This window comes from Acetobacterium sp. MES1 (assembly GCF_002237635.1).
GTDB lineage: Bacteria > Bacillota > Clostridia > Eubacteriales > Eubacteriaceae > Acetobacterium > Acetobacterium wieringae.
Genome location: NZ_MJUY01000047.1, coordinates 1 through 115,343, shown reverse-complemented (window position 1 = coordinate 115,343; position 115,343 = coordinate 1). Strand labels below are relative to the sequence as shown.

Genomic DNA, 115,343 nt, shown 5'->3' with positions numbered 1-115,343 from the left:
AAAGAAATCTCTGTGAGGAGAGATTATTTTAAGTTTTGGAAGGGCAAAATTCTAATGGTATGGTGATACGAGTGTTCAATTTCATCTTCCACCCGCAGGCATAAAAAAAGAGAACCATAAACGGCTCTCTTGTGCAATTCTTATTGGTGGAGATGAGGGGACTCGAACCCCTGGCCTTCTGACTGCCAGTCAGACGCGCTCCCAGCTGCGCCACACCCCCAAAACTTTATAACTTTTGGACACTTGTATAGTATACTGGAGTTGACACCGAAATGCAAGTGTTTTTTAAAAGAATATGATAAAATCTCACTTATATTTTATCTGTGGATAAAGTTGGTGGAAAAGTACTGGTTATAAGATGTTAGTCGAAGTAAAATTAAGTTTTTGATTACAACCGATAAAATTCGGAGTGGTTGAAATGGCTGGGGTCAAGAAAATATCTGGTTTACCTAAAACAACAATAAATAATAAAATACGAAGCAAGATAATGCTGATACAAAGCAAAATATTCTAAAATAGTAAAAAAAATGCCAAAAATTTCCTGTATGTGTTATAATATTACTCAGTGGAAATCGATGTAAAATGAAAATTATGGGATTATTGTCTAAAGGGGTTGTTTTATGAGAGTCTTACTTAAGATTACTGACATTATTGACGTAGAGGTGCTACAAAGAATTCAGGATTCTTTTTCAGATGCCACCGGACTCGCCGCTGTAACAGTTGATTACAAGGGTAATCCGATTACGGAATACAGTAATTTTTCAGAATACTGTACCTGTGTCAGAAAAGAAAGTAGTAACCGGGAGTGCTGTTTTCAGTCGGATGCCCATGGCGGTATTGAATCGGCACGATCGGGAAAACCATCGATTTACATTTGTCATGGTGGACTGGTAGATCTTGCCGTACCCATCATGGTAAAGGGAAATTATCTGGGTGCAATTATGGCCGGCCAGGTAAAAATTGATGAAGAAGAAATGAAGCGTCTGCCTTTTGGTACCAGCCATGAATTAACTGATTTTTCAAAAAACCCTGAAATTTTAGATTTGTATGACAAAACCTTAAAAACGACATTAACTCAGGTAAGAGCAGCGGCAGATCTGCTGTACACCATTGCCAATTATTTGGTTGAGAAACAGATGATTCACATTATCCAGGAGGAATTGCATAATAAAAACCTGGAATTAATGGAAGAGGTTAAATTACGCAGTGAGGTTGAAGCTTCCCTAAAAGAAGCCGATTTAAAAGCCTTACAGGCACAAATTAATCCGCATTTTCTGTTTAATGTTTTAAATACCATTGGTCGTCTGGCCCTGCTGGAAGGTGCAGATAAAACTCAGGAAATGATTTATGCGTTTTCCGATATGATGCGATACACTCTAAAAAAGGAAAAAAATAATGTCGTCACGCTTAAAGAAGAGATGGAGCATGTGCAAAACTATCTGTCAATTCAGAAAATGCGTCTGGGTAATCGTCTGAATTACTTAGTGAAAGTGGATGAAATGGCGGAAGATATCTTATGTCCGTTTATGACTGTTCAACCATTTGTAGAAAATGCCATTATTCATGCGATTGAACCCAATGCCAAGGGTGGCGAAGTTCGAATAACAGCGGATATCCTTAAAGAAATCGCCATTTTAAAGATTGTGGATGATGGTAAAGGGATTCCGGATGATCGCATCCATAAAATTTTGGACGGAACCTATGAAGCGGATGGACGGGAAAAGAACACCGGAATCGGGATTAATAATGCAAATAAACGGCTGATGTATTACTATGGCGTTGATTATGGGGTTGAAATAAAAAGTGAACTGGAAAAGGGCACTGAAATCACTATTAAGATACCTCGTAAATCTCTAACGGGGAGGGGATTATAATCATGTATAAACTGTTTATTGTTGAGGACGAGCATTTAGAAATTGAAGCGATTAAACTCATTCTTAGTCAACACGGCGAAAATATTGAAGTTATTGGCGAAGCATCTTCAGGATTGGTGGCAATTGAAGAAATCCGTCGTTTAAATCCGGATATTATCCTGTTGGATATTAACATTCCGGAAATTAATGGTATTGATGTATTAAAAACGATAAAAAAGGAAGACCATGAAAAGAAGGTCATTTTGATAACGGCATTTAATGAATTTGATTTTGCGCATCAGGCCATCAAGGCTCGGGTCGATGATTTTCTCTTAAAGCCGATCCGCCCCCAACAACTGATGGATTCCATTAATCAGAGCATTGCTTCATTAAAGAATAACGCTAAAGAACGCTTTGATGAAAAAATGAATGAAGTTATTTTTGCTATTATCCAGAAAAAATACAGTGATGCCAGAACAGCTCTGATCAGTTATCTGGATATGATTTATGATTACCATACCTATGATATTATGTCGGTACAGGCAGAAATCAAACATTTTATGGAGGAACTTAATATTGTGACCCAGGATATGTGCGGTTACGAGCTGAATAGTCCTCTTTGTTCAAGCAATAATATGCAATTTGTCAATGGGTATAAAAATCGTTATGATCTGAAAATCGAAATCATGAAAACTATTGACAAGGTTTTTGATCGGATGCTGGATAATAAAGAAACTCGTAAGAACAATATCGAAGATATTCTTAACTATATTGACCGGAACTGTTACAAGGATATTTCCCTTGATCAGGTTGGGGAGTATGCCAATATGAGTTCCTACTATTTAAGTAAGATCTTTAAAAAGGAAACTGGGGTTAATTTTGTAACCTATTTAACAGAACGTAAAATTGAAATCGCAAAGGATATGCTGGCAAATACCGATGTTCCAATTATCAATATTGCACTGGATCTTTCCTACCATGAACCGAATTATTTTAGCAAGGTATTTAAAAAGAGCACCGGGATGACTCCCACCGAGTATCGCAAAGAGCGACGTGGAACGGCGCTTGAGGAGGATGAACAGTTAGGGAATAACCATCCAAAAGATGAAAAATTCGCCGAAAAACATCGGGAAGTATCCTGATAAAAAAAGCGACAGAATAAGTAAAAAATATCGAACAGGAAAACCTGATGGTGAACCTGTTCTTTTTATGTCCAAAAAAAAGAAAGGATTACATTAAAGTGCAGGTGTTAGACAAAATATTCCACTGCATTTTTATGAACAGATACAAAAAACAGCGATAATAAAAGGTTCTCAAGACGCTTCACAGAAATCTAGAATATTTTTATAAGAACAGCGCAAGTAATTATCATCGACTTTGCATTAGAATATAGGTAGTTCAGTAACAAAATCTTGTAATTAAGGAGGATAGAGCTTATGACAAACGAAGCTTTAGGCATGATTGAAACCAAAGGTCTGGTGGCAGTAATTGAAGCTGCTGATGCAATGGTTAAATCAGCTAACGTATCATTAGTAGGCTACGAAAAAATCGGTTCTGGGTTAGTAACTGTTATGGTTCGTGGTGATGTTGGAGCTGTTAAAGCTGCAGTTGATGCAGGTGCTGCAGCAGCTGACAAAGTTGGACAAGTTGTTTCAGTACACGTAATCCCAAGACCACACGGTGATGTGGAGAAAATTTTACCAAGTCTATAATATTTTATAATTACGGAGGTGTAAATTAATGAAAGATGATTTAATGAACAAATTGATGGAAGAAGTTATGAAGAAAATGAGCGAAGTTGAAGAAACAGGCACAGTTGCCGCTGCAACTGGTGTTTGCGGATTAACTGAGTTTGTTGGTACTGCAGTAGGAAACACAATTGGTTTTGTTATTGCAAACGTGGACAGAACTTTACATGAAGCAATGAAAATTGATCCTAAATACAGATCAATTGGTATTCTTTCCGCCAGAACAGGTGCTGGCCCACAAGTTTTTGCTGCTGATGAAGCTGTAAAAGCGACTAATTGTGAAGTTGTTTCTTGTGAATTTGCAAGAGATACTGAAGGTGGCGCAGGTCATGGTTCTTTAATTATCTTTGGTGCTGAAGACGTATCTGATGCAAAACGTGCTGTTGAAGTTGCTCTTAACGACTTAAACAGAACCTTCGGAGATGTATATGCAAATGCTGCCGGACATCTGGAATTCCAGTATACAGCCCGCGCAAGCTTTGCTTGTAATATGGTATTAGGTGCTCCAATCGGAAAAGCTTTCGCAATTATTGTTGGTGCTCCAGCTGGTATCGGCGTATTAATGTCAGATGCTGCTTTAAAAGCTGCTAACGTAGAACTTTGTGGTTATGCTTCACCAGATAATGGTGGCACCAAATATTCGAATGAATCAATGATCTTCATTTCTGGAGACGCTGGTGCAGTTCGTCAAGCCGTATACGCTGCTAGAGAAGTTGGTAAACAAGCTTTAGAAGCTCTTGGCGGTCCTTGCCCACCTGTAACAACTCCTTATATTTAAGTAGCTGTTGTTAGTTTTCTAAGAAAGAAGGAGGAATAATGACTATGAAGTCAAAAAGATTTGAAGCTTTAGCAGCTCGTCCAGTCAAAAAGGATGGTTTCGTTAAAGAATGGCCAGAAGTCGGTCTAATTGCAATGAACAGCCCTCAAGATCCAACACCAAGTCTGGTTGTTGAAAATGGGGTAGTTGTTGAACTGGATGGAAAAAAACGAGCTGATTTTGATATGCTTGATACATTCATCGCTAACTATGCAATTCGTTTAGAAAAAGCCCAGGAATATATGGCAATGGATTCTTTAAAAATTGCCAATATGCTTGTTGATATTAATGTACCAAGAGACGTTGTTGTTGATATTACAACATCAATCACTCCTGCTAAAATAACAGAAGTACTTGGTCACATGACCGTATTAGAAATGATGATGGCTCAAAGTAAAATGCGAGCTCGTTTAATGCCTTCTAACCAATGTCATGTTACTAACGTAAAAGATAACATGGTTCAAATCGCTGCTGATGCTGCAGAAGCTGCTATCCGTGGATTTGATGAAATGGAAACAACAGTAGGTATCGCCCGTTACGCACCATTTAATGCTCTTGCCATCATGGTTGGTGCAAATGTTGGTCGTCCTGGTATCTTAACACAATGTGCCGTTGAAGAAGCTACCGAACTTGACCTTGGTATGAAAGGTTACACCGCTTACGCTGAAACTATTTCTGTATATGGTACAGAACCAGTTTTCATGGATGGTGATGATACTCCATACTCTAAAGCTTTCTTAGCATCAAGCTACGCTTCCCGTGGTTTAAAAATGCGTTTTACATCTGGTTCCGGATCAGAAGTACAAATGGGTTATGCAGAAGGCAAATCAATGCTTTATCTTGAAGCGCGATGCTTATACATCACTAAGGGTGCCGGCGTACAAGGAAGCCAGAATGGTTCAGTTTCTTGTATCGGTGTTCCAGCTGGTGTACCAGGCGGTATCCGAGAAGTATTGGCTGAAAACTTATTAGCAGCATGCCTTGACTTAGAGTGTGCTTCTTCTAATGACCAGACCTTTACTCACTCTGACTTACGACGAGTTGCTCGTTCATTAATGCAAATGGTGCCAGGAACTGATTACATCTGTTCTGGTTACTCTGCTACACCTAACTATGATAATATGTTTGCAGGCTCTAACTGGGATGCAGATGATTATGATGATTGGAATGTCATCCAACGTGACTTAAAAATCGATGCCGGTTTACAACCTGCTGATGAAGATACAGTTGTTGCTGCTCGTGCTAAAGGCGCTCGCGCAATGCAGATCCTATTCAGAGAATTAGGTTTGACAGAAATCACTGATGCTGAAGTTGAAGCTGCAACTTATGCTCGTGGATCTCAAGACATGCCGGACCGTGATGTTGTAGCTGACTTAAAAGCTGTTGAAGATTTAATGAATCGCGGTGCAACTGCGGTTGACTTCATTAAAGCTCTAGACCGAGGTGGCATGAGAGATGTCGCTGAATCGATCTTTAACATCCAGTTACAGAAATGTGCTGGTGACTACTTACACACTGCTTCTAAATTAAGCTCTACATGGGAATGTATTTCAGCAGTTAACTATCCAAATACCTATCATGGAGTAAAAACTGGTTATGTAATCAGTGATGAAAGATGGGCACAAATCCAAAATATTCCATGGGCTGTTGACCCAGCAAGCATATAGGAAGGGGTGTAAAAAAATGGCTATAAACGAACAAATGTTAAAAAGCATTATTGAAGATGTTTTAAAAGAAATGACTGGCGCTGCGCCAGCTTCTGCACCAGCTTCTGCACCAGCTGTTACTGCTGCCGGCGCTGTTAAACTTTCTCCAATCGGAGAAGCAAAACAAGGAATGGCAAGTGATGAAGTTCTGATCGGGTTAGCACCTGCTTTTGCAGAATCTCAAACAGTAACAATCACCGGTATCCCACACGATAAAGTTCTTAAAGAAATCATCGCTGGTATCGAAGAAGAAGGTTTAAAAGCCCGCGTTATTAAAGTTTACCGAAGCTCTGACGTTGCTGTGTGCGGTCATACTGCAGCTAAACTTTCTGGATCTGGAATCGGTATTGGCTTGCAGTCAAAAGGTACCTGCCTCATTCACCAAAAAGATTTACCACAGTTAAGTAACTTAGAATTATTCTCACAAGCTCCATTGATCGACTTAGATACTTTCAGAGCAATTGGGAAAAATGCTGCTAAATATGCCAAAGGCGAAAGCCCAGCACCCGTTCCAGTAAGAAACGACCAAATGGCTCGTCCAGCTTACCAGGCGAAAGCAGCCTTATTACATATTAAAGAAACAGAACATGTTGAAGCCGGTAAAAAAGCCGTCGAACAACAAGTTTCGTTTGTATAAGTGGAGGTGACCAGAATGACACAAGAACAAATGTTGGAACAGATCGTTAAACAAGTTATGAGTTCTATGAGTACCGCTGCAGCTCCAGCTCCAGCAGCTTGCGGAACCGTTTCGAAAGCTGATTATCCAATCGGAGATAAAAGACCAGAACTGATCTTCTCTGCTACCGGAAAAGCTTACAAAGAATTAACCTTAGATAAATTATTGGCTGGCCAATTAACAGCAGAAGATTTACGTATCAGACCAGAAACGCTTGAACTGCAAGCTCAAGTTGCTGAATCTGTAAACCGTGATGCATTTGCCAGAAACTTAAGAAGAGCTGCTGAACTGATCGCTGTTCCAGATGCCCGTTTATTAGAAATCTACAATGCCCTTCGTCCATATAAATCAACCAAAGACGAATTATTGGCGATTGCTTCTGAACTTAAAAACCAGTATAATGCTCCAATTTCTGCTTCTTTAGTAGCAGAAGCTGCTGAAGTATACTACAACCGAAAAAGATCAAAAGAATTCTTATAGAATTAGCAGAATAGGAAGTGTTGGGAGGACTAACATATGATTATTGCAGGAATAGATATTGGAAACGCCAGCACGGAAACCGCACTGGCCCGATATGTCGACGGAAAGCCTGAATTTCTTTGTAGCGGTATCGTCGATACCACCGGGATGAAGGGAACACGTCAAAATATTCATGGAGTTTTCGCCTCTCTCAAACAAGCCCTTGAAAAAGCTGGTTTAACCGTAGAAAATGTTGATTTAATCCGGATCAATGAAGCTGCTCCCGTTATTGGGGATGTAGCAATGGAAACAATTACGGAAACAATTATTACGGAATCAACCATGATCGGTCACAATCCCTCTACACCAGGGGGATTGGGGATCGGTGTGGGAGTGACCGTAGACATAAGAGAAGTTAGTAATTGTGATAAGGGCGAGTCAGTGATCGTTGTTATCCCAAGAGAAGTGGATTTTGAAGATTCCTCTCGGATTATTAACCATGCTGTTAATAACGGCATATTTATTAATGGTGCCATTGTCCAACGTGATGATGGCGTTTTAATTAATAACCGACTTGTCAAAAAAATTCCGATTGTTGATGAAGTTTCGCTGATTGATAAGGTGCCGAGAAACATGCGAGCTGCCATAGAGGTCGCCGCAGCAGGTTCGGTAGTCGAACAACTATCTAACCCATACGGAATTGCAACCGTATTTGATTTAACGTCCGATGAGACCAAGCAGGTTGTGCCTGTTTCACGTGCGCTTATCGGGAATCGTTCAGCTGTTGTTATCAAAACGCCGGCAGGGGATGTCAAAGAAAGAAAAATCCCGGCTGGTCAAATTATTATTCAGGGTACGAACAAAAAGGCCCAGGTTAATGTCGATGACGGCGCTGAAAAAATCATGGATGCAATACGTTCCGTAGCTCCTGTAGAAGATATTAGAGGGGAAGCTGGCACGAATGCTGGTGGAATGCTTGAAAAGGTCAGACAGGTCATGTCGCACCTGACAGATCAACTACCAAGTGCAATTAAGATTCAGGATTTATTAGCCGTTGATACATTTGTGCCGCAAACGGTCAAAGGCGGGGTGGCGGAAGAGTTTTCGATGGAAAATGCCGTCGGTATTGCCGCCATGGTTAAGGCAGATAAATTACAGATGAACATGATTGCCCATGAATTGGAAGCTGAACTGGGTGTAAAAGTTGAAGTGGGCGGAGTTGAAGCCGATATGGCCATCCGTGGTGCACTTACCACACCAGGTAGCAATAAACCTTTAGCAATTATCGATATGGGTGCTGGATCGACGGATGCAGCAATTATTAACAGGGCAGGTGAAATCAAATCCATTCATTTAGCAGGTGCCGGTAACATGGTCACGCTGCTAATCGCTTCGGAATTAGGATATGACAACATGGCGCTGGCAGAAGATATTAAAAAGTATCCCCTGGCTAAGGTTGAAAGTTTATTCCATATTCGTCATGAAGATGGAACTGTTCAATTTTTTGATAAGCCATTGGATCCCAGAACCTTTGCCCGGGTGGTTATTTTAACACCCAATGGAATGGTGCCAATGCCGGGGAATTACTCCTTGGAGCGAATCCGAGCTGTCCGACGCGAAGCAAAGACAAAAGTATTTGTTGTAAATGCCATTCGTTCATTAGAACGAGTGAGTCCGACTGGAAATGTTCGGGATATTGAATTTGTTACTCTGGTTGGTGGATCGGCTCTCGATTTTGAGATTCCCCAATTAGTAACAGATGCCTTATCCAAGTATAGTATTGTTTCCGGACGGGCGAATATCAGAGGGGTTGAGGGTCCGCGTAACGCAGTCGCCACCGGTTTGGTACTTGCTTACGAAGAAGGTGAATAAGATGCGGATGGATTTTGATGCTCCAAAACCAGAAATAAAAATAGTCCATGGGAAAAATATAATGTTTCAAAAAGTTGTTGACGAAGTATTGCACGGAATTGAAGAGGAAGGCGTGCCATTTTCCATCGAAGAATTGGAAGATGCCAATCCAGTTGAGCTTGCTTTTCGGGGTGCAGAACTTTCGCATCTTGGTGTAGGCATTGGAATTACTGAAAATGAAGTTGTTCTTCATTTTATCAAATTGAAAGAAGATCAGCCAATTTTCAGAATTCCAGCTTACAGTAACGAAGCAACATTACGGGCAATTGGAAGCAATGCTGCCCGACTGGTAAAAAAAATGCCTTTCAAAAATCTGGATAATACGGAACTGTCGTAAGGAGGGGTTGATTTGAATAGAGGAGAGGCCATTGGCCTAATAGAAGCTATTGGGTTGGCCACAGCGGTTGAAGCTGCCGATGCGGCAGTCAAGTCAGCAAATGTAAGACTGATTGGCTATGAAGCGTGTAAGGGTGACGGGATGTCAACCATTAAGGTGGCTGGTGATATTGGAGCTGTTAAGGCAGCAGTTGATGCGGCTACAGCGGCTTGTGCTAAAGGTCGTGGCGTTTGGGCAACCAAAGTGATTGCTAGACCCAGTGAAGGAATTGAAAAATTAATTTACAACAGTGAAACAGTGGGTTATGACCCACCGGTAGAACCAAAAGCTGAAGTTGTCACTATAGAAGAAAATGAAGAAACAGCAGAAATAAACTCAGAGGAATAATTGCTGAGTCGGCTGAAGGATTCAGACAGAAATGATCTTTTGAAGAAAAGGTGCTAGCATGAACGAAAATGAAAAACAAGTAATTGAGCAAATCGTAATTAACACAGTTAAAAAACTGATTGCTGAAAAAGATAGTCCGAATCGTGTAGTATTGGGAATCTCCAATAAACACATCCATCTTTCAAAAAAAGACATTGAAACACTTTTCGGAGAAGGTTATGAACTGACCAATATGAAAGACTTAAAGCAACCTGGACAATATGCAGCAAAAGAAACGGTTAAAGTGATTGGGCCAAAGGGTTGTTTTGACAAGGTTCGAATTTTAGGACCCGCCCGGCCGGAAAGTCAGATTGAAATTTCACTGACAGATGCCAGAACGCTGGGAATCAAAGCGCCGGTTTGCGAATCGGGACAGCTGGAAGGAACACCGGGGATTATCCTCGAGGGTCCATGCGGAACCGTTACCCTCACGCATGGTGTGATTGTTGCCCTACGGCATATTCATATGCCTCCAGATATTGCAGAGAAGTTAGGCATAAAAGATAAAGACTGGGTCAGTGTCGAAACATGTGGTGTTAGAAAAACAATTTTCTGCAATGTACTCGCGCGTGTATCCGATAAATTCGACTATGAAATGCATTTGGATACTGATGAAGCGAATGCGGCAGGACTTAACAACGATGATTATCTAAAAATAATCCCAAACAGGTGAAATAATGGATTGGAAATCTGGTAATGACGCAATATTGGAATTCGCAGAATTAATCCGGGAAAAAAAAGCCAATGCTTACACAGGTGAGCTAAAAGTTGGCGTCGATCTCGGGACTGCAAATATTGTCATCGCAGTGGTTGATGAAAATGATCGTCCCATTGCTGGAGCGACTCAAGGCGCGTCAGTTGTTCGCGACGGAATTGTCGTTGACTATCTCGGTGCGAGTCAAATTGTACGAAAACTTAAAGGTGAGGTTGAAGGTATCCTGGGTGTTGACTTGACATATGCCAAGGCCGCCACAGCCATTCCTCCTGGTATCCTGGCGGGGAATACAAAGATTATTTCCAATGTGGTTGACTCAGCCGACTTTGTGGTAACAAATGTGGTTGATGAACCGACTGCAGCTGCAACGGTGCTTGGCATCCAAAATGGTGCGGTCGTTGATGTTGGGGGTGGAACCACTGGAATTAGTATTCTCAAAGATGGTGAAGTTATTTTCACAGCCGATGAAGCGACCGGAGGGACACATATGAGTCTGGTACTGGCAGGTTTTCATCACATTAGCTTTGAAGAAGCAGAAGAACTTAAAAAGAACGAGTCACAGAAAAAAGTCTTCCCGATTATTAAGCCCGTGGTACAGAAGATGGCTTCCATCGTCAACCGCTTTGTGATCGGGTATGATGTTGACGTTATTTATGTGGTCGGTGGAGCGTGTGTCTTTAATGATTTTGAAAAGATTTTTGAAGATGAAACAGGCATCAAGACCATTAAACCGGTAGAACCATTATTGGTAACACCCTTAGGGATCGCCTTTAATTGTCAAAGGTAAGAAATGTGGTGATAGAATTTGGACATGGAGAAAATGCTCGAAAACGGATTATTGGATGTACTTATTCAAAAAATCGTTGACGAGGTTGTCAGGCGAATAAAAAATCAACCTAAAAAAGCAGTTGTTTTCTTTACGGGAGCGACGATTGGTTTTAAGGATTCGATGGATTCACTGTTGAAATTACAAAAAGATGGTTGGCAATTAAAAGTTGTTCTTTCTGATGATGGCATGAAGGTGTTAGATCCTGTTGCGATTCAAAAAGAATTAAATCTTGATGTAATTTACCACAGTGGCAACATAAAAAGCCAAAAAGAGCTATATGGATCGGCAGATATGTTTGTGATCGCTACCATGAGCGTGAATACGGCTGCTAAACTGGCGGTGGGAATAACTGATACAGTGCTGTTATCGCTCATTAATCATGGATTTATGGCTGGAACGCCAGTAGTTGCAGCAGTTAATGCCTGTAATCCGGATGATCCTCAAAGAGCATCACTGGGGATGGGCAAATCATCGCCTAAATATCGGGAAATGTTAAATAATAACATTGAAACACTGCGTGATTTTGGGATGAAGTTAGTATGTGGCAAAGACTTATATGCTACTTGTGTTGGTGGAACTCCCACAGAAACAAATGATTTAATCGTTACAAAGACAGCTGCCCCAGCTAAAAGCGAAGCGGTGGTAAATCAGGTCTCAGCTCATAATACTGGTGAGTGTCTGATTGATAAAAACGTTATCTCGCGGGTTGATATTTTAAAAGCCCGGGGATCAAATGTGATTAAGATACCTTCAGCATCAATTTTGACAGGGTATGCAGCGGAAGCCGCCAAGGAATTTGGGCTTCAGATTATCAGGGTTTAATAAGGGTGGTGAATATATGCAGTTAGCAAAAGTAGTTGGAAACGTCGTATCAACCCAGAAAGATCCGAATCTTGTGGGATGTAAATTATTAATCATTAAAAAAATTGATGAGTATGGTGAATTTGAAAAATATTCAAGTTCGTCGACAGCAATAGCCGTTGATTCAGTAGGTGCAGGTATCGGAGAAACGGTGATCGTAACGTCGGGGAGCAATGCCCGTTATGTTTACGGTGACAAAATGGCTCCGCTGGATATGACTATTGTTGGCATTGTTGACGAAATTCAGATTGTTTAGTGGGGTGATGTGATGCCAAATGTATATACCCGAGGAGGGGACAAAGGGGAAACGGGTCTTTTTGGATCCAGCCGTACCCCGAAGGATAATATCCGTGTCGATGCATATGGAACCATGGACGAAGCAAATTCGGCCATTGGTTTAGCATATTCACTTTGTGATGATCAGGAAATCAGAGAAATACTGCACTATTTACAGAAGCGCATTTTTGTTCTGGGAGCTGAACTTGCCAGCGATGAAAAAGGCAAGGAAATGCTTGCGGACAAGATTTCACAGGCAGATGTGGATTACATGGAATGCACGATGGAACAATATTTAGCAATTATTGGACCTCAAAAGGCGTTCATTATTCCCGGTGCCAGTCCAGCATCAGCAGCTTTGCATGTTGCCCGCACCGTTGTCAGACGCGGTGAGCGATTGATTGTAAAATATAATCGCGAAAATGAAGAAAGTCGTCCAGAATTGGTAAAATTCGTCAATCGACTCTCGGATACCCTTTTTGTGCTGGCGCGGACAGTTGAGTTTAATGGTGTTGTAAAACAAATAGTCGACCGGGTCAAAGAAAAATTGAATCGGTTAGAAACTGAGCAAGCAGAAAGTATCAATGAAGACACGTGTGATAAAGAATATAGTCTACTGACACTGGCCAAGAAAATGGCTGCTGCTGCCAGAGTAAAGGCTGAAGAAATCAATGTCCCCATTGTCTTTTCAGTGGTCGATTCCGGTGGAAATTTAGCCTACTTTGAACGGATGGAAGATGCTTTAATGGTCAGCATTGATATTTCAGTGAATAAGGCCTATACTGCCAATGCATTGAAAATGTCCACGGATAAAGTTGCCAGCGTCGTTAAAGAAGATGGCTCTCTCTATGGCCTCCAATGGACCAATAATGGTCGGATGGTCGTCTTTGGCGGGGGATATCCTTTAAAAGTCAATGGCGAAGTCATTGGCGGAATTGGCGTAAGTGGTGGAAGTGTCGATGAAGATATGATTATTGCAAAGAGTGCGTTAGCTGTGTTATAAAAATACTAATTAATCAGGAGGAAGAAAAATGACGACTACTGGAAAATTATTAGATATGGCAAAGAAAATGGCAGAAGCGGCGGCTGCAAAAGCAATCGAAATCGATGTACCAATGGTTATCGTAATTTGTGATGCCAGTGGTAACACCGTATTATTTAACCGGATGGAAGATTCTTTATTGGCCAGTATGGATATCGCAACCAATAAGGCTTATACTGCAGTTGCTCTTAAAATGGGCACCGATCAGGCAGCTGACCTTGCAAAAGAGTCAGGACAACTTTTTGGAATTGCGAGCTGCGATAAAGGAAGAATGGTTGTGTTTGGCGGTGGCTTCCCGATTTTTGAAGCGGGTAAAATCATCGGCGGTATCGGAGTAAGCGGCGGCAGTGTTGCAGAAGACATGACTGTTGCTCAAGCTGGACTAGACGCTATAAAATAAGACAAAAAATTAACACGATCCAGGAGGTACCTCGTATGAATATAGATACTACAGGTATAGAATATATTGTAAAAAAAGTAATGGCAGAAATCGATTGTGCAGTTGAAGGCGGAAAGCCACTTAAAGATGGTGAGCTTGGGATCTTTAATGATATGGAGAACGCCATTGATGCAGCTTATGAAGCGCAGAAAACCTTCATGAGACAGCCAATAGCCTTTCGAAGCAAATTGATAGCAGCGATGCGGGCAGAAATGCTCAAAAAAGAAAATATGGAAATGATTTGCCAGTTGGCAGTTGAAGAAACTGGCATGGGAAATTATGAACATAAACTTTTAAAACATGAATTGGCAACAGTAAAAACACCCGGTGTGGAAGATCTTGTTGCCGATGCCTTCACTGGTGATGACGGGTTAACCTTAATTGAACAGTCTCCATTTGGCGTGATTGGCTCAGTTTCACCTTCGACTAATCCCAGTGAAACAGTTATCTGTAATTCAATTGGCATGTTAGCGGCAGGAAATACAGTCGTATTTGCACCCCATCCCAGCGCAAAAAAAACCAGTGCTTTAACAGTTAAATTGTTAAACAAGGCGATTTTAGAGGTTGGTGGTCCGGAAAACCTGATTGTTACAACTGCAGAACCAACAATTGACAGTGCCAATACCATGTTTGCCAGCCCCAAAATCACCATGCTTTGTGCTACCGGTGGACCAGGTGTAGTCAAGACTGTATTACAGAGTGGCAAAAAAGCGATTGGAGCTGGTGCCGGAAATCCTCCAGCGTTGGTTGATGAAACCGCTGATATCGAAAAAGCCGGGAAAGATATTATTGATGGTTGTTGCTTTGATAATAATCTTCCCTGTATTGCGGAAAAAGAAGTTGTTGTCGTCGAACAAGTTGCCGACTACCTGATCTTTAACATGAAGAAAAATGGTGCTTATGAACTGAAAGACGCCAAGAAAATTGCCGAATTGGAAGAGCTGGTTATTCCCGGTGGTCGCCTGAGTCGTGACTATGTGGGACGAAGCGCCAAAGTAATTCTTAAAGGTATTGGAATTGACGTTGACGACTCCATCCGGGTAATCATTATGGAAACCAGTAAAGATCATATCTTCGCTGTTGAAGAATTAATGATGCCAATCCTTCCCATTGTTCGTGTAAAAGATATTAAAGAAGGAATTGATGTGGCTGTTGCGCTGGAACATGGTAATCGACATACTGCGATTATGCATTCAACAAATATCAATAACTTAACTGAAATGGCAAAAAGAGTGCAAACCACTATTTTTGTTAAAAATGGCCCTTCATATGCTGGTATCGGAGTTGGTGGGGAAGGCTATACAACCTTTACCATTGCTGGTCCGACCGGTGAAGGTCTAACATCTGCTAAGACATTTACTCGTAAACGAAGATGTGTATTAGTAGGAGGATTTACGATTAAATAATAGAGGTGTTGTTCATGAGCGCAAATTTAGTAGAATTGGTACAAAACGCCGGCATTGTAGGTGCAGGCGGGGCAGGGTTTCCAACCCAGGTCAAATTAAATTGCAAAGTTGATACCGTCGTTGTCAACGGAGCAGAATGCGAACCACTATTGCGCGTCGATCAACAACTGATGGCACTGGAGGCTGTTAAAATGTTAACGGCACTCCAGGCTGTTATGGATCACACACAAGCAAAGGAAGGCATTATTGGCCTCAAGAAGAAATATACACCTGCTATTGAAGCATTAAACAAAGAATTACCAGCATTTCCCAAGATTAGAATGCACTTGTTAAAGAATTTCTATCCAGCGGGAGATGAACAGGTCCTTGTTTATGAAACAACGGGACGGATTGTGCCTGAAGCCGGAATTCCGTTAAATGTTAATACATTAGTTATAAATGTGGAGACACTTTTGAACATTTATGATATAATGGTAGACAATAAACCGGTTACAGATACATATTTGACATTAACAGGTGAGGTTAAGAATAAGCTCACAACAAAGGTACCACTTGGTATTACTGTTCGCGAAGCTTTGGAATTAGCCGGCGGAACAACCATCACGGATTTTGTCGTGATCAACGGCGGACCGATGATGGGTAAAATCGTCGATTTAGAGTCAACGATTACAAAAACAACGAAAGGACTGATTGTTTTAGCAAAAGATCATCCATTGATAATTTCTAAGACAAAGTCCATCAAGGAAACCATGAAAATGGCAGGGATGGCTTGTATGCAATGTAACTATTGCACCGAGCTGTGTCCGCGATACGCTTTGGGCCATAACCTGGAACCCCATAAGTTAATGCGGATTGCTGCCTATGGTTCAACCTGCGATACGTCCACTCAAGCTACAAACGCTTTTCTATGCTGTGAATGTGGCTTATGTCAATATGCATGTGTAATGGACTTACAACCTTGGAAGTTCAATACCATGCTAAAGCGAGAACTGGGAAGTAAGGGGATCAAAAATCCTCACCACAATGCACCAACATCAGCTGTACCCTTCAGAGAAGGCAAACAGTTTAACGTTTACCGTTTGGTATCACGATTGGGACTGACGAAGTATGATCTTCCGGCTCCGATGGTTGAAACGGATAAGACGTTTACTAAAGTCAACCTATTATTGTCACAACATATAGGTGCTCCTGCAGTAGCAGTTGTAAACGTTGGGGATCATGTGGAACGAGGACAACTTATCGGGGATATTCCTGAAGGTAAACTGAGCTCAAAAGTTTTTGCTAGTATTAGCGGTAGGATTTCAGCCGCGGATAGTGAAAAAATCACTATCGAGTCCTAAATCATATTTTAAGGGGGATAATTATGGACTTTACAATGTTAATCGCCGCATTTGGCGGTGGCGTCTTAGCCACATTTATGGGCGGGATCACAGCCTTTGTTTTCACCGGTTTAACCGTTTTGGCGGCAATCATGGGTGGAGATTTTGGGGCACCTGCAATTGGTATTATTAGTTTTGGTTCTTGGTTTGGTCCACATGTTGCCTTCGCTGGTGCTGTAGCTGGTGCTGCGTTTGCAATGACAAGAAATCATATTGAAAATGGTCAAGACATCGTAACACCACTGGTAAAATTTGGTGATCCAATGGTATTGATCGTTGGTGGTATCTTCGGTATGGTTGGTTTCCTGATCCAATACATTGTTGGACCACTGGTTGGACCAATTCTCTTTAATGGTATTTTGGGAGAAGGCGCTGCCGGCTGGACCGACACTGTTGCTTTCACCGTAATGCTGTCTGGTATTATTGTACGTTTAGTATTTGGTAAAACTGGTATCACAGGAAAAACACCAGCTGGTGAAAAACGCGAATGGATTACTACTGGAAGCCGTTTAGGATTTGTTCTTACTTACGGCGCAGGTATTGGTATCTTAATTGGTGGCGTTGCTGCTACATTAGGTACATTAGGTTTAGTTGGCGGAAGTGAAGAAGCTGCATACTTATTCTCAATGACACCAGTAATTGGGTTCTCTGTTGCTGCTATCTCACTGATCCTGATTATGTGCGGACATTATTTTGAAGGATGGCATCATATTGTTTTACCTTCTGGTTCAACCGCAGTAATCGTATTCTCAGCTACACTTAATCCGTTTGCTGCCATTATTGGCGCAGCAATTACAGGTATGTTCACAGCATTTGTTGGTGAATGGGCTGCAAAAACTTTAAATAGCCATTGCGATACCCATATCGACCCTCCTGCTGTAACAATCTTTATTACACAGTTCATTAACTTTACAATTTTAGGCGGATTCATTTTCGTTTAAAACGCATTAACGCAATCTGGTAAAATAAAAACATTCACAGTATAGAAAGAAGTGGTATTTTGAAAAAAGCAGTTGGTTTTATGGAATTTAAGAGCATTCCAGTTGGTATAGAATCCACTGATGAAATGCTGAAATCCGCTAATGTTGAGCTGCTGATGGCATCACCCTTATGTCCTGGAAAATACGTCAGTATTATTGCTGGAGATGTCGGTGCTGTTGAGGCGTCAATAAAGAATGGGGCGCATGTGGGTGGTATCCATATGTTAGAATCTCACGTTATACCGAATATTCACCCTGATGTTCTGCCAGCAATGCTAGGCGCTGGGGAAATCGGTGATGTGAAATCGCTGGGTATTGTTGAAACGATTAATGCAATTTCTTCAATTTTAATCGGAGATATTTGTGCGAAAGCATCAAACGTAGAACTCCTGGAAATTCGAATTGCTAGAGGCTTGGGTGGTAAAGGCTTTGTATTAATCACTGGCGAAATTTCTTCTGTTAAAATGGCCATTCAAACGGCCCAGACGGAAATGGCAGAATCGAATCTCATTACGAGTTATTCGGTAATATCATCTCCACATAAGGATATTGCAAAAATTCTATTTTAACTGAAGATTAAAAATTAAAATGTATAAAAAACAAATGGCTTCGGTCATTTGTTTTTTATACATCAAAATTCTGTTTTTTATAAGTGCACCAAGGCCATTTATAAAAAATAGAAGGAAAATTACGTCATTAAAAAGGAGATCGTCATGGCTCGTAAAAGTAAACCTAAATCACAATTAACAAAGGACACAGCTATTCAAAGTGGTTCGGATCTATCGAATTCAAGTGAAGTGGGGAATGAAGAAGTGGGAAAATTGGACGATTTTATAAAAAAGGTTGGCAGAGTGATCACGGGCAAAGAGGATAATGCCGAGGATTCGAGTGATAGCAATCCCAAGAAATCGGAAGCATCAAAAACTGAGGTACAGGTAGAAGTCGAAAAAGAATTAAAGACAGAAGCCAAAGCAGAAGCAGAGGCAAAAGCCAAAGCAGAAGCAGAAGCAGCGGCGAAAGCCAAAGCAGAAGCAGCGGCAAAAGCCAAAGCAGAAGCAGAGGCAAAAGCCAAGGCAGAAGCAGAGGCAAAAGCCAAAGCAGAAGCAGAGGCAAAAGCCAAAGCAGAAGCAGAGGCAAAAGCCAAAGCAGAAGCAAAAGCCAAAGCAGAAGCAGAGGCAAAAGCCAAAGCAGAGGCAAAAGCCAAAGCAGAAGCAAAAGCCAAAGCAGAAGCAGAGGCAAAAGCCAAAGCAGAAGCAGCGGCGAAAGCCAAAGCAGAAGCAGAGGCAAAAGCCAAGGCAGAAGCAGCGGCGAAAGCCAAAGCAGAAGCAGAGGCAAAAGCCAAGGCAGAAGCAGAGGCAAAAGCCAAAGCAGAAGCCAAAGCAGAAGCAGAGGCAAAAGCCAAAGCAGAAGCAGAGGCAAAAGCCAAGGCAGAAGTAGAAGCGAAAGCCAAAGCAGAGGCGGAAGAACTTGCTCAAAAAGCAGCAGAAGCAAAAGCAGCTGCAGAGAAGAAAGCTAAGGCAGTGGCAGAAAAATCCAAGGCACTAATCGAAAAAGTGCATCATAAAGTTCAGGAAGAAGCAGCTGCAATTAAAAAAGCAGCGATTGAGAAACAAGCGTTGGAAGAAGCAAAAAAACAGGAACAAGCAAAAAAACAAGCAGAGCTTGAAGCCAAAAAAGAAACTGAAGCCAAGGCAGAATTAAAGGCCGAGCAAGAAGAAGCACAAAAAATCGAGCGGGCTCGTCAAAAAGAAGCCGAAGAAAAGGAAAAAAACAAAATCGAGCTGGAGGATCGGCTACGGAAAGAAATCAGGAATAAAGCAAAAGAACTGCAAGAATTGACGGCAAGTGCGATTGAACGTGCAATTGCAAAAGAAAAAAACGTTCGCGCAGAAATTGCCGAAAAAAGAAAAAAAGCTCAAGCTGAAAAAGAACAGGCAAAAAAAGCTAAAAAAGAAAAAGAACTGCCGTTTCATCTTCTATAAAAATTTAGGAAGTTCCTTTTGATATCTCAAAAGGAACTTCTTTTTTGATAAATGACTGTCATGGGGTATGCATGCATTTGACTATACAATTAATTACGATTGTAATATAATAAAGTAGAATAAAGTAAAATTAAGTACAGGAAAATGAGGGAACAATGTCATACTTAGCGCTCTATCGAAAATATCGGCCACAAACTTTCGATGAGGTTGTGGGACAGGATAGTATTACGAAAATACTAAGAAATCAGATTAAGTTTAACCGAGTTGGACACGCTTACCTTTTCTCCGGAATTAGAGGAACCGGAAAAACATCGTTGGCAAAGATATTTGCAAAAGCAATCAATTGTCCCAATGGAATTGATGGAAACCCATGCAATCGCTGTGATGTTTGTTTGAAAATCGATCGTCCGGGAGTAATGGATATCATCGAAATCGATGGTGCTTCCAATCGCGGCGTCGATGAAATTCGCGAAATTCGTGAGCGCATAAAATATCCGCCGACTGTTGGCAAGTACAAGGTATACATTATCGATGAAGTACACATGCTCACAAAAGAGGCTTTTAATGCGCTATTAAAAACGCTGGAAGAACCACCGGAACATGCCGTATTTATATTGGCGACAACAGAACCGAATAAATGTCCGGTGACAATTTTATCCCGTTGTCAACGCTATGAAATCCGTCCGATACCGAAAGCGTTAATCATCGAACAGATGAAAAAAATCTGTCAGGATATTCAGGTGACCATGTCCGATGAGAGTTTTGATTTTATTGCAAGCCGGGGGGAGAACTCAATGCGTGATTCTCTCAGCTTATTGGATCAGATTATTGATCTCAAGGATGAAGCTGGCCATGTCACGGTTGAAGACCTACTGGCGTTTACTGGTATGGCAGAAAAACAGGCTATTGGTGACCTGGTAAAACTGATTCTTGCTCATGACAGCGCTGGCGTCTTGAGTAACTTACGGAACCTGGTTGATAATGGTAAAGATTCAATACTGTTAATGGATCAGATCATCGAATTTCTACGGGGAGTGCTGATTACAAAAACAGCAAAAGACACGGCTAAAGAAATACTACTCTGTAGTCCTGATGACTTTATCATATACCAACAATTAGGAAAAGAATTAACGTTTGACCGACTATATCGAATGATCAGCCTTTTAATAGAAGAAAAAAATAAACTCAAATACAGTAATCTACAGGCAATTATCGTTGAAATGGCTTTGTTAAAGATATGCCTCGGTGATCAACAGACAGCTTTGATTCCGGCGGTCGAAACAGTTTTCCAAAACAACGAAAAAAAACCGCTGCTGCAAAGTAGACCTCACGATAGGCTGGAGAAAACATGCCGAAAGTCAGAAATTCAGGCAGAGTCACTAAAACGTCCAGCTGAATATGAAATAGTAAAAAGTGAAATAAGCAAGTCGGCGGCAGATGTTATTTCGGTGCCAGCAGAGAAATCTGAAACAACTAATAGCACAGACGAGGGGCCGGAAGGTGAATCGGACAAGGCTCCGGTTCATGCAAAATCGGATATTAAAATAAAAAGTGGAAGCAGCCGTCACGATGGGATGCTATTCTTTAAAATGCTTTGTGAAGAAATCGGAAAAACAAACTCAGGTCAGGCTATGTTTTTAAAGCGCGGTGAACCGACGTTGGAGGATGAGACACATCTTTTGATTGTTTATTCGCCTGAAAACAGAAACTTTTACCAGTTTGTCAATAAACCAGAGTTAATTAAAGGTTTTGAAATGGCTCTTTTGCAAAAGTTGGGCAAGGAAATTTCGATCACAATTAAACTGGAAGACGAGAATTTTAACGAACTTGACCTGGTCGAAAAAACCTTGAGAATCGTTAATGATCAGGCAGTAAAAATAATCAATGCCGATGACGAACTGTAAAATTAGGGTAAAAAGATAGTGATAATCATAGACCATTAGTGTTATAATAATGAAGTTATTAAGAATAGAAAATCACAGGAGGATAGAATGGCAAAAAGAAAATTGCCGGTCGGAATGGGCGGCGGAAACATGAATAACATGATGAAACAAGTGCAGAAAATGCAACAAGATATGGCGAAGTTACAAGCCGAACTGGAAGAACGTGAAGTAGAAGCTACTGCAGGCGGTGGTGCTGTTAAAGTGGTTGCAACAGGAAAAAAAACGATTCTGTCAATTAAGATCGATCCGGAAGTGATTGATGAAGATGATATTGAAATGCTGGAAGACCTGGTGGTTGCTGCGGTCAATGAGGCCATCGTCAAAGCAGAAGACATGGTTAATGCTGAAATGGGCAAAATTACCGGTGGAATGAATATTCCAGGTTTAATGTAGTGCTCGATGGGTTATTATCCAAAAACCCTTGAGCGGTTGGTTCTGGAGTTGGGTAAACTACCGGGGATCGGAGAAAAATCAGCACAACGATTAGCCTTTCATATTCTTAGCCTCTCGGATGAAGAGATTGCAAGCTTATCTGAGGCACTAACGTCTGCTAAAGCTAAAATTGGACTATGTCAGAAGTGTTATACCATCACGGATAAAGAAATCTGCGATATTTGTGAGAATCCGAAGCGGGATCAACAAACCATCTGCGTTGTACAAAACAGCCGGGATATTTTTGCAATTGAAAAAACCCGGGAGTATAATGGGCTGTACCATGTTCTGCATGGTGCCATCTCACCGCTGGACGGGATTGGACCGCAGGACATCAAAGCCAGAGAACTATTACTGCGTCTTGGAGAAAATGACATTAAAGAAGTTATCATGGCAACAAATGCTACCGTAGAAGGGGAGGCCACAGCCATGTATTTAGGGAATCTGATCAGTCCCCTTGGTGTAAAAGTCACCAGGTTGGCAAAGGGTATTCCCATCGGTGCGGATCTTGAATATACAGATGAAATCACATTAATTAAAGCCTTTGAAGGAAGAAGTGAGATATAAACCTCTAATAATTAAAGGAGAATTAAGATGTTTGTTAAAGAAGGAATCATTGCATCACCTGGTATTGTCATTGCGAAGGCACTTGTTTACGAAAAAGTCATAGTTGAAGTCAATAAAAATAAAGTAGAGAACCCAGACAAAGAAATCGAAAAGTTCCAGAATGCCATAAAGAAAAGTCATGAGCAGTTGGAAACAATCCGGATACAAGCAATTAGTGAGCTCGGTGAGGAAGAAGGTGCGATCTTTGAAGCCCATGCCATGGTTTTGGATGATCCGGAATTTGTTGAAGGGGTAGAAGCAGAAATTAATGATAGTCATCTCAGTGCCGACAATGCGGTTAAGATTGTAACCGATCGTTTTTATGAGATCTTTGATCAGATGGATGATCCCTATTTCAGCGCCCGGGCAGCCGACATAAAAGACGTCGGAACACGAGTGCTCCAGAATATTCTGGGAATTGTCCAGGCAGATTTATCCCAACTGGATGAAGATGTGATTATTATCGCCGATGATTTGACGCCATCGGATACGGCACAGATGGATAAAAAGCGGGTGAAGGGTTTTGCCACCAATATTGGCAGTCGAACATCGCATACCGCCATTATGGCCCGTAGTTTGGAAATTCCAGCTGTTCTCGGTTTGTGTGATATTACAGAGACTGTTAAAACCGGAGACTTAATGGTTGTTGATGGTTTGACTGGCAGGGTTTGCGTTAATCCCGGCAATGAAGAGTTGGAATTCTACGAAAAAGAAAAACAAAAATATCTGGATTATTTAAAAGAGTTGGAAGAATTAAAAGATTTGGATGCGATTACGCTGGATGGCAGAAAGGTCGAACTGGTTGGAAATATCGGTGAACCCAATGATGTGGCCGGTGTTCTGAAGAACGGTGGAGTCGGTATTGGGCTATACCGAACCGAATTTTTGTACATGAACAGCGATGTGATGCCCGGCGAAGAAAAACAGTTTGCGGCCTACCGGTCAGTATTAGAAGCGTTTCCCGACGGGCCGGTAATTATCCGAACCCTGGATATCGGTGGGGATAAAAAACTGCCCTATTTGCCGATGGATGACGAACTGAATCCATTTCTGGGTTTACGGGCGATTCGTTTGTGTTTTAAAGAGGTCGGCTTATTTAAAATCCAACTCAGGGCAATCCTGCGGGCCAGTGTGTATGGTCATGCACATATTATGTTTCCGATGATCTCCTCGATTACCGAGGTGAGACAAGCAAAAGCCATCCTGCAAGACTGCATGAACGAACTGGATGATGAGCAGATTGCTTATGACAAGGACGTAAAGGTGGGAGTTATGATTGAAATTCCGTCGGCAGCGATTGCCGCCGACATTATTTCAAAAGAGGTTGATTTCTTCAGTATTGGCACAAACGATCTCTGTCAATATACGCTGGCGGTAGACAGAATGAATCAGGAAGTCTCATACCTATATGACCCGTTTAACCCAGCTATATTGCGTCTGATTCAATTGGTAACGGCTACGTCGGACAAAAAAGATCAGTTCTTTACCGGGATGTGCGGTGAAATGGCTGGCGATCCTCTGGCGGCAATACTCCTATTGGGTCTGGGTCTTGATGAATTCAGTATGAGTGCGTTATCAATTCCTCAGATTAAGAAGATTATTCGCAGTGTTCGCTATGAAGATGCAAAGGCCATCGCTACGGCCGCTCTTAATATGGAGACGGGTGAGGAAATAATGGATTTTGTACAGGAATCAATGAAAAAATTAAATCTATATATTTAAAAACAATCATTAGGAGGATTACAATGATAAAAAAAGAAGTAACAGTTTTAAATGCAACAGGTTTGCATGCCCGCCCTGCGTCAATGTTTGTGCAAACAGCCGGAAAGTTCAAATCAAAAATATTTGTAATCAAAGAAGGAAATTCAATTAATGCCAAGAGCATTATGGGCATTATGGCTGGCGGGATTTCTCAGGGAACAACCATTGAGATTCAGGCCGAAGGCGATGACGAAACCGAAGCAGTGGATGCACTGGTGCAATTAATTAATGATAAGTTTGGCGAATAGTTTCTTTGAAATAAAAAAATTAAGAAATAACTGTTAATTGAGGAGATTATGAGGTAAAATGAGATAAATATCACAATGAATAATGGAGGAATTAAAATGAGCAGTAACAAATTATATTTTGTTGGCGGACTTTTTCTGGGAACCATCATCGGCGGGACATTGGGTGTGTTGCTGGCGCCATCGTCAGGCGATGAAACTCGAAAGAAATTGATTGAAGGCACTGAAGGCGCACTGGGTAATGCCTATGATCAAGCCGTGGAATATGGTGAAAATCTCAAAGAACAATTCCAGGATATGCAAGAACAATTTACTGAACGGGTAAATGAATATAAGAATCAGATTGAAAGCAAAATTCAGGAAATTCAAGACGAAGTTGAACAGGATATTGCTGATCTGAGTGAGGAATTGGAAGCCCTTGAAAAAGAAGAAGCGGAGTCAAGTGAAGAGGCTGAAGTTGCAGCTAAAGAAGAGTAGAGGTTGGAAGTCATAAATGATAACGCTAAATTTTAGCTTGTGGGAACTGGCTCTATTACTTGTGGGTGTTGCCTTCGTATTTGGAACCGTTTATTTAGTTAAGCTGTTTAAAAGTCTGGCAGCAACCTTCGACACAACCACAAAGCTTTTGGAAGAAAACCGTTTGGCTCTTCACAGCATTATGGAAAATACCGACGACATCACAAAATCGACAGCCCAGATTGTGGATAAGTCAAATCTGATGGTAGATGAGGTTGAATTGGCGTTTAATACCATTAAACAGGATGTGATTGACCCCGTGGTTAAGGCCGCATCGATTTTGAAGAGAGGCTTGGGAGTTTTTCAAACCAGAAATAGAAAAGATAAGGTATAGGCCGTGGATTACAGCCCTGGGCCCAATGACGGTGGTTACCTCATTGGGCCTTGTTTTGAATTTACAGATTAATTGTGAAATGGAGATTATATGAGCAGTAACAGCATAATTGAAATGGAAAAAACAAGTATGGTCAGTATTAAAGGCGAAATCGACATTTATTCTATTGAAAAATTCAGGGAAATAATTGAAGAAAAAATAAGAACACAGGCCCCGGAAATCATTTTAGACTGTTCTGAGTTATCTTATATGGATAGCACCGGCATGGGGGTTCTCATTGAATTGCGAAATAAAACAAAAGAAATGGGACAAAAAATTATTATGATAAATCCACGGCCCAACATCAAAAAATTGTTGTCACTCACAGGCGTTGATAAGATCATTGAAATCGTAGACAACCCTGTAAACTAAGCAAATTGAGAAGGGGAAGAAGAATGGATAGTATAAAACTGACATTACCGACCAAACCTGAGTATGTCAGCCTGGCACGGCTAACAATTGCGTCAGTGGCAAATAATATGGGATTTTCAATCGGCGACGTGGAAGATCTGAAAGTTGCCGTATCCGAGGCGTGTACAAATGCCTTAAACCATAGTAAGAATACCGATACAACCTACGATTTGACCTATGTTGTTGAGAACAATAAATTAGTTTTTACGGTAACCGACCGAGGTATTGGTTTTGAGCCAGAAACAGTGGCCAAGCCGGATCTTAATGGCCAACAATTAGGGGGGTTTGGTTTATTTATCATCAAATCACTAATGGATAGGGTGGAAATAGTTAGTGAGAGAGGATCTGGAACCTCAATTACCATGATCAAGAACCTATCGACGACCCATGAAATATGAAAGAAAAATCAGTAAGGAAGATGTCAAAAAGCTATTTGCCGAGTACGAAGAAACACGGGATCGGGAGCTAAGAGATCTGATTATCGAGAATTATCTTTATATTCCCAAGATTCTGTCCCGAAAATATGGGCATAAGAACGGCGATAATGAAGATATTTTTCAGGTCGCCTGTCTGGGTTTAATGTATGCGGTGGAACGCTTTGACGTCAGTCGCGGCTATGAGTTTGATACTTTTGCCACACCAACGATAATTGGCGAAATAAAGCGCTATTACCGGGATCGAGAATGGCTGATCCGGATACCTCGTAAGGTTCAGGATCTCAATCGGGAGATAAACCAAACCCGAACGACCCTGGAACATAAGCTGATGCGGTCGCCAACGATCTCTGAAATTGCCGTGTATCTGGAGATATCAGAAGAAAGTATCATAAAAGCGATGGAAAGTAGCAATGCTTACTATCCGAAATCGTTATCAATGGAATATGAAAGCAATCAGGATGGACAGGAAGTCAGCCTGATGGATTTATTGGGAAACCTGGATAACAACATGGAAAATGTCGAGAATATCGATCTTTTAAAGCAGAAAATTCAATCACTTAATCCGGTTGAACGGATTATTGTTGAACAGCGATTTTTTCGGGGAAAAACCCAAAAAGAAGTGGCCGAGTTTATTAACAAATCCCAGATGACGGTATCGCGAATTGAAAAAAAAGTTATGAAAAAAATAAAAGAAGATCTATAAATAAATCTTTTTGTGGATTATTTTTTAGAAATAATATAAAATAGCTTTATACCAAAAAAAACCAATTAAATCATTGGCAAAATAAGCGAGGGGGAAACAGCATGAAAACGTATCCAACAAAGAACATCCGTAACATTCTTATACTAGGTCACGGTGGGAGCGGAAAAACAACCTTGACTGAAGCATTGGCATTTAATGCAGGTGCCGTTGATCGTATGGGAAAAATTGACGAGGGAAATACCCTATCGGACTTTGATCCAGAAGAAAAAAGACGAAAGTTTTCAATTTCATCATCTATTATTCCTTTAGAATTTGGTGGACATAAGATCAATCTTATTGATGTGCCAGGTTATTTTGATTTTATTGGGGATGCCTATGCGGCACTTCGAGTGGCCGATGCGGTTGTTATCGTCGTTGATGCACTTTCGGGTGTTCAGGTCGGAACTGAAAAAGCTATCGAACTTTTGGAAAAAACAAATATTCCAGCATTTATTGTTGTTAATAAAATGGATCGTGAAAATGCCACCTTTGCCAAGGTGATGGACGAATTAAAAGAAACCTTTGGCAATAAGGTTGTGCCTTTTGAATTACCAATGGGTGAAGGAGAGGCGATGAATGGGGTTGTCAACATCGTTGATCTGACTGGTAGCCAGCGAAAAGACAATCGTTGTTTTGATGTGCCCATCACAGATGAAATGAAAGCAGAACTGGAACCCTATCGGGATATGATTATGGAGTCAGTAGCCCAAACCAGTGAAAGTCTGATGGAGAAATACTTTGAAGGTGAAGAACTGACCCGGAATGAAATCCATACCGGGATTCGTCAGGGGATCGATAATGGTGAAATAATTCCGGTATTGTGTACCTCTGCCGTTTTGAATATTGGGGTGGAAACCCTGGAAAACATGATTATAGAATACCTGCCATCGCCAGGCAAGGGGAAATTTGAAATTGGAAAAGATCCCCGGGACAAAAAAGAAATCGAGCGCAAATGTAGCAATAATGAACCATTTTCGGCATTGGTATTTAAAACGATTGCCGACCCCTATGTTGGCAAGTTATCAATTTTTAAAGTGATGTCAGGGGTTTTGGATCATTCAGTTGAAGTATATAATGCAACCCAGGAAGTTAAAGAAAAAGCCAATCATATTTACGTATTAAGAGGAAATAAACAGATCGAGGTCGAAAAGCTGGAAGCTGGGGATATCGGAGCGTTTTCCAAGTTAAATGATACGGTTACCGGGGATACCTTAACCAGCATCAAATCGCCCATCGTGTATGATAAAATAGAATTGCCCAAGCCAATTATATCGATGGCGATTGAACCCAAAACCAAAGCAGATATCGATAAATTGGCCACTGGCCTGCACCGTCTGGTGGAAGAAGATCCAACCATGACAGTGAGCCGAAATAAGGAAACCAAGCAAACATTGGTCTCCGGTTTGGGAGAGATGCATCTGGAAATTATTTCTCAAAAACTGAAACAAAAATTCGGTGTCGATGTCAATCTGGTTGATATGAAAGTGCCATATCGGGAAACCATTAAGAAAAAAGCAACGGCTGAAGGAAAACATAAAAAACAATCCGGTGGTAGCGGCCAGTTTGGTCATGTCTGGATTGATTTTGAGCCCGGCGATGATCCCAATGCACCATTTCAATTTGTTGATAAGGTTGTTGGTGGGGCGGTTCCGCGTAACTTCATCCCGGCCGTGGAAAAGGGTTTGGAAGCGTGTATGATTGAAGGTGTTCTGGCTGGTTATCCGGTTACTGGTGTCAAAGCAACGCTCTATGATGGATCCTATCATGCTGTGGACTCCGATGAAATGTCCTTTAAAATGGCGGCCACCTTGGCTTACCGCAAAGGCATGAAGGAAGCGGCACCAGTTCTTCTGGAACCAATTTATCACATTGATATTACCGTCCCGGAAGAGTATATGGGTGATATCATGGGTGATTTAAACAAAAAACGTGGGCGTATCATGGGAATGGAATCAGCAGCGGGGGGACGACAACGAATTTTAGCAGAAGCACCGCTGGCGGAAATGTTCAAGTATGCCACGGAGTTACGTTCGATGACCCAAGCGAGAGGTGAGTTTTCAATGGAATTCGTTCGTTATGAAGAAGCTCCAATGATTATTGCTGAAAAAGTTATCGCTGCGGCACAAAAAGAAAAAGAACAATAAAGCTGACTTTAACAGCCTGAGGCGGGAAGAGATTCCCGCCTTTCTTTCTGCAAAGAAACGGAGTGGAATCGTGGTTGTTCAAATCAACAAGAGTATGTTATAATAATTCGATTAGGTTACGAAGGAGCAGTCAATGGAATTATTAGAAGAAAAAATCAGACAAGAAGGCCTCGTCAAAGGCCAGGGAATCCTAAAAGTGGATTCTTTTTTAAATCATCAGTTGGATGTGAAATTATTTGAAGAAATGGGAAAGGTTTTTGCCAAACGCTTTGCCGGAGAGGGAGTCAATAAAATCCTGACAATTGAGACATCAGGAATTGCCATTGCAACCAGTACCTCCAGGTATTTTGACTATTGTCCGGTGGTTTTTGGAAAAAAATATGTATCGCTTAATTTAGACGAGGAAATTTATTCCAGTGATGTCTATTCTTATACCAAACAGCAGGCTTATAAAATTATGGTATCAAAGAAATATCTAAATCCAACCGATCGTATTTTAATTATCGATGATTTTCTGGCCAATGGCAAAGCGGTCGAAGCGTTAATCGATTTAATCAATCAGGCCGGGGCCACCCTGGTGGGCGTGGGAATCGCTATCGAGAAAGGTTTTCAGGATGGCGGGGCGTTAATCCGTGAGCAGGGTGTCGCCCTGGAATCTCTGGCGATCATCGATGACATGAGTAAGGAAAAAGGGATTATATTCCGTGATCAATCAGGAAAGAAGTGAAACGATGGACAACAATGGACCCATTGGCGTCATCGATTCGGGCATCGGTGGTTTTACCGTCCTGAAAGCACTTCAAGACCGGCTGCCCAATGAAAATTATCTCTACTTTGGCGATTCAATGCGAATGCCTTATGGTGAGCGGGAAAACGACGAACTGATCATGCTGGCAAATACCATAATCCGTGATCTCGAAAATAGAGGGGTAAAAGCTGTGGTATTAGCCTGCAACACCCTTTCTTCGCTGATTGTTGAGCTGAGCGCCCGGGTGCCGCTCTTTAGTGTCATTGAAGCCGGAGTTCAGGAAACGCTCAACTGGCGGGATCGCGGTCTGGTTGGACTGATTGCCACAACGGCCACCGTCAAAAATCGGGGCTACGAAAAGGAACTGGAGTTGTGGACCCGGGAGGTCGAGTATATCGCTCAGGGAACCCATACCCTGGCCAAGGTCATTAATGATGGTCAGGGTGATTTAAAAATCCTGAAAAATAATATCCGAGAAGCCGTTGAACCGATTTTACTAAAAGGCATCAAACAAGGCATTATTATCGAAGAACTGTTACTGGGGTGTACTCATTTTCCGATTGTGGCAGTCACCATCCGACAAATGTACCCGGAGCTTGAGCTGATCAACCCGGCCAATGGCCTGGTTCGGCAGTTAAACAAGCACCTGACCGAGTTTAACTATTTCAACACCCAGGAGGAAGTTGGCAGTACCCAAATTCTCACGACAGCCGATTATGATATTTTCGAGCGAATGATCAAAGAATTGGAACTTGATTGTGATTCGCTGGAACTGACAGAATTGGAATTACCATAAACCTGCTCAGTACAGAAATTTAAAGAGATCATGGCAGTTGGTCGAAAACCAAGAATGACCTGCCATTAAAATAAGGAGTAACTATGACAACAGAAGCACCAGTAAAAAAAATAGTATATAGCGGCATCCAACCATCGGGAACCTTTACCATTGGCAATTATTTTGGCGCCATGAAAAACTGGGTAAAGATGCAGGAGGACTATCGTAGCCTTTTTTGTGTGGTTGATCTGCATGCCATCACCATGCCCCAGAACCCGGCCGATTTACGCAGACGGACTTATGAATCGATTGCGCTGCTGTTAGCCCTGGGGATTGACCCGGAAAAATCGATCCTTTATGTGCAATCAATGGTACCGGAGCATTCAGAGCTGGCCTGGATTCTAAATTGTTCAACCTATATGGGCGAACTGAGCCGCATGACGCAATTTAAAGACAAATCCCAAAAGCAGGGGGAAAACATCCGGGTTGGCTTGTTTGACTATCCGGTGCTGATGGCCGCAGATATTTTACTTTATCAAACCGATCTGGTGCCGGTGGGCAACGACCAGCGTCAGCATGTGGAACTGGCCCGGGACATTGCCATTCGTTTCAATCAGAATTTTGGTAACGTCTTTAAGGTGCCGGAAGCGTATTTTGGCGAGTCGGGAGCTCGGATTATGAGTCTTCAGGAACCAAATCGAAAAATGTCCAAATCGGATGAAAATGCCAATGCCTTTATTTCGTTGTTGGATGACTCTAAAACGATTGTCAAGAAGTTTAAACGAGCCGTTACCGATTCGGATATGGCTGTCTATCATAATCGTGAAGAAAAACCTGGGGTTTCTAATTTAATGGAAATTTATTCCTGTGCCACCGGAAAAAGTCTGGAAGAAGTCACCCGGGAATTTGATGGCAAGGGCTATGGAGATTTCAAGCTGGCCGTCGGCGAAACGGTCGCCGATACCCTTTTGCCAGTTCAAAACGAGTATCACCGGTTACTCGGTGAAAAGGCTTATCTGGAACAGATTATGCATGTTCATGCCGAAAAGGCCTCCCAGATTGCCTGGCGAACCCTGTCAAAGGTGCGCAAAAAAGTAGGTTTTGTGACCGTATAATATTCAGGACAGTTTTGATCACCATCTTCCAAAAAGGGATGGTGATTTTTTAAAATAGCGGATAATTAAGAGGGAGAAATTCAGAAAGGAAAAACGGATGGGAATTACAATGATCGTCGGCCGGCAATCTCAGCGTTTGAGTGAGGAAGTCTATCGCCAGATTGGTGCAGCCCTGGATGCAGGTAAAGAAAAGCTATATTTAGTGGTACCGGAGCAGTTTACGCTGGGTGCCGAAGAAGCCCTGATCAAGGCCAATCGGTTGTCCGGGTTGCTTGATGTCGAAGTGCTGAGTCCCAAACGGCTGGAAAATCGGGTACTTCAGGAAACCGGTGGACTGACCAAGACCTATATGGACAGCCACGGTAAAAATATGCTGCTGCAAAAAACCCTGGGAGACATTCAGGAACAATTAACCATTTATCGATCGAGCGTGAAGAAACCCGGTTTTCTGCTAAACATAGCAGATCTGATTGGTGAGCTTAAGCAGAATGAGATCTCACCGGAAAATCTGGAAGAAACGAGAAAGCGCCTGAATCAGGGGATCATGCCTCAAAAATTGGGAGATGTGATTAAAATCTATCGCCATTTTCAGGAATTATTGGGAAATGATCGTAAAGACGAAGAAGACTTACGTAATTTTGTTTGTGGAAAAATACCAACGGCAGAATTTCTTAAAGATAGTGAAATCTGGATTGATGGTTTTCAGAATTTCTCAGCCCAGGATTACCGGATGATTGGAAATCTGCTGGAAACAGCCACAGAAATCCATATTGCCTTGCCCTGGGATCCCAATCCCGTTGCCAGGGATCTAGAAGTGTTTCACTTAACAGCCACTACCATGGACGCCATCAAAGCAATCGGGGCTCGGGCCCAGGTTTCATTTAAGGTGGAAAAGATTTCTAGTGTGCATCAAAAAAAACCGGAGCTTGCTCACCTCGAAGCCAATCTTTTTGCCTATCCCAAGCTGAAATACCTGGAAGCAGTCCATCAAATCAGCTTGATCCAATGCCAGAATACCTGGGAAGAGGTGGAAATGGGTGCCCACACGATTCTTGAGTTGATCCGGGAAGAGGGGCTGTCCTTTCGTGATATAGTGGTTCTGGCCGGTGATCTGGACGAATACGGCAGCATTATTAAGCGCATTTTTGCGCAATATCAGATTCCCTTTTTCATGGATGATCTCCGGGCCATTGGCGATAATCATCTGGTCGAAGCAGTGGTGACAGCGTTGGAGGCGATCCAGAGTAACTACCGGCTTGATGATGTTATTGGTTTTGTTAAAACCGGGTTTTCACCGATTTCCCTGTCTGAATGTGAAGATCTGGAAAACTATGCTTTGGAGTTTGGCATCCGGGGCAAACAATGGGAGCAGGAATTTTCCAAAATCAGCCAGAATTCGGCTCTGGAACTTGTAAGTCTGAATGCGTTGCGGGTTAAACTAATTACTCCCCTGGCTCAGCTCAAAGCAGCGCTCAAGGCTGGACAAACCTGCCAGGATTATACCCGAACCCTCTATGAATTTCTGGTCACAATCAAAACCCCGGAAAAAATTGAGGCCCTGGTGGAACAACTTTTACAGGAACAAAATTATGAAGCGATGGAGATTTATCACCAGATTTGGAATATTCTAATGGAAGTCTTTGATCAGATTGTCGAAACCATGGGAAGTGATGAAGTGACTGGTGAAGAATATTTGCGGATCTTAAAAAGCGGATTTCAGGGCTATCAGTTGGGGATTATTCCACCCTATCGGGACTATGTCAGCATCACTGATCTACGCCGGAGTCGTAGCTCGGCTTTTGAGGTTCTGATTGTTTTTGGTCTGAACGAAGGTAAAATTCCCGGCGCTGGGAGCGAGCCCAATCTTTTTTCAGATCTGGAACGGCAGATTCTTGGGGCGAACCAGATCTGGCTGCAAAACAATCGCAGTTTTCAGATGGATCAGGAACGGTTTCTGGTTTATGATCTGTTGACAAAACCACAGTCCCGGTTGGTCCTCCATTGGGCTTTAGCCGATCTGGAAGGCAACAGTCAGCAGCCCAGTATTCTGGTCAGCCAGATTCTGGGAATCTTTCCGACAATTGAGATCATCTCAACCCTTACTGATGGGGTAGCAGCGTTCTGGAACAGCCTCAGTACTCCCGATGCGACCCTGTGGCACCTGGTCAATTACCTCCGTAAAAGCCAGACCGAGTCTAGTGCGACCCAGCAGGAAAGGGTACTGTGGGCAGAAGTACTAGACTGGTATCAAAACAATCCGGCCTACCGAAAAAACATTGACAATCTGATGCAGGCCCTGAACTATGCCGGAGTTTCTCAGGCCATGACCGGAACAGAGGCTGCTGCGCTTTACGGTAAAAATCTTCGAACCAGTATTACCCGACTGGAAACCCACCGTCAATGCCCCTTTTCCCATTATGTCCGATATGGTTTAAAACCGGAGGGGCGGCCTATTTATACGATTGCAGCGCCAGAAATTGGTACCCTGCTTCATGAACTGATTGACGGTTTTTTTAGGGCTGTACGGGAGCAGCAACTTGATCTGCGTACCCTGCCAAAAATCAAACGGGATACCCTGCTGGAAGAGGTGCTGGAAAGCTGCCTGCCGCAGATCAAAACCAATGTTTTTAACAGCACTGGCCAAAACCAGTATTTAGGCAAAAAACTGGAACGGGTGGGTAAAAAGTCGATTGACATTCTGGTGCAACAACTGTGTGCCGGGGATTTTGAACCCCAGGCTACTGAGTTCTGCTTTGAACAGGAGTTAAGCCTACCGGATGCCAAACTGGGTGAGGTCAAAATTTACGGCAAAATTGACCGGTTGGACCTCTATCAAAAAGACGGCCACACCTGGGTCAAGGTGATTGATTATAAAACTGGCAGTAAGAAACTGGGTTACGATGACATTTATTATGGTCTTTCGCTCCAACTGCTGGTCTATCTCGACGGGGCGATGACCGTTATCCCGGCTGAGGAGATCCTGCCTGGTGGAACCTTCTACTTTTATGTGGATGATCCGATGCCTCGGCTGGATTTTGGCGAGAATGTTCAGGCAGCCATTAACAAGTCCTTTAAGCTTAATGGGCTGCTGTTGGATGATGATCTGGTCATTGCCGCCATGGATCATGATGCTGATGCTAAAACATCGGACATTTTGCCAGTATACCGGTCGGAATTCAAACTTAAACAGGACGAATTTACGGACATTATCGACTACGTCCGAAAAACCGTAATCCGTCAAATTAAAAATATTTATCAGGGTGATATAAAGATCCGGCCCTATAAAAAAGGTGCAGACTATGCCTGTCAGTATTGCGATTACAAAGGCATCTGCCAGTTTGACGAGGCGATCAGCCAGGGCGGGTATGAGGTGCTGAAATCAGCGATGAAAAAAGAACAGTTCTTTACACTAATCCGGGAAGGAGAAGGCAATGAAGTGGACCAGTGATCAGTTAGAAGCAATCGAAAACCGGGAAAGCAACATGTTGGTTTCTGCTGCCGCCGGATCAGGTAAAACAGCACTGCTGATCCAGCGGATTATACGCATTATTCTGGAAGAAAAGGTTGGTGTTGATGAGCTGCTCATTCTGACCTTTACCCGGGGGGCTGCTGGCGAAATGAAAAATCGTCTGAGTCAGGCTTTGGCCCGGGAATTGGAAAACCCCCAAAATGACCGCAGCTTTTTAATGAAGCAAATAAATAGTTTAGGGGGGGCTTCCATTTCCACCCTGCATTCTTTTTGTCTTAGCGTTTTACGCCAGTATTTTCATAAGGGTGACATTGACCCGGGTTTTGCCATTGGCAATGATACGGAAATGGCATTGATGCAAAAAGAGGCTCTGGAAGAGGTCTTTGAAGAAGAATACCAGCAAGCCATCGCCCGGAGAGATTCAGAAGCGTCCGAGCAGAGCCTGGAAATAAATCAGAAACAAAATGATCGGGATATTGATTTTCTGGATCTGATCGAAAAATACAGTGGCAATAAAAATGATCAGGCATTAAAAGACACAGTGGAAACCCTCTACCGTTTTCTGGCCACCCAGCCAAATCCCGGGAGCTGGAGTCGTCAGGCCTTGACATTGTTTGATTGCGATCAGAAAAGCCTGAAAACATCGGTGTGGGGTAAGGCCTTGAAAAAAATAATTAAAACCGAGCTTCAGGGGGCCATGGATGCCGCCATGAAAGCCAGAGACCTTAGTACGGCTGCCGGTTTTGAGAAAACCCATGAGCAGATGATAAGTGAAGAGGCGATGCTAAATTCCCTAAAAAAAGCGCTACAAGACGATCTGGTTGCGGGGCTGGAAGCGTTAAAAAATCTTAGCTATGAGCGCTTTAAAGGGTCGGCCAAAGAGAATAAGGAACATAATGAGCAAATTAAAAAATATCGGGATGAAGCCAAGAGCTGTATCGCAAAACTGCAGAAACGTTTTGCCATCAATCTGGAGGAGATGGTTCAGGAGCTTAATGATCTGAAAAAACCGATGGCCGATCTGGTGGCACTGACCGAAAAATTTTGGGCGGCCTTTCAGGCCCAGAAAGCCCGGAAAAACCTCGTCGATTACAATGACCTGGAGCAGCTGACCCTTAAGATTCTGATGGATCCGGATGTGGCGGCAGAGGTTCGCTCCCGCTATCGCTATATTTTTCTGGATGAATATCAGGACACCAATGAAATGCAGGAAACCATCCTCCAGCAAATTGTTCGGGATAATAATTATTTTATGGTCGGGGATGTTAAACAAAGCATCTACCGCTTTCGTTTGGCTGATCCAACTATTTTTATCGGCAAGTATGAACGTTTTGGTCGGGATGAAGACCCCAATAATCGTCTGGTGACCCTTAATCAGAATTTCCGATCAGCCCAGGGGGTGATCAACAGCGTCAATGCTGTTTTTGAGAAAGTCATGAGTGCCGGACTGGGGGAAGTCAATTATGATGAACAGGCTCGGCTTAACAAGGGTCTGCCCCATGAAGGGCCCTATCAAAAAACCGAGATCCATATCATTGAAGAGCAGCAGCAGGAAACCGAGGATGGTGATCGTGAGGCTTTTGATCAAGTGGAACAGGAAAATCTGACGGCTGTCGAAGTGGAGGCCCGTTTTGTGGCCAGGCAAATTCAAGCGTTGGTTGGCACAACCTTTTTTGATACTCGCCATAATCAGGAACGGGTCATCGGTTATGGTGATTTTGGAGTGCTGATGCGCAGTGTCGTCGGAAGAGGAGATGTCTATCTCAAAGTTTTCAGCGAAATGGGGATTCCCACCTATTTCGACGGCGGTACCAATTATTACGAGTCGCTGGAAATCACGATGATTCTAAACTTGCTGAACCTGATGGACAATCAGCATCAGGATTTGCCGCTACTGAGTATTATGACCTCACCGATCGGCAATTTTACCACCACCGAATGTACCCGGCTGCGGATTGCCCATCCTCAGGGATTTTTTTATCAGGCTGCGGAATCCTATGCTCAGACTGAAGCTGACGAGCTGGCGCAAAAACTGGCTGCCTTTTATCAAAAACTGACAAAATGGCGCGATCAATCCAAGCTGATGCCAGTGGAAGATTTTCTCTGGAAAATTTATCTGGAATCCGGTTATTATGCTTTTGTCGGGGCCTTGCCCGGTGGTGAACAGCGGCAGTGCAATTTACGGATTTTGTTGAAGCGGGCTGGCGATTATAAAAAATCGACCCTTAAAGGTCTGTATCAATTCATCCGCTTTGTTGAAAATATGAAGAAATACAAACAGGATATTTCGCCGCCAGCCCTGGTTGGTAATGATCAGGCGGTGGTTCGGCTGATGACGATTCATAAAAGTAAGGGGCTTGAATTTCCGATTGTTTTTCTTACCGGAATCGGAAAAGGCTTTAATAAGCGCAGTAATTATGCCCAGGTGTTATTCCATAAAGAGCTGGGGATTTGCCCGGACTATGTCAATTTGGAAAAACGCTACAAACATAATTCGCTGGCCAAGGAGGTCTGCAAGGCCCAAAGTAACATCGAAATGCTTTCTGAAGAAATGCGGCTGCTGTATGTGGGGATGACGCGAGCTGAAGAAAAGCTGGTGATCGTTGGAACAGTGAAGAACTGTGAAAAAGCCTGGCAAAAATGGTACAGCGAGTCGGACGAATACCACCTTCTCAATGCCGCCAGTTTGCTGGATTGGGTGATGATGGGCGTATTGGCGGGCCGGGATCCGGCGCTGTCCAATCGGGAGCTGGATGATTTTAGCATTGTATATCATCAGGCTGATCGGTTTACCGAAAACACGGAAATCAAGCAGAATTCAGCTGATCGGTCACTAGTGAATGATTCGGGGAGGGATGATCCGAAAGCAGTAGTAGATAAGGCAACACGTTACATTTCACAGGCCGACCGGGAGGCTATTTACCAGCGCCTGGATTTTAGCTATCCGGCCAAAGCGGAGAACGAACTACCCAGTAAGATGAGTGTGACCGAAGTTAAAACGTATCAGAAAAGCGATTTGACAGATCCGACTAAACGACTTGGAACGATTACTCCAAAACAGGAGAAACCAAAATTTCTGGAACAAAAACAGACGGATTTCACCGCTGCGCAACGGGGATCGGCCCTCCATCTGTTGATGGAAGTGGTCGATTTAAAACCGATTCGGGATGAATTGCTAAATAATGGCCAGCTGACCCTGTCGGTCTTTCTAAAAAAATATCTGGCAAACCAGATTGAAATCCTGATTCAAAAAGAATTTCTGCCAGAAGCTTTGGCCCGAACCATCTGCATTGATAACCTGGTTCGGTTTTATACCTCAGCTCTGGGGCTCCGGTTATTGTCAGCTGAAACAATCAGGCGGGAAATACCGTTTAACTTTGCTTACCCACCGGCAGCAATACGAGCAGAGTGGGCGGGAATTTCTGAAAAGATCATTGTTCAGGGAATTATTGACTGTGCCTTTATTGAAGCCAATCAATGGGTGATCATCGATTATAAAACAGATTATTTAAAAGATACCCGCCAGGAGATCATTAATGGCTATGAAACGCAGATCAATCTGTATGCCCAAGCCCTGGCAGAATTAACCGGAATTCCGGTGGGGGAAAAAATAATCGCGTTGATTACCATGAACGAAGCGCTCAGCATTCCCTGAGCGGTCGAATTATTTTACCCGTAATTGGGTGTTTTCTTAATCAAAACATGGTAAAATATTAAAAATAAACAGGTTCTACTTTGCCTTAGCAGTTAACTTAGCTAGATTATATTAACGTACGATTGGTGGCAGAGTTGGACATAAAATAATGATAACAAAGGACAGTCCAATGAAAGCATTGCAAAAAGATACACTCAGAGAAATAAAAAAATCCAGGAACCGTTTTCTATCGATCGTTGCCATTATTGCTCTGGGGATCTGTTTTTTTGTGGGGGTTAAAACAACCGGCCCCAGCATGAAACACACAGTCAGTGAGTACTATCAGAACCAGCAACTGATGGACATGCGGCTGGTTTCCACCTATGGCTTTTTGCCAGCCGATGTGGAGGCCATCAAGAACACCCCGGGGGTGGCAACCGTAATGCCCAGCTATTCGGCAGATGTAATCATTGAGCGGGGCGACAAGCGACCGGTCATTAAAATGATGGCTTTCCAAAGGGATCAGACCCTTAATCAGCCAGTCCTGGTGGCTGGGCGGTTGCCGGAAAACGCCGGAGAAATACTGATGGAACAGCCCCAGGAAGATAAAGGCATGGGGGTTTCCAGCCATATTTATCAACTGGGCGAAGTCATTAAGTTATTCCCGGAGGTCGGCGATAAAGCCCTCTCCGAGTCGATCAAACGGGATCAATTCACCATCGTCGGTTTTGTCCGATCACCCCAGTTTGTTTCCATCGAGCGGGGTAGTACCTCGGTTGGTCGAGGGGAGGTCGATTATTATGGGTTCATTCCGGTTGAAAATTTCGCCTTTGAACGTTTTACTGAAGTTTATCTCCTGTCTCAGGCCAGTGTCGATGGGGTTAAGCCCTATTCTGATGAATATGCGTCAGCCATCGTTAGCCTGGAAAATAAGCTGGAAGCGTTGGGAATCGAACAACTGGAAATCAATTACAGCGATATTATGGACAAGGCTCAGGCTGAACTGGATAAGGGCCGGGTCAAGTACAACGATGGGGTAGCCCAATTTAATGCGGGGATCGCCCAAGGTGAGGCTAGCTTGGCTGATGCCAGAAACCAGTTGGTTGATGGCGAGGCAGCCCTCAGTGCTGGCTGGGATGAGTATTACTTCACCATCGCTCAGACTCAGGCTCAGCTTGATGACGCCCGGAATCAGATCGTTCAGGGTGAAGCTCAGCTGATTAATGGCGCCGCGACCTTAAAACAGGAACTGGCGGCAGGGGAAGCCCAACTGGAAACCTTGCGCCAGGGTATCAGTGAGTTAAAAAGCGGTATTGCTCAAATGGAAGCCCAGGATCCTTCAGGTCAACTGCCGGACTTGGAAGCTCAGCTGGCTGAGCTGGAAAACCAGATTACCCAGGGTGAAAGTGCCTTGGCAAACCTTAAAGCGCTGCAGGTCGGAGTTGAAGGCCAGATTCAGAGCCTGGATCCGACTGCTCCAGATTATCAGGAACGGCTGGCTGCGTTAGAAGCCCAACTGGCTGAGATCAACAGCCAGATTGCCGGAGTCGAAGCGGGCTTATCCCAGGCTTACGCTGGAAGAGATCAGATCCAGCAGGGGATCGATGATATTTATGCTTTTCAGGCCCAGCTAAACGGGATGCGAATCCAGCTGGCCGAGTTGGAAGCGACGCTACCCCAGGCAGAAGCTGCTCTGGCCCAGGCCAAAATCGATGGTGAGAATCAGTTGTCGGCCGGATGGACAAAACTGGCCGACAGTAAGAAACAGCTCAATGCCGGGATCGCTGCCTTCGAGGCGGGCAAGGAAGAGGGACTGGGAACCCTGATTGCTTCTCAGGCCAAATTAGAGGCTGGCTGGGGGGAGCTAGCTGATGGCGAAGCCCAGCTGGTTCAGAAACGGGCCGAGGGTAAGGCCGAACTGGCCAATGCAGCCAATGAGCTGGCCAAAGCAGAGGCGAAAATCGGCGATCTGGAATTTGGAAAATGGTATCTGTTCAACCGTGATGATAACCCCGGCTATACCAGCTATGGTGAGGATGCCCAGCGGATTGACAATATTTCAGGGGTCTTTCCCCTTATTTTTCTACTGGTGGCAGCGTTGGTGTCTTTTACCACCATGACCCGGATGGTGGAAGAACAGCGAACCCAGATTGGAACTCTGAAAGCGCTGGGTTACCGGCATTATCAGATCGGCTCGAAGTTTTTTATCTATGCCTTATTAGCAGGTAGCATTGGTTCTGCAATTGGTTTAATTATCGGCATCAATACGCTGCCGTATCTAATTTCCAGTGCCTATGGTCTGCTTTATCAGGTGCCCGATTTAGTCATTGCACCGCCCTGGTTGCCGATTATCGTTTCCTGTTTAATTGCGATTTCCTGCACGGTGGCGGCGGCGGTGATTGTTACCCATTATGAGCTCAAAGAACACCCTTCGGAGTTGATGCGCCCCAAGGCTCCTAAAATCGGAAAACGAATTTTTCTGGAAAGCATTCCGTTTATCTGGAAACGATTGGGTTTTATTGAAAAAGTGACTGCCCGTAATCTGCTGCGTTACAAGGGTCGATTTTTTATGACCGTGATTGGGATCGCCGGGTGCACGGCCCTGATTCTAGCCGGGTTCGGGCTTCAGGATGCAATCTTCTCGATGATCCCCCGGCAGTTTGAGAACATTACCGTTTTTGATGGCTACATGGCTTTAAAAAATGAAGGAACGCTGGCCGAAAAAGCAGATTTCAAAAAAATGCTGGATAGTGATAGCCGTTTTGGTGAAAATATGCTGGCCCATCAGTCCAAGATGACCATTGAAAAAGCGGGAACGGAGAGTGGTAAAGCTGCCTATCTGTTTGTACCGGAAACAGCGGCGAAGATTGATCATTTTATTCACCTGCAGGACAGAAGTTCTGGAGAAGCCATTAATCTGGAAGCGGCTGGTGCTGTTTTATCGGAAAAAGTTGCCAATAGTCTGGGACTTAAGGTCGGGGACACGATCCGGATTTACAATGATGACGAAAGTCACGAGGTGGTTTTAGGTGCCATCACCGAAAATTATCTGGAAAATTATCTTTACTTATCGCCAGCCGTTTATGAAAAAGCCTTTGGAAAACCATTGATGGTGAATATGGCCTACGTTAATATTCCCGATACCAATACCGACCTGGAAAATGCCATTGCCAATGAGTGGCTGGCCAAAGATGGGGTGGTGGCAGTGAACTTTACCGGAAACATTGTTAAATCATCATCAGACAGCCTCAGCAGTTTGAGTATTGTAGTCGTTGTGATGCTTATTTCGGCGGGGGCGTTGGCAGCGGTGGTGCTTTATAATCTCACCAACATAAATATTTCGGAACGGGTCCGGGAAATTGCGACCATCCGGGTCTTGGGTTTCTATGACATGGAAGTATACAAATATATTTTTCGGGAGAACATTGTCCTTTCGGCGATTGGGATCGTGGTTGGTTTATTCTTAGGCGTTCTGCTGGATGGGTTTATCATCAACACCGTGGAAACCGATATTGCCATGTTTGCCCGGGAAATTGAGCCAACCAGTTTTATTTACTCGGTGGTCTTTACACTGGCTTTTACCTTTATAGTTAATATTCTAATGACCCCACTGATCAAGCGAATCAGCATGGTGGAATCACTCAAATCAATTGAATAATTTGGACAAAAAAGCCGACTGAAAGTTTTAAATTTTCAGTCGGCTTTAAATTTGTTGTCAATCTGTGGGGGTGTTTTATACCGGATTAGTGATAAACGAATCGCCGGAGGTATCAAAGGGGGTTCCTTTGGGAACAACTTTTACCTCAATGCTTTCCAGGCGGTAGCCGTAGCCGGAGGAGCCGGATTGTTCGCCGTTAGTTGCCCAACTCAGCCAGCCCAAATTTTGAACATGGGTACGGTAGTAGAGGTCAAATTGATTGGCATCGGCGCCGGTGAGTTTAATCTGAATGGCTTCCAGCCGTAATCCTGCTCCGGACGTACCGCTGAGCTCGCCGTCATAACGCCAATCCTGCCAGCCGATGTCCTGGATATGGGTTTGATAGGCAATACCCAGGTCGTAGCCAGGATTATCCAAGAGAATTTGAATGGCTTCCAGGCGGTAACCTAAACCGGAAGTGCCGCTGAGCTCGCCATTTCGTTTAAAGAGCGGTTCCCAGCCAAGATTTTGAATATGGGTTTTATATAAGACCGATAAAGGTTTATCCGTGACAACCTTTTGTAAGGCCTGATCCAACTGGATTAAACCATAACCGAAGGCATCATCTTTGCCAGGATCACCCAGATCAAGCGCAGTGCTTGTTAGAGCCGTTTCGACATCGCGGGCACTTAAATCACCGTTGGCAGCCAGCAACACGCCGCAGGCACCGGCAACAATCGGAGCAGAGAAAGAGGTGCCACTGTCGCTTTTGTAACCATTAGAAATTGAGGTCGTATAGACATTTTCACCAGGAGCAGCCAGATCGACCATGCTGTTATACTGGGAGAAGGTAGCCCGCTCATTGGTTCGAGTGGTAGCGGCCACCGAAATAACGCCATCGTAGGAAGCTGGATAAGAAGGGAGTCCGGCCTCCGGATCTGTTGGTTCTCCCTCATTTCCGGCTGCTGCAACCAGAACCTTGCCCCGGTCTTTGGCGTATGCAATAGCGGCAGCCTCGCTGTTATTGTATTCATAACCGCCATAACTCATATTAATGACTTTAATATCAGAGCGATCAGCAGCATCCATCAGAGCAGCGCAGATATTGGCCACCGAGAGACCCTTGGTTCCGACCCGGTAGGGGGCAATCTTTATATTGGCGGTGCCAGCGACACCAGAAAGACCGATGCCGTTATTGGCAGTAGCGGCAATAAAACCGCTGACCAGGGTACCGTGACCATCTTGATCCGTTACCGCATCGCTCTTGTTGACATAGTCATAACCGGCAATGATTCGGCCAACCAGATCGGGATGGCTGGTATTTAAACCGGTGTCTAAAACAGCGATACCAACGGTTTCAGAATTGGCTACCTGATCCCAGGTTTGATCAGCGCCAATGCTTACAAACTGCCAGGCGCTCCCATCGGTTACATACGGATCGTTTGGCAGGTCATAGGTTCTTAAGATACAATTGCGATCGGCCACCAGAACATTGGGGTTTTCATTGATGGTTTTAATAAAGGCATCGATGTCGACATCGCTTTTTACCTCTAAAACATCAACTCGATCTGAGATCGTTTCGCCGGAGACAACCTCATTGGTCGATAAAGACAGACTTTGAACATTTAAGGGACTGGTATTTTTGTAAATGATTACGACCTGCGAATCGATGTTTCCGGTGCTGTCCACATCAGGAATTTCGGACAGGGTATTGATAGTCATTTGCGCTTCCCCACTCACTTCACTGGGATTGTTTATAGCAACTGTTTTAGTTGATTCATTGGCTAGGATTGGGGCTGGCAGAAAAAACATTGACAGCACAATGCTAAACAAACACAGTAGGTGTTTCGTTTTTGGTTTCATGGAACTCTCCTTGGATATTTATCTAGTTGCCACAACACGAATTCAGAGTAACAACTCAAAATACTTATAAAATAATTGTAGCACAATTATCCCGTGATTACCTTATTTTTACTGCATAATGAAGTCGAAATGAGGGATGATTTTGAAATTTATAAGCCTGGCTTGCGAATTGGTTTATTAAGACGAACTGTCGTTTCATCAAAAGAAAAGAAGCATCAATACGCAAGCCGGTATTTTTCGAAATATGAATCGAAAATCGAATTTTTACAGCTTCTTTTTCTTTTAAATAAACTATATAAATGTTAAAATGATTACAATTGAATGTGTTTACCTGACAAAAAAGAAGTTCTGATTTGGAAGGAATTAGTTTAAAATTCAAATCTGCATCAGCAGATTGTTTTATTGCTGCCTTCCTGTTTAACAGGAAGTTTTTTTGAGTAATTTGAAAGGAGTGATCGAACATCGAACGTGTAGCGGTGCTAACTGCAATTTTAGAAAATCCACAGGAAGTTCAGGAAGCGTTTAATCGGATTATTGCATCCTATCAATCGCTGGTCATTGGTCGGATGGGCTTACCACTTTCGGATAAAGGCATCTCCATTGTTTGCGTCACCTTATGCGGTAATATGGACGAGATAAATTCTTTAAACGGTCAGTTGGGTAAATTAAAAGAAGTGCATTCAAAATTAACTGTTTCAAAAAAAGAGTTTTAGTAAAGGATGAAGAAGAAAATGATTAAAAAAATGAACACAAAGAAAATGATTGTGCTGGCTGGCTTGATGATGGGGATGATCCTGGCTTTTACTGCTTGTCAGGCAAAGCCAGCAGAACCACAAACTGTTAAGGTTGGAACTCTGGCAGGACCAACTGGAATGGGAATGGCCGAAATGATTGTTAACGGCGTCAATCTGGGAGAAAATGTGACCACCGAATTTACTGTGGCCGGTGCACCGGATCAACTGACGGCCAGTGTGATCAGCGGAGAATTTCAGCTGGCCGCCCTGCCCAGCAACCTGGGCGCAGTGTTGTTTAATAAAACTGAGGGACAGGTTGTTCTGGGATCGGTCAACACCTTGGGCGTGCTTTATATCGTTGCTGATGAAACCGCTGGGGTAGCCAGTATCGCTGATTTAAAAGGAAAAACCATTGTTGCCAGCGGACAGGGCTCAACCCCGGAATATGTGCTGAATTACTTACTGGAAAAAAATGGCTTGACACCAGGTGTTGATGTCACTATTAATTATGTGGCGGAACACAGTGAAGCAGTCACACAATTGGCGGCTGGACAGGCCACCATTGCGATGATTCCGGAACCGTTTGTGACGACGATTACAACAAAAAAACCGAATATCAAAATCGCTGTGGATATGTCAGAAGCCTGGGAAGCGGCCAGCAACGGTTCGCAACTGCAGATGACAACATTGGTTGTTAATAAAGAGTGGGCTGAAGCGAACCCTGAGGTACTAAAGAAATTCCTGGAAGCCTACGAAGCCTCAATTGATTCAGTCAATGAGAACCCGGCCGAAGGGGCGAAAAATATTGTGGCAGCTGGGATCATGACCGATGCGTCCCTGGCTGAGAAAGCGATTCCCAATTGTAATATTGTCTTTATTCCAGTTAAAGAGGCTCAGCAGTCTTTAAATGAATACTACACGATATTAGCCGGTTTTGAACCAAAAGCTGTTGGAGGAAAAGTTCCTGGTGAAGAGTTCTACGTTCTTGGAAAATAAAAGACCGTTCAATACGATCATAAAAAAAATAGGAGTCGCCATTTTTTGGGTGCTTCTTTGGGCCCTGGCAGCCTGGTGGGTCGATAGCCCACTGGTGCTGCCATCGCCGCTTAAAACCCTTGAAGGTGTGATTATCCTGGCAGGGGATTTTGAGTTTTTTGTGAGTATCGGGGCAACCCTGCTACGGGTTTTTGGAGGGGTTTTTATTTCAGTAGCGCTGGGTCTGGTGTTGGGTCTGGCTGGCGGACTCAACAAAGCTTTTTATGAGATCATGAATCCGTTTGTCAGTACCATCAAATCGTTGCCCGTGGTTTCGGTGATTATTCTGATTAATTTGTGGATTGCCTCGGGGGTGGTACCGCTAGTAGTCACCTTTCTGATCTGTTTTCCAGTCACTTGGACTAATGTGGTACAGGGGGTGAGAACCACCGATAAAAAGCTGTTGGAGATGGCTAGAATTTATAATGTAGATCAAACTAAAATAATCCGGGATATTTATATACCGTCGGTTAAACCGTTTGCGGTTTCAGCACTGATGAATGCCATCGGTCTGGGCTGGAAGGTTACCGTTACCGCTGAAGTGCTGGCCAATGCCTTGCCATCCATCGGGATGAATCTGTATTATGCCAAAATATATCTGGAAACCGATTTGTTGTTTTCCTGGACACTTGTCATCGTGATCTGTAGCCTTGCCATTGAAAAGATCACCCTCCATGTGATTGGAAATAATCGAAAGGAGGAGGGCCAATGTCCATTGTCATAACAAACCTCAGTAAAAAATATGGGGCAGAGACTATTTTTGAGAACTTCAATCTGGTGATTAAAAAAAATAAAATAACTGGTATTCTCGGGCCCTCCGGGGCTGGCAAAACCACCCTACTCAATCTTTGTAGTGGTCTGGAACAACCTGATTGTGGAACCATAGCAGGAATTAACTTTCAGTCGATCTCGTATATTTTTCAGGAGCCCCGCTTGCTGCCCTGGCGAACCGTGCGGGAAAATCTGCGCTTTGTCTTTAAAGAAAAATCGATTAAGAAGCCGAGTCTTCATGATGCCGACATCGATGCGATGTTGGAATTGGTAGGTCTGGCAAGAGCGGGAGACCATTATCCTTCGGAACTCAGTGGTGGGATGCGCCAGCGGGTTTCGATTGCCCGGGCGTTTTTATACCCTTCCGAATTGCTGCTGATGGATGAACCCTTTAGCAGTCTGGACTGTGCGCTTAAAAATCGTTTGATCGACGATTTTTCAAAGATCTGGGCCCAAGACAAACGGACGGTGATTTTTGTCAGTCACAATGAAGATGAAATCAGTCGCTTGGCTCAGGAAGTGTTGACCTTTTCTGACAAACCGGTTCAGCTGCTCAGCAGAGAAATCCGGGTTTGATTGTAATCAAAATATTTAAATTGAATGGAGTTACCTGGTGAAAATTGTTTAGTCGTATGTTAAACTGAATCGATAGGCAAAAAACTAATTTAAGGAGAAGTCAATATGAATAAAAAAGCAATAATTGCGAAGAAAGCCCCGGCGGCAGTAGGGCCATATTCACACGCTTATTTAGTGGGGGATACCTTATACACGTCGGGTCAGTTGGGTCTGATTCCGGAAACCGGTGAATTGGCAGAAGGCGTAGCGGAGCAGGCTAAACGAGGTTTGGACAATTTGAATGCTGTTTTGGAAGAGGCTGGATTCAGTCGGCGAGATATTGTTAAAACCACGGTGTTTCTGGCAAATATGGCTGATTTTGGGGTGGTCAATGACATTTATGCCGAATTCTTTGAAGGCCAGGCAGAGTATCCTGCCCGTTCCTGTATGCAGGTAGCGGCTTTGCCCAAGGCAGCACTTTTCGAAATTGAAGCCATTGCTGTAAAATAAGATTACTAATGCTGAAAAACAGATCGAATAATTTAAACGCCCATGGTCATGCCGTTTCGGCAAATGATCATGGGTATCTTATTGACTGAATGTGACGATGAAAAAAGCGAGGGGAAGTTTGAACAAAAAATTGCAGAACTATGTGTCACTGGTAGATTTTTTAGCCGATTTTATGGGCGATAATACGGAAGTGGTACTTCATGATCTGACGGACTGGCATCATTCCGTGATTGCGATTCGCAATGGCCATATCAGCGGTCGGAAGGTTGGTGATCCGATTACTGAAACGAATCTGAGAATTCTCAGAAGTGAAGTGCACAAAAAAGTACCCTATATGAACAATGATCCCAAAAAATTCAAGAAGAAAGAATCAATTAAATCGGCATCATGGTTTATTAAGGATGAAAATGACGTTTTAATCGGGATGATCTGTATCAACTCGGATTGCCAGGACTTAATTGCCGCCAGAGAACTCTTGGATAAGATGATCCGGCCACCGCTCGTAGAGACCGCTGAACAAGAAAAAGGCCCGGATAAAATAAACATTGATGTCAAAGAATTGGTCGACAATAATTTAAATCACATCTCCCGGGATCTGTTGAAAAAACTGAAGTCTTTATCCAAGGATGAAAAAATTGAACTGGTCGGAAAACTCAATGAGATGGGTACTTTTTCGGTTAAGGGCACGGTCTGGTATTTGGCCAAGTGTATGGGGGTATCGGTGCCGACTCTGTATCGTTATCTTTCAGCAACAAAAAAATGATTGTAGTAAGCAGCGACGATTTTAATTATATGGGTAACGGTTAAAATGATAAACGCAACGTTAAAATGGTTAAGGTTATTCTTAATCAGAATAAAAATAAAATTATTTTTATTTAATCGTTTACTTTTTGCCTGAAAGATGTTATATTGATATCAATAATTCTCATTTTCACAATAATTTCCAGGAAGACCTCAGGCTTAGCCTGAGGTTTTTCCTTTTTTGACGGAGAAAAAGCTGTTATGAAGATGGAGAATTGAGTCTTAAGGAAATCTTGTTTCAATTGAGCTCCAGGTGAGAGAATTTACAAATCTTTTAAAATAGCATATAATATTGATATTACAAACAAGAAAACAATTGCCTAAATATAAGAGAAATAGAGGTGCAATATGACGAGTCAGTTAAATAGCGATAATCTGCCGGAACATATAGCCATAATCATGGACGGTAATGGCCGTTGGGCGAAGGCGAAAAATCGGCCCCGGTTATTTGGCCACAATGCTGGCATGAAGACATTAAAGAAAATTGTCCGGGCATCCTCTGATGCTGGAATAAAAATAATTACTATGTATGCTTTTTCAACTGAGAATTGGAAAAGGAGTCCCGAAGAAGTTGATGGACTGATGAATATTGCGGTTGAGTATTTTCATAAAGAAGTTGGCGAACTCCATCAAAACAATGTTAAAATTAATGTCATCGGCAACGTAAATGGACTGGCAAAAAAAGTCAGAGAAGCCGCTGTAAAGGCTATGAGCACCACCGCAGAAAATACTGGGCTGGTGTTAAATATTGCCCTGAATTATGGTGGCAGAGATGAAATTCTTCATGCCGTCAAAGCACTGATCGCTCAGGGGATTGATCCGGAAGCCGTGACAGAACAGCACATCAGTGATCAACTTTACACCAAAGGTCAACCAGATCCAGATCTGTTGATTCGGACCGGTGGGGAAAGCCGGCTCAGCAATTTTATGCTGTGGCAGATGGCCTACTCCGAATTTATGTTTACAGACGTTTATTGGCCTGATTTTGAAGTCGACGTCTATTATGAAATGATTAAAAATTATCAGAAAAGGAATCGGCGCTATGGATCGGCCGAGTAGCAGTCTTGAGAGTCGTCGGGCAGAACGGGCACTGGCTGAAAATCGACGGGCTGAAAAGAGCTCTATGAAAACCCGAATCTGGACTGGGGTCATTGGTCTGCCGTTGCTTATTTTTATACTCTACACCGGGGGATTTATCCTGGTTGTCGGCGTGTCAATCCTGGCATTTGTCGGAACAATGGAGTATACCCGAGCCATCAATAAAATGATTCGGCCTAAAATGAATGTGGTTTTAATGATTATCCTGACGGTTATGCTAATGGTGACCATCAAACTGGATTATTACTTTCTGATGCCGGTTCTGCTGGTGGCCTTTATCATTATTTTCTGTTATGAAATCTTATCAGGAAATGCGGGAATTGAGCGTGGTAGCGCTACCCTGATGGGACTTATTTATGTGCCGATTATGTTTGGTCACCTGTTTTTGTTTGAAACGGTTAACAAAGGGCCTTACTATATGTGGCTGATTTTCGTGATTGCGTTCACAACTGATACAGCGGCATATTTTATTGGCAAATCAATCGGCAACCGCAAGATCGCTCCTTTGATCAGCCCAAAAAAAACCATCGCCGGTTCAGTCGGTGGTGTTGTCGTTGCGGCCTTGTGTACCATTCTTTACGGCACCATTCTGAGTTCCTATTTCAGTTTTGTGTTGCCCTGGTATTTATATCTGGTCGTTGGGGTTTTTGGCAGCATCGCCGGACAGTGTGGCGATTTAACCGCCTCAATGATCAAGCGAAAAGCCAAAATTAAAGATTTTGGCACCATCCTGCCCGGTCATGGCGGAATTTTGGATCGCTTTGACAGTATCCTATTTATCATTCCGCTAATTTATATTTTTGCCAAACTAACCATTGGCATTGCGTAGGTGAAAATTTGAATCTCTATACCATCCTGATTACACTACTGATTTTATGTGTCCTGGTGATTGTACATGAACTGGGACATTTTATGGTGGCCAAAAAAACCGGCATCTTTGTCGAAGAGTTTGCCATTGGCATGGGGCCAAAACTGTTTGGCCGACAGGGCAAAGAAACCCTGTTCACAATTCGGGCCTTTCCGGTGGGTGGCTTTTGTAAAATGCGGGGCGAAGAACCGGAATTTGATACAGACGGCAACCTGATTCCCAGAGATCCCAATATCCCTATTGATCCCCGCAGTTATGAAGCCAAAAGCCGGGGCCAAAAGCTGCTGGTACTGGTGGCCGGTTCGGCGATGAACATCATTTTTGCAGTGGTTTGCCTGGTTGTGGTGGCCCTGTTTACCGGTCATACCAATGTCTTTGATGCCATCGGCACGGCCTTTTTAAACACCTGGCGGTTTTCCGGTCTGATTTTTCAGAGCTTTGGGATGTTGTTTACCGGCCAGGTGGGTCTGGATCAACTGGCTGGTCCGATTGGCATGGTATCGATGGTGGATACCTTTTTACAGAGCGGACTGATTATTTTACTGGCCTTTACTGCCATGCTCAGTGTCAATCTGGGGATCATCAACCTGTTTCCATTGCCAGCGCTGGATGGCGGACGGATCTTTATTATTTTGATTGAAATGGTGGTGCGCCGGAAACTCAGTCCCGAACTGGAAATGAAGATCAATTATTTTGGTTTTATCGCCTTGATTGCCCTGGCAATTCTAATTGCTGTGAATGATGTCATGCGTTTGGCGGCATAGGAGAGGGATATGAAAATACGAAAAAAGACCCGGGTGGTCAACATCGGCGGGGTAGCCATTGGTGGTGAAAACCCTATCGCCATCCAGTCAATGACCAATACCGATACCAGAAATATCGAAGCGACGATTGCCCAGATTAATAGTCTGGAAGCTGTTGGCTGTGAGATTGTCCGGGTGGCTGTACCTGATGAAGCGGCGGCCAGAGCGATTACCGGGATTAAAAAGGGCATCGGTATTCCCCTGGTGGCGGATATTCACTTTGATTATCGACTGGCTTTACGTGCCATGGAAAATGGGGTTGATAAGCTGCGCATCAATCCAGGGAATATCGGTTCGGAACAGGGCATCCGGGAAATTGTTGCCATGGCCACTGAACGGGACATCCCGATCCGGATTGGCGTCAATGCCGGTTCCCTGGAAAAAGAAATCCTGATAAAAAACGGGGGTCAGGCCACCCCGGCCGGGATGGTCGCGTCAGCCCAACGCCACATCCAGATTCTGGAAGATGCTGGCTTTGATAATATGGTGGTTTCGATGAAGGCTTCGGATGTGCGCTTCACCATCGAATCCTATGAACAATTTTCTAAAAGTTATGATTATCCACTCCATCTGGGGATCACTGAGGCCGGAATCCTGCGCAGTTCGGCGGTTAAATCCGCTCTGGGCATCGGCTATCTGCTCCTCAATGGATTGGGGGATACCCTGCGGGTGTCAATCACTGGTGATCCCCGAGAAGAAATCGAGGTTGCCCGGGATATTCTCAGCGACATTGGCTTATACACTGGCCGTCAACCCCGGGTTGAAGTGATCTCCTGCCCCACCTGTGGCCGCACTGAAATTGATCTGATCGGTATCGCCGAAGAAATTAATAAGCAGCTACGAACCGTTGAAAAAAACATCAAGGTTGCGGTGATGGGTTGTATTGTCAATGGCCCCGGGGAAGGCAAGGCCGCGGATATTGGCATTGCTGGCGGAAAAAATAAAGCAGTATTATTTAAAAAGGGTGAAATAATAAAAAGCATTGCCGAGGATGAAATTATCTCGGTGTTAATGGATGAAATAGAAAAAATGTGAGGCGAGATCTTTGAGTATTTTAACCCGACGACAGGAACGATATCAAAAAATAATAGCGGATTATCATCTGATTACCGATAGTATAAAAATCAATTCCAGAAACGAGGAATTGATTTTTAAATTTTCCAGTCCGAAAAAACAAACGGACACCGAATTTATCAAAAAAGAAATGCAGGAAATATTTGATTATGCCAAGGCCCTGGAAATCGAGGTGGCACCACTAAACTATCAGGATGGTGAGCATCTTCTGGCTACCGATGGCCAGGGGGTCAGTCAGTTGTTGATTGGCATCAATCAGAAGATTGCCAATATTCTGCTGATTAATACCCTGATTGCCGAAGGCAATACCTTTTATGTCCGGGGGCGATCCACCGGAGAACTGGATGGTGAAGCGCTGGCGATTTTTACGGGTCGTTTTAAACGACTGATTGCCGAGCATTATGGTCTGGAATCAGAATTGGTGGTGCGTTTCACCGATGAAGGCTCGGTGGCTGAAAAAAGTCAGCAGGATCTGGAAAAACGATTGGCGGCCATTAAGCCGGTTGCTTCAAGCAGCAGTGCATCCAATTCAGGCGCTACCCAAAGCCCGGCCAAACTTCCCAAGGCTGAAAAGCCCGGCGATGTGGTCATTGGAAAAAAAATAACCAATTCCTGGGATTGGTTGAAGAATATCGATTTTAATATCAACGGCGAATCGGAAGGAAAAAGTGTGGTCATCCGGGGCTGGGTGTTTGGAGTCAATACCCGGCCACTGAAAAATAATAAGACCTTGCTGACCTTTAATATCACCGATAATACCAACAGTATTACCGGCAAACTATTTACCGACAAAGAAGAGGTCATCGCTGGAATCAACGAAGGCTGCTGGTATCTGGTAGAAGGCAAAATCAATTATGATGAATATTCCCAGGAAATGATGTTATATCCCCGCAACATCAATCTTTCCAAAGAAACCATCAAAACCGATGATGCTCCAGTAAAACGGGTGGAGCTTCATATGCACAGCCAGTTCAGTGCCATGGATGCGGTCAGCAAGGTCGATCAGATCATGAAGCAGGCCGCCAATTTTGGTCATGATATCATCGGTATCACCGACCATGGTGTACTGCAGGCTTATCCGGAAATGATGGAACTGGGCCGCAAGAAAAAAATTAAGGTGCTCTATGGGGTGGAGGGGTATCTGGTTGAAGATCAACTGAACATGGTTTATGGCAATCAGGATCAGGACTTCTGTGGCGAATTTACTTTTTTTGACCTGGAAACCACCGGTCTGGTACCGGGTAATCATAAGATCATTGAAATTGCGGCGGTTCGCATTAAAAATAAACAAATCATCGACAGCTTTTCAACCCTGGTCAATCCCCATTGTGAAATACCGGCATTCATCACAAATCTGACCAATATCACAAATCAGATGGTGGCCGATGGGATGGAAGAACGGGCGGCACTGGAAAAATTCCTGGATTTTGCCGGTGAGACCATCCTGGTTGCCCACAATGCCCCTTTTGATATGAGTTTTTTAAATAAGGCCTTAGTTGATCATGGCATTGTTCGGGAAAATACTGCAGTGGATACCCTGGCTCTGTCCCGCTGTCTGCTGACCCAGATTACCCGCCATAATCTGAAAAAGCTTTGCTCACATTTTAAAATTGATATTCAGAATCATCACCGGGCCCTGGATGATGCGGCGGCATCGGCCAAGGTATTTGTCAAACTTTTAGATCTGGCTGAGAAAAAAGGCTGTACGTCAATCCAGGCCCTCAATACCCTGTCCAGCCGGGAACGGAGTATTCGTCTTAATGCCACCAACCATATTATTATTTATGCCAGAAATCAGGCGGGCATCAAGGATTTATATCGGATCGTTTCGGAGTCGCATCTCAATTATTTTTACAAAAAGCCGCGAATTCCCAAGTCACTGCTGGCAAAAAATCGGGAAAACCTCTTGCTTGGTTCGGCCTGTGAAGCTGGCGAATTGTTTTCTGCCATGGTTCACAATAAGTCTCAGGATGAGATCCAGCAGATCGCCAGCTTTTATGACTATCTGGAAATTCAGCCACTGGGTAATAATCAATATCTGATTGATAATAACAGTGTGGCGGATCAGGAGGCCCTGAAGACTTTGAACCGGCGGATCATTGCATTGGGAAAAAGTCTGAATAAGCCGGTGGTGGCCACTGGGGATGTCCATTTTGTCAATCAGGATGATGCCCTTTACCGGGAAATCTTATTTACTGGCCAAGGTTATAAGGATGCTGGCAAACAACCGCCGCTGTATTATCGAACCACCCAGGAAATGCTGGATGAGTTTGACTACCTTGATGACGAAACCGCCCGGGAAGTGGTGATTGATAATCCCCGCAAAATCGCAGCGATGATTGACGAGATCCTGCCGATTCCTGATGGCACCTATCCGCCAGTTATTGAAGGATCGGATGAAGAGATTCGAGAAATGGTCGAAGGCCGGGCCCGGGAGCTCTTCGGTCAACCGCTGCCGGAGATCGTTGAAAAACGGATTAAGAAAGAACTCGATTCGATTATTGGCAACGGCTACTCGGTCCTCTATCTGATTGCCCAGAAACTGGTTTACCATTCCATGGAAGATGGTTATCTGGTGGGGTCCCGGGGTTCGGTGGGATCCTCCTTTGTAGCCACCCTTTGTGGGATCACGGAGGTAAATCCGCTGGCGCCACATTATCGTTGTCCCAGCTGTAAACATTCCGAGTTTTTCAACAGCACGGAGGTTGGGGTGGGGCCGGATTTAAAAGACGCCGATTGTCCCCACTGCGGCGCCAAGCTTGATAAAGATGGCTTTGACATTCCCTTTGAGACCTTTTTAGGATTCGAAGGCGACAAGGAACCCGATATCGACCTTAATTTTTCCGGTGAGAACCAGGCCGAAGCCCATCGCTATACGGAGGTGTTGTTTGGTAAGGGCAAAGTCTTCCGGGCTGGTACCATTTCCACCATTGCTGAAAAAACAGCCTTTGGCTTTGTTAAAAATTATTATGATGAAAAAAATCTTAAAGTAACCCGGGCCGAGTTGGAGCGGGTGATCTCCTGCTGTGCCGGGGTTAAAAAAACCACCGGACAGCATCCCGGCGGGATTATGGTGGTGCCAACCTACAAGGATATTTATGATTTTTGTCCGGTTCAGCGTCCGGCCGATGACACCGAAAGCGATACCGTCACCACCCATTTTGCCTATGAATCCATCAGTGGGCGACTGCTGAAACTCGATATTCTGGGACATGATGATCCGACGATGCTTAAAATGCTCAAGGATTTTACCGGCGTCGATCCCGTGGGGATCCCGCTGGATGATGAAAAAACCATGAGTTTGTTCACCTCCACGAAAGCGCTGAACTTTAAGGATAATGATTTTGAGTCGCCTTTGGGGGTATGTGGAATTCCTGAATTTGGCACCAGCTTTGTCCGGGAAATGTTGCTGGACACCAAGCCGACAGCCTTTTCGGACCTGATCCGGATATCCGGCTTGTCCCATGGCACCGATGTATGGCTCAATAATGCCCAGGATCTGATTCGCGATAAGAAAGCCACCATCAAAGAAGCCATCTGTACCCGGGATGATATCATGATCTATCTGATCTATGCCGGTCTCGAGGCAAAAACGGCTTTTACGATTATGGAAGCGGTGCGAAAAGGCAAGGGACTGAAGCCGGAATGGGAAGAAGATATGCGCAAGAATAAGGTACCAGAATGGTATATTGATTCCTGTAAAAAAATCAAGTATATGTTCCCCAAGGCTCATGCGGCCGCCTACGTGACCATGGCCTTCCGGATTGCCTGGTACAAAGTTTATTATCCGCTGGCCTATTATGCTACCTATTTCTCGGTTCGGGCCAGCGAGTTTGATGCCCAGCTGATCAGTCAGGGCAAGGGGGTGGTGGTGCAGCGGATGAACCAGATTAAAGAACTGGGCACCAAGGCTTCCAACAAAGAAAAGTCACTGTTGACAGTGCTGGAGATTGCCCATGAAATGATGTGTCGGGGCTACAGTTTTAAAAATGTGGATGTCTATCAGTCTCATTTCAGTCAGTTCCGAATCATTGGGGATGCCCTGCTGCCGCCTCTGAATGCCCTGGAAGGAATCGGTGATAAAGCGGCCCAGCGGATCTTTGAAGAAGCGCAGCTGCGCCCTTATATGTCCCGGGAGGATTTGCAGAATCGTACTAAGATCAGTAAGTCGGTGATTGAAACGCTTGAAAAACAGGGTTGTCTCAACCAGCTACCAGCTTCCAATCAGATTACCTTTTTTTAGCGGTGTAAAATGATCGATCCTTGCAAAAAAATCGTTTTATGCTAGAATAAGATCAGTATCAGAGAGCGAGGAAGAAACGTTGGCTAATTATAAAACCGGTCTGGAAACAAAGCAAAAGATTTATGTAACTGCAAAACAGTTATTCTATGAATATGGATTTACAAAAACAACACTGGCACAAATCGCTGAAGACTCGGGAACAAACAAAGCGATGGTTGCATATTATTTCAAAAATAAGAACAACCTGGCACTGGAAGTGTATAATGAGTATATGGTTGCGAATAAAGTAAAAACCCAGAAGGCCATCGACGAAAAATTCCCTGGATGCAATGTGATGTTAAGAACCGCAATCGAGTTTCGGATACAAAATCGTAATTGTCGGTTGAATCGTCATTTGAACCAGTTTTATCATGAGTTGTGTGACACCAATACATTGATGAAAACGGAAAGTGCGTCGGTAGGGTTTGTCGAAAACATCAACCGGTCTTACAAGCTTGGACTTGACCGATTGGAAGTAAAGGCGTTGGCATTGGCAAATCTGGCTGTTGTTCATGGACTCCATGTCTCCCGGGATGATGGTTATCTGGACTGCAGCAGCGAGTATCTGGCCGAACTCGAAATTCGTTTGCTCTTTCAGAGCCTGCGATTTGAAAATAGCTTTATTGACCAGTGCATCGAAGAGTCTCGGGGGATGATTGATGCCATCCAACTTAAAGTTGAGAAAAATTTTATGGTCATAGCGGGTTAAGCATTTAGCAACTGCTTAACGATGCAAAAAAATACCATTGTTGCTGGTTTGAGATCAGCGAGCGATGGTATTTTTTTGCGCAAATTTACGAAGCAGGAACGACTCCAAAAGATTAAACGTGTAAAATATACAAACTAATATTACAAATAAAGGTAAATATTAAAAAAATGATATGGTGATGATACGATTGAAATAATAAAAATTACGAAAAAGAAGCGATGTAAAAACGATTACTACAAGCATATAACAGTATAAAATTAATAATTAACAAAAAAAGAGGTGACAAAAACAGCAAAAGATGTTATTGTTTAATAAATTAACCACGTTTATATTTTACACTCGAAAGGAAAACAAAATGGAAAAAAGTAATAACAGTAGTCTATGGGTTCAGATCGCTGCATTGTCGGTTGCATTACTGATGTATACAACCAGCATGACGACACCGGCATTAGCCGAAATTGCAAAAGCATTTCCTGATGCGGCGCCGGAGACAATTAAATTATTGTCAACCATTCCTTCGCTGATGATGGTGTTCTTTGCCCTGATTTCCGGTAAGTTGACCCAATACATAAGTATTAAGAAAATTATTTCCATTGCGATGGTTTTAATTTTTATCGGTGGGATTCCATCAGCATTCATTGGAAATCTTCAATTTATGATATTTATGAGGTTTGTCTTCGGTGCTGGATACGGCTTGGTTTTCCCAATGGCATCGGCGGTCATTACAGACCTCTACTCTGGCCAACAGGCGAACAAGCTGATGGGCTTCAAGAGTGCGGTTGGTGCAGCGGCAGGAATGGTTTTCCAGATGATGGGTGGCATGTTGGCCGCATATAATTGGCGTTTTTCATTTCTTGGTTTTTTACTGGTGATTCCAATTGCGCTGATTATCTGGTTTAAACTCCCGGATACCGGGGTTAAAAAACCGGAAAAAGTCGACGATTCGGCGATAAAAGAAAAGAAAGTAACAACGATGACCTACATTCTAGCAGTTGCTTGTGGGTTGGTTAATATGGTTCAATTCAGTTTTATGACAAATGTGGCCATGGTTATGAAAGCGGATGGAATTGGTAATGCTACGCAATCCGCCACAGTTCTGAGTATTTTTACGGCTTCAGCATTTGTGGTGGGGTTACTCTATGGAAACATTGCTAAACGATTAAAACAGTATAGTGCTTCATTCGGTGTTTTGTGTGTGGGGTTGTCCTTTGTGATTTTGCTCTCAGCGAACAGCCTGACATTGCTCATTCTGGGCGCCATTATTTTTGGAATTGGATTTGGAATTTTTAACCCTGCGATTGTGATGGCTGTAGCTGCCAGTGCAACAAGCCCGAAATATGCGGCGGTGGCCATTTCAATTTATGTCAGTGGAACCGGGATTGGACAGTTTTTGTCACCTTATGCTCTGAAATTTTTACGTGAGACATTTAATTTAACATCGGCACGGGCAGACTGGCAAATTGCAGCACTTACACTAATACTTGGTAGCATTATTTCAATGGTATTGGTAGCAATAAAAATTAAAAATAGCGTCGAGATCAAGCAAACGGTTTAATGCGGGATTAGTGCCAAATAAAGACGAATAAAAAAGAGACAGTAGTAAATAGTTACTGCTGTCTTTTTAGTTGCAGAAGATGTCGCTTAAAAGAAGTACCATTTCTGGATCGTAAGTGCTTAGTTATAAGCGTTTGAAATTTCCCGGGCCCAAGCATCTGCCGCCAGTACATCATCAAGATTGGGATGGACAATCACCTGATGTTGTTCCATCACCTGCCGGTTGATTCGGGGAATGTCGAGAAAACTGATTTCCTGATTTAAAAATCGAGACACAGCAATCTCGTTGGCGGCATTAAGGACACAAGCCATGGTGCCACCAATTTCCAGGGCATCATAGGCTAACTGTAAGCAGGGAAAGGCGATCCGATCAGGTTCGGAAAAGGTCAGCTCACGAATCTGGCTAAAATCCAGAGCGGGTCGATTGTTGGCGACCCGTTCGGGATAAAAAAAAGCGATTTGAATCGGTAGGGCCATATCCGGCAGCCCCAATTGAGCGATGGTGGAATGGTCGATAAATTCCACCATTGAGTGGACAATGCTTTGAGGATGAACCACCACGTCAATCTGATTATTGCGCAGATTAAAAAGCCATTTAGCTTCGATGACTTCAAGCCCCTTGTTCATCAGGGTGGCTGAATCAATCGTGATTTTTTTTCCCATCGACCAGTTGGGATGCTTCAAGGCCTGGGCCAGTGTAACCGACTCCAGCTGTTTGTGGCTGTATCCCCGGAAAGGCCCGCCGGAAGCGGTAATAATGATCCGATCAATTTCTTCATGTTTATTGCCCATCAGACATTGAAAAATGGCACAGTGTTCACTGTCAACCGGAAGCAACGAAACCCCGCTGGCGGCTGCTGCATCCATTACAAGCTGGCCACCGGCTACCAGTGTTTCCTTGTTGGCCAGAGCTATGTCAATGCCTGCATTAATGGCGGCAAGAGTCGGTTGCAGACCAATCATTCCGGATACCGCCGTGAGCAGCAAATCATTTTCCGATGCCGTGGCAACGGCAATCAGGCCCTCTAAACCAGTTACCACGTCCACCGCTAAACCCCTTTTTTTGAGGCGCTTTTCCAGTACCAGTGCAGTATCGCCATCCATCACACAGACAATCCGGGGTGAATAGGTGTCAATCTGTTTTTCCAGCAGATCAATGCTGGTATTGGTGGTTAAGCCGACAATATTTAAAGCGTTGCTGTTTTCTGAAACCACTTCCAGGGCCTGGGTTCCAATCGAACCAGTTGACCCGAGAATACTGATGTTTTTCATATTTACCTCTTTAAAAACGTAATTCTATCAATTTTTTTAAAATCATATAATAGTATTCTTAAAAATAAGAGATAAATCATAAGAAAAGCCGTTTATTATTTATTGTGTTCGGTTTATTCCATGTTATTGATCAATCATTTCAATAATGTATCTCAAACAAGAAAAAATTTCCATTTATTCAGCCATTTCGATGGCATATAATCATGTAAACGAATAATTTTGGAGGTGTTCTTATGGCAAGAACCTATTATTTTCCACCAGTAGTCATTATGGAACCGGGAGCAATTGAACTGATTGCGCCAGAGATCAAACGTATGAACGTGAAAAAAGCCTTAGTTGTAACCGATAAGGTACTTGTTGAAGCAGGTATTGTTCAAGATGTACTCAATGTATTAGATGGAGCAAAAGTTCCGTATGCCTTATTTTCAGATGTTAAACCCAACCCTACTGTTACCAATGTAAATGCTGGTCTTCAGGCTTTACAGGAAAATGAATGCGATTTTGTCGTCAGTATCGGCGGGGGATCGCCCCAGGATACCGCCAAAGGAATTGCCATTCTGGCTACCAATCCCGGGGATTTACGGGATTACGAAGGCGTTGGCAAAACTGCCAATAAATCCCTGCCAATTGTGGCGATTAATACCACCGCCGGAACCGCCAGTGAAGCGACTATCAATTATGTTATCACTGATGAAGAGCGTAAACTCAAAATGGTTATTGTTGATCCCAACTGTCTGGCAACCGTAGCGGTCAATGATCCGGTTTTAATGCTCAAAATGCCAAAATCATTAACGGCTGCCACCGGTATGGATGCGTTAACGCATGCCATTGAAGGTTATACCACAGCCGGTGCTTCACGATTCACTGATCTTTTTAATCTCGAAGCCATCAAAGCCATTTCAAGTAGCCTAAGACAGGCCGTTGAAGATGGTGATGATTTGGATGCCCGGGATGTCATGGCTTATGGTCAGTTTGTCACCGGGATGGGATTCTCGAATGGCGGATTGGGAATCGTCCATTCTATGGCGCACCAGTTAGGCGGATTCTATGATTTGCCGCATGGGGTTTGCAATGCCATTCTATTGCCTTATGTTACGGCGTTTAATGCTGACGCTGTTGGTGATCGACTAAAAGACGTTGCTCAGGCGATGGGCGTGGACACCAGTCGCCGTGAACCGAAAGAAATCAATATTATGGCCATTGATGCCATAAAAAAACTCTCCAAAGATGTGGGGATTCCGGCCGGACTAAAAGAAATCGGGGTCAAAGAAGAAGATTTCAGTGAATTGGCTGATCTGGCACTGGCCGATATCTGTACCGGTGGTAACCCCAAATGTCCAACTAAAGAAGACGTGATTGCGATCTACAAAGCAGCTTTTTAAGTTAAGCATTTTTTTACAAATATAAAAAGACATTCTGAATTACTAGAGTGTCTTTTTTATTATGAAAAAATTAAAAAACATCGTATTATTAAACATTTTATACAAAATATTTTCAAGTTATTTTATTGTTTTTGTTTTAATTACGACAGGTTTATGGTATAATACAACCGTTACAAAAATAATAAAATTACTGTAAAAGTAACAAATAGACAGGGTCACAATTATTAATTGTGGGAAAGGGGAAAAATGAAAAAACATCGAGTTGTATCAGGTATCGTTACTGGTTCCCTGGTTTTGGCATTTTTAACAGCACCCGTCAATGCAGCTTCGTTAACCGAGCAGTTAGCTCAAAGTAATGCTCGACAGGCTGCAGCAAAGTATCAAGTCGACATGACTCAGAATACCATCAATGGGATTGAGGACGAAATCGGCAAAGTCAATGAAGAAGTAAACCGGATCAATGGAATAATCGGCGCGATCAATGCCGATATATCTTCCATCGAAGCAAATATTGCAAAAAAACAGGAAGAGCTGAAAATTGCTGAGGCCAAGAAGCAAGAACAGGAAGCAGCCATGAGCGATCGGGTTCGGGCGATGTATATGTACGGCAACGGCAGCATCATGGAATTTATTTTCTCAGCTTCAGATTTCTCGGATTTTATTACAAAATTAGATATGTCTCGTTACATTATGACGGCAGACAAGGACTCCCTGAATGCTCTGGAAGAAACGAAAAAAGTGATCGATGAAAAGAAGCTGAGCATTGAGGCAGATCGATTAAAAACAGTAGCGAAAAAAACCGAACAGGAAGTTGTACTAACTCAACAGGAAGAAGTTTTGGCTCAAAAGGATCAGCTATTGGCTCAAAACCAGGCAGCCTTAGAAGAATACAAGGCCATTGAAGCAGCGGAAGCAGCCACATCGGCAGATATTGAAGGCCAGTTACAGGCCTATTACGAACAACAGCGGGCCGCCGCCGAGCAGGCAGCTCAAAATAACGGCAGCACCGGTGCGACGGATGGCTCGGCTGGCAGTGATACAAGCACTCCTGGCAGTGGCGAGACATCCGGTGGCGGCACAACGGCACCTCCGGTATATTCCAGCTCGTATGTCTGGCCTTGCGATGGCAATATTACCAGTGAATTTGGCTGGCGAATCCATCCCATCTGGGGTGATTCCCGCTTCCATGCTGGTGTCGATATTGGCGCATCAACCGGGACCCCGGTGGCCTGTGCCGGAAACGGAACTGTGATTTCAGCCGGTTGGAATGGCGGTTATGGAAACTGTGTCATTGTTGATATTGGCAATGGTTTGTCGGCAGTATATGCCCATTTAAGTGCAATTAATGTATCATCAGGCGAAACGGTTGCGGCCGGTCAGACTGTTGGTGCGGTTGGCAGCACCGGCGACTCAACAGGTGCTCATCTTCATTATGAAGTGCGTTTGTATGGATCGCCAATTAGTCCCTATATTTAGAATTAATTTTTCCAACCGTTACACGGTATATATAATGAGAAAAGATGAACAACGTCTTTTCTCTTTTTATTTTGCCAATTGAATTTCTTAAATCAATAGAAAAACAGGAATTCGGACGAATTTCGATACATTTGTTACAAAATATTTATTTTTTTAATGAAATTATTCAAAAAGTATGCTAAAATGAATACAGTTTCAAATGAGGAATGATTTGAAGGCCAAAAAACGGACCAATACCCGGAAGTCTTTTTCAATTAACATTCTTTTGATTAAAATAATCTTAACTTGTCAAAAAACATTTAAGCAGAAAATAGGATAGCACGTGTTAAAATGCCCTGTCAAAGCAAGCGAATGATAAGTAAATTAGGAGTGGCTAAGATATGATCGAATTTAAAAATGTAACCAAGGGTTACGATAAAAACAAGAGCGATGCGCTTAAAAACGTCAGCCTCTTTATTGATAAGGGTGAGTTTGTCTTTCTGGTGGGTCGAAGTGGGGCCGGAAAATCAACATTTATTAAGCTTCTTTTAAGAGAGATTGAAGCGACAGAAGGTTCAGTATACATTAATAATTTTAATGTCTCAAAATTGTCAAAAAAAGAAATCCCTTTCTTAAGACGAAAAATGGGGATTGTCTTTCAGGATTTTCGGCTGCTGGAAAACAAAAGCGTCTATGAAAATGTGGCCTATGCCATGGAAATAATCGGAAAATCTGAAAAGCAGATCCAGAAACGGGTGCCGTTGGCTCTGGATATGGTTGGCTTATCCCATCGGATGAACCACTATCCCCATGAGTTATCTGGTGGTGAGCAACAGCGGGTGGTTATTGCCCGGGCGATTATTAACAACCCCTCTATTTTGATTTGTGATGAGCCGACCGGAAACCTTGATCCCGAAACATCCTATGAGATTATCAGTATTCTGGAAGAAATCAACCGTAGAGGAACAACTGTGGTGGTGGTTACCCATGACCGGGAAATCGTTGATACCATGAAAAAACGGGTTTTGACATTGGAAGACGGTGTTCTCAAAGTAGATGACGCGACAGGTAGGTACGGATATGAAGTTTAGTTCCATTAAAACAATGCCCAAAAATGTTGTCCGGGATACCTTAAAAAGCATTGAACGAAATAACCTGATGAGTGCGGCTTCGGTGCTGTCGGTAATTGCTGCGTTGATTATCCTGGGGATTTTTCTGATCTTAACCATCAATGTTCAGGAAGTGACCAAAGATGTGGAATCGAAACTGGAACTGAAAATCTTTCTCCAGTCCGATTTTACCGACACTCAAAAAGCAACCATTGAACAGGCTCTGGAGAAAAGTGACCTGATTGAAGAAGTTACCTTTGAAAGTGCGGAAGAAGCTTTGGAAAAGTTCACCGTCAGTCTGGAAGATTATGCGCCGCTGCTCAGTGGTTATAATTCAGAAAACAACCCAATGCCAGCATCCTTTGTTGTCCGGGTGACTGATCCGGATGATATGGATGAAGTTCAAACCCTGGCCATGTCGTTTGAAGGCCAAGGGGTTGAGTACGTCCGATATGGTCAGGAATATGTGGAAGCACTGGTGAGTTTCAATAAATTTACCAATACTTTAAGTATAGTGGTATTGGTGGTGTTATCAATGATTTCCATCTTTATTATTTACAATACGATTAAATTAACCGTTTTTGCAAGACGACGGGAAATTGGCATTATGAAATATGTGGGTGCAACCAACGCCTATATCCGGGCGCCGTTCATTCTGGAAGGGACGCTGTTGGGGTTGATGGGAGCCATTGTTGCTTTCCTGATTATTCGGATCACCTATTATTATATTTTGGGATTAGTTGGCGGAAATTTATTTTTGCCAGTGGATGCCAGTTTGGCTTCTCCCGATGCAGTGATGGGACAATTGATTTTCTTCTTCCTGATTTACGGAGGGTTTATCGGTGCCGTTGGTAGCGTATTTGCGATTCGCAAATTCTTGGATGTATAAATGATTAGACTTGGTCAAACACAGGAGGATTGTTGGATGACAAAAAAACATATTATTTCAGGCATAGTGGGTATGATGGTGACATTGGGGATACTGATATCTCCGGTTAATGCTGCATCCCTGACCGAACAGCTGGCAGAAAGTAATCAAAAACAGGCGGCTGCACAATACCAGATTGACATGACCCAGAATACGATTGCTGGTATCGAGGCCGAAATCGGCAAGGCCAACGAAGAAATGAGCCGAATCACGGGCGTCATTGATAAAATTAATTCTGAGATAGCCGTATTGGAAGCGAACATTGCCAAAACTCAGGAAGAACTCAATATTGCCGAAGCCAAACGGAAAGAACAGGAAGAAGCCATGAACGAACGTGTCCGTACTATGTACATGTACGGAAATGGTAGTATGTTGGAGTTTTTATTTACTTCATCCGATTTTGCCGACTTTGTTACCAAGGTTGACATGTCCCGCTATATCATTGAATCGGATAAGGCATCATTGGACGCTTTAGCTGAAACAAAGAAAATAATCGATGAAAAGAAAGCTAAAATTGAGGCCGACCGGCTGCAGACAGTTTCTAAAAAAACTGAGCAGGAAACGGCCTTAGCCCAGCAGCAGGAAATTAAAGCTCAGAAAGACAGTCTCCTGGCCCAAAACCAGGCGATCGTCGCTGAGTATCAGGCAATTGTGGCGGCTGAAGCAGCCAACGCAGCGAGCATTGAAGCTCAGGTTCGGGAAATGATGGCAGCCCAGGCAGCCGCTTCTGGCGGGTCAACCACTGGTGGCAGCACGACCTTTGTCCCATCAAACGGAACCTATCAATGGCCGTGTCCGGGCTATTATCCATCCGCGGATGATGATTTCTTTGGTACCCGGTTGCACCCGATCTGGGGTGATTACCGGACCCACTATGGCGTCGATATGGGTGCCCCATCCGGAACACCGATCCTTGCTATGGGCAACGGTGCGGTGTTATCAGCTGGCTGGAACGGTGGTTATGGAAATTGTGTTATTGTTGATTTAGGTAACGGCCTCCAGGCTATGTATGCGCATATGAGTGGTTTTGCAGTATCAGCAGGCCAAACTGTCAACAAAGGCGATGTGGTTGGTTACGTTGGCTCCACCGGGGATTCCACCGGGGCCCATCTCCATTTCGGCGTACTTTCCGGCGGATCATTTGTTGATCCTTTAGGATATTTTTAAGCGAAACATTGTAGACTATAACGAAAGAACAGGAGAAAAGAATCATGATTCTTTTCTCCTGTTTTATTTGTATAATAATAAAATTTAGGATAAGGTGAAAAAATGGAAAATAAGTCAAAAAAAACCAAGCTCATCGTGGTAATTGTGGTGCTGATCATCACAAATATCATCACCTTCACAGTGGCCACAACTGGCAATTATCTGATCGGCAACAAGTTGATTGTGACGGTTGACAGCAGTGAAACAGCCGCCGGGATAAAAAAACTATTAGCGCTAAAAGAACAGATTGGTCTGGAGTATTATAAGGATGTTGATAACACCACTTTAATTGATGGGGCCATCAAGGGCATGTTTGACAGTCTGGGTGATCCCTATAGCAGTTATTTTACCTCCGAAGAATTTAAGAAATATATGGAGTCAGCCACTGGCGTCTATGAAGGCATTGGGGTCGTCGTGACAGAGGATGATCAGGGCGTGACCTATGTAATTGCCCCGCAAAAAGGCACACCGGCTGATCAGGCCGGGATAAAAACGGGCGATAAAATTATCAAGGTGGATGGTGAAGATGTCAGTACGATCGGTTCGGATGCGGTAGTGGCTAAGGTAAAGGGGCCAGCTGATACCACCGTTAATATCACCCTCTTACGTGGTGAAGAAGTCATTGATATGCAATTGGTACGCAAAACCATTGAAGCAAAAACAGTGGAATCCCGGGTGATCGGCGATAAAGGCTATATCCAGATCAGTGAATTTACGGATAAAACCGCTGATGATTTTGAAGCCCAGCTAAGTGATCTGTTGGCTCAAAATATTACCGGTTTGGTGATTGATTTGCGTAGTAACCCCGGCGGCGGCGTAAAGGAAGCGGTGGAAATCGCTGATCGGATTCTGGGCGAAACCATGGTCGTTTATACGGTTGATAAAAACGGCAATAAAACCGAATATACCTCAGATGGCGAAGAACAGCTTAGTCTGCCAATGGTTGTCCTGGTTGATGGCGGCTCGGCCAGTTCCGCTGAAATATTGGCTGGGGCTCTCCAGGATACAGGCGCTGCCCAGCTGGTCGGCACCAAGACCTTTGGAAAAGGGATTGTTCAGGAAATCATCAGTCTCACTGATGGCGGTGGCTTTAAGGTGACCAATTCCGAATATTTCACCCCTAACGGCAACAACATTCACGAAAAAGGTCTCGAGCCAAATATCGTGATTGAAGCGACTGACTTTATGAAGAATAACTTTTTCACCGACGAAGAAGATGTCCAGCTGCAAAAAGCCTTGCAGGTCCTCAGTGGAACCAATTAGAATTTATGAGCATGCCATAACGGCATGCTTTTTCTATTGGTGAGGAATAATTAAGATTTTATTAAATGATAAGGATTATTGTTTGCCATTAAAAAAAAGCTGTGATAGAATAATGGAACGAATGTTCATCAAACTGATTGGAGGGTGCTGATGAAAGATATGAAGCATGCATTTAAGGTTGTCTCGGAATACGAACCTAAGGGTGATCAGGGACCGGCCATCGAAAAAATTGCCAACGGAATTAAGGCGGGGTTAAAGTATCAAACCTTACTGGGCGTGACTGGCTCCGGAAAAACCTATACTATGGCTAAGGTAATTGAAGCGGTTCAGAAGCCAACCCTGGTGATTGCTCATAATAAAACCCTGGCGGCCCAGTTGACCAATGAGTTTCGGAGTTTTTTTCCGGATAATGCGGTGGAGTATTTTGTCAGCTATTATGATTATTATCAACCGGAAGCTTATGTACCGCATTCGGATCTGTTTATCGAAAAAGACTCGTCCATCAACGACGAGATTGATAAATTACGTCACTCTGCTACGGCAGCTTTATTTGAACGTCGGGATGTAATTGTGGTGGCCAGTGTGTCCTGCATTTATGGACTGGGAAGTCCTTTTGATTATGAAAATTTGATGCTGTCACTCCGTCCGGGGATGGAAAAAGATCGGGATACGATTATCCGTAAGCTGGTGGATATTCAGTTCACCCGAAACGACATTGCTTTTGAGCGGAACAATTTCCGGGTGCGCGGCGATATTCTGGAAATATTTCCCTCGGCTTCGTCAAACAAGGCGATCCGGCTGGAATTTTTCGGGGATGAAATTGAACGGATTACTGAGATTGATACCCTGACCGGGGAGATTTATGGGGAGCTGAACCATGTCTCGATTTTCCCGGCGTCTCACCACACCACCACCCCGGAAAATCTGGAACGGGCGATTGCTGGAATTCAACAGGAACTGCGCCAACGCTATGACGAATATACCCAAAACAACCGTCTGGTGGAAGCCCAGCGGATTCTGCAACGGACCAACTATGACATTGAAATGCTCCGGGAAATGGGCTATTGTAACGGCATTGAGAATTATACCCGCTACATCAACGGGCTGCCCCCAGGATCACCACCCTATACCCTGATTGATTATTTTCCCAAAGATTTTCTGATGATTGCCGATGAGTCCCATGTCTCGATTCCCCAGATTGGCGGGATGTATGCCGGGGATAAAGCCCGTAAGAGTAACCTGGTGGACTATGGCTTCCGGCTACCCTCAGCCTATGATAACCGGCCGCTGAATTTTTCCGAATTCGAAAGCAAGATCAATCAGATTGTCTTTACTACGGCAACCCCCAGCAAATACGAAAAAGAACACAGCCAGAATACCGTTGAGCTGATTATTCGACCGACCGGTCTGATCGATCCGGAAATTACGGTTCGCCCGGTTGCTGGTCAGATCGATGACCTGCTCGGTGAAATCAAACTAACCACCGGTCGGGGCAATCGGGTATTGGTCACCACGTTAACAAAGAAAATGGCTGAAGATCTAACCGACTACCTAAAAGAAAATGGTGTCCTGGTGAACTATCTGCATTCGGATGTGGATACCATCGAGCGGATGAAGATTCTAAGGGATTTACGGCTGGGTACCTTTGAGGTGCTGGTGGGCATCAACCTGCTGCGGGAGGGTCTTGATTTGCCGGAAGTTGGTCTGGTGGCGATTCTGGATGCTGACAAAGAAGGATTCCTCCGTTCAGAAACGTCGCTGATCCAAACGGTTGGCCGGGCGGCCCGTAATCTGGAAGGTCATGTCATTATGTATGCGGACAAGATGACACCCTCGATGGATCGGGCTATCAGCGAAACTAATCGCCGCCGGGGTATCCAAAGCGCCTACAATGAGGCCCATGGTATTACCCCCAGTTCGGTCAAAAAAGATATCCATGCTGTTATCGAGGCGACCAAGGTGGCCGAGGAACCGGCAACCTATGCAATTGGTGATGAAGCGCTGGATATTGATGTGAAGATTAAAGAACTCGAAGTCGAAATGCTGACGGCGGCCGAGGCCCTGGAATTTGAACGGGCTGCCAATTTGCGGGACGAAATTCATCATCTCAAAAATTACCGAAGATAGCTTAAGCTGATGTTATAGCGGGATGGCTGAAACTAAATTTTAGTTGTTTTTTAATTTACAGAATCGGCTAGTACCCGCCAACGAATGTACCAGACCATGACTTAATGGTGTTTTTTCATTTAATAATTCATGCGGCATAATTAAGGAGAGAATAAACATAAATATGAAATATATCGAAATAAAAGGTGCCAAGGAGCACAATTTAAAAAACATTAACTTAAAAATACCCCGGGATCAGCTGGTGGTTTTTACCGGGCTGAGTGGCTCGGGGAAGTCATCATTGGCTTTTGACACCATTTATGCTGAAGGACAGCGCCGTTATATGGAGTCGCTTTCTTCCTATGCCCGGCAGTTTCTGGGTCAGTCCCAGAAGCCTAATGTGGAAAGCATTGACGGCCTATCCCCGGCAATTTCCATTGACCAGAAAACCACCAACCGCAACCCCCGATCCACGGTGGGGACGGTCACCGAGATTTATGATTATCTGCGGCTGCTTTACGCCCGGATTGGGATTCCCCATTGTCCCAAGTGTGGCAAGGTGGTACAGTCGCAATCGGTGGATCAGATTGTCGACAGCATCATGGCCCTACCTGAAAAGACCAAATTTCAAATTCTGGCTCCGGTAATCCGGAAGGAAAAGGGACAGCATAAAAAGATCATCGATCATATCAAAAAAGAAGGTTTTGTCCGGATTATCGTTGATGGGGAGGCGATGGAAGTCACGGATGAAATCAATCTCGATAAAAATAAAAAGCATACCATTGAAGTGGTGGTGGATCGTCTGGTGGCCAAGGATAACCTTGGCAAACGGTTGTCCGATTCACTGGAAATTGCCCTGAAGCTATCCGGGGGACTGGTGATTTGTGACGTGATTGGCGGCGAGTCCCAGCTTTTTAGCGAAAAACTGGCCTGTGCCGATTGCGGCATTGCCATGGACAAATTGGAGCCCCGGACGTTTTCGTTTAATAATCCCTTCGGGATGTGTCCGGATTGTCACGGTCTGGGCTTTCATCAGGAAGTGGATCCGGATCTACTGATCCCCGATAAAAGTTTATCGATTGGCAATGGAGCGATTAAATTTTTTGGTTTAAAAAGTGATTCCAAGTATTATTATAACCTGATCAAGGCGCTGGCAAAAAAACATCAGTTTGATATTGAGTTACCCCTGGAAGATGCCAGCGAGGCATTTTTACAGGCGCTTCTATATGGTAGCGACGAGGTTCTGGAAATCGCCTACGAAGGCAAGTTTTCAGGAACCTACAGCTCCACCTTTGAAGGGTTGATTAAAAACATGGAGCGGCGTTATCTTGAAACGACCTCGGAGCGGATGCGGTCCTTAATTGAACGCTATATGTCAGAAACCCCCTGTCCCACCTGTCACGGTAAACGGCTCAATCCCACCAGTCTGGCAGTGACAATTCATGATCGAAATATCATCGAAATAACCGATATGGCCATTGGTCAATTGCTTGAGTTTTTTAAAGCGCAGACCATGACTGACCGGGAAATGATGATTGGTGAATCGATCTTTAAAGAAATTGAGGCCCGGCTCAATTTTTTAAAAAATGTCGGACTGGAATACCTGACCCTGTCCCGGAATGCCGGTACACTTTCGGGGGGAGAATCCCAGCGGATTCGGTTGGCCACCCAGATTGGCTCAGGTCTGGTGGGGGTATTATATGTTCTGGATGAACCCAGTATTGGTCTCCATCAACGGGACAATCAGAAACTGCTGGAAACGCTGCGGCGCTTAACCGACTTGGGAAATTCACTGATTGTGGTGGAGCACGACGAGGAAACCATGCAGGCTGCCGACCACATTGTCGATATTGGCCCGGGGCCCGGGGTTCACGGTGGCCAGATTGTCGCACAGGGAAGTCTTGAAGAGATAATGGCGGTGCCGGAGTCGATCACTGGCCAGTATTTCAGTGGCCAGCGCTTTATTCCGATTCCGCAAAAGCGTCGGGAAGGCAGCGGCGAGGTAATTAAGATTGTCGGTGCCCGGGAGAACAACTTAAAGAATCTGGATGTCGATTTTCCGCTGGGGAAATTTATCTGTGTAACCGGGGTTTCCGGATCCGGGAAAAGCACGCTGATTAATGAGATTTTATACAAGGGGATTTCCCAGAAGCTGTATCGCAGCCTGAAAAAGCCGGGGAAATACACCCGTATCGATGGGGTTGAATTCATCGATAAGGTAATCGATATTGATCAGTCGCCCATCGGCAGAACCCCCCGCTCCAATCCGGCCACCTATACCGGGGTTTTTGACCTGGTTCGGGATCTGTTTGCCAAAACCCCGGAAGCCAAGGCCAGAGGCTATCAGAAAGGCCGATTCAGCTTCAATGTCAAGGGTGGCCGTTGTGAAAAATGCAGCGGTGATGGAATTATCAAAATTGAAATGCATTTTTTACCCGATGTTTATGTACCCTGTGAGGTCTGCGGCGGCAAGCGCTACAACCGGGAAACCCTGGAAGTCAAATACAAGGGCAAAAACATCGCCGATGTACTGGATATGACAGTGGAGGAAGCCCTGGAATTTTTTGGCAATATTCCCAAAATCAAAGAAAAGCTCCAAACCCTCTACGATGTCGGTCTCAGTTATGTAAAACTGGGACAGCCATCGACCCAATTATCCGGTGGGGAAGCTCAGCGGGTTAAATTGGCCACTGAATTAAGTAAACGCAATACCGGCAAAACCCTCTACGTTCTCGACGAGCCCACCACCGGTTTGCATATTGCCGATGTCCACCAGCTGATCAATGTCATTCAGCGTCTGGCTGACAGCGGCAGTACGGTAGTTGTCATTGAGCATCAGTTGGATATGATCAAGGTGGCAGATCACATCATTGATCTTGGCCCCGAAGGGGGCGAGGGCGGCGGCACCATCATTGCCATTGGGACTCCCGAAGAAATCGCCCGGGTGCCCCAATCCTACACCGGCCAGTATCTCAAGAAAATCTTAAAGTAACTATTTAAAGATAACCCAATATCGGCGACTGGCAGATCATGTTGTGTCCCCAGGTCATTGGTCACTATGCTAGTTATCGACAACCTCAAGAACGCTGTTCCAGCGTTCTTTTTTAGATACGTTTAAAAAATACTTAAAGCCATAAAAAGTCACAGACTCTAATTGACAATGAATTTCAATTAGAGTATAATAAAGCTAACAAAAAGAAAGTCAGCTTTAACAAATGATGGCAGTTACCTTAAATTTAAACCATAAGAATAGAAGGTGTATTTATGTTTACTTTGAAAGATTTAAGACCAGGTCAGAAAGCATGTGTTGGTTCGATTGCTGTAGAAGGCTTAATGCGTCGCAAACTCATGGACATGGGTGTAACACCAGGGGTAGAGATTCAAGTTAATAAAACAGCTCCATTTGGCGATCCCATAGAGGTTCGCTTGAGAGGATATTCCCTCAGCCTTCGGAAAAAAGATGCTGAAAATATTTTAATGGTTCAGTAATAAATAAAAAACCACCTTTTGAGGTGGTTTCGTTATTTTAAGATGAATCAGCATTTAGTGAAAAAGGGAAATGAGGAATGGAAATGAAATATAAAATTGCGTTGGTGGGAAATCCCAACTCGGGAAAAACTACGCTGTTTAATTGTCTCACCGGCAGTAATCTCTACGTGGGGAACTGGCCCGGAGTAACGGTTGAAAAAAAAGAGGGAGACTTAAGAGACACCAGCAAGGATATGACCTTGGTGGATTTGCCGGGCATTTACTCACTGGCACCCTACTCGATGGATGAGATCGTCTCCCGGAATTTTTTGCTGGATGAGCGGCCGGATCTGATCATCAATATCATAGACGCCTCCAACATTGAGCGAAATCTATATTTAAGCACCCAATTGATGGAGCTCAACTGTCCGATGGTGGGGGCTCTGAACATGATGGATGTGGTCAAGAAAACCGGGGTGGAAATTGATGTCCGGGAGATGGAAAAAATCTTCGGCTATCCCTTTATTGAAATATCGGCCCAGAAGGAAACCGGCATTGACGAATTGATTAAAGAGGTTGAAAAAACCGTCGAGATTAAACGACTTAAAGAATTTCCGCAGATCTTTCCGCCGGATATAATGACCATCTTCAATGAATTTGATGAGCTTATTCAAAATAAGTATCCCGAACTTTTGCCTGATTATCCACGGTTATTCCGGGTTATTAAACTGATTGAAAAAGATGAAGAAGTGCTCCTGAAAATTGATAAAAATATCGAATTATTAGCAGATATCGGGTTGGTCAGAAAAAAAATCGAAGTGCTGTCAAAGCATGATGTCGACAGTGCCATTGCCGATTATCGCTATCGTTTTATCACTGATGGGATTAGCATGGCAACAAAAAAAACCAAAGATCAGAGCATCCCTTTTCAGGAAAGACTGGATCGAGTGCTGATGAACCGCTATGCTGCCCTGCCGATTTTCTTTTTCTTTATGTTTGTGATTTATTATGTATCAATTACCCTGGTGGGTGAAATTACCATTGGTGGGATTGAGTGGTTCATCAATGATGTCCTGATGGTAACGGTAGCTGCTGGTTTGGGGAGCTTGGGAGCAGCAGATTGGATCATTGCCCTGATCAATGACGGCATTATTACTGGGGTTGGCGCAGTATTGACCTTCGTACCGCAGTTGGTGGTGTTGTTTATTTTTATCTCCATTCTCGAGGACAGCGGTTATATGGCCCGGGTTGCCTTTATTATGGATCGGATTTTTCGGCATTTTGGTTTATCTGGAAAATCCTTTATCCCGATGGTGGTGGGGTTGGGATGCTCGGTACCGGGAGTAATGGCTACCCGAACCCTGGAAAACGAACGGGAGCGGAAGCTGACGGCGGTGTTAACGCCATTTATCTCCTGTGGGGCCAAGATGCCTATCTATGTTTTGATGGCATCGGTGTTTTTTGTTGAGTATCAGACTCTGCTGGTGTTCTCCCTCTATCTGGTTAGCTTGACAGTGGTTTTCGCATCGGGATTTGTATTGTCAAAAACCTGGTTTAAGGGAGCCGATTCCGGTTACCTGCTGGAAATTCCGCCGTTACGACTGCCAAAGCTTAAGAACACTACCACTCAGGTATGGCAGCGAACCAAAGAATTTATTGTCCGGGCTGGAACAATTATCTTTGCCGCTTCAGTGGTGTTGTGGTTTTTGCAGAGCTTCACCCCAGGCTTGCAAATGGCTCAGACGCCGGATGAAAGCATTTTAGCGGTATTTGGCAAGATCATTGCGCCAATCTTTATCCCGCTGGGTTTTGGTAACTGGGTCGCTTCAGTAGCGCTGCTAACGGGCATTGCCGCCAAAGAAATGATTATCAGTACTATGAGTGTACTTTTGTCGGGTCAGGAAGGCAGCTTTACCGATGCGGTCAGTCTGATCTTTACACCGGTTTCCGCCTACAGCTTCGTGATCTTTGTTTTATTGGCATCACCCTGTATGGCTGCCATCGCCACTATGAAAAAAGAATTGGGAAACTGGCGTGATTTTCTTTTTGCATTGGCTTATCAAATTGGTTTAGCCTATACCATTGCCTTAATTGTTTATCAGGTTGGCAGTCGAATTTTTAGTTAATTTTCCATTGTGCGCATTGGATCAGCGTAATTGAAGAAAGAAGGAATAGAAGTGATTACCTGGATTTTAGCAGCAATAATTTTAGGTGCGGCGGGTTATATAATTTTCAAAAAAGTAAAAAAAATGAAGGCCGGAGATTTTTCCTGCGAAGGCTGCAAAGGGGGCGACGGCTGCCCGGGCTGTCATCTCAAATCGGAGCCGCCTAAAGAAGAGTGATAATTGGTCGATACGGTAGTTAGGAGCGAGCAAGAAAAAAAGCCCCACCAGCGCAGCTGGTGGGGCTTTTAAAAAAGACTTAATTATGCAAGAAAAACGTTGGTAGCCTGTAAGCCACGATCAGTTTTTTCAGTATCGAAAGTAACGCGTTGTCCTTCAACCAGGCTCTTACGACCGTCAGCGATAATTGCTGAGAAATGGACAAAGACATCATTGCCGCCATCTACTGAAATAAAACCAAATCCTTTTTCGTCGTTAAACCATTTTACTGTACCATTATTCATTTTTGGTACCTCCTAAATATTAATTGTAAATCGTAATGCAAAAACAAAAACACATATTTTTGCAAATCATTTCAACGTAAAAATGACTTGCAAAAATATGTGAAATCAATAAATACACTTTAATTCTTTTTCATTATAGCACCTAACGAAGGTCGTTGTCAATTTATTTAACAAACACTTTAGAAATTAAAGGAATCATGACAAATAACGCATCAGGTCAGAGCAAAGATCAAAAAAAGAACGGATCCAACTTGTTTAGAAACAAGTTGGATCAAAAAAAGCTGATCTCAAGATTTATGTGGTACAATAGCTGTTGAAGTCAATGGACTCATATTTTCTTTTTAACAAATCTTTCGCTTCCTTTAAAACTTCTTTTTCTGATAGTGGAAGTCTTATCTCACGTATTTCGATGATTTTAAAGGGATTGTCTTTAATTGATTTTGTCAGGGTAAATCCACCATAAATTTTCGGAACAATCTTCACTTCGAAATTACCGAATGAAATCAGGGTGTTGTGGCCATCTACAGTTATTTTTTCAAACATGGTAACACTTCCTTTCTGTTTAATAATCGGATGTTTAAAAAAGTATTATTATTATACCAAAATGTGGTGACGAATAAACAAAAAATTCCAAAAAAATATTTATTTAAGGTTGATATCTATGTATGATAAAGAGAAATTAAAAGATCTGCCCCAGAACCCCGGGGTCTATATAATGCGAAATAAACCGGGTGAAATAATCTATGTCGGGAAAGCCATTAATCTACGCAACCGGGTTCGGCAATATTTCCATTCGACCAGTCAGCTGACGGCTAAAACAGCTGTTTTGGTATCCCATATCGAAACCATTGAGACGATTGTTACCGATTCGGAAATGGAAGCGCTGATACTGGAATGTAATCTGATAAAAACCCATCATCCCCGCTATAATATTCTGCTGAAAGATGACAAAAGCTATCCCTGGATCCGGCTTACGGTTAATGAGGAATATCCCCGGATTCTGATGACCCGGGAGTATAAAAAAGATGGAGGTAAGTACTTTGGGCCCTTTACCAGTTCCTATGCGGTAAAAAATACCATTGAAGCGATTTTAAAGATCTATCCCCTAAAAACCTGCAACCGTCAGGTTGCTTATGGCAAAAAGTCCGGTCGGCCCTGTTTGAACTATCACATTGGCCAGTGTCAGGCCCCTTGTCAGGGGAATGTGCCCAGAGAAATGTACGCCAAGGATATCCAGTCGATTCTGGATATTTTAAATGGTCGACATCCGGATCTGTTAAAAAACCTGAACGACAAAATGACTACTGCCGCTTTAGCGCAGAATTATGAAGCGGCGGCTAAATACCGGGATCAGATTGCCGGGATTGAGCATATCGTCGAAAAGCAGAAAATCAGTTCCAGCACCAAACAGGATCAGGACTTTATTGGTTTTGCCGCCAGTGAGAGTCTGGGTTGTGTGCAGGTTTTTCATGTCCGGGAAGGGAAGCTGATGGGGCGGGATCATTTTTTTCTCGAAGACATTGGTGATGTCAGTTCCCGGGAAGTATTGGAAAGCTTCGTTAAACAATATTATGCCAGCTGTGGCTTTATTCCCCGGGAAATCATTTTGAAAGAAATGCTGGAAGACAAAAGAGTCATCGAAGAATGGTTGGGGGATCTGGCCGGTAAAAAAATTGCAGTGTTATCACCGCAACGGGGACAGAAAATAAAAATGTTGGAAATGGTGGCGGACAATGCCGATTTGGCCCTGAAGCAGCAGCTGCTGGAAAAACGGGAAAAAGAAATTCGCTCCAAAAGCCGCCTGGTTGGACTTTCGGAGCTGCTGGGTTTAACCCGGCCGCCCAGTCGCATTGAGGCCTATGACATTTCCAATATCAGCGGCACCAATAATGTTGGTGGTATGGTGGTGTTTGAAGAAGGCAAGCTGAACAAGAAAGCCTGTCGCCGCTTTAAGATCAAGTCGGTGGAAGGACAGAACGACTATGCCAGTATGCAGGAAATGATTTTCAGACGGATGGAACGAGCCATGAAAGCCTCGGAGGGTAATAATTTTTTGCCCTTGCCGGAAATTATGATGATCGATGGCGGCAGCGGACATGTCAACGCAGCAGAGAGCATTGTGTCGCTCTACCCGATGGAGATTGCGGTCTGTGGATTGGTTAAGGATGATCACCATCGACTGCGGGGGATTTTTTTTAAGGGTACGGAATATCCGATCAAAAAGGCTACCCCGCTGGGCGTTTTTCTGTTTGAGATTTCCGAAGAGGTGCACCGCTATACCCTGGGTTATCATCAGATTTTAAGAAAAAAAGAAATGCTGGCTTCCCAGTTGGAGGAAATCCCCGGCGTTGGAAAAAAGCGCCGGGAAGCCCTGATGGCTCATTTTGGACAGGTGGAGAAAATCAAAAAAGCTACCCTGGAAGAACTCCAGGCGGTTCCTGGGATGCAGGTGAAAACAGCCCAGGCGATTTTTGCGTATTTTAAAAACAAGACATAAAAAAACTTTTAACAATGGAAACTTTGAGGTAGAATAACTTGAGTAGACTAATTAGCAGTAAATCAATGAAAAGAGATAGAAGAATGAATGGCAAAGTAAATCTGGATGATTTTTGTAAAGAAATTAAACTTGAAAAAATTTATTATCAGTCAACGGAATTGGATCTGCTAAACAGCGGGATCAACCGACCCGGGTTGCAGCTTCATGGTTACTATGAACACTTTGACTCCAAACGAATTCAGGTTATTGGTAAGGTGGAAGTTTCCTATTTGCTGGATCTGGATCCAGCGGTCCGAAAACAGAAGATCGATGACTTTTTTTCCTATGATTTCCCCTGTTTTATTGTATGTTGGGATCAAGATGAGACCCATCTGTTTGAAGAGGCGGCTCAAAAATATGGTCGAACCCTCTTAAAGAGCAGAGTAACAACCACTACCCTTTTTTACGATCTGGTCAATTATATTGACCAGCTCTCAGCCCCCCGGATCAGCTTACATGGGGTTCTGGTTGAGGTTTTTGGGGTGGGGGTATTGATTACCGGGCCCAGTGGCATTGGTAAGAGCGAAACAGCACTGGAAATTGTTAAGCGGGGGCATTGTCTGATTGCCGATGATGTGGTTGAGGTCAAACGGATTCGGGATGGTCACCTGATGGGAACGGCTCCGGAGCTGCTTCAGCATTTTATGGAAATTCGCGGTATCGGAATTATCGATGTTAAAACCCTCTATGGCGCCAGAGCCGTGAAGCGGGACGTCGAAATTGATATGGTTATTCGCCTGGAGAACTGGGATGAACGTTCACCTTATGACCGCCTGGGTCTGGATGAACAAACCCTGGATATATTGGGAATCGAGGTGCCGGAAGTGATGATTCCTGTTTCGGGAGGTCGAAATCTGGCCTGTATCATTGAAACCGCCGCCATCAATAATCGTACCAAGCAGTACGGTTACCATTCTGCCCAGGTTTTTTGTGATCGGGTTGCCCATCAGAATGACCTGGAAGTACAGAAACGGGAAGCCAAGAAAAAACTGGAAGAAAAAAAACCGGCCGACGATTAGGCACATTCGAGAAATATATAGAAAAGAGAGTTAAAAAATGAGAAAGTATGTTTTAGATGCCCATACCCACACAATTGCCTGTGGGCATGCTTATAACACCATCACCGAGTTAATTGATGCGGCCGCACAAAAAAATCTGGAAATGATCTGCATCACCGAACATGGTCCGGCTTTGCCCGGAGCACCAACGCCCTTGTTTTTTGCCAACTATCGGGTGATTCCCGGGAAAATAAACAATGTCAAATTACTAAAAGGGATTGAGAGTAATATTATCGATGCGGATGGCAACACCGATATTCCGATGACGTTTATTGACTCGCTGGAAATAATTTCTGCGTCGTTGCACACCCCCACTTTTATACCGCAAACAAAAGCCATCAATACCGGGGCGGTACTGGGGGCCATTGCCAATCCCCAGGTTGACTTTATTTGCCATCTCGGCAATCCTACCTACGAACTGGATTACGAGGCGATTTTGCAGGCAGCAAAAAAACACAACACCTTAATTGAAATAAACAACGGTTCTTTTTTTATCCGCAAGGGTTCCAAGCCGAATTGCGTATGGATTGCCAACCGTTGTAAAGAATTGGAAATACCGATTATTATTGGCAGTGATACCCACTTTGCCTCAGATATTGGTGATTTTCCCTATGTCGACAAGGTTTTGGATACGGTTGGTTTTCCCGATGAATTGATTATGAATCTGGATACCAAACGGTTGCTTGATTATCTGGAAAGTAAGGGACGGGTACTTTTTGCTGATCCCCGGGAGTATGCCCAAGAATTGTTTTTGATAAATGACTAATTTTATGATAAAATAAGCTTTTAAATCAAGTGGGAAAGGATACCAACGATGAACATAAAAATCATAACCGATTCTGCCTGTGATATACTTAAAAGCGATCAACAAAAATTTGACATTGAGATCATGCCGGTTTATGTGGTCGAAGATGAAATAAATTATCGTGATGGGATTGATATTTCACCTGAAGTTGTTTGCGACAAGATGCGTAAAGGAGTGCGCTTTAAAACATCTCAGATTCCCTACGGGGATTTTTATAAGCGATTTGAAGAATTAATTGCTGAAAAACAGCCATTTATTTATCTGGCCTTTTCCAGTGGGCTGTCCGGAACCTACCAGGCTGCGGCGTTGGCAGAACGGGATTTAAAAGAAAAGTATCCCGAGGCAGTCTTTAATGTCGTTGATACCAAAGCGGTTTGCTATGGTCTGGGACACATTGTCTATGGCGCAGCACAAGCGGCAGCGGAGGGCTTTAGCATGGACGAGCTGATGTTGCGGATTAATTATTATATTGATCATGTCAAACATGTTTTTACGGTAACGGATCTCCAATATTTGTATCGCGGTGGCCGATTGAATAAGGGAACTGCCATCATCGGGAATATGCTTAACATCAACCCCTTGCTGGAAGTGAGCAAAGCTGGAGAACTGCAGCAAATTGACAAGGTCAGAGGTGAAAAGAAGCTGATTAAAAAAATGGTGGATTATCTGGAAGAAAATGGGGATCAGATGGATCGACAGACCATCGGCATCAGTCATGCCGATAATCCCGAACTAGTCGATCTGTTTGTCAAAATGGCCGGTAAGCGCTTCAATACTGAGCGTTTTAAGATTGTGCCTCTGGGTTCGACGGTTTTGACGCATTCTGGTCCGGGAACTCTGGCCGTTTTTTTCTTCGACGAATGGAAGGAAGCGTTTCAATTTGAATAGACCTTTATTAAAACAAGTCAACGGGAATATAAATTTAATTAAATAAAAATTAAGGAGCACCATGTTAGATAAGTTAGATTTTTTAGCAGAAAAGTATGCTGAATTAAATGAAAAGATCAGCGATCCCGAGGTGATTGCGGATCAGAACCAGTGGAAGAAACTGGTTAAGGAGCACGCCCATATCGAACCGATCATCCAAAAATACAATCAGTTTTCCGATACCTTGACAGCCATTGATGATACCAAAGAGATGCTTTCAGATAAACAACTGGAAAAAGATTTTAAAGAAATGGCTGAAGTTGAGCTCGATGAATTGTCTAAAAAGAAAGTGGAACTGGAAGAGGAACTGAGAGTTCTGCTACTGCCTAAGGATGCCAATGATGATAAAAACGTTATTGTTGAAATACGAGCCGGAGCTGGTGGCAGTGAAGCAGCCCTGTTTGCCGGCGATCTCTTTAGAATGTTTACCCGTTATGCTGAGCGACAAGGCTGGAAAAGTGAGATCATGAGCTCCAGTATTCCCGACATCGGGGGAATCAAGGAAATCATTTTTGCCATTGAAGGGACTGGGGTATACAGTCGGCTGAAATATGAAAGCGGGGTTCATCGGGTACAACGGATTCCCAGTACTGAGTCGGGTGGCCGGATTCATACCTCAACCGCTACGGTGGCAGTGTTGCCCGAGGCTGAGGACGTCGAAATTGAAATTGGCACCAATGATCTGCGAGTCGATGTCTATCGTTCTTCCGGAAATGGGGGGCAAAGTGTCAACACCACGGACTCGGCGGTTCGGATTACGCATATTCCCACTGGGATGGTGGTCACCTGTCAGGATGAAAAGTCCCAACTGAAAAATAAAGACAAGGCTTTAAAAATTTTAAAAGCCAGACTTTATGAAATTGAACAGCAGAAACAGCAAAGTGAAATTGCCGAAAACCGGAAAAGTCAGGTCGGCACTGGTGACCGCAGCGAGCGGATTCGGACATACAATTTTCCCCAGGGACGGATCTCTGATCACCGCATCAATATGACCGTTTATCAACTGGATGCTTTTCTCGACGGTGACATCGATGAAATGGTCAATGCTTTGATCACCAACGACCAGGCTGAAAAACTGAAACAGCATTCATAATTAGCAAAAGAAGCTTTTCCAATGTGAAGAGCTTTTTTTGTTGCAGGGAATTAATTGATAAAAAATTAACCTTGTTTAGAAGGAGTACGGGCAAAGAGCTGTAATATTTTATCAGCGGGAAGAAGATTAGTAGCGAAACACGATAAATACCTATAAAAATTCCGGATTAGGTTGACATTTTTGGGCTTTATCAGTAGAATGAAAATCAGTTGAAAAAATTCAAACATAAATTTGATCAAAAGATCAGATTGTCCTTAAGGAGGAGTAACAATGAAAAAAGTAGTCGTAGCAGATCAGTCAGCATGTGTTAAGTGTTTAGGTTGTGAATTAGCATGTGCAAACGCATTCTACAAAGAACCGGTTTCAGAATTGGCTTGTATTCGCATCACCGAAAAAGAAGATGGTAGCCCTAAAACATTGGTATGTGTTCAATGCGGTAAATGCGCTAAAGCATGTGAAGCAGGAGCCATCACTCAAAATGCCAAAGGTGTATACATGATCAGCAAAAAATTATGTGTAAACTGTGGAAAATGTGTTGAAGCATGTCCATTTGGCGTACTGGTTAAATCAGAAGATCGGGATGTTCCTTCAAAATGTATCGCTTGTGGTATCTGTGTTGAAGCATGTCCACAAGACGTATTGGCAATTAAAGAAGCTTAATTTTAATTTATCACTCAAAAATGATCCCTGTTCGAAAGCTTTCGAACAGGGATCGTTTTTTTTTGAAAAAAAAGGTTCGCTAAAAATCAATCCGCTTCGTAATATAATCGACCACTTCAGCGATGGGGATACGAACCTGATCCATGGTGTCGCGGTCCCGGAGGGTAACGCATTCATCGTCCAGGGTGTCAAAATCGACGGTGACACAGAAAGGCGTACCGATTTCGTCCTGACGTCGGTAACGCTTGCCAATGCTGCCCGCTTCGTCGTATTCAATCATAAAGTGTTTTGACAGCAGGGTGGAAATTTCCAGGGCTTTATCGCTTAGTTTTTTAGAAAGCGGTAAGACAGCAGCTTTGTAGGCCGACAGGAAGGGATGTATCCGCATGACGTTGCGCTCTTCGGTTTTGTCACCGCTGGTAATCGTTTCTTTTTCCATGGCGTTGCATAAGAAGGCCAGGAAAACCCGGTCAGCCCCTAACGATGGTTCAATACAGTAGGGGATATATTTTTCATTGGTAACCGGATCGGTGTACTTCATGTCTTTTCCCGAGTGGTTCTGGTGTTGGGTTAAATCAAAATCGGTTCGGTCAGCGATGCCCCAAAGCTCGCCCCAGCCAAAGGGGAAGCGAAACTCCACATCCGTGGTGGCATTACTGTAATGGGAAAGCTCTTCTTTCTCGTGATCCCGGAAGCGGATATTTTCATCTTTCATCCCGAGGTCAAACAGCCATTTCTTACAGAACGCTTTCCAATAATCAAACCATTCCAGATCGGTGCCAGGCGCACAGAAAAATTCCAGTTCCATTTGTTCAAACTCCCGGGTTCTAAAAATAAAGTTACCCGGTGTAATTTCATTTCGGAAGGACTTGCCGACTTGGGCGATTCCAAACGGGACTTTCTTGCGGGTCGTTCGCTGAACATTTTTGAAATTGACAAAAATACCCTGGGCTGTTTCCGGGCGCAGGAAGATTTCGCTGGCGGTATCTTCATTTACCCCCTGAAAGGTTTTAAACATCAGATTGAACTGACGGATATCCGTGTAATCCATTTTACCGCATTCCGGACAGACAATATTGTGTTCTTCAATAAAAGTCTTCATTTCGTCGTTGGACCAGGCATCAACAATGACATCCTCGCCCTTTTCAAAATAGTAGTCAGCAATTAGCTTATCAGCCCGAAAACGGGATTGACAGGCTTTGCAATCCATCAGCGGATCATTGAAGCCTCCCACATGTCCCGAGGCGACCCAGGTTTTGGGGTTCATCAGGATGGCAGCATCCAGACCCACATTATAAGGTGACTCCTGGACAAATTTCTTCCACCAGGCTTTTTTAACGTTGTTCTTCATTTCAACACCCAGTGGGCCATAATCCCAACTGTTGGCAAGACCATCGTAAATTTCTGAACCGGGGAAGATAATTCCCCTCATTTTGGCAAGACTGACAATTTCAGCCATGGTAAATTCTGACATTTTTTTCCTCCTGATTATCATTATTCTTAAATAGCATTTAGGTTTAATAAAAAAAACCGTCCCTTGTTAAAAAACAAGGGACGGTATAACCGCGGTTCCACCCAAGTTGTCTGCCGATTATGCAAACCACCTTAAAAATTTAACGAATTTCACGGCAACACCAGTCAATCACCCAAGGATATAATGGTATCGCAGCTCAAAAAGTGCCATTCATAGAGTTTGGTTACAGATCTTCCACCAGCATCTGTTCGCTTTAAACCATTGACCCATTGAGTTATTCTTTTCTCAACGCTTTTGTTATTAAGTTTTGTAAACTAAAATGAAGAATATCAAATACAAGCCCGGATGTCAACCCAAACTTTTGATATTTAGACTAACTTCGTTTTCATTTTTTTTAATTAAACCCGAAATAGGATCGGCAATGGATTGTTAACGTGGTTAATATTATAAAAGATAAAGTAACAAAATACAAAATAAAATAATTAAAAAAAAGGTTCTCTTAGAGATTAGTTAATGTTAAAATTATGTTAAATTCAAAAAGGTGATATAATTTAGAGAAATTCGATTATCCTGGTTAACATAAGGATATTAGGTTGCAAATGCATGGTCTTTCATTATGTTTATTAATTTGGAATAGATGTTGCCTTAATCAATGATTATTTTGGAGGAAATAATGACGTTAGAAATGCTGATTGGCCTTTTCGGAGGTTTAGGGTTATTTGTTTTTGGGATGCACATGATGAGCGAAGGCTTAAAAACGGTAGCTGGAACAAAAATGAAAAAACTATTGGAAGTTTTAACCAATAATAAGGTTAAAGCGATCCTGGTGGGAACCGTTGTCACAATGATTGTTCAGAGTTCCAGCACCACAACGGTGATGGTGGTTGGTTTTGTCAATGCTGCGCTGATGACACTTACCCAGGCGGCTGGGGTTATACTCGGTGCCAATATTGGAACAACAGTCACAGCTCAGTTAATTGCATTTAATGTGACGGAACTTGCACCCGTTTTTATCGGCTTTGGTGCCCTGATAACGCTTTTCAGTTCCCGCAAAAAAAATCGCGATTGGGGCAGTATCATGCTTGGTTTTGGGATCTTATTCTTTGGTATCGCTGCGATGTCAACTGCAATGGAGCCACTCCGGGAAAGTGAAGATTTCATTTATCTGTTATCAACTTATGGAAAAAATCCGCTGCTGGGAGTTTTGATCGGAACCCTGATCACCGGTATCATACAAAGCAGTAGTGCCTCCATTGGTTTGCTCCAGGCACTGGCCTTGTCAGGGGTATTTGCCAGTATTGGGGGAACCGGTGCGATCCAAATCTGTATTCCCATTTTAATCGGTACCAATATTGGAACCTGTGTGACCGCTCTGATTTCCTGCATTGGCACCTCCACGGCCGCAAAAAAAGCGGCCTTTATCCACCTTTTTGTTAATGTTTTTGGCGCCATCTGGGTGATGATCCTGCTCGTTGGGATGGACAGCATCATGGCGATTAATCCCATTTATGAATTCATTGTCAGTATTTCCGGCGTATTTATCAGTAGTAGCGGTGAGGTGGTTCCCAATGTGGCAAGACAAATTGCCATGGCGCATACCTTTTTTAATGTAGCCAACACCATTGTATTATTCCCCCTGATTAATTATTTTGTCACCTTTCTGGATCGAATCTATCCTGAGAAAGAAGAAGAAAAAGGATTGCAGCTGGATGATCGATTGCTCAATAATCCTTCTGTTGCTTTAGGTCAGGTTGTCAAAGAAACAAATCGCCTGGCCGAAATGAGTTTTAAGAATTTTAAAATCGCCTGTGAATCCATCATGGATGGGAATGAAAAGCTGGTTGAAGAAATAGTTAAGCGGGAAGAACGCATTGATGAATTTCAGCAAGGCATCGTGGAATACTCGGTTAAGCTTTCAAACGAAAATATGTCGGAAGAAGAAAATGATCGTCTGGCCTTCGTCATGAAAGGGAGCCATGATCTGGAGCGAATTGGCGATCATGCCATGAATATCGGGGAGCTGGCTGAGATGCGGGCGACTAATAAAATCGTCTTCAGTGATATTGCCAATCAGGAAGTGTTAAATTTAATCAGTTTGACTTCCAACACACTCAGAGATATGGTAGAATTAATGGAAACAGAAGAGTCAAGCTTATGTTATAAAATTCTTGATGAAGAAGAAGAAATTGATGAAATGACAGAAAGCTTAAAGGATGACCACATCCGTCGTCTTAACGAGGGAATCTGCAATCCTTATGCCGGAGTCATTTTTCTGGATCTGTTGACCAATATTGAACGGGTTGGTGATCATGCCTCGAACATTGCCCAGGGTATTTTAGGTTTAAAACTGCATCAGGGGTTGATTGCCAAAGATGATTATGACAATGAGATGGAAGATAGTCAGCAATAAATACAACCAACCTGGTAGGGTCAAAACGCAGATAAATACAGCTAAATAGAGGTGTTTACAAGAAATTTACCTTAAAGAAAGTAATATTTTCATTGACAATGAGAGGATTATATCGTAATATTACAACAACGTAATATTGGCATACTTATTGAAAAGTAAGGACGCAAAACTACAGGGTCTAAATACGGTGGTATATGACAGCCAGTTGCAAATTGAGATGGTGATTACCATGATGAGCAGTGGCAATGTCGCTGCTTTTTTTTGTTAGAAATTAAACCATAAAATGAGTTGCAGGGTTATAGTCGACTGTTATATAATAATGACCGGTTTGTTTTTCAGGAAAGATTCTTTTGACGGAAACAATTGTTATTTAAAATAGGAGTTTTCTTAAGATCCAATTTAATTTGTGATATAGATGTTTACAGAGGTCTTTTTCGCTTATATAGTATACATATAGTATGTAGGTTATTGCGGTCGTTTCGGCTGTTATAATAAACGAACAATTTTAATTGTTCGATATGTTAGCGGTACGTTTTTGTATCGGTAATAATTAAATTTACGAAGGGAGGTAGGCAATGAATTTAGAGTTTCAAGCGACAGGAAAGTCGACAATGACGGGAGTGAGAGGGTTTAATTTGCAATCAGAAAATCCGTCCACCAGTCAGTCATGCGGACACGAAAGAAGCGCCCAGTTTAAAGATTTGCTGGATCAGTCAAAACAGAATGTCAGCCATGCGGATCATCATTTGGAGAAGGTTCGAAAGAATCAGCGGGAAACCAAATCGATTGCGGAAAACAATCGACGGCAAAGCGATCAAACATCACTAAAAGATGATGCGGTCACGACTATTGATGATCAAGTTGAAGAACCGAAGGAAGCGGAGCTAAAAAGCGATGAAGGACAGCAAAGCAGTTCTTTATCAACACTGGATTCAGCACAGTTAATGGCTATCCAGAGTTTTCAGGGAGGTATCGAAACAGCACTGACACGGCTTAACCTGAAATTAGGGATTGAAGGGGTTGAAGAGCCGAAGACAGGCAGTGATCAGGGGCAAATGCTCGTCTTGGCAGGCAAAGTTACAAAAGAAGAGATGCTGATTTTTCAACAAAACACCAGCCAGATGGAAAGTGAAAACCAAGTCAAAATTGATGGTGATCCGGAGATAGTTAAAGGTGTCAAGCCTGAGCAAGCGAGTGTACAAACCTCTGATAATGAAGGTGATCAATCTTTAAAAAAAGAAAATCAAATCGAGCTGGGAGATGAATTCAAATTTACAATTTCAACAGATTCCCGGCGACAAATGTTTAAACAGGTTGAAGCCGTTAGACCTGTGTTGACAGAAATAAAATTTTCAGAAGATGCTGAACCGGAAATAGCGGCAACAACATTCAGAGAAGATACTGAACCGGAGATAGCAGCAACAACATTCAGAGAAGACACTGAACCGAAAATGGCGGCAAGAACATTTAGTGAAGATGTTGAACCGGAAATTGCAATAACTGAATATGCTGAATCTGGCTTAGTGGATGATGTTTCTAAAATCACAGGGGGCGTTGCAAAGAATGAGGAACGATCAGGGGAAGAATCTGATGACAAAAGAATATTAGTATCGGATGTTCTAGAAAAAGCACAAGGGCAAATTGGAGATCAGAATTTAGAAAAAATGAATAGCCGGGAAGTTAATATGGCCGCTGTTAATTCAAACAAAAGCGCAGAAGTTCAAGCAACGAACAAAACAGAGGTCGCTCAGCAGGTTCAGCAGAAAATTCTTCAGAATTTCGAGCCCAACAAGCCAACGGTATTTCAAATGACCTTGTCACCAGATAATTTAGGCGATATTGATGTCAAATTGAGCTACGATCAGGGAAAACTGATCATTGATATTATGGCCGTCAGCCAGGAAACCCAAAAACTATTGGGAAAACAAATTAATCAATTGGTTAGAGGTTTGGCGCTTCAGAATGTTCAAGTGGAAACGGTGCACTTAAATACCCCGGTAGAACAAAGTGGCGATAGTCAGAACGCAGCATTTATGATGAACAATGGTTCTGATCCCAATCAAAATCAAAATCAGGCTCTGTTAAGAGAACGGTTTATTAAAAGCAGCGGAGTATTAAACAGCATCACAACAAATGGTGATGAAGACGAATCGGTATTAATTCCCCAGAATCTCCAGAACTATACCAACCACCGTGTGAATTATTTGATTTAAGGAGGAAGATATAATGGCGATTGATAGTATTAATAATTATTTAAGTACCGCAGCAGCGACGTCAGCAACAACTACTTCGACAAAGAAAACCGGCACATCTTTGGATATGGATGATTTTCTCAAGTTGATGGTGGCCCAGTTACAGAATCAGGATATGAACAATACCGCAGACACCTCGCAATATACAACCCAGATGGCTCAATTTTCGATGGTGCAGGCCTTGACTGAACTGAATGAAATGACCAAAACGGTTTACTCCATGAGTTTGATTGGAAAAGACATTACTCTGGCAGAAAACGCTTCTGATGGATCTCTCCATGTGGTATCAGGGGTTGTTGAAGGTGTCAACTTATATGACGGCGATGCTCAGGTGATTGTGAATGGTGTGTCTTACCCGATGAGCAGTATTATGGAAGTAACGCAGTCGAAATCAGAATAATTGACATTTAGTGTTTAAGAAGAGGTGATCCAATGACGGACAGAATCAATGGGAATTTTTATCGGTTAAATGATGCCATCATTCGACAAACCGAAAAAATAACCAATCCCACGAATCAGACCTCGAAAGTTACGAATCCGGAAAAAAGCGAAAATAGCTTTCGGGAGCTTCTCGATCAACAAATAAAAAACAGTGTCACATTTACCAAACACGCCAGTATCAGAAAAGAACAGCGTAATATTGAAGTATCTGACAGTGATTTGGAAAAATTGGGAGATGCCTGTGACAAAGCTCAGGAAAAAGGGATTGGCAATGCCTTAATTATGATGGATAATTCGGCGTTTATCGTCAATGCAGCGGATAAACGGGTTATTACTGTAATGGACAAAAACGAAATGAAAAATAAACTATTCAATGATATTGATGGTGCCGTGTTTATATAGTTGGACCTCGATGAGGAAACTGGAAGCTTTGACCGACAGATAAGCTTCGAACGGCACAGAAAGGAATCAAAAATGATCAGATCTTTATACTCAGGAATTTCCGGGATGGCAGCCCACCAGACCAAATTAAATGTAATTGGTAATAATATTGCCAATGTTAATACTTACGGCTTTAAAGCCAGCCGGGTGGTTTTCAGTGATGTGCTGTATCAGAATTTATCAACCGCTACTGAAGCTACCAACACGACTGGCGGTACCAATGCCAGCCAGTTGGGGTACGGCGCCAAGGTTGCCAGCATAGATATGCTCAATACAATTTCTTCCGGAGCCAGCACTGGTCGGGCATTAGATGTCTATATTGCTGGCGAAGGCTATTTAACCGTTCAGCCGACGGCCGGAGCCAACCGTTATACCCGGGTTGGTAATTTAAAATTTGATGCACTGGGAAATCTAACCGATGGTGCTGGCAGTAAGGTCATGGGGATACCGATTGATGCTGAAGGTAATGCAATTTTGGATGCCAATGGAACCCTGTCAATGAATGGGCTGAAGGCGATCAACGTTGACCCGATCGAATTGGAAAAATACACCGGCATTACCATTGGTAAATCTGGCGAGATTACCGGGATCAAAGCCGGTGATCCTGAGTTTACCAAAGGCTCAATGCCCGAATGGCTTACAAATTTAGTTTTGCCAGAAGATACAAACTATACTGGTGATGTAGATCTGGTTATTGGCTATATGGTCCGGACTGATTCAACAAATGTACTGGCAAAAGCAGCAGTCGCACTTGAGCCCAATGCAGACATTCAAGGAGGACCGTTAACACTGACAAGATCCGCATCAGGCGACTACTCCTTAGCTACCGGACTGCAGAATAAAGAAGGGGAAGAACTTGATGATCCGGAAGGCAACTATGGCGAACCAGTGCTTAAAAATGGGATTCTAACCTTTCCAAAGCTACCGGGATTAAAAATTGATACGACGAAACTTCCAGAAGATCCAGTTGCTGGTGTCTTTGATTTTGGAAGTATCTCAATAGACGCCGATAAATCGATGCTTTTAAGAGTTTCTAATGAGGGCGGTGGAATTGAAAATGTAAGTACCCCAATTCCTTTTGATTATAGTGGTTTAATGCCAGCTGAAGATGGTCCAATGACGATTGAATTGACTGATCCTGATACGCAAGGAAAAATTAAGTTGGTTGTGCAATCGAATCTTTTTGATGCGATGTTTACGAATGCTGATCCAGCGAATACTGTGGCAGCTACAAAGACCACCATCGGCAAGATCGAAGCTGGCAGCGACACCCCTGTCACCCTTGGCTACCTGGCCATTTCTAAATTCGCCAACAACGACGGCCTGCTCCAGGATGGCAATGGCTACTTTATGGAATCGGCCAACTCCGGCGAGGCGATTGCTTCAAAAGCTGGAACCAATGGCACTGGGGGTACCGAATCAGCCAATCTGGAAATGTCAAATGTTGACTTATCTCAGGAATTTACCGACATGATTGTTGCCCAACGTGGTTTTCAGGCAAATTCTCGAATCATCACAGTTTCTGACTCGATTCTGGAAGAATTGATTAACCTGAAGCGATAGCAAATAATAATTAAGAAGAGCTCACCCGAAGGGAAAAAATCCTTCGGGATGAGCTTTTTATCCTGGCCAGATACCAAAGGGGTGGATCCACCCCTTTGGTATCTGGCTGTTACTTAGTAAAAAGTTGAAAATTACTTCTATTTAGGTTATACTATGAAAATAAAAAATATATTTTAAGGTGGAAATATGATAGAATTAACCAGATTAAACAAACAAAAGAATGAAAAGTTTCTACTTAATTGTGAGATCATTGAAATTATTGAAGAAAAACCAGATACCACCATTCGCCTGACGAATGGCAAACACTATGTGGTAAACGAAAGTTCAGCCCAGGTACTATCAAAGATAATTGCATACAAACGAAATATTTTTAGCCGTTAACCACTAAATTCTGACAGGAAGTATAAATTTATGGAAATTTCAACAATCATTGCTTATGTCCTAGTCGTCTTTACGATGTTTTTTGGGATGACATTCAGTTCTGCAAATGGTTTTAACATCGGGGCATTAATGAATTTTATTGATCCTCAAAGTATGTTTATTACCATCGGTGGAACATTTTTCGTGCTGATCGCCTCTTTTCCGATCAAATCATTTAAACATATCCCGAAGCATTTAAAGATGATATTTTTTAAAAGTAAACAAGATCCTCTGGAATATGTGGATATTCTGACAGAACTTTCCAAAGAGGCGAGACGTAAGGGATTGTTGGCTCTGGAAGCAAAGGCAGCCGATATTCAGGATGAGTTTCTTAAGGAAAGTGTCCTGCGAATTGTCGATGCCATTGAGCCAGATAAATTAAGATCCTGGTTTGACCAGAAAATCGATTATATTTCGGAACGAAACGATCTCGAACGAAAAATTTATGATATGGGCGCTGCTTTGGGGCCGGCCTTTGGGATGATCGGAACCCTGATTGGTTTGGTAAACATGCTAAAAAACATGAGCTTTGAAGGTGGTGCCAGCACCCTGGGTTCTGATATGTCGGTCGCATTGATTACGACTTTTTATGGATCGGTACTGGCAAACTGTGTCTTTATGCCAGTATCCAGTAAATTGGAAATTGCTCAGGAGAGGGATCTGCTAATCAAGGAACTGATTATTGAGGGGGTAGTTGCCATAAAAGAAGGCGAAAACCCCAAATACATCCGAGACAAATTGATGAACTTTTTGACGGAAGACGAAATCAGGAAAGCGAATGGTGAAGCCCCATCAAAAGGTGGAAAATCCAAAGGTAAAAAAGGAAAAGCTGTTGAAAGTTAAAAATAGGGGTATATATTATGGGCAAGCGTAATAAGAACAAAAAAGGAATCAATAAAGATGCCTGGCTGAATACCTATGCAGACATGATCACCCTGATTTTAATCTTCTTTATCCTACTTTTCTCGATGTCAACGTTGGATGCAGCAAAGTATAAGCAACTGGTTGAGATATTTAATCCAGCTGCAGTATATGAAACGACCGGAACAGCGACTGAGTCAGACGGTTCAACATCCCCAAACGAGGACATTTCGGTGGAAGAGATCGTTGATCTGGAAGATCTCTATCAATACCTGAGTCAGTATACCAAGGAAAATGGCTTGGATGATGCAGTCAGTATTGAAAAATATGAAAAAGCGGTTTCGATCAAGTTTATGTCATCAATCTTTTTTGAACCCGACAGTTCCCGGATTAAACCCGGCGGACAACAGGTCTTATCAGACATTGGCCAGGCCTTTAAAGCTGTGGAGCCGACGATAAAATCAATCCGAATTGATGGACACACGGCCCAGGCTGATTCACCAGTTGATGATCGGGACTTATCCAGCAGCCGGGCCAATGAGGTGCTAAGATTCTTGCAGAATGGCTATATTACTGATCCGGCAAAATTATTGTCAGTGGGATTTGGCCAGTATCGGCCCATCGCACCCAATGATACTGAAGAAAACCGTGCCAAAAATCGCCGGGTTGAAATCATTATTTCCGAAACTGAAGATTTCTTCAGTGACATTGCGACAGGAACAGATACAGTTGCACAATAGAATTAGAGACAAACACTTAGGAGAAACGAAATGGCAGAAATTCTTTCGCAAAGTCAAATTGATAGCCTTTTAAGCAGCCTGATCAGTGGTAAAGATGAGCCGGAAGCGCCAAGTCCGGTGGCCGGTAAGAAGGTTAAAGATTACGATTTTAGAAGACCAAAGCTTTTTACCAGAGAGCAACTTAAGCATTTATTCAGTATTTATGAAAATTATGCCCGGCTGGTGTCTTCTCATATAACAGGAATTCTGCAGACATACAGTTTGGTAGAAATAATCGAGGTGGAAGAACAGCAGTACTACGAGTTTAATAATGCCCTCCCCGATTCGGTCTTAATGGGGCTGATTGATTTTGATATTAAAGACAGCGAAGATGAAGAAGATCTGGTCATCATGGATCTTTCCAAAGACGTTGGTTTTTGCAGTTTTGACCGGTTATTGGGCGGTTCAGGCAAGCCCCTCAAGGAAGATCGGGAGTTTACTGAAATTGAAATTGGGGTTATGGAGTATTTTTTCAGAGGGATGATCAACCTGATGAAAAACGTCTGGTTTGATTATCTGGAAATCTCTCCCCGGTTAATGAAAATTGAAACCAATTCCCGAATTCTTCAGGGGATTGGGGCCGATGAAAATGTCGTCATTATTGTTATGAGTATTAAAGTAAATGAAACCCAGGGAAAGATTAACATCTGTATTCCGGCGACAACCCTGGATATGCTCTTTAAAAAGAAAATGTCTCAAACCAAGAAGAATATCAAAAGAGGCGATCAACAGGCAGAGGAAAAGAGACGCTTAAATATTATCAATGAAATCAGAAAGACGGAGTTGGAAATAAAAGGTGTCCTAGGTGATACGGAGGTACTCTCCCAGGATATTTACGAGCTGGAAGTTGGGGATATCATCAAGTTGAATAAACCGGCAAATTCGATGGTTGATATTGTTGTCAACGATGAAGTCTGGTTTAGGGGAGAAATGGGTGATTACAAGAAAAAAAGAGCGATTCAGATAAAAGAGCTTAACGAGAGGGGAAGTGAACTATTCATATGACAGAAGCAGTAGAAAATCCAGATAAGCTATCCGGAATGGAAGTTGATGTTATCGGCGAGGTTATGAACATCAGTATGGGCACAGCCGCCACCGCAATGTCAACCATTTTAAATACCAAGGTTAATATTACGACGCCAAGAATTGAAACAATCGGAGTCGAAGAGTTTGAGTTCGCTTACCTTGAACCAGTAATCGGGGTTTTGATTAACTATGTTGAGGGAATCGAAGGGGCTAATGTCCTGCTGTTACAAGAGTCGGACATGAAAAAAATCTTGTCACAGTTGTTTGATATGGACACCAGTGATGATATTGAGTTTGATGAAATCAGCAAAAGTGCCATTGGTGAAATCATGAACCAGATGATGGGAGCGGCAGCAGGCGCATTAGCTTCATTTCTGGGAAAAGTCGTCAATATTTCACCGCCAACCCTACTGGATACTACCAGTAAAGCCAGTATTCGTGATTTGTTTTCCTTGAAGGGCGATAATCTGGTTAGTATAAAGTTTAATCTGAGCATTGAAGGCCTGGTTGAAAGTGAATTTATCAGTGCCATGGAACCTGCTCTGGCCCGGGAAATTGTAACCATGTCGATGGGTGCCAGTGGCATGGACGATGAGGAAGAAGTTGCCCCGCCCCCGCCCCCGCCCCCGCCGGTACAACCGGAAGTGGCCTACCAGCAACCACCCCAGGCTCCGCCAGCAGAACCGGCTCGGGTGGTTCGAAATGATCCGCCACCAGCGGCTTATGCCCCACCCCAACAACCGGTGCAGGTCAATCCCTATGAATATCGAAAACTTGGTGAAGAGCAACCAATGAATATCCCTGGTGACAATCTGGACTTACTGATGTCTGTGCCAATTCAGATTACGGTCGAATTGGGCCGAACCAGAAAAAAAATAAAAGATATCGCCGAGTTGACACTGGGGAATATTGTTGAGCTGGATCGCCAGGCAGGCGATCAGGTGGATGTCATTGCCAACGGACGATTAATTGCCCGGGGTGATGTGGTCGTTGTCGATGATAACTATAGCGTAAAAATTACCGAAATTATTAAAGTCAGAGATAATTCTGAACAAAAAAAATAGCAGAAATTAGTATAGATAATAAATTCAAAGTATGAATTAAAGGAGAAGAAAATGAGTAAAATTTTAATTGTAGATGATGCGGCTTTTATGCGGATGATGATCAAGGATAGTTTAAAAAAGGGTGGTTATACCGATTTTATCGAAGCTGAAAATGGCGAAATTGCCCTGGCAGAATACAAAGAAAATCGACCGGATTTAGTGCTTCTGGATATTACAATGCCAGTGATGGACGGTATTCAGGCGCTTCAGGCAATTAAAGGATTTGAGCCCCAATCCAAGGTTATTATGTGTTCGGCCATGGGTCAGGAAGGGATGGTCGTCGAAGCCATCAAAAATGGTGCGCTGGATTTTATTGTAAAACCATTTAAAGCAGATCGTCTCCTTCAAACCGTTAATAGTGCCCTTGGCAAATAAAAGAGAGCAGGTTCAAATTGGGTTCGAGTGATGTATTTTCAATTATTCTGGCACTATTGGGAACCATCGGGGTCATTGTTTTAACCTATTATGGAAGCAGATGGTATATTGAACGGTTCATCAAACGGCCAGGATCATTATCAGGCGAACACCATATGAAAGTCATCGAACGATTAATTGTCGGGAAAAACGGTTCAATTATTATCGTTGACATCCAGGGAGTTCAGTACCTGGTTGGCGTCACGGAACATAACATTCAAATTTTATCACAATTGGATGAGCCTATTCCTTATCAAAAAAAGCAGGAACTATCTAAAGAGAGCTTTTTGAGTATGGTAAAATCATTTTCTCAAAAGGAAAAACAGAATGAATGATATAATTGAGACATCAAAAAATAGAAGTGTGCGTTTAAAAAAAATACTGATTAGCCTTACGGTCTTAGCCATTTTGTTTTCTCTGACTGCTGTAAAAGCTTATGGTGCCGAGTTGTCGGTGGAAGGTTTGTTGGCTGGGGAAAGCTCGGATACGGTAAAAATCATTGTTCTGATGACATTGATTGCGATTGTACCGACGCTGCTCTTAATGATGACGTGTTTTGGCAGAATTATTATTGTTCTGTCGTTTTTAAGAAACGCATTAGGCTTGCAACAAACACCTCCCAATCAGATTCTGGTGGGTCTGGCGCTGGCCATCACCTTTTTTGTAATGTCACCGGTTTTAACCGAGATCAATGAGGTGGCATTGCAACCCTACAATGCCGGTACAATAAACACCCAGCAATTTTTGGATTTGGCAGTGGTGCCGATTAAAGAATGGATGTTGATGCAAACCACCACCACGGATGTGGATTTATTTAAAAGTCTGGCAATACAGGCAGGCCAAACCGGTATTGAAAACGTGTCGCCAGCAGACTTGCCCATGACCGTTGTGATTCCTGCCTTTATCATCAGTGAATTGAAACGGGCCTTTTTGATTGGTTTTTTGCTGTTTATCCCTTTTCTGATCATTGACATGATTGTTTCGAGTGTACTTATGTCCATGGGGATGATGATGCTGCCACCGGTTATGATTTCCATGCCATTCAAACTGATGTTGTTTGTGGTGGTGGATGGATGGGGGTTACTCGTCAAAACCCTGATCATGACCTACAATTAAAGAAGGGAGCAGCTAATGAGTACAGGTGATTTAATTGGTATCTTTAGAGATGCAATCTTTACCGGGATGAAGGTGGCAGGTCCCATCCTGTTGATCAGTATGCTGGTGGGCTTGATTATTTCAATTATTCAGGCAGCTACATCCATCAATGAACAGACCATGACATTTGTTCCCAAACTGATCATCACCGCACTGATGATGATTATTGCCGGTGGGTGGATGCTTCAACAGATGATGGATCTGGTCTTTCGGATTTTTGAGCTGATTGCCACCAAGATCTAACAGATAAATATGGGTGATAAATGTGACATTTGACATGAACCAGTATTTGATTTTTTTGCTTGCCAGCTGTCGAACCGCCGGGGTGATTTTTTTTAATCCGATTTTTGGTCGAAACAGTGTCCCCAGTATCGTGAAAGTTGGTTTATCTCTGGCCATTGCGATGTTTGCTGTCTTTGAACTCGGAACGACCCAGGTAATTAATTACAGTTCGATTGAGTTTATCGGGGCGATGCTTCAGGGCTTTATCATAGGTATTGTAATTGGTTTTATCATGACCCTTTTTCTTTCAGTTTTTCAACTGGGTGGAGAAGTTATTGATATGCAAATGGGCTTGAGTATGGCATCCATGTATGACCCGGCCACCAAGGCCAATATCTCAGTGACCGGAAATTTGTTGACTGCGATGTACGTGCTTGTTTTTTTTATTTCAAATGCGCATCTGGCCCTCTTTACCGTAGTGATTAAATCATTTCAGGTTATTCCGCTGGGAGTTGGACAGGTCAGTGATAAGGTGGCTGTATATTTTATCGAATTGATGTACTATATTTTTATCTATGCCGTACAGGTAGCGATCCCCATTATCGTCACTGAAATCGTGTCCGAATTTGCAGTAGGGATCCTGATGCGCCTGGTACCGAACATCAATGTGTTTGTTATCAATATCCAAATTAAAGTTTTCATTGGTTTAATTGTTATCTTCACTTTAATCCCGGCATTGGCTAATTTTATGACTCAAATGAATTTGCTGATGATGGAAAAAATAACTCAGGTACTGACGTTTTTTGTCTAACATCGCTAATAATCGGAGAAAAGAATGGCAGGATCAGAAAAAACCGAAAAAGCAACCCCAAAAAAAAGAAGAGATGAGCGAAAAAAGGGGAATACCTTTCAAAGTAAAGATGTCGTCTCTGTGGTGCTTCTCTTTGTGGCTTTTTTTATCTTAAACCTGCTGGTGCCATTTATCTATCAGCAGATCAAGAATCTCTATATTGCCCAAATGAAGAAAATAATGACCGTGGAGACCCTTACCGTGTCCGGGGTTAATCAGTTATTTCGGGAAGGGGCTTTGGTATTTTTTATTTCCGTGCTGCCGGTGGCAATCGTAATCATGTTTGTTGCAGTTATTATGTCAGGGGTACAAACTGGTTTTCTGGTAACTGGGGATGCATTAAAACCAAAATTTAACCGAATTAATCCACTATCAGGAATCAAGCGGATGTTTTCACTGCGATCACTCGTAGAGCTCCTTAAATCACTGGCCAAGGTAGCGTTGATCATTGCCATTATTTATACCACCATTTTGGCCATGATTCCAATGACACCGGATATGCTAATCACTAAGATTGATGAAAATGTGATGTTTATGATGGATCAGACCATGTCCATGGTTCAGACTGTCTGTATGATTTTTGCGGTTGTGGCCATTCTGGATTATGCCTATCAGCGTTACGACTATGAAAAAAAACTCAAAATGACCAAGCAGGAAGTCAAAGACGAATATAAGCAGACGGAAGGAAACCCCGAAATTAAAGGGAAAATCCGGCAAAAACAACGGGAAATGAGCATGAGCCGGATGATGCAGATGGTCCCACAGGCCGATGTCATTGTCAGAAACCCAACCCATTATGCGGTGGCCTTAAAATATGATGCCGACCAGGATGTGGCCCCGCTGGTATTGGCGAAAGGGAAAGACCATATTGCTCTGCGGATTGTTAAAGTCGCTGAGGAAAACAAGGTACTGGTTAAAGAAAATAAGGGGTTAGCCCGCAGTCTGTATGAATCGGTGGAGATTAATGCCTACATCCCGGCAGAACTCTACAAAGCTGTAGCAGAATTAATGGCTTGGGTTTATAGCACACGTAAAAAGGAAAATGTCAAATGAAAATCATTCAGAACCTTGTCGTTGTCTTTGTAATTCTGACAATCGCCCTTATTATTATACCACTGCCGCCATTTATTCTGGATTTTATGTTTATTTTAAACATATCCATATCCCTGATTATTCTCTTAACAACCATGTACATCAAAGGGCCGTTGGACTTTTCGATCTTTCCATCGCTGCTCCTTATTACAACGCTGTTGCGACTGGCCCTCAACATTTCCTCAACCCGATTGATTCTTTCAAACGGCGGAGAAGCTGGGAAAATCATTGAAACCTTTGGTTCATTTGTTTTGGGCGGTAATGCCGTTGTCGGTTTTATCGTCTTTATCATTATCGTTATTGTCCAGTTTATCGTAATTACCAAGGGGGCTGAGCGAATTTCTGAAGTATCGGCCCGATTTACGCTGGATGCCATGCCCGGAAAGCAGATGTCCATTGATGCCGATCTTAGTTCCGGGGCAATTACCGATGCCGAAGCCAAAGAAAGGCGACAGAAAATTCAAACCGAAGCCGAGTTTTATGGTTCTATGGATGGGGCTACCAAGCTGGTTAAAGGCGATGCGGTCGCTTCAATGATTATTGCGGTCGTCAATCTCGTCGGTGGAATGATTATCGGGATGGTTCAGGGATCCATGCCCCTTGAAGAAGTGGTTTCGGTTTATACCATTGCCACCGTTGGGGATGGTCTGGTCAGCCAGGTACCGGCACTGATGATTTCAGTGGCTACCGCCATGATTGTGACCCGGGCCGCTTCGGAAAACAACCTGAATGTGGATGTCAAGAACCAGTTTTTATCTCAACCCCAGGTTTTGGTCATTGCCGGGATTGGTATTGCGGCCCTGGCTTTTATTCCCGGCGCACCAGCATTTCAAATCCTGCTGTTAGCGGTCATGCTCAGCGGATTTGGTTTACTGATAATCCGTCGCTCCAATGTCAAAGTGGTGGTGGATGAGGTTGAGCAGATGACCCAGCTGATTCAGGAAGAAAGCAGTGAAGTTGATTTTTACCGTAACATCGATAATGTTTATAATATAATCGGGGTGGAACCGATTGAAATGGAGTTTGGTTACTCCCTTTTGCCGATGGTGGATGAAGGCAGCTCCGGGAATTTTATCGACCGGATCGTTATTTTTAGAAAACAATTTGCGATGGACATGGGCGTGGTTATTCCCACTGTTCGATTAAGAGATAATGGACTCATTAACCCCAATCAGTATATAATTAAGATTAAAGGCGAAGAAATTGCCAAGGGCGAAGTTCTGGTTGGCTATTATCTGGCTCTTGATCCGACCAATACCAGCGAACCCATTGATGGGATTGAAACCATTGAGCCAGCCTATGGTATTAAGGGAAAATGGATCACAGAAAATGAGAAAGAATTGGCTGAGGTTTACGGTTACACGGTTATTGATGCCCTTTCGGTGATTGTGACTCATATGTCTGAGGTTATCAAGAAGCATATGCATGAATTGCTGAGTCGTCAGGACATCAATACGCTGCTGGAAAACGTCTCAAAAGCCAACCCGGCCATTGTCGATGATGTCATTCCCAATATTATTTCGATAGCTGATTTCCAGAAAATTCTGATCAACCTCTTAAATGAAGGAATCCCCATCCGGGATATGGAGAGCATCCTGGAAACCCTGGGAGATCATGGTACCAGTATCAAGGATACTGATATGCTTACCGAATACGTCAGACAGAAACTCAAACGAACCATCACTAGAAAATACACCGATGGCAATAGCATCAAGGTTATTGCGCTGGATCAGGAAATTGAGAACATCATCCTCAATTCGGCGAAGAAAAACGAGCATGGCACCTATCTGGCCATCGACCCTCAGGTGGTGCAAACTATTGTCGAAAAGGTAACCGAGCAAATTGAAAAACTCAAGGAAATCATTGATCATTCGATTATTCTCACTTCCCCAATTGTGCGTATTTATTTTAAGCGATTAATTGAACAATTTATGGCAGACCTAACCGTCCTATCCTTTAATGAAATAGATACCAATATTCAGATTCAGGTGATCGGTATGATAAAGTTGGAAAACTAATCAACGCAAATCCTTCTAAAAATAAGGAGTGTCAGAATGAATGTTGCAGAAATAAATAGCGAAAAAAATGAACTGAATGATAATGTATCGGAAGAACAGGCAGTCGATCAGATGCTTGAGCAGTCAGTGGAGACACCAGTGACAGAAAAGCTTGTCGATGAGAAGACGATGGCGCTCTGGCAACTCTATAAAGAACAGCGCACGACTGAGATCCGGAACGAAATCGTTCTGCAATATACCGGTCTGGTTAAGAAAATTGTGTTAAGATTTAAGGGTAGTTACAACAATTTCGGGCAGCTGGACGATATGGTTAACCAGGGGATGATTGTTCTGATTGATGCCGTTGAAAAGTTCGACCCGGAGATGGGGAATAAATTTGAAACTTTTGCTACCTTAAAAATCAGAGGAGCAGTGATTGATTTTATGCGTAAGCAGGATTGGGTCCCCCGCAGCCAGCGGAGTCTTTCAAAGGTGCTGGAAGAAACTTATGGCGAATTATATGCTGCTCTGGAAAGAGAACCCAGTGAAGCAGAAATTGCCGCCAAAATGGGTATATCGGAGGCTAATCTACAGAAGATTTTACAGCAGCGGCATAATGCCATTGTTTTATCATATGAAGAAGCCATCAACGAAAAAATGATGGAAGTCTCGCCGCTGATTACCGAAGAGCGAGCGGATGACTCTCCGGAATCCACCATCCTGTTTGATGAACTGAAAATGAAGTTGGGAGAAGCCATTGATCAGTTAAAGGAAAAGGAACGTTTGGTAGTCTCACTTTATTATTATGAAAATTTAAAACTTAAAGAAATCGCCGAGGTATTGGGTGTGACCGAGTCACGGGTGTCGCAGATTCACTCTCAGGCGATGATAAAAATGAGAAATCGCTTAAAAAATTATTGATAAGAGAACTATTAAATTAAAGAATTATTAATTAGGAGGTATTACAATGGACAGAGGATCCTATTCAGCCGCAGCTGGGATGTTATCCGGACAGCGAGCCATTAATGTCGTGGCTCAGAACGTTGCCAACGTTAGTACGGCCGGCTACAAAAACCAGTCAACAATCCAGGCAACCTTTGCCGAATACATGGCCTCACGGATGAGCACTGATCCCCAAATTGCTCAGGCTGACATTGGCCCCGGTGCCTACATTACAATTAACGACGCGCAGTATATTGATTTTACTCAGGGCGGTTTTGAAACAACCAACCGGTCGGTGGATATGGCCATTCAAGGTCAGGGGTTTTTCGTCATCCAGAATCCAAATTTTGGACAGGTATTGACTCGGAATGGTCAATTTGAATTGGATCAACAGGGCTTTTTAACGCTCCCAGGGGTTGGTCAGGTTTTAAACACAGCCGGTCAGCCGATTCAACTGGCTGGCAGTGATTTCAAGGTGAAACCGGACGGCACCATTGTTCAAAATGGTGCAGAAGTAACCCAGATCAATATCTCAACGGTGGCTAACGCTGCCGATTTAACCCCGGTCGGAGAAGGGTATTTTCAGAGTGCCACCGGCTTTCAATTAGCTCCGGCGGGAACCTTCAACCTGTTTCAGGAGATGATTGAACGATCAAATGTCGATATGACCGAAGAGATGAGTGACATGATTGCCAAACAGAATAATTTTACATCGTGCACACAGATGTTAAAAATATTCGACAAGATCAGTGAAATTGCCTCCAATACCATTGGTAGGGTTGGCTAATAGCGGGATCGCAGTATTTCGGATAACTAATACCGGAACGAAAAAGGAGAAAAACGAGCATGATTAGAGGATTTTATGCAGCAAAAACTGGCCTGATCAGCCAGCAAAATACCTTAAATGTAATTGGAAATAACGTGGCTAATATTAATACCCTGGGCTTTAAACCTCAGGTGGTGGCTTTTGCATCGCTCTTATATGAAAACATCAACGGTGGAGCCGGTGCTGACATCAGTACGGGACACGGTGCCAAAGTACAGAAAATCGGGATTGATTTTACCCAGGGGGAACTGGAACCCACCCGAAGAGAGATGGACTGTGCCATCCAAGGTGACGGCTTTTTCGGAATTCTTAATCGGGAAACAAATGTCGTTACCTATACCCGGGATGGCGTCTTTCACGCCAGCGTCGAAGGTGATCAAAAATATCTGGTGGATATCAGCGGTAACTATGTCTTGGGGAAAGACAACAACCGAATCAATATCACTGCTGGCTATGATAGTGAATTAATCGGTGTTTTTTCATTTCCTAATCGCTATGGTCTGGAATTGTTAGGTGCCAACCAATTTGCACCAACGGCCGATTCGGGCGCCGCTCAGTTAGACAACGTCAGCATTATCAGAACCGGCTATATTGAATCGTCAGCGACCGATTCAGCTTCGGAAATGGTTAAAGTACTTCAGGCCAACAGTGCTTTTTCGTTCAATTCACGAATCATTCAATCCACGGATGACATGGAAAAGACGGTAAATCAACTTAGATAAATAAGATGAAATAAAGAAAAAGCGTAGGGAAAAGGGGATGGATTATGTGTGAGGAGAATGCCAAAACAGAACATGCAGCCTTGATTGAAGTCAGTGTCAGTGATGATAAAAAACAGGCTTTTATCAAACTGGAGAAACAGGAAGAAGGCAACACCGTTTTTACCAGAGAAGAGTTACTGGCCGCTCTGGCTGAGAACCAGATTGTCCACGGGATTATCGAAAGTGCGGTGGAAAAGCTGGCCCAGCGACCGATCTACAAAATTCGGATCAAGGTCGCCGAAGCGACTGACCCGATTGATGGGAATGATGGGGTCGTCAAACTGCTGGTAAAAAAAGACGCTGATTATAAACCGGAATACAGCGAAGATGAAACCATTGATTATAAAAATCTTAATTATTTTCAGATGGTAAAAAAGGGGCAGGTTTTATGCGAGATTACCAAAGAAACTCCGGGAATTGACGGGATAGACCTTTATGGACAGGTGATTCCGGCCCACAAAGGCAGAAAGCCCCAGATACCAGCTGGCAAAAATACCAGCCTGACTGCCGATGAATCCAAACTGCTGGCAGACTGTGACGGTATTATCAAATTTATCAATACCATTAATATTGATGAGATGATGCACATTCGTAAGAATATCGACTTTTCCACCGGCAACATTAATTTCCCTGGAGACGTGACCATTGATGGGGATGTCAGCAGCGGCTTTTCGGTGAAAGCCGGGGGTAATCTGATCATTAAAGGGGTCGTTGAAGATGCTAAAATCGAGGCTGCCGGGAATGTGGTCATTGCCAAGGGTATCTATGGTGGAAGCTCCGGAGATGTGATCGTCGGTCAGGATCTCCGCTGCAATTACATCGAAAATGCTGTTTTGCACGTTGACGGTGATATTACCGTGGATTATATTATTGATGGCAAAATCACCTGTAATGGTAATATTTATCTATCTGGCAGTAAAGAACTGGTGGTTGGTGGTGAAATACAATTGTTGGGTGAGCTGGTCGCCAGGGATATTGGAAATGATCGGGAATATCCCACGATTATTCGGATTCTGGGAGAAAAAATCATTGATCAGGATGAAATCGACCGATTAAGCGCAAAGGCGGCAGAAGTCCGGCAGCAGCTGGCGGATAGCGGCGAAAAAGAAGCCCAGGTAACGGCGCTGTTGCTGGCTCAGGAAAAGAAGGACATGCTCAGTCGTAAACACGACAGCCCCGCCATGGAACAGATCGCCACTCTGAAAAAACAGATTGACCGACAGTTACTGAATCTGAAAAAAGAAATAGCTGAAATAGAAGATGCCATTATTTATGTCAAAAAAAGAGCCAGTGTCTCTTATTACGGATCAGTTTCAGCAAAACGAAAACTCTACCGGGGCACCCGGATTTATTTTGGCGAAATGCCCTTTTCATTCGAATTCGACAGCCTGGATCACTGCAAAATATATTGGGACAACGATACGATTATAAACGGAATGCTGTAATAAAGAGAAAAATGATTGAGGAGAAAGAGGTATAAATTTGTTCGAGAACTATGATGAACTGAATGAAATGCAAATTGATATGCTCCGGGAGATCGGTAATATCGGGGCTGGCAATGCGGCCACAGCGCTGGCCACAATCCTGGATGAAAAGGTGGACATGAGTGTTCCCTCGGTTCGGATCACCGGTTTTGATGAGGCAGTTGCCAATCTGGGCGGGGCCGAAACCATGACAGTAGCGGTGCTGGTCAATTTCAGCGGCGACGCTCACGGGATGATTATGTTTTTACTTAACGTGGAAGATGCAAAAAGTATTATGGACATTCTGGTGGGTGAAGATGATGGCGAAGAAGGACTCAGCGAAATGAAGATTTCCGGCATCAAAGAAATTGGAAATATTCTGGCTTCATCCTATGTCAATGCCATTTCGGCCTTAACTGGGCTGACCATTGAGGTATCCGTTCCCTATGTGGCCATCGACATGGTCGGGGCTCTGATGAGTGTGCCGATTATTGAATTTGGTGCAATTGGTGACAAATTAATGTTTATTGAAGAAAATTTCCTGGGCGAAACCAACGATTTAAAGAGCAACATGATTATGTTTGCCGAGATCAATACATTAAAAACGATTATGCAAAAACTAGGGCTGGAAATATGAGTCAGGCAATTGTAATTGGAATATCGGATTATAAATTAGCCAAAGGCCCGGAAGTATTGGTCACCTATGCTTTGGGTTCCTGTGTGGGCGTATGTTTGTATGACAAAGTCACAAAGGTTGGCGGTTTATCGCATATTATGCTACCGGACAGTACTAATTTTTCAAATAAGGACATCAATCGCAAAAAATTTGCAGATACTGCCATTGTGGATCTGGTAGACGAGATGAAACGAGCCGGATGCGGCAATAACCGCATCGTTGCAAAAATTGCTGGTGGAGCCCAAATGTTTGAGGTTCAGCCTGGCAGCAAGCTGGGCGCCATCGGGGAGCGCAATATTCTTTGCGTCAAGCAGGTATTGAGCCAGCTACGGATTCCCATTCTGGCCGAAGATACGGGACTAAATTTTGGACGAACCCAATATTTTGATCTGGCTACGGGAATTATGAAGATACAGTCTCTGAATCGCCGGATTGAGGAATTTTAAAGCTAGTTCAGTTGAATATAGTATTATTTCGTAGGGGCGATCCGAGATCGCCCGCACACTACTTGAATAATTCGATTAGTTCAATTTTCAAGGTTCTTTAATTTATTAATATGGTTTTAAATCAAAATAACCAATTATTTGTTGAACACGTTGTGCTCAGCATTTTTTTGAATATAAATTTACACATCATTCACAGTAAGTTTAAACGCTATTAATCAGGGTAAAAAGAGAACAAGAATTTTGTTAAAGAGATGAATAAATTAGGGTGTACCTTTTTCGGCGTTTCAAGTATAATGGTTACAATGAAAACTTTAAAAAATATTTGAAGAGGAGATTTATAATGGCAGAAAATGTTGTAGATAATTACAATCTGGAAGAAGATACTCAGCACGGTAGATTTCTAACCTTTTCCTTAGAAGATGAAGTATTTGGCATTGAAATAAAATATGTAACTGAAATCATTGGAATGCAGTCGATTACCAAGGTTCCGGAGGTACCGACCTACATTAAAGGGATCATCAATCTGCGGGGAAAAATTATTCCGGTGCTTGATGTCCGTCTGCAGTTTGGCAAAGAACCGGTGGACTATAATGATCGTACCTGTATTGTGGTTATTGATATTGAAGCGGTTTCGGTGGGCCTGATTGTCGATAACGTGGAAGAGGTTCTGACCATTGACGATGAAGAAATTGCGCCACCGCCATCCAACAAAACCGGCTTTGAAAATCGCTTTATGAAAGGGATTGGTAAAGCTGGTGGCAAGGTTCAATTATTGCTGGATTGTGAACGCCTGCTGAAGAATGAAGAAATCGAAGTGATTGAAGAATTGCTTGAAGAAAAATAAGTGGAGGATCCGTGATGAGACTTAAGCAAAGAATTAAGGTGCTGATCGTAGACGATTCCCTGGTCTTTCGTGAGTCTTTATCAAGGGAAATATCGAAAGATCCTGACATTGAAGTCGTTGGAACGGCAACTGACCCCTACATGGCCAGAGATTTGATCATTAAACTAAAGCCCGACGTCTTAACCCTGGACGTTGAAATGCCCAAAATGAATGGCATTGAATTCTTAAAAAAACTGATGCCGCAGTATCCCTTGCCGGTCATTGTCGTCAGCTCGGTTTCCAAAAACGTTCTCGATGCTTTAGACGCCGGGGCCGTGGAATTTGTCACCAAACCCAATGTCACCCGCCCCGGGGGGATGGCATCTTTTGTTAATGAACTGATTATCAAAATAAAAATTGCCTCCACCGCCAAGGTTGGCAATCGCAAAAGCGACTATACACCAAGCCGAACGGTAACCAATCAGGGCATTGATACGATGAGTAAGATCATTGCCATTGGTGCCTCCACTGGCGGAACCGATGCGATCCATACGGTAATCTCCAGTCTGCCCCGGGATATGCCTCCGATTATCATTGTCCAGCATATGCCTCCGGTGTTTACTAAGCTCTATGCCGAGCGTCTGAATAACACCTGCGAACTGGAAGTCAAAGAGGCCGAGGATGGTGACGCCTTAAGACCCGGCCGGGTTCTGATCGCCCCCGGAAATTTCCAGATGCGTCTGGCCAAACGGGGTACCGGTTATATTGTTAAATGCACCCAGGAAGAAAAAGTCAGCGGACATTGTCCCTCGGTTGATGTTCTTTTCGATTCAGTGGCGGCTGTGGCCGGGAGACAGTCGGTGGGTGTTATTCTCACAGGTATGGGCCGGGACGGCGCAAATGGTCTCCTGAAGATGAAAAAAACCGGAGCCTACACCATCGGTCAGGACGAAAAATCTTCGGTAGTCTACGGTATGCCGATGGTGGCCTATAACATCGGTGCTGTTGACAAACAATTGCCACTTGATCGCATTGCCGACGAAATTATCCGATTTTTGTCGAAATAAGGCCGATGCTGGTAACGGGCGAACACGGTTCGCCCCTACGAACTAAAAAATACCAACGCAATAATAAAAAACCAACGTAATGCATCATCCCGTAGGGGCGATCCGAGATCGCCCACAACGTCGATGTCAAATCGAATGTTAATCAAAAAATCATGCCGTTGCCCGGGCGGGTACTACCCGCTCCTACGAACCAAAACCACCAGTGTAATAATAAAAAACCAACGTAACACTTCATCCCGTAGGGGCGATCATTGATCGCCCGCCCCCACATCTCCTGAATCCAGACACCATCACTTAAGCGGCGGTCTGGATTTTTTTCTTCATCCCGCCATCATTATTTTTCTTTCTTTTGCTAAAGTTTTCTTTTATAATGACGATAAGTATAACAAGCAGAAATATCACCAAAATTCAGACAAATTTTAATAAAATAGATTATTATATAGAGGAGGTAAAGTCATGAAAATATCATTAGGCAATAATCCCGCTGTTCAATCCAAAATTGGTCAGGATACCGCAACCGAATCAGCCCGTCGTGTTAATGCTGAAAACAAGAAAAATCCCGTTGCCAAGACCGACAGCACCGATATTTCCAACAGCCGTAGCGGATCATTTGAAGACAGCCGGGTTGCCACCGCTAAATCAGCCATTTTGTATGACGTCACCGTCAAAGATTCAAACCGTTTAAGCGAGCTTAAAGCTGCCGTTCAAAACGGTACCTATCACGTAGCCACCAGTGATCTGGTTGATGCGATTTTAAAATAAGTTCCCGGCCCTTTGAAGCAGTCGGGAACTTGATTCGAGGAGGCTTAATATGCTTGAAACAAAAGAATATCAAGAAACACTCGATAGTTTTTATAACTATCTTTTCGGGGTTATTAAGCTTCATCGGGATACCATACCCAAACTTAAAGATGAGTTGATGCTGATTCAGAGCAATAGCATCGATGAGCTAAATGATAACCTTAATCATCAGCAGATATTTTTGTATCAAATTAAAACTTTTGATCAGGATGTTACGACCTACATGGAAAAGCTGGGTGTCAGTGGAGAAAACATCTCTGAAGTAATTAAACAGTTACCCGAAGAAGAACAAAAACGATTTGAAGAATTGCTGGCCGAATTTAAAGAAACAGCCAAAGAAATTAAGTTTTATAAAGATAAATGTCAGACCCTGCTTCAGACAAAACTGCATACCGTCAATAAAAGTATTGCTCAGTTTAAAGCAAAACAGGATAAAATGACGTATGGCGAAGATGGAAAAGAAGAAGGCAGTGTCAAACTTCCCAGCGCTTTTGAAAAGAGTGTTTAAAATAGATTAAGGAGAAATGATATGACAGCAACATTTGTATCATATAATATCGCCAGTCGGGCCATGAACGCCAGCCAGGCCAGCATTAATATCGTGGGGAATAATATTTCCAATGTTAATACCGAAGGATACACCCGGCAACGGGTCGATATTGTGTCGGTGACCACCAGTGGAAAGGTTGAAAAATATGCAACGCCAGTGGTTTCAACCGGCCTTGGCTCCAAGGCAACCGGTACCACTCAGCTTCGTGACCCTTACATTGATGCCCGGTATCGCAATCAGAATTCCGAAAACAACCGCTACGAAACCATGGTTAAGGGTCTTAGCAACCTTGAAGATGTCTTTGACGAAGCCTCAGCCGAAGCCCTCCAGGGGGAATTGTCCAGCTATATCAACGATCTGCAGAGTTTGTCACAAACGCCAACCAGCTCGGACATTGCCCAGGTGGTGAGGTCAGCTGCCGAAAAAGTCACCCAGATGCTTAACATGTATGCCAATCAATTGGATGAAATTCGTACAGAGCAAACCGAAAACCTGGAAGTTACCGTTAAGAGTGAATTTAATACTTATGTTAAAAATATTGCAGCGCTGAATGAACAGATCCAACGGGAAGAGATTTATGGCAATACACCCAATGAACTGTATGATCAGCGCAATTTGCTGATTGATAAGCTTTCAGAGGTTTCCAACGTCAAAGTTAGCATGTCTCCCGCTGATCGGATTTCGGAGAACCTCTCCATTCCGCATTATCGCATCACCATTGAAAATCCCAGCGGTGGCGAACCCATCCTGATTGTCGATAATGATAAATACGCCGAAATGAGTCTGGATGCCACCATTGATCCCCTTGATGTAAAACTTTCAATTACGGATACGGCCGGCAATTTAAGAGATGATGCCAATAGTCTCGTCACTAACGGTAAGCTTGAGGGCTATTTAAGCATTATCAACGGTAAAGGCAGCTTTGCCAGTGCAACGGAGAATGATGCCAAGGGCATTTATTACTATAATGAAAAGATTGACATTTTTGCCAAACAGTTTGCCGATACCATGAATAAATTAAACAGTGAAATTTATGAATCGGATGGTGCAGGCGGATATGTGCTCAATGATTACAGCACCGATCCCAAGAATCTCTTTACCGATGCGTCTGGTACATCAACTACAAACCTGACCGCCCGAAACATTCAGGTGTCAACGGCCTGGCTCAGTAACCCATCATATATTAATACCACCCGTAAGCCAGCCATTGATCCAACTCCGACAGGCTATGAAGCAACGCCAGCTGGTTCGGACAATGTGCTGCGAATGATTGAAAATATGAGCAGTAAAGTTGACTTTAAGGACAGTAATGGCAATACCATTTTAAATGGAACCTTTAATGAATACATGACCAGTGTGGTCAGTGAAGTGGGGACGGATGTGGAGTTATATACCAATTTCTCTAAAACTGCCACTAACGTGTTCCAGACCATTTCCGATGCCAGAGACTCGGTTTCTGGGGTTTCACTCAATGAAGAAGGAATCAACCTTTCATCTTTCCAGAAGATTTACGGAGCAGCGGTGCGGTATTTTAACGTACTGGATGAAAATCTCGATACGATTATTAATCGGATGGGTGTCTGATTACCGTAGAATGAAAACAAATATAAAACGATTATAACAGGAAGGGAAGTGAAATTATGCGAATTACCTATCGAATGATGACCTCAAAATATTCAACCAATTTAAATAGTTTGTCATCAGATTTAGATAAACTAAATACCCAGGTGGCAACTGGACGAAAATACGCCAAAACTTCTGAGGATGTGTCATCGGCAGTACGGGGCTATCAGATCAGACGGAATCTGGCTAAGGTAGAGGGATATCGGGATAATATTCAACATGCCGATGGATTTCTAACCAACTCTGAAACGACGTTAGGTCAGATTGAATCATCGCTGGCTGAAGCCACTGATAAAATATTGCAGGGGATGAATGGCACCCAAAGTGAAGGTGACCGAAAGATTATTGCCAGTGAACTGCGCACCATCCAAGCTCAAATGCTGGAAACTATGAACACCGAGGTAACCGGGATGTACCTGTTTGGCGGCAGCAATAATCAGAAACCATTTGAAGTTGTTGATGGAAAATTACAGTATAATGGTGTGAAACTAGATGATCTGGTTAAGGGTTCAGTTGAAGCAGAGACACTGGAAAAAGACAGCATGTATGTCGATATTGGCTTGGGCGTTAAATTTGATGATGCTACTGGCGAGGTTGACCGTAATTCAGTTTTCAATTATTCATTTCCGGGGCTGAGCTTTATGGGGATGGGAACTGATGCTTCAGTAATCACCGGAGAAGATGTTTCTAACAATCTATATGATCTGCTGGGACGGATTGCAACTGAATTTGAAAAATCAGATGGAGATTATTCTGTTGAGAAAGTCGATAGCCTTTATGGGATGTTTAAGGAAAACAGTCTAAAAACCTATCAAGCAACCACAGAAATTGGTGCAAAAACCCAGTATCTGCAATTTATGACTAGCCGTTATGAAACTCAGGATTTTAACCTACAGGAACGACAGACTCAGGTTGAAGGTGTTGATGCTGCCTATACCTATATCGCTTTTCAAAGTCAAAAGGTCGCTTATCAGGCGGCCTTACAAATGGGGCAAAGTGTGGTACAGCAGTCCGTTTTTGATTATATGTCTTAAATAAGGAAGAAAGGAGAATGCTATGGAACAGTTAATTACGATTGAAACCGTCCCAATTAAGATTGAATATGTTGAGAAGGAACCGCTGGCGTTATCATCCGTTCATGCGCAAAATCGTCAAGCTGAAAATCAGATTGAAGCGCAGCCGGTTCAGACTCTCCCAATTCGCATCAACCTTCAGGATTCCTTTGTTCCCAGTTCTACCTATAATTGGGATAACTCGACCTATACCGCAACAGCCAAGATTGGTGATGACGGCAATCTAAAACTGAATATTCAAATGGAAGATGGGGATTCCCGGGCGATCCGGTTTACCCAGGCCAACCGTAGCATTAATTCAATGGCAAGAAAAATGGAAAGCGAGCTTAATCCTGAGTACGCTAATATGGAGCTGAGCATTCCGATGGCTTCATTGCCAAGTGCGATGCCGACGGTTGACAATTTTAAAACAGAGTTTATGCCTCCTGATTTGAAGCTGGTCGTTACCCAGCGAGCCGACGTTGTTATTAAATATGTCGGTGGACCGATCTATGTACCACCCAGTGCAGACCCTAATTATAAACCGCCACTTGGGTTTGAACAGCAGCTTAATGGTTCGGTTGCACCACTTTTGGATGAAAAAGTATAATGATAAAGAATAGAAAAACTGATCATAGTTCAAGTTTACTTAAACGCTGAGATTGGTTTTTCTTTTTTGTTTTTTTTTGAAAAAGTTCTAAACTCATAGACACAATAGCCGATAATAAATACAACAAAGAAAGATCATGTTATTAAAAAGGCCAATTAAAAATTCAAGAAAAGTATAAAAGTTTCTAAAGTTAAAGAAAACTTGGCCGATATTAATAACAAGAGCGAAAAAGCTTATAATTTGGCGGACCTTGCGTACGGAGGAAGGCCTACAAATTAAAGAATAATAAAAAAACGGAGGAAAAAACAATGAGAATCAATCATAACATTGCAGCATTAAACACTTACAATAAGTTATCTGCAAACACGGCGGCTACTTCTAAGTCATTAGAAAAATTATCTTCAGGTTTAAAAATTAACAGAGCTGGCGATAACGCAGCTGGCTTGGCAATTTCAGAAAAAATGCGTGGTCAGATTTCGGGTTTAAACACATCTTCAAGCAATGCCAGTGATGGTATTTCACTAATCCAAACTGCTGAGGGGGCTTTAAACGAAACCCATTCAATTCTTCAAAGAATGAGAGAGCTGGCTGTACAATCTTCAAATGATACTAACACCGATGCAGATCGCGGTGAAATTCAAAAAGAAATCAACCAGTTGACAAAGGAAATTGACAGAATTTCTAACGATACTGAATTTAATACACAAAAACTGTTAAATGGTGATAAAGCTATTAAAACAACAACAAGTGTTTCAGGTGTAACAAATGATAATGTCAGTGTTGAGGCGGGCGTCGCTGGAGGCACATATAAAGTTGTGACTGATATCACTGCAGCAAGCGTTACTGGTATTTCTGCTACAGGAACAGGTTTCGCAAATGCAAGTGGAACGGTACAACTTAGTGGAGCTGATCTTGGTACAACCGATTTAAAGGCAGGTACATACACAATTACGGTAGATTCAACAGCTAAAACAGCTTCATTAACTGATGTTGATGGAAGACTAGTTGAATCAATCGATACTACAGGCACAAGCAAAGTAATAGGTGGAATTGATATTTCAGTTGGTGCTGCAACAGATGGAACACTTACTTTTACTGTTGGTACAGCTAAGAAAGAAGAAATAACAGTTACAAACGCTGCTGGTAAAGAAGTTAAAGGAATAAATGTTGAGCTAAATTATGATGCTGCTGATGCAAGTGGTTCGATTGTAGTTGATGCAAAAAATGTATTAACTTTCCAGATTGGAGCAAACACAGGTCAATCTACTACTTTAGGAATTGACAACATGAGTGCGAAAGAACTTGGTGTTGATGCATTGGATTTAACAAAACAGTCCACTGCAAATAGTGCTATTACTACAATTGATGATGCTATTGCTGAAGTTTCATCTCAAAGAGCGAAATTAGGAGCTGTTCAAAATCGATTGGAACACACCATTAACAACCTAGGCACATCAGCTGAAAACTTAAGTTCAGCTGAATCTCGTATCCGTGATGTTGATATGGCTAAAGAAATGATGGAATTTACCAAGAATAATATTCTTTCTCAAGCGGCTCAATCGATGCTTGCTCAGGCAAATCAACAACCACAGAACGTACTTCAATTATTACAATAATTAATTTTAAAAAAGCTGCCTAATGTCATTAACATTAGAAAAGAAAAACCGCTGAGAAATTGGCGGTTTTTTCTATTTATTTAGACTTTAGTCTGTTGAGCACGCAAAACGTGCGAAATAATAAACCACCTGCTATGCGGGTGGTGGGCAAAAGGGTTATACCCAAAAATCACCTTTCCATGTAAGATAGAGATGTTCAGGCTCTA

General features: G+C 43.2%; 104 protein-coding genes, 1 tRNA gene, 1 riboswitch and 1 other annotated feature. Of the genes, 99 read left to right on the top strand and 6 right to left on the bottom strand.

What is annotated here, in order from left to right; translation table 11 throughout:
• Positions 1–144: 144 nt before the first annotated feature.
• A tRNA-Ala gene (locus BI182_RS12760) sits at positions 145–220 on the bottom strand.
• Between the two features lie 400 nt (positions 221–620).
• Here BI182_RS12760 and BI182_RS12755 point away from each other — a divergent pair.
• The 38 genes from BI182_RS12755 to BI182_RS12570 all read left to right on the top strand — a co-directional run bounded on the left by BI182_RS12755 (position 621) and on the right by BI182_RS12570 (position 42,851).
• A complete protein-coding gene (locus tag BI182_RS12755) occupies positions 621–1,874 on the top strand; it encodes a sensor histidine kinase (RefSeq protein ID WP_070371825.1) in 1,254 nt (417 codons plus the stop codon).
• Positions 1,875–1,876: 2 nt separating this feature from the next.
• Positions 1,877–2,995, top strand: a complete 1,119-nt coding sequence (locus tag BI182_RS12750) for a response regulator transcription factor (RefSeq protein WP_070371826.1) — start codon at positions 1,877–1,879, stop codon at positions 2,993–2,995.
• Positions 2,996–3,289: 294 nt separating this feature from the next.
• Positions 3,290–3,565: an ethanolamine utilization microcompartment protein EutM gene (eutM, locus tag BI182_RS12745; protein ID WP_070371827.1), complete on the top strand. Its 276-nt coding sequence runs from the start codon at positions 3,290–3,292 to the stop codon at positions 3,563–3,565.
• A gap of 28 nt (positions 3,566–3,593) precedes the next feature.
• Entirely contained in the window at positions 3,594–4,379 is a 786-nt protein-coding gene (gene pduB / locus BI182_RS12740) for a propanediol utilization microcompartment protein PduB (protein WP_286808398.1), read from the top strand.
• Between the two features lie 44 nt (positions 4,380–4,423).
• Positions 4,424–6,085: a propanediol/glycerol family dehydratase large subunit gene (locus BI182_RS12735; RefSeq protein ID WP_286808560.1), complete on the top strand. Its 1,662-nt coding sequence runs from the start codon at positions 4,424–4,426 to the stop codon at positions 6,083–6,085.
• Between the two features lie 16 nt (positions 6,086–6,101).
• A complete protein-coding gene (locus BI182_RS12730; protein ID WP_286808396.1) occupies positions 6,102–6,761 on the top strand; it encodes a propanediol/glycerol family dehydratase medium subunit in 660 nt (219 codons plus the stop codon).
• Between the two features lie 15 nt (positions 6,762–6,776).
• Positions 6,777–7,280 (top strand): diol dehydratase small subunit, encoded by a 504-nt coding sequence (locus tag BI182_RS12725; RefSeq protein WP_286808394.1) that lies wholly within the window; start codon positions 6,777–6,779, stop codon positions 7,278–7,280.
• A 36-nt stretch (positions 7,281–7,316) separates the two neighbouring features.
• On the top strand, positions 7,317–9,131 hold the full coding sequence (locus BI182_RS12720) for a diol dehydratase reactivase subunit alpha (RefSeq protein WP_286808392.1): 1,815 nt from the start codon (positions 7,317–7,319) through the stop codon (positions 9,129–9,131).
• 7 nt (positions 9,132–9,138) lie between these two features.
• Entirely contained in the window at positions 9,139–9,507 is a 369-nt protein-coding gene (locus tag BI182_RS12715) for a glycerol dehydratase reactivase beta/small subunit family protein (RefSeq protein ID WP_228882360.1), read from the top strand.
• Positions 9,508–9,519: 12 nt separating this feature from the next.
• The gene (locus BI182_RS12710; protein ID WP_070371833.1) at positions 9,520–9,894 is read left to right on the top strand and encodes a BMC domain-containing protein; all 375 of its coding nucleotides are present in this window, start codon (positions 9,520–9,522) and stop codon (positions 9,892–9,894) included.
• Between the two features lie 58 nt (positions 9,895–9,952).
• Positions 9,953–10,606 carry a phosphate propanoyltransferase gene (gene pduL, locus BI182_RS12705; protein ID WP_148637431.1) on the top strand — a complete coding sequence of 218 codons (654 nt, stop codon included), beginning with the start codon at positions 9,953–9,955 and terminating at the stop codon, positions 10,604–10,606.
• A 4-nt stretch (positions 10,607–10,610) separates the two neighbouring features.
• On the top strand, positions 10,611–11,435 hold the full coding sequence (gene eutJ, locus BI182_RS12700) for an ethanolamine utilization protein EutJ (RefSeq protein ID WP_070371835.1): 825 nt from the start codon (positions 10,611–10,613) through the stop codon (positions 11,433–11,435).
• A gap of 24 nt (positions 11,436–11,459) precedes the next feature.
• Entirely contained in the window at positions 11,460–12,299 is an 840-nt protein-coding gene (locus BI182_RS12695; protein WP_243134783.1) for a flavoprotein, read from the top strand.
• Between the two features lie 16 nt (positions 12,300–12,315).
• Entirely contained in the window at positions 12,316–12,594 is a 279-nt protein-coding gene (locus BI182_RS12690) for a EutN/CcmL family microcompartment protein (protein WP_014356937.1), read from the top strand.
• A 12-nt stretch (positions 12,595–12,606) separates the two neighbouring features.
• Positions 12,607–13,617: a cob(I)yrinic acid a,c-diamide adenosyltransferase gene (locus BI182_RS12685; RefSeq protein ID WP_286808384.1), complete on the top strand. Its 1,011-nt coding sequence runs from the start codon at positions 12,607–12,609 to the stop codon at positions 13,615–13,617.
• Between the two features lie 28 nt (positions 13,618–13,645).
• Positions 13,646–14,056 (top strand): GlcG/HbpS family heme-binding protein, encoded by a 411-nt coding sequence (locus tag BI182_RS12680; protein WP_070371838.1) that lies wholly within the window; start codon positions 13,646–13,648, stop codon positions 14,054–14,056.
• Positions 14,057–14,091: 35 nt separating this feature from the next.
• The gene (locus BI182_RS12675) at positions 14,092–15,501 is read left to right on the top strand and encodes an aldehyde dehydrogenase family protein (protein WP_070371839.1); all 1,410 of its coding nucleotides are present in this window, start codon (positions 14,092–14,094) and stop codon (positions 15,499–15,501) included.
• A gap of 14 nt (positions 15,502–15,515) precedes the next feature.
• Positions 15,516–16,841: a 4Fe-4S dicluster domain-containing protein gene (locus BI182_RS12670; protein WP_070371840.1), complete on the top strand. Its 1,326-nt coding sequence runs from the start codon at positions 15,516–15,518 to the stop codon at positions 16,839–16,841.
• Between the two features lie 23 nt (positions 16,842–16,864).
• A complete protein-coding gene (locus BI182_RS12665; RefSeq protein WP_070371841.1) occupies positions 16,865–17,821 on the top strand; it encodes a DUF7973 family transport facilitator in 957 nt (318 codons plus the stop codon).
• A gap of 59 nt (positions 17,822–17,880) precedes the next feature.
• On the top strand, positions 17,881–18,429 hold the full coding sequence (locus tag BI182_RS12660) for a BMC domain-containing protein (RefSeq protein WP_070371842.1): 549 nt from the start codon (positions 17,881–17,883) through the stop codon (positions 18,427–18,429).
• Between the two features lie 144 nt (positions 18,430–18,573).
• On the top strand, positions 18,574–19,842 hold the full coding sequence (locus BI182_RS12655; protein WP_286808379.1) for a hypothetical protein: 1,269 nt from the start codon (positions 18,574–18,576) through the stop codon (positions 19,840–19,842).
• Between the two features lie 155 nt (positions 19,843–19,997).
• The gene (dnaX, locus tag BI182_RS12650; protein ID WP_286808377.1) at positions 19,998–21,746 is read left to right on the top strand and encodes a DNA polymerase III subunit gamma/tau; all 1,749 of its coding nucleotides are present in this window, start codon (positions 19,998–20,000) and stop codon (positions 21,744–21,746) included.
• A gap of 87 nt (positions 21,747–21,833) precedes the next feature.
• Complete coding sequence (locus tag BI182_RS12645; RefSeq protein ID WP_070371845.1) at positions 21,834–22,178, top strand: YbaB/EbfC family nucleoid-associated protein; 345 nt, start codon at positions 21,834–21,836, stop codon at positions 22,176–22,178.
• Positions 22,179–22,184: 6 nt separating this feature from the next.
• On the top strand, positions 22,185–22,784 hold the full coding sequence (recR, locus tag BI182_RS12640) for a recombination mediator RecR (RefSeq protein ID WP_070371846.1): 600 nt from the start codon (positions 22,185–22,187) through the stop codon (positions 22,782–22,784).
• Positions 22,785–22,811: 27 nt separating this feature from the next.
• Positions 22,812–24,545: a phosphoenolpyruvate--protein phosphotransferase gene (gene ptsP / locus BI182_RS12635; RefSeq protein ID WP_286808373.1), complete on the top strand. Its 1,734-nt coding sequence runs from the start codon at positions 22,812–22,814 to the stop codon at positions 24,543–24,545.
• Positions 24,546–24,568: 23 nt separating this feature from the next.
• Positions 24,569–24,832, top strand: coding sequence for an HPr family phosphocarrier protein (locus BI182_RS12630; RefSeq protein WP_070371848.1), 264 nt, complete (start codon positions 24,569–24,571; stop codon positions 24,830–24,832).
• Between the two features lie 96 nt (positions 24,833–24,928).
• Complete coding sequence (locus BI182_RS12625) at positions 24,929–25,306, top strand: YtxH domain-containing protein (RefSeq protein ID WP_070371849.1); 378 nt, start codon at positions 24,929–24,931, stop codon at positions 25,304–25,306.
• Between the two features lie 16 nt (positions 25,307–25,322).
• Positions 25,323–25,679 (top strand): DUF948 domain-containing protein, encoded by a 357-nt coding sequence (locus BI182_RS12620; protein ID WP_070371850.1) that lies wholly within the window; start codon positions 25,323–25,325, stop codon positions 25,677–25,679.
• Between the two features lie 114 nt (positions 25,680–25,793).
• A complete protein-coding gene (locus BI182_RS12615; RefSeq protein ID WP_242871621.1) occupies positions 25,794–26,090 on the top strand; it encodes an STAS domain-containing protein in 297 nt (98 codons plus the stop codon).
• A 23-nt stretch (positions 26,091–26,113) separates the two neighbouring features.
• A complete protein-coding gene (locus BI182_RS12610) occupies positions 26,114–26,527 on the top strand; it encodes an ATP-binding protein (RefSeq protein WP_070371852.1) in 414 nt (137 codons plus the stop codon).
• Positions 26,517–27,269 carry a SigB/SigF/SigG family RNA polymerase sigma factor gene (locus BI182_RS12605; RefSeq protein ID WP_148637435.1) on the top strand — a complete coding sequence of 251 codons (753 nt, stop codon included), beginning with the start codon at positions 26,517–26,519 and terminating at the stop codon, positions 27,267–27,269. Before BI182_RS12610 ends, BI182_RS12605 begins: the two co-directional genes overlap by 11 nt.
• 101 nt (positions 27,270–27,370) lie before the next feature.
• The gene (gene fusA / locus BI182_RS12600; RefSeq protein ID WP_070371853.1) at positions 27,371–29,452 is read left to right on the top strand and encodes an elongation factor G; all 2,082 of its coding nucleotides are present in this window, start codon (positions 27,371–27,373) and stop codon (positions 29,450–29,452) included.
• A 133-nt stretch (positions 29,453–29,585) separates the two neighbouring features.
• Entirely contained in the window at positions 29,586–30,179 is a 594-nt protein-coding gene (locus tag BI182_RS12595; protein WP_070371854.1) for a xanthine phosphoribosyltransferase, read from the top strand.
• A gap of 4 nt (positions 30,180–30,183) precedes the next feature.
• Positions 30,184–30,996 carry a glutamate racemase gene (locus BI182_RS12590; RefSeq protein ID WP_070371855.1) on the top strand — a complete coding sequence of 271 codons (813 nt, stop codon included), beginning with the start codon at positions 30,184–30,186 and terminating at the stop codon, positions 30,994–30,996.
• A gap of 83 nt (positions 30,997–31,079) precedes the next feature.
• The gene (trpS, locus tag BI182_RS12585) at positions 31,080–32,090 is read left to right on the top strand and encodes a tryptophan--tRNA ligase (protein WP_070371856.1); all 1,011 of its coding nucleotides are present in this window, start codon (positions 31,080–31,082) and stop codon (positions 32,088–32,090) included.
• Between the two features lie 97 nt (positions 32,091–32,187).
• On the top strand, positions 32,188–35,538 hold the full coding sequence (locus BI182_RS12580) for a PD-(D/E)XK nuclease family protein (RefSeq protein WP_070371857.1): 3,351 nt from the start codon (positions 32,188–32,190) through the stop codon (positions 35,536–35,538).
• On the top strand, positions 35,522–39,214 hold the full coding sequence (addA, locus tag BI182_RS12575) for a helicase-exonuclease AddAB subunit AddA (RefSeq protein WP_286808365.1): 3,693 nt from the start codon (positions 35,522–35,524) through the stop codon (positions 39,212–39,214). The genes BI182_RS12580 and addA overlap by 17 nt, the downstream gene beginning before the upstream one ends.
• 169 nt (positions 39,215–39,383) lie before the next feature.
• Complete coding sequence (locus tag BI182_RS12570) at positions 39,384–42,851, top strand: FtsX-like permease family protein (RefSeq protein WP_286808364.1); 3,468 nt, start codon at positions 39,384–39,386, stop codon at positions 42,849–42,851.
• Positions 42,852–42,926: 75 nt separating this feature from the next.
• Here BI182_RS12570 and BI182_RS12565 read toward each other — a convergent pair whose 3' ends face one another.
• Positions 42,927–44,693 carry a S8 family serine peptidase gene (locus BI182_RS12565; protein ID WP_286808362.1) on the bottom strand — a complete coding sequence of 589 codons (1,767 nt, stop codon included), beginning with the start codon at positions 44,691–44,693 and terminating at the stop codon, positions 42,927–42,929.
• A 476-nt stretch (positions 44,694–45,169) separates the two neighbouring features.
• Here BI182_RS12565 and BI182_RS12560 point away from each other — a divergent pair, with 476 nt between their 5' ends.
• From BI182_RS12560 to BI182_RS12500, 13 genes are all read left to right on the top strand, one after another.
• Positions 45,170–45,406, top strand: a complete 237-nt coding sequence (locus BI182_RS12560) for a TM1266 family iron-only hydrogenase system putative regulator (RefSeq protein WP_228882341.1) — start codon at positions 45,170–45,172, stop codon at positions 45,404–45,406.
• 18 nt (positions 45,407–45,424) lie between these two features.
• Positions 45,425–46,423, top strand: coding sequence for an ABC transporter substrate-binding protein (locus BI182_RS12555; protein ID WP_286808359.1), 999 nt, complete (start codon positions 45,425–45,427; stop codon positions 46,421–46,423).
• Entirely contained in the window at positions 46,413–47,186 is a 774-nt protein-coding gene (locus BI182_RS12550; protein ID WP_286808358.1) for an ABC transporter permease, read from the top strand. Before BI182_RS12555 ends, BI182_RS12550 begins: the two co-directional genes overlap by 11 nt.
• On the top strand, positions 47,171–47,809 hold the full coding sequence (locus tag BI182_RS12545) for an ABC transporter ATP-binding protein (RefSeq protein WP_286808356.1): 639 nt from the start codon (positions 47,171–47,173) through the stop codon (positions 47,807–47,809). Before BI182_RS12550 ends, BI182_RS12545 begins: the two co-directional genes overlap by 16 nt.
• Before the next feature lie 105 nt (positions 47,810–47,914).
• Complete coding sequence (locus BI182_RS12540) at positions 47,915–48,298, top strand: Rid family detoxifying hydrolase (protein ID WP_286808354.1); 384 nt, start codon at positions 47,915–47,917, stop codon at positions 48,296–48,298.
• 118 nt (positions 48,299–48,416) lie between these two features.
• Positions 48,417–49,061 carry a helix-turn-helix transcriptional regulator gene (locus tag BI182_RS12535; RefSeq protein ID WP_070371867.1) on the top strand — a complete coding sequence of 215 codons (645 nt, stop codon included), beginning with the start codon at positions 48,417–48,419 and terminating at the stop codon, positions 49,059–49,061.
• Positions 49,062–49,447: 386 nt separating this feature from the next.
• A complete protein-coding gene (gene uppS / locus BI182_RS12530) occupies positions 49,448–50,158 on the top strand; it encodes an undecaprenyl pyrophosphate synthase (protein ID WP_148637445.1) in 711 nt (236 codons plus the stop codon).
• Positions 50,142–51,026 carry a phosphatidate cytidylyltransferase gene (locus BI182_RS12525; RefSeq protein WP_084633685.1) on the top strand — a complete coding sequence of 295 codons (885 nt, stop codon included), beginning with the start codon at positions 50,142–50,144 and terminating at the stop codon, positions 51,024–51,026. The genes uppS and BI182_RS12525 overlap by 17 nt, the downstream gene beginning before the upstream one ends.
• Before the next feature lie 8 nt (positions 51,027–51,034).
• Positions 51,035–51,829, top strand: a complete 795-nt coding sequence (locus BI182_RS12520; protein WP_070371869.1) for a M50 family metallopeptidase — start codon at positions 51,035–51,037, stop codon at positions 51,827–51,829.
• A gap of 9 nt (positions 51,830–51,838) precedes the next feature.
• Complete coding sequence (ispG, locus tag BI182_RS12515; RefSeq protein ID WP_286808351.1) at positions 51,839–52,903, top strand: flavodoxin-dependent (E)-4-hydroxy-3-methylbut-2-enyl-diphosphate synthase; 1,065 nt, start codon at positions 51,839–51,841, stop codon at positions 52,901–52,903.
• Between the two features lie 10 nt (positions 52,904–52,913).
• Positions 52,914–57,185, top strand: coding sequence for a PolC-type DNA polymerase III (locus BI182_RS12510; protein WP_070371870.1), 4,272 nt, complete (start codon positions 52,914–52,916; stop codon positions 57,183–57,185).
• A 79-nt stretch (positions 57,186–57,264) separates the two neighbouring features.
• Positions 57,265–57,933 (top strand): TetR/AcrR family transcriptional regulator, encoded by a 669-nt coding sequence (locus tag BI182_RS12505; RefSeq protein ID WP_070371871.1) that lies wholly within the window; start codon positions 57,265–57,267, stop codon positions 57,931–57,933.
• 355 nt (positions 57,934–58,288) lie between these two features.
• Positions 58,289–59,488: an MFS transporter gene (locus BI182_RS12500; RefSeq protein ID WP_070371872.1), complete on the top strand. Its 1,200-nt coding sequence runs from the start codon at positions 58,289–58,291 to the stop codon at positions 59,486–59,488.
• 119 nt (positions 59,489–59,607) lie between these two features.
• Here BI182_RS12500 and BI182_RS12495 read toward each other — a convergent pair whose 3' ends face one another.
• Positions 59,608–60,759: a 1-deoxy-D-xylulose-5-phosphate reductoisomerase gene (locus BI182_RS12495; RefSeq protein ID WP_228882333.1), complete on the bottom strand. Its 1,152-nt coding sequence runs from the start codon at positions 60,757–60,759 to the stop codon at positions 59,608–59,610.
• Positions 60,760–60,992: 233 nt separating this feature from the next.
• On the opposite strand from BI182_RS12495, the gene BI182_RS12490 reads away from it, so the two are divergent.
• From BI182_RS12490 to BI182_RS12440, 11 genes are all read left to right on the top strand, one after another.
• A complete protein-coding gene (locus tag BI182_RS12490) occupies positions 60,993–62,141 on the top strand; it encodes an iron-containing alcohol dehydrogenase (protein ID WP_286808346.1) in 1,149 nt (382 codons plus the stop codon).
• 246 nt (positions 62,142–62,387) lie between these two features.
• On the top strand, positions 62,388–63,617 hold the full coding sequence (locus tag BI182_RS12485) for a murein hydrolase activator EnvC family protein (protein ID WP_286808344.1): 1,230 nt from the start codon (positions 62,388–62,390) through the stop codon (positions 63,615–63,617).
• A gap of 380 nt (positions 63,618–63,997) precedes the next feature.
• Positions 63,998–64,687, top strand: a complete 690-nt coding sequence (ftsE, locus tag BI182_RS12480; protein WP_070371876.1) for a cell division ATP-binding protein FtsE — start codon at positions 63,998–64,000, stop codon at positions 64,685–64,687.
• Positions 64,677–65,594 (top strand): permease-like cell division protein FtsX, encoded by a 918-nt coding sequence (gene ftsX / locus BI182_RS12475; protein ID WP_084633686.1) that lies wholly within the window; start codon positions 64,677–64,679, stop codon positions 65,592–65,594. The genes ftsE and ftsX overlap by 11 nt, the downstream gene beginning before the upstream one ends.
• Before the next feature lie 36 nt (positions 65,595–65,630).
• Entirely contained in the window at positions 65,631–66,800 is a 1,170-nt protein-coding gene (locus BI182_RS12470) for a murein hydrolase activator EnvC family protein (protein ID WP_228882326.1), read from the top strand.
• A 102-nt stretch (positions 66,801–66,902) separates the two neighbouring features.
• Positions 66,903–68,102, top strand: coding sequence for a S41 family peptidase (locus BI182_RS12465; RefSeq protein WP_286808340.1), 1,200 nt, complete (start codon positions 66,903–66,905; stop codon positions 68,100–68,102).
• A gap of 150 nt (positions 68,103–68,252) precedes the next feature.
• A complete protein-coding gene (gene uvrB / locus BI182_RS12460) occupies positions 68,253–70,229 on the top strand; it encodes an excinuclease ABC subunit UvrB (protein WP_276495646.1) in 1,977 nt (658 codons plus the stop codon).
• Between the two features lie 163 nt (positions 70,230–70,392).
• The gene (uvrA, locus tag BI182_RS12455) at positions 70,393–73,200 is read left to right on the top strand and encodes an excinuclease ABC subunit UvrA (protein WP_286808338.1); all 2,808 of its coding nucleotides are present in this window, start codon (positions 70,393–70,395) and stop codon (positions 73,198–73,200) included.
• Between the two features lie 272 nt (positions 73,201–73,472).
• Positions 73,473–73,697, top strand: a complete 225-nt coding sequence (locus BI182_RS12450; RefSeq protein ID WP_026395981.1) for a FeoA family protein — start codon at positions 73,473–73,475, stop codon at positions 73,695–73,697.
• A gap of 83 nt (positions 73,698–73,780) precedes the next feature.
• Positions 73,781–75,802 carry a ferrous iron transport protein B gene (gene feoB, locus BI182_RS12445; RefSeq protein ID WP_286808336.1) on the top strand — a complete coding sequence of 674 codons (2,022 nt, stop codon included), beginning with the start codon at positions 73,781–73,783 and terminating at the stop codon, positions 75,800–75,802.
• A 30-nt stretch (positions 75,803–75,832) separates the two neighbouring features.
• A complete protein-coding gene (locus BI182_RS12440) occupies positions 75,833–76,018 on the top strand; it encodes a FeoB-associated Cys-rich membrane protein (RefSeq protein ID WP_286808334.1) in 186 nt (61 codons plus the stop codon).
• Positions 76,019–76,101: 83 nt separating this feature from the next.
• Here BI182_RS12440 and BI182_RS12435 read toward each other — a convergent pair whose 3' ends face one another.
• Complete coding sequence (locus tag BI182_RS12435; protein ID WP_070371881.1) at positions 76,102–76,302, bottom strand: cold-shock protein; 201 nt, start codon at positions 76,300–76,302, stop codon at positions 76,102–76,104.
• Positions 76,303–76,596: 294 nt separating this feature from the next.
• A complete protein-coding gene (locus BI182_RS12430) occupies positions 76,597–76,845 on the bottom strand; it encodes a hypothetical protein (protein ID WP_070371882.1) in 249 nt (82 codons plus the stop codon).
• Positions 76,846–76,963: 118 nt separating this feature from the next.
• On the opposite strand from BI182_RS12430, the gene uvrC reads away from it, so the two are divergent.
• The 6 genes from uvrC to BI182_RS12400 all read left to right on the top strand — a co-directional run bounded on the left by uvrC (position 76,964) and on the right by BI182_RS12400 (position 83,381).
• Positions 76,964–78,799 (top strand): excinuclease ABC subunit UvrC, encoded by a 1,836-nt coding sequence (gene uvrC, locus BI182_RS12425; RefSeq protein WP_250934947.1) that lies wholly within the window; start codon positions 76,964–76,966, stop codon positions 78,797–78,799.
• A gap of 83 nt (positions 78,800–78,882) precedes the next feature.
• Complete coding sequence (hprK, locus tag BI182_RS12420; RefSeq protein ID WP_070371884.1) at positions 78,883–79,857, top strand: HPr(Ser) kinase/phosphatase; 975 nt, start codon at positions 78,883–78,885, stop codon at positions 79,855–79,857.
• Between the two features lie 37 nt (positions 79,858–79,894).
• Positions 79,895–80,662 carry a phosphatase gene (locus BI182_RS12415; RefSeq protein WP_286808331.1) on the top strand — a complete coding sequence of 256 codons (768 nt, stop codon included), beginning with the start codon at positions 79,895–79,897 and terminating at the stop codon, positions 80,660–80,662.
• A gap of 48 nt (positions 80,663–80,710) precedes the next feature.
• Positions 80,711–81,589: a DegV family protein gene (locus BI182_RS12410; protein WP_148637459.1), complete on the top strand. Its 879-nt coding sequence runs from the start codon at positions 80,711–80,713 to the stop codon at positions 81,587–81,589.
• A 61-nt stretch (positions 81,590–81,650) separates the two neighbouring features.
• Positions 81,651–82,721 (top strand): peptide chain release factor 1, encoded by a 1,071-nt coding sequence (gene prfA / locus BI182_RS12405; protein ID WP_286808329.1) that lies wholly within the window; start codon positions 81,651–81,653, stop codon positions 82,719–82,721.
• Between the two features lie 270 nt (positions 82,722–82,991).
• A complete protein-coding gene (locus tag BI182_RS12400) occupies positions 82,992–83,381 on the top strand; it encodes a 4Fe-4S binding protein (RefSeq protein WP_070371888.1) in 390 nt (129 codons plus the stop codon).
• Between the two features lie 79 nt (positions 83,382–83,460).
• On the opposite strand, the gene BI182_RS12395 is transcribed toward BI182_RS12400, so the two are convergent.
• Positions 83,461–84,855, bottom strand: coding sequence for a glycine--tRNA ligase (locus BI182_RS12395; protein WP_070371889.1), 1,395 nt, complete (start codon positions 84,853–84,855; stop codon positions 83,461–83,463).
• Between the two features lie 73 nt (positions 84,856–84,928).
• Positions 84,929–85,153: a binding site (T-box leader), on the bottom strand.
• A gap of 375 nt (positions 85,154–85,528) precedes the next feature.
• Here BI182_RS12395 and BI182_RS12390 point away from each other — a divergent pair.
• From BI182_RS12390 to BI182_RS12240, 31 genes are all read left to right on the top strand, one after another.
• A complete protein-coding gene (locus tag BI182_RS12390) occupies positions 85,529–87,265 on the top strand; it encodes a Na/Pi cotransporter family protein (protein WP_286808326.1) in 1,737 nt (578 codons plus the stop codon).
• Positions 87,266–87,393: 128 nt separating this feature from the next.
• A riboswitch (cyclic di-GMP riboswitch) is annotated at positions 87,394–87,478 on the top strand.
• Between the two features lie 362 nt (positions 87,479–87,840).
• Complete coding sequence (locus BI182_RS12385) at positions 87,841–89,478, top strand: flagellar hook-length control protein FliK (protein ID WP_286808324.1); 1,638 nt, start codon at positions 87,841–87,843, stop codon at positions 89,476–89,478.
• Between the two features lie 13 nt (positions 89,479–89,491).
• On the top strand, positions 89,492–89,917 hold the full coding sequence (locus BI182_RS12380) for a flagellar hook assembly protein FlgD (protein ID WP_286808322.1): 426 nt from the start codon (positions 89,492–89,494) through the stop codon (positions 89,915–89,917).
• Between the two features lie 32 nt (positions 89,918–89,949).
• Positions 89,950–90,360 (top strand): TIGR02530 family flagellar biosynthesis protein, encoded by a 411-nt coding sequence (locus BI182_RS12375; RefSeq protein ID WP_286808320.1) that lies wholly within the window; start codon positions 89,950–89,952, stop codon positions 90,358–90,360.
• A 72-nt stretch (positions 90,361–90,432) separates the two neighbouring features.
• A complete protein-coding gene (locus BI182_RS12370; protein ID WP_286808319.1) occupies positions 90,433–91,962 on the top strand; it encodes a flagellar hook-basal body complex protein in 1,530 nt (509 codons plus the stop codon).
• Between the two features lie 186 nt (positions 91,963–92,148).
• A complete protein-coding gene (locus BI182_RS12365) occupies positions 92,149–92,343 on the top strand; it encodes a flagellar FlbD family protein (RefSeq protein WP_148637465.1) in 195 nt (64 codons plus the stop codon).
• 30 nt (positions 92,344–92,373) lie between these two features.
• Positions 92,374–93,225, top strand: a complete 852-nt coding sequence (locus BI182_RS12360) for a motility protein A (RefSeq protein ID WP_286808316.1) — start codon at positions 92,374–92,376, stop codon at positions 93,223–93,225.
• Between the two features lie 17 nt (positions 93,226–93,242).
• Positions 93,243–93,983, top strand: a complete 741-nt coding sequence (locus tag BI182_RS12355) for an OmpA/MotB family protein (RefSeq protein WP_286808315.1) — start codon at positions 93,243–93,245, stop codon at positions 93,981–93,983.
• Positions 93,984–94,013: 30 nt separating this feature from the next.
• On the top strand, positions 94,014–95,027 hold the full coding sequence (locus BI182_RS12350) for a flagellar motor switch protein FliM (protein ID WP_070371897.1): 1,014 nt from the start codon (positions 94,014–94,016) through the stop codon (positions 95,025–95,027).
• Positions 95,024–96,112, top strand: coding sequence for a flagellar motor switch phosphatase FliY (gene fliY, locus BI182_RS12345; RefSeq protein ID WP_286808312.1), 1,089 nt, complete (start codon positions 95,024–95,026; stop codon positions 96,110–96,112). Before BI182_RS12350 ends, fliY begins: the two co-directional genes overlap by 4 nt.
• A gap of 51 nt (positions 96,113–96,163) precedes the next feature.
• Entirely contained in the window at positions 96,164–96,526 is a 363-nt protein-coding gene (locus BI182_RS12340) for a response regulator (protein WP_070371898.1), read from the top strand.
• A gap of 17 nt (positions 96,527–96,543) precedes the next feature.
• Entirely contained in the window at positions 96,544–96,900 is a 357-nt protein-coding gene (locus tag BI182_RS12335; RefSeq protein WP_070371899.1) for a FliO/MopB family protein, read from the top strand.
• Positions 96,893–97,681, top strand: coding sequence for a flagellar type III secretion system pore protein FliP (fliP, locus tag BI182_RS12330; RefSeq protein WP_070371900.1), 789 nt, complete (start codon positions 96,893–96,895; stop codon positions 97,679–97,681). Before BI182_RS12335 ends, fliP begins: the two co-directional genes overlap by 8 nt.
• A 15-nt stretch (positions 97,682–97,696) precedes the next feature.
• The gene (gene fliQ, locus BI182_RS12325) at positions 97,697–97,963 is read left to right on the top strand and encodes a flagellar biosynthesis protein FliQ (RefSeq protein WP_070371901.1); all 267 of its coding nucleotides are present in this window, start codon (positions 97,697–97,699) and stop codon (positions 97,961–97,963) included.
• Positions 97,964–97,985: 22 nt separating this feature from the next.
• A complete protein-coding gene (gene fliR, locus BI182_RS12320) occupies positions 97,986–98,753 on the top strand; it encodes a flagellar biosynthetic protein FliR (protein ID WP_286808309.1) in 768 nt (255 codons plus the stop codon).
• 24 nt (positions 98,754–98,777) lie between these two features.
• The gene (gene flhB / locus BI182_RS12315; protein ID WP_286808307.1) at positions 98,778–99,845 is read left to right on the top strand and encodes a flagellar biosynthesis protein FlhB; all 1,068 of its coding nucleotides are present in this window, start codon (positions 98,778–98,780) and stop codon (positions 99,843–99,845) included.
• Complete coding sequence (gene flhA / locus BI182_RS12310) at positions 99,842–101,902, top strand: flagellar biosynthesis protein FlhA (protein ID WP_070371904.1); 2,061 nt, start codon at positions 99,842–99,844, stop codon at positions 101,900–101,902. The genes flhB and flhA overlap by 4 nt, the downstream gene beginning before the upstream one ends.
• A 36-nt stretch (positions 101,903–101,938) precedes the next feature.
• Complete coding sequence (locus BI182_RS12305) at positions 101,939–102,802, top strand: sigma-70 family RNA polymerase sigma factor (RefSeq protein ID WP_286808306.1); 864 nt, start codon at positions 101,939–101,941, stop codon at positions 102,800–102,802.
• Between the two features lie 46 nt (positions 102,803–102,848).
• Positions 102,849–103,610: a flagellar hook-basal body protein gene (locus BI182_RS12300; protein ID WP_286808304.1), complete on the top strand. Its 762-nt coding sequence runs from the start codon at positions 102,849–102,851 to the stop codon at positions 103,608–103,610.
• A 59-nt stretch (positions 103,611–103,669) separates the two neighbouring features.
• Positions 103,670–104,371 (top strand): flagellar hook-basal body protein, encoded by a 702-nt coding sequence (locus BI182_RS12295; protein ID WP_070371906.1) that lies wholly within the window; start codon positions 103,670–103,672, stop codon positions 104,369–104,371.
• Positions 104,372–104,415: 44 nt separating this feature from the next.
• A complete protein-coding gene (locus BI182_RS12290; protein ID WP_070371907.1) occupies positions 104,416–105,855 on the top strand; it encodes a FapA family protein in 1,440 nt (479 codons plus the stop codon).
• A gap of 37 nt (positions 105,856–105,892) precedes the next feature.
• A complete protein-coding gene (locus BI182_RS12285; protein ID WP_084633694.1) occupies positions 105,893–106,510 on the top strand; it encodes a chemotaxis protein CheC in 618 nt (205 codons plus the stop codon).
• Positions 106,507–106,995: a chemotaxis protein CheD gene (locus tag BI182_RS12280; RefSeq protein WP_070371908.1), complete on the top strand. Its 489-nt coding sequence runs from the start codon at positions 106,507–106,509 to the stop codon at positions 106,993–106,995. Before BI182_RS12285 ends, BI182_RS12280 begins: the two co-directional genes overlap by 4 nt.
• Before the next feature lie 340 nt (positions 106,996–107,335).
• Positions 107,336–107,839, top strand: coding sequence for a chemotaxis protein CheW (locus BI182_RS12275; RefSeq protein WP_026395950.1), 504 nt, complete (start codon positions 107,336–107,338; stop codon positions 107,837–107,839).
• Positions 107,840–107,853: 14 nt separating this feature from the next.
• Positions 107,854–108,885 (top strand): protein-glutamate methylesterase/protein-glutamine glutaminase, encoded by a 1,032-nt coding sequence (locus BI182_RS12270; RefSeq protein ID WP_070371909.1) that lies wholly within the window; start codon positions 107,854–107,856, stop codon positions 108,883–108,885.
• Between the two features lie 456 nt (positions 108,886–109,341).
• Positions 109,342–109,647: a flagellar biosynthesis anti-sigma factor FlgM gene (locus BI182_RS12265; RefSeq protein ID WP_286808300.1), complete on the top strand. Its 306-nt coding sequence runs from the start codon at positions 109,342–109,344 to the stop codon at positions 109,645–109,647.
• A 49-nt stretch (positions 109,648–109,696) separates the two neighbouring features.
• A complete protein-coding gene (locus BI182_RS12260; protein WP_148637480.1) occupies positions 109,697–110,194 on the top strand; it encodes a flagellar protein FlgN in 498 nt (165 codons plus the stop codon).
• Positions 110,195–110,215: 21 nt separating this feature from the next.
• Positions 110,216–111,820, top strand: coding sequence for a flagellar hook-associated protein FlgK (flgK, locus tag BI182_RS12255; protein WP_286808299.1), 1,605 nt, complete (start codon positions 110,216–110,218; stop codon positions 111,818–111,820).
• Between the two features lie 56 nt (positions 111,821–111,876).
• Complete coding sequence (locus BI182_RS12250) at positions 111,877–112,893, top strand: flagellin N-terminal helical domain-containing protein (protein ID WP_286808297.1); 1,017 nt, start codon at positions 111,877–111,879, stop codon at positions 112,891–112,893.
• Positions 112,894–112,915: 22 nt separating this feature from the next.
• Positions 112,916–113,521 carry a hypothetical protein gene (locus BI182_RS12245; RefSeq protein WP_286808296.1) on the top strand — a complete coding sequence of 202 codons (606 nt, stop codon included), beginning with the start codon at positions 112,916–112,918 and terminating at the stop codon, positions 113,519–113,521.
• A gap of 308 nt (positions 113,522–113,829) precedes the next feature.
• Positions 113,830–115,137: a flagellin N-terminal helical domain-containing protein gene (locus tag BI182_RS12240; RefSeq protein WP_286808294.1), complete on the top strand. Its 1,308-nt coding sequence runs from the start codon at positions 113,830–113,832 to the stop codon at positions 115,135–115,137.
• Positions 115,138–115,343: the final 206 nt, after the last annotated feature.

What these genes read in the sequence shown, in the direction of transcription:
- BI182_RS12755 (WP_070371825.1), top strand. Translation starts at nt 621, where the DNA reads ATGAGAGTCTTACTTAAGATTACTGACATTATTGACGTAGAGGTGCTA.
- BI182_RS12750 (WP_070371826.1), top strand. Translation starts at nt 1,877, where the DNA reads ATGTATAAACTGTTTATTGTTGAGGACGAGCATTTAGAAATTGAAGCG.
- eutM (WP_070371827.1), top strand. Translation starts at nt 3,290, where the DNA reads ATGACAAACGAAGCTTTAGGCATGATTGAAACCAAAGGTCTGGTGGCA.
- pduB (WP_286808398.1), top strand. Translation starts at nt 3,594, where the DNA reads ATGAAAGATGATTTAATGAACAAATTGATGGAAGAAGTTATGAAGAAA.
- BI182_RS12735 (WP_286808560.1), top strand. Translation starts at nt 4,424, where the DNA reads ATGAAGTCAAAAAGATTTGAAGCTTTAGCAGCTCGTCCAGTCAAAAAG.
- BI182_RS12730 (WP_286808396.1), top strand. Translation starts at nt 6,102, where the DNA reads ATGGCTATAAACGAACAAATGTTAAAAAGCATTATTGAAGATGTTTTA.
- BI182_RS12725 (WP_286808394.1), top strand. Translation starts at nt 6,777, where the DNA reads ATGACACAAGAACAAATGTTGGAACAGATCGTTAAACAAGTTATGAGT.
- BI182_RS12720 (WP_286808392.1), top strand. Translation starts at nt 7,317, where the DNA reads ATGATTATTGCAGGAATAGATATTGGAAACGCCAGCACGGAAACCGCA.
- BI182_RS12715 (WP_228882360.1), top strand. Translation starts at nt 9,139, where the DNA reads ATGGATTTTGATGCTCCAAAACCAGAAATAAAAATAGTCCATGGGAAA.
- pduL (WP_148637431.1), top strand. Translation starts at nt 9,953, where the DNA reads ATGAACGAAAATGAAAAACAAGTAATTGAGCAAATCGTAATTAACACA.
- eutJ (WP_070371835.1), top strand. Translation starts at nt 10,611, where the DNA reads ATGGATTGGAAATCTGGTAATGACGCAATATTGGAATTCGCAGAATTA.
- BI182_RS12695 (WP_243134783.1), top strand. Translation starts at nt 11,460, where the DNA reads ATGGAGAAAATGCTCGAAAACGGATTATTGGATGTACTTATTCAAAAA.
- BI182_RS12690 (WP_014356937.1), top strand. Translation starts at nt 12,316, where the DNA reads ATGCAGTTAGCAAAAGTAGTTGGAAACGTCGTATCAACCCAGAAAGAT.
- BI182_RS12685 (WP_286808384.1), top strand. Translation starts at nt 12,607, where the DNA reads ATGCCAAATGTATATACCCGAGGAGGGGACAAAGGGGAAACGGGTCTT.
- BI182_RS12680 (WP_070371838.1), top strand. Translation starts at nt 13,646, where the DNA reads ATGACGACTACTGGAAAATTATTAGATATGGCAAAGAAAATGGCAGAA.
- BI182_RS12675 (WP_070371839.1), top strand. Translation starts at nt 14,092, where the DNA reads ATGAATATAGATACTACAGGTATAGAATATATTGTAAAAAAAGTAATG.
- BI182_RS12670 (WP_070371840.1), top strand. Translation starts at nt 15,516, where the DNA reads ATGAGCGCAAATTTAGTAGAATTGGTACAAAACGCCGGCATTGTAGGT.
- BI182_RS12665 (WP_070371841.1), top strand. Translation starts at nt 16,865, where the DNA reads ATGGACTTTACAATGTTAATCGCCGCATTTGGCGGTGGCGTCTTAGCC.
- BI182_RS12655 (WP_286808379.1), top strand. Translation starts at nt 18,574, where the DNA reads ATGGCTCGTAAAAGTAAACCTAAATCACAATTAACAAAGGACACAGCT.
- dnaX (WP_286808377.1), top strand. Translation starts at nt 19,998, where the DNA reads ATGTCATACTTAGCGCTCTATCGAAAATATCGGCCACAAACTTTCGAT.
- BI182_RS12645 (WP_070371845.1), top strand. Translation starts at nt 21,834, where the DNA reads ATGGCAAAAAGAAAATTGCCGGTCGGAATGGGCGGCGGAAACATGAAT.
- recR (WP_070371846.1), top strand. Translation starts at nt 22,185, where the DNA reads ATGGGTTATTATCCAAAAACCCTTGAGCGGTTGGTTCTGGAGTTGGGT.
- ptsP (WP_286808373.1), top strand. Translation starts at nt 22,812, where the DNA reads ATGTTTGTTAAAGAAGGAATCATTGCATCACCTGGTATTGTCATTGCG.
- BI182_RS12630 (WP_070371848.1), top strand. Translation starts at nt 24,569, where the DNA reads ATGATAAAAAAAGAAGTAACAGTTTTAAATGCAACAGGTTTGCATGCC.
- BI182_RS12625 (WP_070371849.1), top strand. Translation starts at nt 24,929, where the DNA reads ATGAGCAGTAACAAATTATATTTTGTTGGCGGACTTTTTCTGGGAACC.
- BI182_RS12620 (WP_070371850.1), top strand. Translation starts at nt 25,323, where the DNA reads ATGATAACGCTAAATTTTAGCTTGTGGGAACTGGCTCTATTACTTGTG.
- BI182_RS12615 (WP_242871621.1), top strand. Translation starts at nt 25,794, where the DNA reads ATGGAAAAAACAAGTATGGTCAGTATTAAAGGCGAAATCGACATTTAT.
- BI182_RS12610 (WP_070371852.1), top strand. Translation starts at nt 26,114, where the DNA reads ATGGATAGTATAAAACTGACATTACCGACCAAACCTGAGTATGTCAGC.
- BI182_RS12605 (WP_148637435.1), top strand. Translation starts at nt 26,517, where the DNA reads ATGAAATATGAAAGAAAAATCAGTAAGGAAGATGTCAAAAAGCTATTT.
- fusA (WP_070371853.1), top strand. Translation starts at nt 27,371, where the DNA reads ATGAAAACGTATCCAACAAAGAACATCCGTAACATTCTTATACTAGGT.
- BI182_RS12595 (WP_070371854.1), top strand. Translation starts at nt 29,586, where the DNA reads ATGGAATTATTAGAAGAAAAAATCAGACAAGAAGGCCTCGTCAAAGGC.
- BI182_RS12590 (WP_070371855.1), top strand. Translation starts at nt 30,184, where the DNA reads ATGGACAACAATGGACCCATTGGCGTCATCGATTCGGGCATCGGTGGT.
- trpS (WP_070371856.1), top strand. Translation starts at nt 31,080, where the DNA reads ATGACAACAGAAGCACCAGTAAAAAAAATAGTATATAGCGGCATCCAA.
- BI182_RS12580 (WP_070371857.1), top strand. Translation starts at nt 32,188, where the DNA reads ATGGGAATTACAATGATCGTCGGCCGGCAATCTCAGCGTTTGAGTGAG.
- addA (WP_286808365.1), top strand. Translation starts at nt 35,522, where the DNA reads ATGAAGTGGACCAGTGATCAGTTAGAAGCAATCGAAAACCGGGAAAGC.
- BI182_RS12570 (WP_286808364.1), top strand. Translation starts at nt 39,384, where the DNA reads ATGAAAGCATTGCAAAAAGATACACTCAGAGAAATAAAAAAATCCAGG.
- BI182_RS12565 (WP_286808362.1), bottom strand. Translation starts at nt 44,693, where the DNA reads ATGAAACCAAAAACGAAACACCTACTGTGTTTGTTTAGCATTGTGCTG.
- BI182_RS12555 (WP_286808359.1), top strand. Translation starts at nt 45,425, where the DNA reads ATGATTAAAAAAATGAACACAAAGAAAATGATTGTGCTGGCTGGCTTG.
- BI182_RS12545 (WP_286808356.1), top strand. Translation starts at nt 47,171, where the DNA reads ATGTCCATTGTCATAACAAACCTCAGTAAAAAATATGGGGCAGAGACT.
- BI182_RS12540 (WP_286808354.1), top strand. Translation starts at nt 47,915, where the DNA reads ATGAATAAAAAAGCAATAATTGCGAAGAAAGCCCCGGCGGCAGTAGGG.
- uppS (WP_148637445.1), top strand. Translation starts at nt 49,448, where the DNA reads ATGACGAGTCAGTTAAATAGCGATAATCTGCCGGAACATATAGCCATA.
- BI182_RS12525 (WP_084633685.1), top strand. Translation starts at nt 50,142, where the DNA reads ATGGATCGGCCGAGTAGCAGTCTTGAGAGTCGTCGGGCAGAACGGGCA.
- ispG (WP_286808351.1), top strand. Translation starts at nt 51,839, where the DNA reads ATGAAAATACGAAAAAAGACCCGGGTGGTCAACATCGGCGGGGTAGCC.
- BI182_RS12500 (WP_070371872.1), top strand. Translation starts at nt 58,289, where the DNA reads ATGGAAAAAAGTAATAACAGTAGTCTATGGGTTCAGATCGCTGCATTG.
- BI182_RS12495 (WP_228882333.1), bottom strand. Translation starts at nt 60,759, where the DNA reads ATGAAAAACATCAGTATTCTCGGGTCAACTGGTTCGATTGGAACCCAG.
- BI182_RS12490 (WP_286808346.1), top strand. Translation starts at nt 60,993, where the DNA reads ATGGCAAGAACCTATTATTTTCCACCAGTAGTCATTATGGAACCGGGA.
- BI182_RS12485 (WP_286808344.1), top strand. Translation starts at nt 62,388, where the DNA reads ATGAAAAAACATCGAGTTGTATCAGGTATCGTTACTGGTTCCCTGGTT.
- ftsE (WP_070371876.1), top strand. Translation starts at nt 63,998, where the DNA reads ATGATCGAATTTAAAAATGTAACCAAGGGTTACGATAAAAACAAGAGC.
- ftsX (WP_084633686.1), top strand. Translation starts at nt 64,677, where the DNA reads ATGAAGTTTAGTTCCATTAAAACAATGCCCAAAAATGTTGTCCGGGAT.
- BI182_RS12470 (WP_228882326.1), top strand. Translation starts at nt 65,631, where the DNA reads ATGACAAAAAAACATATTATTTCAGGCATAGTGGGTATGATGGTGACA.
- BI182_RS12465 (WP_286808340.1), top strand. Translation starts at nt 66,903, where the DNA reads ATGGAAAATAAGTCAAAAAAAACCAAGCTCATCGTGGTAATTGTGGTG.
- uvrB (WP_276495646.1), top strand. Translation starts at nt 68,253, where the DNA reads ATGAAAGATATGAAGCATGCATTTAAGGTTGTCTCGGAATACGAACCT.
- uvrA (WP_286808338.1), top strand. Translation starts at nt 70,393, where the DNA reads ATGAAATATATCGAAATAAAAGGTGCCAAGGAGCACAATTTAAAAAAC.
- BI182_RS12450 (WP_026395981.1), top strand. Translation starts at nt 73,473, where the DNA reads ATGTTTACTTTGAAAGATTTAAGACCAGGTCAGAAAGCATGTGTTGGT.
- feoB (WP_286808336.1), top strand. Translation starts at nt 73,781, where the DNA reads ATGAAATATAAAATTGCGTTGGTGGGAAATCCCAACTCGGGAAAAACT.
- BI182_RS12435 (WP_070371881.1), bottom strand. Translation starts at nt 76,302, where the DNA reads ATGAATAATGGTACAGTAAAATGGTTTAACGACGAAAAAGGATTTGGT.
- BI182_RS12430 (WP_070371882.1), bottom strand. Translation starts at nt 76,845, where the DNA reads ATGTTTGAAAAAATAACTGTAGATGGCCACAACACCCTGATTTCATTC.
- uvrC (WP_250934947.1), top strand. Translation starts at nt 76,964, where the DNA reads ATGTATGATAAAGAGAAATTAAAAGATCTGCCCCAGAACCCCGGGGTC.
- hprK (WP_070371884.1), top strand. Translation starts at nt 78,883, where the DNA reads ATGAATGGCAAAGTAAATCTGGATGATTTTTGTAAAGAAATTAAACTT.
- BI182_RS12415 (WP_286808331.1), top strand. Translation starts at nt 79,895, where the DNA reads ATGAGAAAGTATGTTTTAGATGCCCATACCCACACAATTGCCTGTGGG.
- BI182_RS12410 (WP_148637459.1), top strand. Translation starts at nt 80,711, where the DNA reads ATGAACATAAAAATCATAACCGATTCTGCCTGTGATATACTTAAAAGC.
- prfA (WP_286808329.1), top strand. Translation starts at nt 81,651, where the DNA reads ATGTTAGATAAGTTAGATTTTTTAGCAGAAAAGTATGCTGAATTAAAT.
- BI182_RS12400 (WP_070371888.1), top strand. Translation starts at nt 82,992, where the DNA reads ATGAAAAAAGTAGTCGTAGCAGATCAGTCAGCATGTGTTAAGTGTTTA.
- BI182_RS12395 (WP_070371889.1), bottom strand. Translation starts at nt 84,855, where the DNA reads ATGTCAGAATTTACCATGGCTGAAATTGTCAGTCTTGCCAAAATGAGG.
- BI182_RS12390 (WP_286808326.1), top strand. Translation starts at nt 85,529, where the DNA reads ATGACGTTAGAAATGCTGATTGGCCTTTTCGGAGGTTTAGGGTTATTT.
- BI182_RS12385 (WP_286808324.1), top strand. Translation starts at nt 87,841, where the DNA reads ATGAATTTAGAGTTTCAAGCGACAGGAAAGTCGACAATGACGGGAGTG.
- BI182_RS12380 (WP_286808322.1), top strand. Translation starts at nt 89,492, where the DNA reads ATGGCGATTGATAGTATTAATAATTATTTAAGTACCGCAGCAGCGACG.
- BI182_RS12375 (WP_286808320.1), top strand. Translation starts at nt 89,950, where the DNA reads ATGACGGACAGAATCAATGGGAATTTTTATCGGTTAAATGATGCCATC.
- BI182_RS12370 (WP_286808319.1), top strand. Translation starts at nt 90,433, where the DNA reads ATGATCAGATCTTTATACTCAGGAATTTCCGGGATGGCAGCCCACCAG.
- BI182_RS12365 (WP_148637465.1), top strand. Translation starts at nt 92,149, where the DNA reads ATGATAGAATTAACCAGATTAAACAAACAAAAGAATGAAAAGTTTCTA.
- BI182_RS12360 (WP_286808316.1), top strand. Translation starts at nt 92,374, where the DNA reads ATGGAAATTTCAACAATCATTGCTTATGTCCTAGTCGTCTTTACGATG.
- BI182_RS12355 (WP_286808315.1), top strand. Translation starts at nt 93,243, where the DNA reads ATGGGCAAGCGTAATAAGAACAAAAAAGGAATCAATAAAGATGCCTGG.
- BI182_RS12350 (WP_070371897.1), top strand. Translation starts at nt 94,014, where the DNA reads ATGGCAGAAATTCTTTCGCAAAGTCAAATTGATAGCCTTTTAAGCAGC.
- fliY (WP_286808312.1), top strand. Translation starts at nt 95,024, where the DNA reads ATGACAGAAGCAGTAGAAAATCCAGATAAGCTATCCGGAATGGAAGTT.
- BI182_RS12340 (WP_070371898.1), top strand. Translation starts at nt 96,164, where the DNA reads ATGAGTAAAATTTTAATTGTAGATGATGCGGCTTTTATGCGGATGATG.
- fliP (WP_070371900.1), top strand. Translation starts at nt 96,893, where the DNA reads ATGAATGATATAATTGAGACATCAAAAAATAGAAGTGTGCGTTTAAAA.
- fliQ (WP_070371901.1), top strand. Translation starts at nt 97,697, where the DNA reads ATGAGTACAGGTGATTTAATTGGTATCTTTAGAGATGCAATCTTTACC.
- flhB (WP_286808307.1), top strand. Translation starts at nt 98,778, where the DNA reads ATGGCAGGATCAGAAAAAACCGAAAAAGCAACCCCAAAAAAAAGAAGA.
- flhA (WP_070371904.1), top strand. Translation starts at nt 99,842, where the DNA reads ATGAAAATCATTCAGAACCTTGTCGTTGTCTTTGTAATTCTGACAATC.
- BI182_RS12305 (WP_286808306.1), top strand. Translation starts at nt 101,939, where the DNA reads ATGAATGTTGCAGAAATAAATAGCGAAAAAAATGAACTGAATGATAAT.
- BI182_RS12300 (WP_286808304.1), top strand. Translation starts at nt 102,849, where the DNA reads ATGGACAGAGGATCCTATTCAGCCGCAGCTGGGATGTTATCCGGACAG.
- BI182_RS12295 (WP_070371906.1), top strand. Translation starts at nt 103,670, where the DNA reads ATGATTAGAGGATTTTATGCAGCAAAAACTGGCCTGATCAGCCAGCAA.
- BI182_RS12290 (WP_070371907.1), top strand. Translation starts at nt 104,416, where the DNA reads ATGTGTGAGGAGAATGCCAAAACAGAACATGCAGCCTTGATTGAAGTC.
- BI182_RS12280 (WP_070371908.1), top strand. Translation starts at nt 106,507, where the DNA reads ATGAGTCAGGCAATTGTAATTGGAATATCGGATTATAAATTAGCCAAA.
- BI182_RS12275 (WP_026395950.1), top strand. Translation starts at nt 107,336, where the DNA reads ATGGCAGAAAATGTTGTAGATAATTACAATCTGGAAGAAGATACTCAG.
- BI182_RS12270 (WP_070371909.1), top strand. Translation starts at nt 107,854, where the DNA reads ATGAGACTTAAGCAAAGAATTAAGGTGCTGATCGTAGACGATTCCCTG.
- BI182_RS12265 (WP_286808300.1), top strand. Translation starts at nt 109,342, where the DNA reads ATGAAAATATCATTAGGCAATAATCCCGCTGTTCAATCCAAAATTGGT.
- BI182_RS12260 (WP_148637480.1), top strand. Translation starts at nt 109,697, where the DNA reads ATGCTTGAAACAAAAGAATATCAAGAAACACTCGATAGTTTTTATAAC.
- flgK (WP_286808299.1), top strand. Translation starts at nt 110,216, where the DNA reads ATGACAGCAACATTTGTATCATATAATATCGCCAGTCGGGCCATGAAC.
- BI182_RS12250 (WP_286808297.1), top strand. Translation starts at nt 111,877, where the DNA reads ATGCGAATTACCTATCGAATGATGACCTCAAAATATTCAACCAATTTA.
- BI182_RS12245 (WP_286808296.1), top strand. Translation starts at nt 112,916, where the DNA reads ATGGAACAGTTAATTACGATTGAAACCGTCCCAATTAAGATTGAATAT.
- BI182_RS12240 (WP_286808294.1), top strand. Translation starts at nt 113,830, where the DNA reads ATGAGAATCAATCATAACATTGCAGCATTAAACACTTACAATAAGTTA.